This is a genomic window from Desulforamulus aquiferis, assembly GCF_030577015.1.
Taxonomy (GTDB): domain Bacteria; phylum Bacillota; class Desulfotomaculia; order Desulfotomaculales; family Desulfotomaculaceae; genus Desulfotomaculum; species Desulfotomaculum aquiferis.
In genome coordinates, this window is sequence record NZ_JARPTC010000011.1 from 1 (window position 1) to 90,711 (window position 90,711).

General features: G+C 41.5%; 96 protein-coding genes, 1 pseudogene and 1 other annotated feature. Of the genes and pseudogenes, 74 read left to right on the forward strand and 23 right to left on the reverse strand.

Annotation, left to right across the window (positions count from 1 at the left end):
• The 5 genes from P6N53_RS07895 to P6N53_RS07915 all read left to right on the forward strand — a co-directional run.
• Positions 1-498 (forward strand): hypothetical protein (locus tag P6N53_RS07895; protein ID WP_373323022.1); only part of this gene is annotated, 498 nt, incomplete at its 5' end.
• Positions 499-793: 295 nt separating this feature from the next.
• Positions 794-1,234, forward strand: coding sequence for a DMP19 family protein (locus tag P6N53_RS07900; RefSeq protein WP_304542296.1), 441 nt, complete (start codon positions 794-796; stop codon positions 1,232-1,234).
• Positions 1,235-1,409: 175 nt separating this feature from the next.
• Positions 1,410-2,219 (forward strand): metallophosphoesterase, encoded by an 810-nt coding sequence (locus tag P6N53_RS07905; RefSeq protein ID WP_304542297.1) that lies wholly within the window; start codon positions 1,410-1,412, stop codon positions 2,217-2,219.
• Between the two features lie 826 nt (positions 2,220-3,045).
• On the forward strand, positions 3,046-4,053 hold the full coding sequence (locus P6N53_RS07910; RefSeq protein ID WP_304542298.1) for a PstS family phosphate ABC transporter substrate-binding protein: 1,008 nt from the start codon (positions 3,046-3,048) through the stop codon (positions 4,051-4,053).
• A 91-nt stretch (positions 4,054-4,144) separates the two neighbouring features.
• The gene (locus tag P6N53_RS07915) at positions 4,145-8,263 is read left to right on the forward strand and encodes a beta/gamma crystallin-related protein (protein WP_304542299.1); all 4,119 of its coding nucleotides are present in this window, start codon (positions 4,145-4,147) and stop codon (positions 8,261-8,263) included.
• A gap of 162 nt (positions 8,264-8,425) precedes the next feature.
• Here the strand turns inward: P6N53_RS07915 and P6N53_RS07920 are convergent, their stop codons facing one another.
• Positions 8,426-9,544: a double-cubane-cluster-containing anaerobic reductase gene (locus P6N53_RS07920; protein WP_304542300.1), complete on the reverse strand. Its 1,119-nt coding sequence runs from the start codon at positions 9,542-9,544 to the stop codon at positions 8,426-8,428.
• A 263-nt stretch (positions 9,545-9,807) separates the two neighbouring features.
• Entirely contained in the window at positions 9,808-10,623 is an 816-nt protein-coding gene (locus tag P6N53_RS07925) for an alpha/beta fold hydrolase (protein ID WP_304542301.1), read from the reverse strand.
• Between the two features lie 198 nt (positions 10,624-10,821).
• Positions 10,822-11,090: a binding site (T-box leader), on the forward strand.
• Positions 11,091-11,178: 88 nt separating this feature from the next.
• Here P6N53_RS07925 and P6N53_RS07930 point away from each other — a divergent pair.
• Complete coding sequence (locus P6N53_RS07930; protein ID WP_304542302.1) at positions 11,179-12,828, forward strand: AMP-binding protein; 1,650 nt, start codon at positions 11,179-11,181, stop codon at positions 12,826-12,828.
• Positions 12,829-12,873: 45 nt separating this feature from the next.
• Here P6N53_RS07930 and P6N53_RS07935 read toward each other — a convergent pair whose 3' ends face one another.
• Together P6N53_RS07935 and P6N53_RS07940 are read right to left on the reverse strand one after the other, a co-directional pair.
• Positions 12,874-13,386 carry a hypothetical protein gene (locus P6N53_RS07935; protein ID WP_304542303.1) on the reverse strand — a complete coding sequence of 171 codons (513 nt, stop codon included), beginning with the start codon at positions 13,384-13,386 and terminating at the stop codon, positions 12,874-12,876.
• 189 nt (positions 13,387-13,575) lie between these two features.
• Positions 13,576-14,217, reverse strand: a complete 642-nt coding sequence (locus P6N53_RS07940) for a lactate utilization protein (RefSeq protein WP_304542304.1) — start codon at positions 14,215-14,217, stop codon at positions 13,576-13,578.
• 141 nt (positions 14,218-14,358) lie between these two features.
• Here P6N53_RS07940 and P6N53_RS07945 point away from each other — a divergent pair, with 141 nt between their 5' ends.
• The 3 genes from P6N53_RS07945 (at position 14,359) to P6N53_RS07955 (ending at position 15,447) form a co-directional block, all read left to right on the forward strand.
• Positions 14,359-14,799: a winged helix-turn-helix transcriptional regulator gene (locus P6N53_RS07945; RefSeq protein ID WP_373323023.1), complete on the forward strand. Its 441-nt coding sequence runs from the start codon at positions 14,359-14,361 to the stop codon at positions 14,797-14,799.
• On the forward strand, positions 14,796-15,164 hold the full coding sequence (locus P6N53_RS07950; protein WP_304542305.1) for a DUF4180 domain-containing protein: 369 nt from the start codon (positions 14,796-14,798) through the stop codon (positions 15,162-15,164). The genes P6N53_RS07945 and P6N53_RS07950 overlap by 4 nt, the downstream gene beginning before the upstream one ends.
• A gap of 91 nt (positions 15,165-15,255) precedes the next feature.
• Positions 15,256-15,447: a hypothetical protein gene (locus P6N53_RS07955; protein WP_304542306.1), complete on the forward strand. Its 192-nt coding sequence runs from the start codon at positions 15,256-15,258 to the stop codon at positions 15,445-15,447.
• A 2-nt stretch (positions 15,448-15,449) separates the two neighbouring features.
• Here the strand turns inward: P6N53_RS07955 and gpr are convergent, their stop codons facing one another.
• Positions 15,450-16,436: a GPR endopeptidase gene (gene gpr, locus P6N53_RS07960; RefSeq protein ID WP_304542307.1), complete on the reverse strand. Its 987-nt coding sequence runs from the start codon at positions 16,434-16,436 to the stop codon at positions 15,450-15,452.
• Between the two features lie 159 nt (positions 16,437-16,595).
• Between gpr and rsmD the strand changes: the two genes are divergently transcribed.
• The 3 genes from rsmD to P6N53_RS07975 are packed head-to-tail and all read left to right on the forward strand — an operon-like array spanning position 16,596 to position 18,118.
• On the forward strand, positions 16,596-17,159 hold the full coding sequence (rsmD, locus tag P6N53_RS07965) for a 16S rRNA (guanine(966)-N(2))-methyltransferase RsmD (protein WP_304542389.1): 564 nt from the start codon (positions 16,596-16,598) through the stop codon (positions 17,157-17,159).
• A 12-nt stretch (positions 17,160-17,171) separates the two neighbouring features.
• Positions 17,172-17,660 (forward strand): pantetheine-phosphate adenylyltransferase, encoded by a 489-nt coding sequence (coaD, locus tag P6N53_RS07970; protein ID WP_304542308.1) that lies wholly within the window; start codon positions 17,172-17,174, stop codon positions 17,658-17,660.
• Positions 17,661-17,677: 17 nt separating this feature from the next.
• Positions 17,678-18,118: an ATPase gene (locus P6N53_RS07975; RefSeq protein ID WP_304542309.1), complete on the forward strand. Its 441-nt coding sequence runs from the start codon at positions 17,678-17,680 to the stop codon at positions 18,116-18,118.
• Between the two features lie 100 nt (positions 18,119-18,218).
• On the opposite strand, the gene P6N53_RS07980 is transcribed toward P6N53_RS07975, so the two are convergent.
• The 3 genes from P6N53_RS07980 to spoVV all read right to left on the reverse strand — a co-directional run bounded on the left by P6N53_RS07980 (position 18,219) and on the right by spoVV (position 22,787).
• Positions 18,219-19,268 (reverse strand): phosphotransacetylase family protein, encoded by a 1,050-nt coding sequence (locus P6N53_RS07980; protein WP_304542310.1) that lies wholly within the window; start codon positions 19,266-19,268, stop codon positions 18,219-18,221.
• 29 nt (positions 19,269-19,297) lie between these two features.
• A complete protein-coding gene (acs, locus tag P6N53_RS07985) occupies positions 19,298-21,403 on the reverse strand; it encodes an acetate--CoA ligase alpha subunit (RefSeq protein ID WP_304542311.1) in 2,106 nt (701 codons plus the stop codon).
• A gap of 136 nt (positions 21,404-21,539) precedes the next feature.
• A complete protein-coding gene (spoVV, locus tag P6N53_RS07990) occupies positions 21,540-22,787 on the reverse strand; it encodes a dipicolinic acid transporter SpoVV (RefSeq protein WP_304542312.1) in 1,248 nt (415 codons plus the stop codon).
• Positions 22,788-22,950: 163 nt separating this feature from the next.
• Between spoVV and P6N53_RS07995 the strand changes: the two genes are divergently transcribed.
• From P6N53_RS07995 to P6N53_RS08080, 18 genes are all read left to right on the forward strand, one after another.
• Complete coding sequence (locus P6N53_RS07995; protein ID WP_304542313.1) at positions 22,951-23,454, forward strand: YceD family protein; 504 nt, start codon at positions 22,951-22,953, stop codon at positions 23,452-23,454.
• Between the two features lie 32 nt (positions 23,455-23,486).
• Positions 23,487-23,669 (forward strand): 50S ribosomal protein L32, encoded by a 183-nt coding sequence (gene rpmF / locus P6N53_RS08000; protein WP_304542314.1) that lies wholly within the window; start codon positions 23,487-23,489, stop codon positions 23,667-23,669.
• A gap of 137 nt (positions 23,670-23,806) precedes the next feature.
• On the forward strand, positions 23,807-24,376 hold the full coding sequence (gene fapR, locus P6N53_RS08005) for a transcription factor FapR (RefSeq protein ID WP_304542315.1): 570 nt from the start codon (positions 23,807-23,809) through the stop codon (positions 24,374-24,376).
• Position 24,377: 1 nt separating this feature from the next.
• Positions 24,378-25,382 (forward strand): phosphate acyltransferase PlsX, encoded by a 1,005-nt coding sequence (plsX, locus tag P6N53_RS08010; protein ID WP_304542316.1) that lies wholly within the window; start codon positions 24,378-24,380, stop codon positions 25,380-25,382.
• A 1-nt stretch (position 25,383) separates the two neighbouring features.
• Positions 25,384-26,379, forward strand: a complete 996-nt coding sequence (locus P6N53_RS08015; RefSeq protein WP_304542317.1) for a beta-ketoacyl-ACP synthase III — start codon at positions 25,384-25,386, stop codon at positions 26,377-26,379.
• Positions 26,380-26,391: 12 nt separating this feature from the next.
• Positions 26,392-27,339, forward strand: coding sequence for an enoyl-[acyl-carrier-protein] reductase FabK (fabK, locus tag P6N53_RS08020; RefSeq protein ID WP_304542318.1), 948 nt, complete (start codon positions 26,392-26,394; stop codon positions 27,337-27,339).
• Between the two features lie 4 nt (positions 27,340-27,343).
• Positions 27,344-28,288, forward strand: coding sequence for an ACP S-malonyltransferase (gene fabD / locus P6N53_RS08025; RefSeq protein WP_304542319.1), 945 nt, complete (start codon positions 27,344-27,346; stop codon positions 28,286-28,288).
• Position 28,289: 1 nt separating this feature from the next.
• Positions 28,290-29,033: a 3-oxoacyl-[acyl-carrier-protein] reductase gene (gene fabG, locus P6N53_RS08030; RefSeq protein WP_304542320.1), complete on the forward strand. Its 744-nt coding sequence runs from the start codon at positions 28,290-28,292 to the stop codon at positions 29,031-29,033.
• A gap of 36 nt (positions 29,034-29,069) precedes the next feature.
• Positions 29,070-29,300, forward strand: a complete 231-nt coding sequence (gene acpP / locus P6N53_RS08035) for an acyl carrier protein (protein ID WP_304542321.1) — start codon at positions 29,070-29,072, stop codon at positions 29,298-29,300.
• Positions 29,301-29,364: 64 nt separating this feature from the next.
• Positions 29,365-30,606, forward strand: a complete 1,242-nt coding sequence (gene fabF / locus P6N53_RS08040) for a beta-ketoacyl-ACP synthase II (RefSeq protein WP_304542322.1) — start codon at positions 29,365-29,367, stop codon at positions 30,604-30,606.
• Positions 30,607-30,622: 16 nt separating this feature from the next.
• A complete protein-coding gene (gene rnc / locus P6N53_RS08045) occupies positions 30,623-31,354 on the forward strand; it encodes a ribonuclease III (RefSeq protein WP_304542323.1) in 732 nt (243 codons plus the stop codon).
• Positions 31,355-31,382: 28 nt separating this feature from the next.
• The gene (gene smc, locus P6N53_RS08050) at positions 31,383-34,940 is read left to right on the forward strand and encodes a chromosome segregation protein SMC (RefSeq protein ID WP_304542324.1); all 3,558 of its coding nucleotides are present in this window, start codon (positions 31,383-31,385) and stop codon (positions 34,938-34,940) included.
• Positions 34,941-35,032: 92 nt separating this feature from the next.
• Positions 35,033-35,959 (forward strand): signal recognition particle-docking protein FtsY, encoded by a 927-nt coding sequence (gene ftsY, locus P6N53_RS08055; RefSeq protein WP_304542325.1) that lies wholly within the window; start codon positions 35,033-35,035, stop codon positions 35,957-35,959.
• Between the two features lie 199 nt (positions 35,960-36,158).
• A complete protein-coding gene (gene mtnP, locus P6N53_RS08060) occupies positions 36,159-36,950 on the forward strand; it encodes an S-methyl-5'-thioadenosine phosphorylase (protein ID WP_304542326.1) in 792 nt (263 codons plus the stop codon).
• A 7-nt stretch (positions 36,951-36,957) separates the two neighbouring features.
• Positions 36,958-38,004: an S-methyl-5-thioribose-1-phosphate isomerase gene (mtnA, locus tag P6N53_RS08065; RefSeq protein WP_304542327.1), complete on the forward strand. Its 1,047-nt coding sequence runs from the start codon at positions 36,958-36,960 to the stop codon at positions 38,002-38,004.
• A 1-nt stretch (position 38,005) separates the two neighbouring features.
• Positions 38,006-39,262, forward strand: a complete 1,257-nt coding sequence (locus P6N53_RS08070; protein WP_304542328.1) for an adenosylhomocysteinase — start codon at positions 38,006-38,008, stop codon at positions 39,260-39,262.
• A gap of 12 nt (positions 39,263-39,274) precedes the next feature.
• Positions 39,275-39,931: a class II aldolase/adducin family protein gene (locus tag P6N53_RS08075; RefSeq protein WP_304542329.1), complete on the forward strand. Its 657-nt coding sequence runs from the start codon at positions 39,275-39,277 to the stop codon at positions 39,929-39,931.
• A 39-nt stretch (positions 39,932-39,970) separates the two neighbouring features.
• The gene (locus P6N53_RS08080) at positions 39,971-41,272 is read left to right on the forward strand and encodes an amidohydrolase (RefSeq protein WP_304542330.1); all 1,302 of its coding nucleotides are present in this window, start codon (positions 39,971-39,973) and stop codon (positions 41,270-41,272) included.
• Between the two features lie 50 nt (positions 41,273-41,322).
• Here P6N53_RS08080 and P6N53_RS08085 read toward each other — a convergent pair whose 3' ends face one another.
• Positions 41,323-41,706, reverse strand: coding sequence for a hypothetical protein (locus tag P6N53_RS08085; protein WP_304542331.1), 384 nt, complete (start codon positions 41,704-41,706; stop codon positions 41,323-41,325).
• Positions 41,707-42,120: 414 nt separating this feature from the next.
• On the opposite strand from P6N53_RS08085, the gene P6N53_RS08090 reads away from it, so the two are divergent.
• Positions 42,121-43,296: a class I SAM-dependent rRNA methyltransferase gene (locus P6N53_RS08090; RefSeq protein ID WP_304542332.1), complete on the forward strand. Its 1,176-nt coding sequence runs from the start codon at positions 42,121-42,123 to the stop codon at positions 43,294-43,296.
• Here P6N53_RS08090 and P6N53_RS08095 read toward each other — a convergent pair whose 3' ends face one another.
• Positions 43,297-44,478 carry an AlbA family DNA-binding domain-containing protein gene (locus P6N53_RS08095; protein WP_304542333.1) on the reverse strand — a complete coding sequence of 394 codons (1,182 nt, stop codon included), beginning with the start codon at positions 44,476-44,478 and terminating at the stop codon, positions 43,297-43,299.
• A gap of 131 nt (positions 44,479-44,609) precedes the next feature.
• Positions 44,610-46,028 carry an aspartate aminotransferase family protein gene (locus P6N53_RS08100; protein WP_304542334.1) on the reverse strand — a complete coding sequence of 473 codons (1,419 nt, stop codon included), beginning with the start codon at positions 46,026-46,028 and terminating at the stop codon, positions 44,610-44,612.
• Positions 46,029-46,211: 183 nt separating this feature from the next.
• Here P6N53_RS08100 and ylxM point away from each other — a divergent pair, with 183 nt between their 5' ends.
• From ylxM to P6N53_RS08215, 23 genes are all read left to right on the forward strand, one after another.
• A complete protein-coding gene (gene ylxM, locus P6N53_RS08105) occupies positions 46,212-46,556 on the forward strand; it encodes a YlxM family DNA-binding protein (protein ID WP_304542335.1) in 345 nt (114 codons plus the stop codon).
• 53 nt (positions 46,557-46,609) lie between these two features.
• Positions 46,610-47,944 carry a signal recognition particle protein gene (gene ffh / locus P6N53_RS08110; protein WP_304542336.1) on the forward strand — a complete coding sequence of 445 codons (1,335 nt, stop codon included), beginning with the start codon at positions 46,610-46,612 and terminating at the stop codon, positions 47,942-47,944.
• A 36-nt stretch (positions 47,945-47,980) separates the two neighbouring features.
• On the forward strand, positions 47,981-48,250 hold the full coding sequence (gene rpsP / locus P6N53_RS08115; RefSeq protein ID WP_304542337.1) for a 30S ribosomal protein S16: 270 nt from the start codon (positions 47,981-47,983) through the stop codon (positions 48,248-48,250).
• Positions 48,251-48,274: 24 nt separating this feature from the next.
• A complete protein-coding gene (locus tag P6N53_RS08120; protein ID WP_304542338.1) occupies positions 48,275-48,502 on the forward strand; it encodes a KH domain-containing protein in 228 nt (75 codons plus the stop codon).
• Between the two features lie 87 nt (positions 48,503-48,589).
• On the forward strand, positions 48,590-49,003 hold the full coding sequence (locus tag P6N53_RS08125; RefSeq protein WP_304542339.1) for a YlqD family protein: 414 nt from the start codon (positions 48,590-48,592) through the stop codon (positions 49,001-49,003).
• A gap of 2 nt (positions 49,004-49,005) precedes the next feature.
• The gene (rimM, locus tag P6N53_RS08130; protein WP_304542340.1) at positions 49,006-49,515 is read left to right on the forward strand and encodes a ribosome maturation factor RimM; all 510 of its coding nucleotides are present in this window, start codon (positions 49,006-49,008) and stop codon (positions 49,513-49,515) included.
• Between the two features lie 32 nt (positions 49,516-49,547).
• On the forward strand, positions 49,548-50,306 hold the full coding sequence (gene trmD / locus P6N53_RS08135; protein WP_304542341.1) for a tRNA (guanosine(37)-N1)-methyltransferase TrmD: 759 nt from the start codon (positions 49,548-49,550) through the stop codon (positions 50,304-50,306).
• Between the two features lie 158 nt (positions 50,307-50,464).
• Complete coding sequence (gene rplS, locus P6N53_RS08140; protein WP_304542342.1) at positions 50,465-50,812, forward strand: 50S ribosomal protein L19; 348 nt, start codon at positions 50,465-50,467, stop codon at positions 50,810-50,812.
• 56 nt (positions 50,813-50,868) lie between these two features.
• Complete coding sequence (gene lepB, locus P6N53_RS08145; RefSeq protein WP_304542343.1) at positions 50,869-51,426, forward strand: signal peptidase I; 558 nt, start codon at positions 50,869-50,871, stop codon at positions 51,424-51,426.
• Positions 51,427-51,540: 114 nt separating this feature from the next.
• Positions 51,541-52,422, forward strand: a complete 882-nt coding sequence (gene ylqF, locus P6N53_RS08150; RefSeq protein ID WP_304542344.1) for a ribosome biogenesis GTPase YlqF — start codon at positions 51,541-51,543, stop codon at positions 52,420-52,422.
• A gap of 39 nt (positions 52,423-52,461) precedes the next feature.
• Positions 52,462-53,118: a ribonuclease HII gene (gene rnhB, locus P6N53_RS08155; RefSeq protein ID WP_304542345.1), complete on the forward strand. Its 657-nt coding sequence runs from the start codon at positions 52,462-52,464 to the stop codon at positions 53,116-53,118.
• Positions 53,119-53,985: 867 nt separating this feature from the next.
• The gene (locus P6N53_RS08160; protein WP_304542346.1) at positions 53,986-54,339 is read left to right on the forward strand and encodes an NADH-quinone oxidoreductase subunit A; all 354 of its coding nucleotides are present in this window, start codon (positions 53,986-53,988) and stop codon (positions 54,337-54,339) included.
• Complete coding sequence (locus P6N53_RS08165; RefSeq protein WP_304542347.1) at positions 54,330-54,911, forward strand: NADH-quinone oxidoreductase subunit B; 582 nt, start codon at positions 54,330-54,332, stop codon at positions 54,909-54,911. The genes P6N53_RS08160 and P6N53_RS08165 overlap by 10 nt, the downstream gene beginning before the upstream one ends.
• Positions 54,908-55,351, forward strand: a complete 444-nt coding sequence (locus P6N53_RS08170) for an NADH-quinone oxidoreductase subunit C (protein ID WP_304542348.1) — start codon at positions 54,908-54,910, stop codon at positions 55,349-55,351. Before P6N53_RS08165 ends, P6N53_RS08170 begins: the two co-directional genes overlap by 4 nt.
• A gap of 27 nt (positions 55,352-55,378) precedes the next feature.
• A complete protein-coding gene (locus P6N53_RS08175) occupies positions 55,379-56,479 on the forward strand; it encodes an NADH-quinone oxidoreductase subunit D (protein ID WP_304542349.1) in 1,101 nt (366 codons plus the stop codon).
• Positions 56,480-56,502: 23 nt separating this feature from the next.
• Complete coding sequence (gene nuoH / locus P6N53_RS08180; protein WP_304542350.1) at positions 56,503-57,552, forward strand: NADH-quinone oxidoreductase subunit NuoH; 1,050 nt, start codon at positions 56,503-56,505, stop codon at positions 57,550-57,552.
• Positions 57,553-57,557: 5 nt separating this feature from the next.
• Positions 57,558-58,043, forward strand: coding sequence for a NuoI/complex I 23 kDa subunit family protein (locus tag P6N53_RS08185; RefSeq protein ID WP_304542351.1), 486 nt, complete (start codon positions 57,558-57,560; stop codon positions 58,041-58,043).
• Position 58,044: 1 nt separating this feature from the next.
• Positions 58,045-58,563: an NADH-quinone oxidoreductase subunit J family protein gene (locus P6N53_RS08190; protein ID WP_304542352.1), complete on the forward strand. Its 519-nt coding sequence runs from the start codon at positions 58,045-58,047 to the stop codon at positions 58,561-58,563.
• Positions 58,547-58,864, forward strand: coding sequence for an NADH-quinone oxidoreductase subunit NuoK (nuoK, locus tag P6N53_RS08195; RefSeq protein WP_304542353.1), 318 nt, complete (start codon positions 58,547-58,549; stop codon positions 58,862-58,864). The genes P6N53_RS08190 and nuoK overlap by 17 nt, the downstream gene beginning before the upstream one ends.
• 30 nt (positions 58,865-58,894) lie before the next feature.
• Positions 58,895-60,829, forward strand: a complete 1,935-nt coding sequence (gene nuoL / locus P6N53_RS08200) for an NADH-quinone oxidoreductase subunit L (protein ID WP_304542354.1) — start codon at positions 58,895-58,897, stop codon at positions 60,827-60,829.
• Complete coding sequence (locus tag P6N53_RS08205; RefSeq protein WP_304542355.1) at positions 60,829-62,343, forward strand: complex I subunit 4 family protein; 1,515 nt, start codon at positions 60,829-60,831, stop codon at positions 62,341-62,343. Before nuoL ends, P6N53_RS08205 begins: the two co-directional genes overlap by 1 nt.
• Positions 62,344-63,765, forward strand: coding sequence for an NADH-quinone oxidoreductase subunit N (locus P6N53_RS08210; protein WP_304542356.1), 1,422 nt, complete (start codon positions 62,344-62,346; stop codon positions 63,763-63,765). It begins immediately after the preceding gene.
• A gap of 321 nt (positions 63,766-64,086) precedes the next feature.
• The gene (locus P6N53_RS08215; protein ID WP_304542357.1) at positions 64,087-64,449 is read left to right on the forward strand and encodes a YraN family protein; all 363 of its coding nucleotides are present in this window, start codon (positions 64,087-64,089) and stop codon (positions 64,447-64,449) included.
• A 24-nt stretch (positions 64,450-64,473) separates the two neighbouring features.
• Here P6N53_RS08215 and P6N53_RS08220 read toward each other — a convergent pair whose 3' ends face one another.
• From P6N53_RS08220 to cls, 6 genes are all read right to left on the reverse strand, one after another.
• Entirely contained in the window at positions 64,474-64,728 is a 255-nt protein-coding gene (locus P6N53_RS08220) for a hypothetical protein (RefSeq protein WP_304542358.1), read from the reverse strand.
• Positions 64,729-64,744: 16 nt separating this feature from the next.
• Complete coding sequence (locus tag P6N53_RS08225) at positions 64,745-64,891, reverse strand: hypothetical protein (protein ID WP_304542359.1); 147 nt, start codon at positions 64,889-64,891, stop codon at positions 64,745-64,747.
• 71 nt (positions 64,892-64,962) lie between these two features.
• Positions 64,963-65,268 carry a hypothetical protein gene (locus tag P6N53_RS08230; RefSeq protein WP_304542360.1) on the reverse strand — a complete coding sequence of 102 codons (306 nt, stop codon included), beginning with the start codon at positions 65,266-65,268 and terminating at the stop codon, positions 64,963-64,965.
• A gap of 57 nt (positions 65,269-65,325) precedes the next feature.
• Positions 65,326-66,225 (reverse strand): MBL fold metallo-hydrolase, encoded by a 900-nt coding sequence (locus P6N53_RS08235; RefSeq protein WP_304542361.1) that lies wholly within the window; start codon positions 66,223-66,225, stop codon positions 65,326-65,328.
• Positions 66,226-66,270: 45 nt separating this feature from the next.
• Entirely contained in the window at positions 66,271-67,398 is a 1,128-nt protein-coding gene (locus P6N53_RS08240) for an aminotransferase class I/II-fold pyridoxal phosphate-dependent enzyme (RefSeq protein WP_304542362.1), read from the reverse strand.
• Between the two features lie 26 nt (positions 67,399-67,424).
• On the reverse strand, positions 67,425-68,864 hold the full coding sequence (gene cls, locus P6N53_RS08245) for a cardiolipin synthase (protein ID WP_304542363.1): 1,440 nt from the start codon (positions 68,862-68,864) through the stop codon (positions 67,425-67,427).
• A 515-nt stretch (positions 68,865-69,379) separates the two neighbouring features.
• On the opposite strand from cls, the gene P6N53_RS08250 reads away from it, so the two are divergent.
• A complete protein-coding gene (locus P6N53_RS08250; protein ID WP_304542364.1) occupies positions 69,380-70,396 on the forward strand; it encodes a nucleoid-associated protein in 1,017 nt (338 codons plus the stop codon).
• 181 nt (positions 70,397-70,577) lie between these two features.
• On the opposite strand, the gene P6N53_RS08255 is transcribed toward P6N53_RS08250, so the two are convergent.
• A complete protein-coding gene (locus P6N53_RS08255) occupies positions 70,578-70,751 on the reverse strand; it encodes an aspartyl-phosphate phosphatase Spo0E family protein (RefSeq protein WP_304542365.1) in 174 nt (57 codons plus the stop codon).
• Between the two features lie 200 nt (positions 70,752-70,951).
• Between P6N53_RS08255 and P6N53_RS08260 the strand changes: the two genes are divergently transcribed.
• From P6N53_RS08260 to P6N53_RS08285, 6 genes are all read left to right on the forward strand, one after another.
• Positions 70,952-71,089, forward strand: coding sequence for a hypothetical protein (locus P6N53_RS08260; RefSeq protein WP_304542366.1), 138 nt, complete (start codon positions 70,952-70,954; stop codon positions 71,087-71,089).
• A 105-nt stretch (positions 71,090-71,194) separates the two neighbouring features.
• A complete protein-coding gene (locus P6N53_RS08265) occupies positions 71,195-72,412 on the forward strand; it encodes an MFS transporter (protein ID WP_304542367.1) in 1,218 nt (405 codons plus the stop codon).
• 262 nt (positions 72,413-72,674) lie between these two features.
• Positions 72,675-73,451, forward strand: a complete 777-nt coding sequence (locus P6N53_RS08270) for a DUF169 domain-containing protein (RefSeq protein WP_304542368.1) — start codon at positions 72,675-72,677, stop codon at positions 73,449-73,451.
• Positions 73,452-73,652: 201 nt separating this feature from the next.
• On the forward strand, positions 73,653-73,838 hold the full coding sequence (locus P6N53_RS08275) for an aspartyl-phosphate phosphatase Spo0E family protein (RefSeq protein ID WP_304542369.1): 186 nt from the start codon (positions 73,653-73,655) through the stop codon (positions 73,836-73,838).
• A 113-nt stretch (positions 73,839-73,951) separates the two neighbouring features.
• On the forward strand, positions 73,952-74,170 hold the full coding sequence (locus tag P6N53_RS08280; RefSeq protein ID WP_304542370.1) for a hypothetical protein: 219 nt from the start codon (positions 73,952-73,954) through the stop codon (positions 74,168-74,170).
• Positions 74,171-74,367: 197 nt separating this feature from the next.
• Positions 74,368-75,333 (forward strand): copper amine oxidase N-terminal domain-containing protein, encoded by a 966-nt coding sequence (locus tag P6N53_RS08285; RefSeq protein WP_304542371.1) that lies wholly within the window; start codon positions 74,368-74,370, stop codon positions 75,331-75,333.
• 130 nt (positions 75,334-75,463) lie between these two features.
• Here the strand turns inward: P6N53_RS08285 and P6N53_RS08290 are convergent, their stop codons facing one another.
• On the reverse strand, positions 75,464-76,114 hold the full coding sequence (locus tag P6N53_RS08290) for a LysE family translocator (RefSeq protein ID WP_304542372.1): 651 nt from the start codon (positions 76,112-76,114) through the stop codon (positions 75,464-75,466).
• A 126-nt stretch (positions 76,115-76,240) separates the two neighbouring features.
• Between P6N53_RS08290 and P6N53_RS18740 the strand changes: the two are divergent.
• Together P6N53_RS18740 and P6N53_RS08295 are read left to right on the forward strand one after the other, a co-directional pair.
• Positions 76,241-76,309: pseudogene (locus P6N53_RS18740) on the forward strand (S26 family signal peptidase); the annotation flags it as partial.
• Between the two features lie 175 nt (positions 76,310-76,484).
• Complete coding sequence (locus tag P6N53_RS08295) at positions 76,485-77,561, forward strand: YifB family Mg chelatase-like AAA ATPase (protein WP_304542373.1); 1,077 nt, start codon at positions 76,485-76,487, stop codon at positions 77,559-77,561.
• Here the strand turns inward: P6N53_RS08295 and P6N53_RS08300 are convergent.
• Positions 77,521-79,140: a recombinase family protein gene (locus P6N53_RS08300; RefSeq protein WP_304542374.1), complete on the reverse strand. Its 1,620-nt coding sequence runs from the start codon at positions 79,138-79,140 to the stop codon at positions 77,521-77,523. The genes P6N53_RS08295 and P6N53_RS08300 overlap by 41 nt on opposite strands.
• A 177-nt stretch (positions 79,141-79,317) precedes the next feature.
• Here P6N53_RS08300 and P6N53_RS08305 point away from each other — a divergent pair, with 177 nt between their 5' ends.
• A complete protein-coding gene (locus P6N53_RS08305; protein WP_304542375.1) occupies positions 79,318-79,905 on the forward strand; it encodes a sce7726 family protein in 588 nt (195 codons plus the stop codon).
• Here P6N53_RS08305 and P6N53_RS08310 read toward each other — a convergent pair.
• The 3 genes from P6N53_RS08310 to P6N53_RS08320 all read right to left on the reverse strand — a co-directional run bounded on the left by P6N53_RS08310 (position 79,862) and on the right by P6N53_RS08320 (position 81,928).
• Positions 79,862-80,941: a beta family protein gene (locus tag P6N53_RS08310; RefSeq protein ID WP_304542376.1), complete on the reverse strand. Its 1,080-nt coding sequence runs from the start codon at positions 80,939-80,941 to the stop codon at positions 79,862-79,864. The two genes, P6N53_RS08305 and P6N53_RS08310, sit on opposite strands and share 44 nt — an antisense overlap.
• A 21-nt stretch (positions 80,942-80,962) precedes the next feature.
• A complete protein-coding gene (locus P6N53_RS08315; RefSeq protein ID WP_304542377.1) occupies positions 80,963-81,577 on the reverse strand; it encodes a DUF4145 domain-containing protein in 615 nt (204 codons plus the stop codon).
• Between the two features lie 216 nt (positions 81,578-81,793).
• A complete protein-coding gene (locus P6N53_RS08320) occupies positions 81,794-81,928 on the reverse strand; it encodes a hypothetical protein (RefSeq protein WP_304542378.1) in 135 nt (44 codons plus the stop codon).
• Positions 81,929-82,270: 342 nt separating this feature from the next.
• Here P6N53_RS08320 and P6N53_RS08325 point away from each other — a divergent pair, with 342 nt between their 5' ends.
• The 10 genes from P6N53_RS08325 to P6N53_RS08370 all read left to right on the forward strand — a co-directional run bounded on the left by P6N53_RS08325 (position 82,271) and on the right by P6N53_RS08370 (position 90,421).
• Entirely contained in the window at positions 82,271-83,272 is a 1,002-nt protein-coding gene (locus P6N53_RS08325) for a stalk domain-containing protein (protein WP_304542379.1), read from the forward strand.
• Between the two features lie 228 nt (positions 83,273-83,500).
• Entirely contained in the window at positions 83,501-84,043 is a 543-nt protein-coding gene (locus tag P6N53_RS08330; protein ID WP_304542380.1) for a hypothetical protein, read from the forward strand.
• 219 nt (positions 84,044-84,262) lie between these two features.
• Positions 84,263-85,240, forward strand: coding sequence for a restriction endonuclease (locus P6N53_RS08335; RefSeq protein ID WP_304542381.1), 978 nt, complete (start codon positions 84,263-84,265; stop codon positions 85,238-85,240).
• A gap of 264 nt (positions 85,241-85,504) precedes the next feature.
• Positions 85,505-86,434, forward strand: a complete 930-nt coding sequence (locus tag P6N53_RS08340; protein ID WP_304542382.1) for an HNH endonuclease — start codon at positions 85,505-85,507, stop codon at positions 86,432-86,434.
• Positions 86,435-86,787: 353 nt separating this feature from the next.
• Positions 86,788-87,150, forward strand: coding sequence for a PM1101 family membrane protein (locus P6N53_RS08345; protein WP_304542383.1), 363 nt, complete (start codon positions 86,788-86,790; stop codon positions 87,148-87,150).
• A 187-nt stretch (positions 87,151-87,337) separates the two neighbouring features.
• Entirely contained in the window at positions 87,338-87,535 is a 198-nt protein-coding gene (locus tag P6N53_RS08350) for a hypothetical protein (RefSeq protein ID WP_304542384.1), read from the forward strand.
• Positions 87,536-87,549: 14 nt separating this feature from the next.
• Positions 87,550-88,428 carry a hypothetical protein gene (locus P6N53_RS08355; protein ID WP_304542385.1) on the forward strand — a complete coding sequence of 293 codons (879 nt, stop codon included), beginning with the start codon at positions 87,550-87,552 and terminating at the stop codon, positions 88,426-88,428.
• 511 nt (positions 88,429-88,939) lie between these two features.
• Entirely contained in the window at positions 88,940-89,116 is a 177-nt protein-coding gene (locus tag P6N53_RS08360) for a hypothetical protein (RefSeq protein ID WP_304542386.1), read from the forward strand.
• A gap of 55 nt (positions 89,117-89,171) precedes the next feature.
• Positions 89,172-89,498, forward strand: coding sequence for a transposase (locus P6N53_RS08365; protein ID WP_304542387.1), 327 nt, complete (start codon positions 89,172-89,174; stop codon positions 89,496-89,498).
• 17 nt (positions 89,499-89,515) lie between these two features.
• Complete coding sequence (locus P6N53_RS08370; RefSeq protein ID WP_304542390.1) at positions 89,516-90,421, forward strand: IS3 family transposase; 906 nt, start codon at positions 89,516-89,518, stop codon at positions 90,419-90,421.
• Positions 90,422-90,711: the final 290 nt, after the last annotated feature.

Below are 90,711 nucleotides of genomic sequence, written 5' to 3' on the forward strand. Positions count from 1 at the left end.
GCTTACGCAAAGAGTAAGGCTGAAGAATACTCTGTAGAGAAGATATGCGAGTTTATTGTTGAAGACATTAATCAATCTGTAAGGGTTGAAAGAGATTATGACATTGTTATTCTTGGTGCTGTGGGAGATGTGCTAGGAAATTCAATTGAAACAATACTAAAACTTAAAAGTACAATTAAAAAGAGAGGATACATAATTATTGATGATGCCTATAGTGGTGAGGGTTCTGAAGAAAGGTACCCTTCAAAGAAGCAATGGCATCAAGTCTTTCAGCAGACAGGAGTTAAGCTTATTGCTGAGAAGGCAATTAATGATTTTGAACTGGTTGAAATTAATAGAATAAATCAAGCCCATATTGTTAGGCGAGCCAATGAATTAAAGATACTTTATCCTGAGCAAATGAACATTTTTGAAGGATACATAAGAAGTCAACAGGCTGAATGTGAAGAGTTGGAAAGTGAAATTACAGGAGTCACCTGGCTCTTGCAGGTTATTTAGGCGTGTCAAGGGGACGGAGCTATTGGCAACAACAGTAAACTACCCGCTGATTCTTGGAACAGGAGATCAATCTGATATGCACCAAAATGAGAACCTGACTTAGCTTTACCAACTAAGGTTTTATTTGCAGATACGGTGAACGTACCATAAGTGGGTTTATAATAACTTCCCATAATCCATATACCCATTAGGCTAAATAATTGGCAGTATTAAACTAAAGGACAGTTTGCTGTGAAAAGGAAAAAATACACTGCTTAGAATTTAAAGCAAGTATCTTATTGAGATGAGGGAGTAAATGAGTAGATTAAACAATGAAGATTGGCAAGAGAGTTGGTTTAGGCTTTGTGAAAAACAAAATTCAGAAGGATATGATAGACTTACTCCTGATGAAAAACTATGGTTCAATATAAGAGGTCTAATAGACAGCGTGAATAACGGTGGAATCATTAGCTTTTACTACAATTCTTATGCATTCTATTTAGAAGACACAATGGTAGACCTGCAAAGACTTCATGCTGTTGAGGTGCTTGATATTTTAGTTAAGACAAACGAATTATTCCCTAATGGAAAACCACCAAAAGATTCAGATAAGAGAAATGAACTTATCAATTCATGGGAAGATGGAGTTCATGATGATTTGTTAGGAGAATTAAATAATAAATTTTATTCCCTTGAGGAAAATCTTGAACTTGAATTAGAAACAGTAGTAAAACGAATTATTTTAAAAAATTGTTAAGCCATAGATTATCTGTTTAACCAATGGTTTGCCAAGCATATATTAAGTAATCACTTATCACTTTAAGATTTCGTAAAATATTACTCCCTATGCAGGAATGGGAGATCAATTTATTATATTTACTGTAAGCAAGGATAGTTAAGAATAGTGGGTTGTGGAGGTTCAGTGTTAAAGAATGGAAGTTCTTATTTTAATTATATTGGCAATATTAATATTATTTGGTGAGATGTTTTTTGAGGTTAACTATCCAAGGATAACTGAAGTAAACTTTAATACCAACAAGTTACCTCAAGGCACAAGTCTTAAAATCCTACAAGTATCTGATGTCCATGGGGAGGATTTTACTACTAACTTATTAAACCAAATCAAACTTAAGGAACCAGATATTATTGTCATAACTGGTGACTTAATAGATAGAAATACCAGTAATTTTAATAACGCTTATAAGCTCGTTGAAGAACTGATAATGGTTACTCCTCATGTATTTTTTGTATCAGGTAATCATGAGTGGGACAATGACAGAAATGTAGATTTCTTACTCGGGTTAAAAAAGCGTCATGTACTAATCTTAAATAATAGCAATACTACAGTCGGTATTAAGAATACCAGTATAAATATTTGTGGAGTAGACGATTTTCACACCGACCATTCAGATCTAGGTCTTGCTGCTAAAGGTATTAATAATAAATTTTTCACGGTACTACTATCACATTCCCCAGGGATTGTAGAAGAAAAATATCTACTTGGCGATTTAGTTCTAAGTGGTCATACTCATGGGGGACAGGTAAGATTTCCACTGATAGGAGGTATTGTTGCACCTGGGCAAGGTCTGTTTCCTAAACTACAAAAGGGGATTTACAACCTTGAACATGGCAAGAAGCTTTATATCGACAGTGGTTTGGGTACAAGTGCACTACCTATAAGGTTTCTGAATAGGAGTCAGGTATCTTTGATAACCATCAAAGGTTCGAGTTCAGTTCATTAAAGTATATTCCAAAGAAATAGCTTATCTTATTAAGGTTAAGTTCTAAACTGATTGACAAATGGTACTAAGTAATACCAATATAAAATTGTTTATTTATACCATTTCTGCCGGACTAATTAGTTATATTACATCATTGTGTTAATTAGAATATGGAAATCAACGCTATAATTAAATTCCTTGATCAATATTTTGGAGTAACCGAGAACAATCTTTCGATTAATGTTAAGGGGTATAGTATAGTGGATACGTTGCTTTATGTATTAAAATTCCTGTTTATTTTCATTATACTGATAATTATGATAAGGGTTTTTAGGATGGCAGCAAATTTTATTGGCGAACAGATAAGAAGATTCTTTCGATATATTTTTCGGAAGATAGTAAAAGAAAAGTGATTAATCAAATAAGAGGTGTAAGGTGATGGCTATATGTTGCTTAAGGAGCTTATAACAATCTCACATTGTCTAATAGCATTGGGATTAATTGATGACTCGGGAATGGCAACAACTAAGAAAAAGATGCCATTATTTAATAGTTTTGCAGAATGAAGCTGAAAAAGCCTGTCTTTCTCCCCGTCTCCTTTGAATACTACACTATTAATAGCTCCTTCTACTCCTTCAGATATTTTACTTGCATAAGACATAAGCCATTTATTTGCAAATTCATTAAAGTTGTCTAAATTGATGCCTTGGGCCGTATCAGCTGAACAAACCTGATCATGTCCGGCACCTGGAATATTAATTTTAACACCTGCTAATAAGAATACAATTTTTTCAACGATCCCTAACCCAGAAAAATAAAATATGTAATTTTGGCGAGGTAATATTTAATGAGGAAAATTTTATTAATCTTGTTAATTATTTTGATGGCTTTATCATTTGTAGCTTGCACCAAAGGTGCAGATATGCCCACTAATAATGCAACTGATAAAGAAAATTCAAATCTCATGACTGATACTGCTGATAAACTTGGAATTACTCACCAAGACTATCCGAGAATTGATGGTTCTACATCAACGCTTTCAATTGTTAGGGCAATCAATGAAGCCATGTATCAAAATAATGAAAATGACAATTTTCCTGAAACGGCATCAAAAACAGTACCGTCTTATAAATTACTGATAAACGGTGAAGTAGATATGATAATTGTTCCCTATGCATCTTCTGATGTTCTGGCGCTTGCAGAGGACGCAGGTGTAAAGCTTGAATTTTTCCCGATAGCAGCGGAGGCACTGGTATTTATTACTCCTATAGAAAATAATACTGAAAACCTGACCATGGAGCAGGTTCGCAGCATATATCTCAATTATGGAATTAAAAATTGGAATGTAATAGGCGGTCCTAATCGGGAGCTTGTTCCGATTTGTAGAAATTCGGACAGCGGTAGTCAATCGCAGATGGATAACCTCGTTTTAAACGGTAAAAAAATGCATTCTGCCATACGGAAAAACTATGTGGAGCTAACCATGGAGGGTATGCTGGAGCAAGTGGCCTTTTACCATAATGGTGGATTGAATGGTAACCCTACAAACAGCTATGCACTTGGATATACTCTATTCACCTATTTAAAAAACATGGGAGATATCACTGGAATAGATTCTAAATTGAAGCTGCTCGCATTTGAAGGTGTTGTTCCCACTGAAGAAGCCATAGCTGATGGTTCATATTCTCTTACTGATGCTTATTATGCAGTGGTACGAAGGGACTTGCCAAAGGATCACAGTGCCAGAAGCATTATCAATTGGCTGAAGAGTGATGATGGAAGGACTGTTATAAAAGGATTAAGGCTGATTACGCCCAAAAAGGAGGAGGGAGGGATAGAAGCTCAGCGGATGTAAGGAATTCATTGGGCACAGGTAGCAAGGGCTGAGCGAAGGTCTATATAGCTGTTCATATATTTTCAATTAAATTTAGAAAGGGGTGGGCTAAATGCAAAAACTACTGATTTATCATGATCCGGTAAACAAGGAAAATCCAATGACTGTCGAAAAAAGTCAAAGCAGGGTGCATGGAGTTTCAATCAGTCAAATAGCTATTGAAGGAGGGCAATGGTTACTTTACAACAATCGTGACTATAGTGGCAGTTGTGCTATTTTAAGTCTGAAAGATTCCAAACCTGTTATTTACTCACTCAGTAAAGATTTTGCAAAGGATAATATTTATTCCATCCGGCTTCTGCCGGAGCAAGGAATAGTCTTGTTTGAAAAAGAGAATTATCAGGGCAGGATATGGGAAACAACAAAGTTTTCTAATTTTGAACGGAATATCAATGTAGGAGCAAGGTCCTGCATCATAATGTCCGATGAGTTTCTCTTGTATCATGAGGCTGATTTTAATGGTAAAGCGTTCAAATTAGCTTATACCGATGAACAAAAACGTTTTATACCAACAGTAAAACCCTTGGGCGGTGTACCTATAAGATCTTTCCACAAGGATGGAGAGCACCCTGACGAAACAATAACTGTCAAATTATCAGAAAATCACCCGGAGAGGCTTGAAAGAAAAAAATGGGAAAGCCTCACCAGATGTATTCCTGATACTCCGGAAATTCCTACAAAGACTGCAATTAAAAATGGAAGTCTTTATATTATCGGTTCGGGAATGCAGGTCGGACATTTCAGCATGGAGGCAATAGCACATATCAAGGCGGCAGACAAGGTATTTTACTGCATTGCCGATGCGCCAGGCGAATTGTATATACAGACATTGCGCCCCGACGCTATGGATCTTTATGTATTGTACAGCGATAGCAAAATTAGGTATCATACATACGTCCAAATGTCTGAGGTACTGCTGTACCACCTGAGGCTGGGCTTTAATGTAGTGGGGGTATTTTACGGTCATCCGGGAGTCTTTGTCGATCCCTCTCACAGGGCTATCAATATTGCAAGAAGAGAAGGATTCCACGCAAAAATGCTGCCTGCAATCTCTGCATTGGACTGCTTGTTTGCCGATATTGGAATTGATCCCTCTTTTCCAGGGCTGCAAACCTTTGAATCAACAGATTTGCTTTTGAGGAAGCGGACAATAAATACAGATCAGCATGTTGTCTTGTGGCAGGTAGGCTGTGTTTTAGACTCAGGTTTTCGCAGGAGAGGTTATCTGAATCACAATTTGAATATTTTGCTGGACTATCTGATTGAGATTTACGGTGAAGATTACGAAGTCATTAATTATGTTGCACCGGTATTTTGCACCCTGCAGCCTGTAATTGAGAAATATAAGCTATCAGATCTTTATAATCCTGACAATGCAAAAAAAATAACCGGGCTATCCACCTGGTATCTGGCTCCAAAGGTAGAGCAAATGCCAAATGTGGAGATTTATAAAAAATTGGGACTGAAAATTCCGGATAAGCCATTTAAACGTGAAATGAGATTTCACTACGGAGAGGATGAATTAAAAGCTCTAAAGGCATTAAAATTGTTCAAGGTTCCCGGTGATTACAAGCGCACGGTAGCAACGCAAACAGGTAAGCTTATGATTGAGTTGAGCAGTAATGCCAAGAAATACCACGAATACAGGAAAAGTCCCACACAGATGCTGGAAAAAGAAAATGACCTGACCAGCAGCCTGAAGAAAAAATTAATTAACCCTCCTTCATGGCGGTTAAGGGTGTTGACCAAACCAGATGCCCAGGAGGTTATAAACAGCTTCCTAAATAAGCTTTATACTACTCCAACCTTTGCTAACCAGTGGAATGATGTTCTCTCCAAGTATGGTGTAGTACCCGACGGTGAAAAGGACGTAAATAACTGGCTGCGGCAAAATGGGTTTGATACTACCCTGGAGGATATTGTTGCAGGGCAGTCTGCTTTCGATTCATCCAGCCTGCTTCCCTGGAGCGGTGTTTATACAATGAACTTCGATAACTGCAAAATAGCTGTTGTCGGCGATGAAACCTGGTATAAGAGTCAGATATATTACAATGGCTATTATATAAAGAAATTCAATTACCAGAATGGGGTCTTAAGCTGGAGTTCGGCAGATGGTAATGCTGTCAGTGCAAATCTGACATTTTCCTGGAAGGATACTCAGCATACTCAGAGATTGCTGCAGGGTAAAATATGGTATCCGTCACAAAGTGAGCCCACCCAAAACAACTCCTATGGAGAAGCGGATTCATATACGTCGCCGTTATCTGTATGGCAAGGGTTGTATAAGACATTCATGAAAAGCGGAAGCAGTTGGGTTACAGGAAAGGCTATTCAGATTGATGCCGCAAACGACAGCGTAACCTTCGGTACTGTAATGGTTAAAAATTATACTTACGATGATGGTACTTTATCATGGAAAGTCGAAGATGGGAACGATTCAAATGCCGTACTCAGCTTCTATATGAAGCCCAATAACGACGGCAACGGATATACTGCCAGTTTTTCAGGATATGTCTGGCAGAGCGGAGATAAACCTACTGATGTCAATTTTTCGGGGACTCTTGATACCAGCTTTATGAAAGTTTGGAATGGCTACTATTCGACATTGATAAAGGATAGCCAGGGCAACTTCAATCCCGGAATGGAACTGGTTATAAATGCAGGGCAGGACTTAAGCAGCACCAAGGTGTTTTACGGTGGTGTTGAAATAAAAAGCTTCAAATATGCAACGCCTGTTTTATCCTGGAGTGAAGCCGATGGAAATGATTCAAATGCCACATTAACCTTCTATCAAAGCACGGATGGTAAAAACCCAAGCTTTTCGGGAACCTATTATCCTAAAGGGGGTTCCGTACCTGTAGCTCCCAATATGTATGGAGCTTATGATGCAAAATATCTCTCTCCCTGGAGTGGGTATTATCAATCTGTACTCAACGACAGTTCCGGCCCTGAAGTAATTATCATTGGGACACAACCTGGTGGGCAATCGGAGATCAGTGTCGGAGGCGTGGAGATAAAGAATTTTGCTTTTAATAATCCTGTGATTTCCTGGAGTGATGACAATAATAATTTTAATGCCATCATCACCGTGTATACACCGCAGGGCTCAAATGTTAAGCAGTTTGCAGGATACCACTGGCCAAAGAACGGCACCAAACCTGAAAAGCCAAACTGGGTTGGAAAGATCGATATTTCTTATCTACTTTCATGGTCGGGCAATTATTACACATATAAGAAGGATGACAGTGGGAAATGGGCAACAGGACCTGCTTTTCAGGTAATTGGAGGAAGAACGAATGAAGACAGCATTATTGTATATAACGGGCAAACACTTCAGGGATGGGTGTTTAACAATCCGGTACTTACTTGGAGTGATACCCTAAACAATTCAAATGGTGAGCTTAAATTCTATATTCCACAACCTACTGATAAAACAACGGTTATAACACCTTCCTTCAGCGCAAAGGTTTGGCCAAAGGGTGGGACAAAACCCACAGAACCAAATTATTCCGGTTCATTGAATCCACCCCCTTCACCTACAGGCGGCTATTCGACTCCCATATTTCTTGAGATCATGACCTATGCCGGATATACCATTTTGTTCTATACCTTTGCCGATATAATTTGTCAATTCTGGAAAGGGAAGGGATTGGCACAAACAATTCGTGAATGGATAAAAGGAAAGATGGAGCCTGCTCAGCAGAATCAGGCCGAATTAAACCCGGAACAGGAGGAACCTATAAATCCGGACGAACCCCCAGTACAACAGCAGCAGCAGGAGCAGCAACAGGAACAACAGCAGGAACAGCAGCAAGAACAACAACAGGAACAACAGCAGGAACAGCAGCAAGAACAACAACAGGAACAACAGCAGGAACAGCAGCAAGAACAACAACAGGAACAACAGCAGGAGCAGCAACAGGAGCAGCAACAGGAACAGCAGCAGGAACAGCAGCAAGAACAGCAGCAAGAACAACAACAGGAACAACAGCAGGAGCAGCAACAGGAACAACAGCAGGAACAACAAACAGAAGCAACAGAAGCTACAGAGGCTACAGAAGTTACTGAAGTTACAGAGGTTACTGAAGTTACAGAAGTCACGGAGGTTGAAGTAGTTGAAGTTGAAGTAGTTGAGGTTGAAGTAGTTGAAGTGGAGATTATTGTAATTTAGACGAAGGTCTAGGAGGCTCACTTTCCTAAATTATATTTGAGGTCCACCAACAAAACGCAGATGTTGCTTGCAAAGCCGTAACAATAAAGGAAAAACCAGATTTCCTGTAGTCTAAGGAAATCTGGTTTTTTAGGCTTAAATCCTCAAATAGTGCTTTCAATGTTATCTAATCATATCTATGAAAGTGTCTATTCTTTGTTTTAGCCAACCAATATCGGACTTAGAATAATCAGTTTCTATTTGGAGGAAGGGAATGCCTAGCTCATCCCTAATGAATTTTCCTAATGGTTGAGACTCAATATTATAAGTGTGACAGGATCTCCAGGTAAGATCGATGATTCCGTCAACGCTATATTGTATTGCCAGTTGTGAAAGTAATTCATACCGACGATGATTGGGGGATAAACAAGGACAGGCAATATTTAGGTACTTTTGAGCCAGTGCAAGCATTGGGTTGTTATCCTCATTTACTGGCTCAATAATTGACTTAAGGCCTCCACAGTTTTCCATTGCAACCACAATGGCTGATTCTTCTATTAAATTAAGTACCTTTCTAGAAGTAGTTGGGCAACCAGTTAATAATATCCTGGGGCCAGAGCCAACTCCACCTCTTATTTTGGCGAAGTCAATTACCCTTTTCATTCTTGAAATATGGCCGGGAATATCTATTTCCAAACCACCGCTGCTTATTGCTGTAGTAATTTCACGGCCAGTTAATAAAGGAATTTTTCCTGTATTCAACTCAAAAAGATCCTGTTTTGCCCTTCTATATTGATTATATAAACCTATTGCAGACACTAAGCTATCCTCTGTAATTTCAGTTCCTAACTCTTTTTCGAGGTGGGCTTTTAGTTTATTTAATTCCTGTATCCAGGTGGTTAATGCATTTTCACCATCAGCGGTGCTGGGTAATTGCAGCACATAGATAGGTTTTATTTTATCTAGCAATTCAAACATCTTCTTTTTTCCATCGCAGGTAGCATCCGCAATTAGAATATCTGCTAAGTCAAAGAAAGGGCAGGTATTGCCGAGGGCGTAACCATAGCTGGATTTTATTAAAGGACACATATTACGTGGCAAATGTCGCTCGGCTAGGGGAATTGGCACATCGGAAGATCCACAAAGGGATACCGATATTCCTCCTGCTGCTATAATTAACTCCCTGGGAGTAAAGGCGCAGTAAACTCCTACAACCTTTTGTCCGTTAACTTTTTGCTCACGGGTTTTAGATAAACTTTCCTCTTTTATAGTTCTTGCATAATTAATATCTAAATTAACCATTGCTGATCTCCTAAATTGATAAAATAGAAGTTGATTTTAAAACAATACTAATTAAAAGTTTATCATCAATAGGGTAATGAATTATATGAAAATAAGTTATAAAATAAAGTAACTATAAGATACATAACCATAACGAATATCTATTTTAGCTAATAATCATATTTACACAACCAAGTAGTAATTTCCCCAGAAGGATCAGTTGAAAAATCCCGCCTTCAATATAGAAAGGTGGGATTGATTTAAATGACTCAGTTTTATGAATTTTATACTTCAATAAACTTTATTAATTCTTCGTTGAATCTTTCACGTTGGTCATAGAACAAGAAATGCCCACATGACTCAAAGGGTACAAGCTTGGAATTTTTAATACTATTATTCTGTGCGATAGCTAATGGAAATAGGCATACTTGGTCATTGATACCGTGAAGAATCAGAGTGGGAACTTTAATTGTTTTCAAGTCGTTAAATAAGCCCTCTTCATCCAGCCATGTGTTGGCAATAGCTGCAGTAGACCAACCGGCTGCCTGCAGGCCTAAATAGAAAATCCAATCAGACAATGGTTCGCTAACATAATTATGGAAGATCATACTCCCAAAATCTCTCAGTGTTTTGGGACGATCTGTATAAACGCCTTGAATAATGTTAATCACAGCTTCTCTATTTAGACCATATGGGAAATATGGACGTTGGATAAGACTTGGTGCCGCTGCAGCAAAAAGAGCAAGCTTTGATACCCCATAGCCATTGTGTCTGGCCATGTATCGGACACAAATCGCTCCCCCTGTAGAATGTCCGCCCAAGGTGAAATTTTGTAATTTAAGTGCGTCAACCACACAGCGGATATCATCGGACAAACGGTTATAGTCGTAACCAGACCATGGTTTGTCTGATAGACCGAATCCTCTACAGTCCATTGCTACGCACCTATACCCCATTTTTGGTAATTGCTCTAACTGGTATTCAAACAGATTATGGTTTCCGGGCCAACCGTGAATTAGTAGAATTGTCCTGTGGCCTGCCGGGTTGAGATCCTCAACATAAACATTTATACCGGGTTCTACAGTAATATAGTATCCCATTTAGATTCCTCCAAAGTATATTTGACAATATATTATTCAGTTGTAATTATTTGGGTGTTTATCTTTTGAGTTCTTTTGATTAATAACAACTAGAAATGTATAATTGTATAGAACTAGGAGGATTTGAAATAATTTATTGAAAATTTAACAAACTTGCTATATAATGTATCCTAACCCGATGCGGTAAATTGAATAGGAAGAAAAGCTATGAAAAGAAGGAGTAGGTATTTTTGACCGAGCATAGAGAGAAGCGGACGGTGGAAGCGCTTTGTCGGGGAAATACACGAAGTAGTCTTGGAGCTGCAGACCGAAAGAAACGACATTAGTTAGTTGTTTTAAGTAGACTCTGACGGAAATTCCCACCGATAAAAGGGAAACGGCATCGATAAAAATCCGTGCTGGTATGAGGTATAGTTGTAACACTTCTATACGAAGTTAGGTGGTAACACGAGCCATTCGTCCTAATATGGGATGAATGGCTCTATTTTTTTTATCAGGCTAACTTAGAATTTTGGCCGGGTTTTTCTGGGTAATCATTTTTAAGGAGAGGCGAAAATGGAACTCATTAGAAACTACCTACCGAGAACGGAATTTGAAAGCTACGAAGATTTTAAAGAAAATTTTAAAATTGAAGTTCCTGAGGATTTTGATTTTGCAAGGGACATAGTAGACAGGTGGGCGGAGTATGAGCCTGATAAAAGGGCACTTGTGTATTGTAATGATGAGGGTTTTGAGAGGAGCTTTTCCTTTTCGGAATTAGCTGAGTTATCAAAAAAAGCGGCAGCTTATTTTATTTCCCTTGGTATAAAGCCCGGTGATCGTATTCTGACTCTATTACGCAGACGATATGAATATTGGATCTGCGCAATTGCAATGGCCAGAATTGGTGCTGTTACAGTGCCCGCATCCATTCAGCTTACAGAAAGGGATATCCTTTACCGTGTTGATACTGCAGAAGCAAAACTGGTTATCGCTTTGAATGACAGCTTCGTACTTGAACAGATTAAGAATTTGAAAGAAAAATGCCCGTCTATTATCGATATCCTTATTGTAGGAGATGGACCCCAGCAGCAATATCAGGATTTCAATCGTGAATATATCAAATACGAAGAATGGAAGGATTACAGCGGCCTGGCCAATAATGATGAAATGATTATTTATTTCACATCGGGTACATCAGGCTATCCAAAGATGGCCATTCATAACAGAACCTATCCCCTGGGACATATTGTAACTGCAAAATATATGCAGTGCGTACAGAATAACGGCTTACACCTTACCCAATCAGACAGCGGCTGGGCAAAATTTGGCTGGGGTAATATTTACGGCCAGTGGATTTGCGGCAGTGCAATACTTGCCTATGATCCCGTTCGCTTTGACTCTCATAATCTAATGAAATCATTGGAACGTTTCAAACCCACTTCACTATGCATCCCGCCCACCATGTACCGTTTCCTGCTGCGAGACGGAATTGAAAAAAGGCATGTGGAGTCAATCCAATGGTTTTCCACGGCAGGAGAACCCCTTTCGGGAGAAGTAAACAGCGAGTTTCATAAGATCAGCGGACACTATATTCACGAGGGATTTGGTCAGAGCGAAGGTACGCCTATCGCCTGTTCATTTCAGTGGATACCTGTACGTCCCTCCTCCATGGGCAAGGCATCTCCTTTGTATAAGGTTGCCCTGATTCATCCAGACGGGAGTCTGTGTAATCAGGGTGAAGAAGGTGAAGTTGTGATATTCGCTTCAGGCAAGAATCAGCTTGGGTTACTCTCGGCTTACTATGCAAATGGTGAAATGATTGATCCTATCCAGGAAGGAATTTACCATACCGGCGATATCGCCTTTGAAGACAAAGATGGATACTATTGGTATGTGGGTCGCAATGACGATATGATCAAATGCTCCGGCTACCGTATCGGACCTTTTGAAATAGAGAGCGTTCTAAATACGCATCCTGCTGTCATGGAGAGTGCTATTATCGCCCATCCTGATGAAATACGGGGCCAGATTGTTTGTGCAGTAATATTATTGCGTGATGGCTATACTCCGTCAGAAGCACTGACAAAGGAGCTGCAAAGTCACGTTAAACAGAACACAGCCCCTTACAAATATCCGAGAAAAATCATCTACGTTCCAGAATTACCTAAAACTACCTCGGGGAAAATCATTCGCAGGAAACTGAGAAATATCATTACATCTTAAATGTGCGTATCGTAAGATAAATGGAGTAAATTAAGCTTACTCCATTTATCTTATTTTTTGTTTGAATCTTAACCAATTTGGTATCCTATCAGGTGATTCGGTTTCAGTGTCCTCGATATAAGCATTTTCATACCATTTTTGAAAGATATAGATAATGGGTATATGACTTAGGAGCAAAGTAAAAAAAGCAAAACTACTCATATGCATACGGTAGAGGCCAAGCTGCTCAAAGATCATGGGGCTAACTATAAATGCTTGCAGTGCCTGAAGAGCTATATTTACCCCGGAAAATAGCAATAGATTTGGATAGGTATAATAAAATACCAGGATGGTAGCCACAGGAAGAAAGCCATATGTAAAAGCAGAAACATGTGTCAGAAAGAATACATTGTCTGTTATTGTCCACCAATTTAATACTTGAGCCACTTGAAAATAAATTGTATCTATAATTGTAGTGAAGAAAGCAACTGCTAAGAATCGTTTTACTCGTCGTGAATCAAGTGGAATTAGCAAAAACCAGGGTGCAATTAATAATAACCATAATAGTAAGTGTCCCATTTTACATACCCTTCTTTACAAATTTTTATATATTTTAACAAATTGCCAGCTACATTATGCAGAAGAAGCCATTTGAGCCACAGCCTATGTTAGCACATAAGAATACGCCACACATTAATAATTGTGTGGCGTACACTCTTCTAAGTGATAGGAATTCAACACTAGAGATATAAGAACTGTTTTACCGATTTAAAAGCCTAGCTCATTACCAACAATAATAATGTGGGTATCTGTAAGCATTGGCTTTTTGCTTAAAATGGTTGTAACGTTGCATATTCTTGAAGGTCCCTGGCAATTCATGCATTGACCGGTTTTTATACAGGGATTAGCCTTATTTAGTCTTTTGTTATTCATTGGTGCAGCAATGGTTTCTATTCTTTTAATGGCCTCATCAACATTGCTAACAATTTTATTTATACCAACGATTATAATGACCCTTTTTGGTCCAAATATCATAGCTGCAACCCGGTTGCCAATTCCATCCCTGTTTACTATTTGACCGTCAAGGGTAACGGCGTTAGTGCCGGTAAGAAAGACATCACATACCAATTGGCGACGTCGAAGCTCAAGGGCTTCCTCCGGACTTAGGCCAGGCTTATTGTGGTCTAAAACTTGGCAACCCCTGTCTGCTAAGATTTCAGATAACCCTAACTGCTGTACAGTAAATGAACCACCCATACCAACGGTTGAATTAGCGGGAGTAAGTGATATGACCTCATTTATGGCAGTTTCCTCGGTTGCACAATACTTAGCATTAAAATTGTTTTTGTTAAGTGCCTCAATTACTTGATTAACGTTGATTCTATTACTTTCTATGTTAGAAATATTCATCCCGGAGCCTCCCAATTCATTTTAATAATCCTATGATATAATAATAAATAGTATATTTCAAACTAACAATTATGCACCTTTAAGTTTGATAGTGAATAAAAAGTTATATACTATACAAAAAGTAACTATGTTGGGATTCATTTGTTAGGAGGAGCACAGGTGATTAAATTTAGGAACAAAGAGTACCAATGCTCAATGGAGCTGACACTTGATTTAATTGGAGGTAAGTGGAAAAGTCTTTTGCTATGGTATCTTTCAAATAATAAAATAATGAGATTTAGTGAATTAAATAGAATTAATCCAAAGCTCACACAAAAGATGCTTACCCAGCAGCTAAGGGAAATGGAAAGAGACGGACTAATTACCAGAAAAGTATACGCCCAGGTACCACCAAAGGTAGAATATTCCCTTACACCATTGGGGGTCAAACTAACTCCTATTTTGGGCTCATTATGTGAATGGGGAAAAGAGTACTTAAAATCTGAGAATCAGGTTAATGAGGCTGCTTCACAGGAGCATGCCCTGCACAATTGTAAAAATTATTTAATAAATACTACTGAGAAGTTGGAGGATGAAGGATGAATATTACTACGATAAAAGAGAATGGTATTGAAATTGCTATTGTAAATACCAATGAAGTACTAATCACGGATGTTCAATCGGCCTTGGATTTTATGGCCACAGTAAGGTATGAATCAGGCTGTGAGGCAATTATTATTAATAAATCAGCAATTTGTGAAGAGTTTTTTCATCTAAATACAAGACTTGCAGGGGAAATATTACAAAAGTTTATCAACTATCAGGTAAAACTTGCCATTGTTGGTGACTTTTCAATATATGATAGTAATAGTTTAAAGGATTTTATTTATGAGAGTAATAAGGGGAAAAATATTTTTTTCTTGCCTGAGGAAGAGCAGGCTATAGAAAAATTAATAAATTTGTCCTAGGAATGCATTTGGATAAGTATAAAAAGACTCCTAAGATTTGCTTGGTATTAAGAATGTCTTGAGCCAGATAATATGCTTAGGAGGTGTAAAAATGAAAAATAACAGGAAAAGGGAGAAATTAGTCCTTAAACAGGATACTAACAGTCTTCGTTTTGAAGTAGCCCAGGGCATCGGCTTTGTTGATGAAGGTGATAAGGTGGGGCTTACCCAGCCTACCACAGGTGCCGATGCCCTTACTAAAACCGATCACGGTAATTTTGCCCGGTTTAATCCGAAGGTATAAAATTAATGCAGGTAGGTAGTGAATTCCTCGGCAGAGATAGCAGGGTGCAGGGCTAAGGAGATACCACCGGCAATGATTTTAGCGGTGTTTTCAATTAAAACGTCTATCTCCTTTGGGGTAACCATTAATTGCCCCGCGGTATAGGGCTGCATAATTTCATTTACAATGCTTTGAAAGGCCTCTGTGTTCATATCCTGCTGGGCAGACTGTAGATTCGGGTGATTGCTGGTTTGCTGGATTAGGCGATCTATGGCCTCGCCGGCTATGATGGCTGCCGGGACAACCGTTGGCACACCTATGGCAATAACCGGCACACCCATGGTTTCCTCATTGATACCGGCCCGCTTATTACCAATACCGGAGCCGGGGCTAATGCCTGTGTCGGCCAATTGGATGGTGGTGCCGATGCGTTCCACAGCCCTGGAGGCCAAGGCATCCACGGCTATGATTAATTCGGGCTTGACCTTATCAACTACACCTTTGATAATTTCTGCAGTCTCAATGCCTGTGATGCCCAGAACTCCTGGGGATAGGGCACTGACAGAGCGCATGCCGCCTCTGATTTCTTCCGGTGCGTAGTTATACATATGCCTGGTCACTAGGGTCATACCCACTGCCTTAGGTCCAAGGGCATCGGGGGTGGCGTTCCAGTTACCTAGACCAACCACAAGTACATTGGCATGCTCCGGCAGGTTAAATAGGCTGGCAAGCTGCTTTCCTAGGATTTCTGCTATGTCCTGGTGAACCTGTTTGTTATTTTCCCTAATTGCCGGGGCCTCTATGGTGACGTAGTTGCCAACGGGCTTACCCATGATTTCCACAGCGTACTGCTCTTGAATACGCACGATAGTTACCGTGGCATTTGTATAGGTTTCCTTATCCATGGCACAGCCGGGAATTTCCTGCCCGGTCTTGCCCCGGACTATTTCCTGGGCCTCTATGGCCAGGTCAATGTTTATGTTATTGTTTTTAAAGAAATTTAAGTCCAAGGTTGAACCCTCCTGTAGAATATTTGGCATATGAACTTCTTTATATCCTGTTCCCTCCAAAGGCCATTTATTCAAATTGGGGATTTAACTTGAAATCGATTTTTTTGTCGCCATATGCTATAATTAGTTTTAGGCAATGAAGACCATTTAAGGAAGGGAATCTCAGGATTGCGAATAATTGCTGGTACTTCAAGGGGCCGTAGACTTAAAAGCCCAAAGGGTATGTCCACAAGACCTACTTCAGATAGAGTTAGAGAGGCGCTGTTTAATATTCTTTCAGCCCAGGTGCCGGAAAGCAGCTTTCTAGACCTGTTCAGCGGCACGGGAGCCGTTGCCATCGAGGCTTTGAGCCGGGGAGCCGCTAGGGCAGTGTTGGTGGAAAAGGATCGCAGCAGCGCAGCAGTTATAATTAGCAATATCAAGCTATGCGGTTTATCCGAATGTGCAGAGGTTTTAAACCTTGATGCTGCCAAGGCAATAAAGCTATTAGGAGAAAGAAAAGAGAACTTTGATTTGATTTTTATTGATCCTCCCTACAAAAAAGGTTTTGAAGTACCCAGCCTTGAAAAAATTCAGGGAAATGGTCTGTTAAATGTTGGAGGAATAGTGGTGGTGGAGAGTAATAAGTGTGATCTGCCTCCTGAGCGGGTGGGACAACTTATGGTATACAGGCGTGAAAGATATGGAGATACGGCTTTGACATTTTATAGACATGACATCTGAGGAGGCAGATATATGAAAATAGGGATATATCCCGGTAGCTTTGATCCAATAACAAACGGCCACTTGGATGTGATTGAGCGGGCCGCCTCGTTATTTGACAAGTTGATTGTGTCTGTGGCAAGAAACTCAAAAAAAATACAGCCTCTCTTTACTGTGGAAGAGAGGGTGGAGATGTTGGAGAAAATTTTAGAGAAGTACCCTAATGTTATTGTAGATTCCTTTGACGGTTTAACAGTTAATTATGCTTTGAAGCAGGGTGCCCATGTCATAGTCAGGGGTCTTAGGGCTATCACCGATTTTGAAAGTGAATTTGTCTATGCCCTGACCAACAAAAAGCTGGCCCCTGAAATAGAAACGGTATATCTCATGACAAGATCAGAATACTCATTTATCAGTTCAAGCATTGTCAAGGAAGTGGCCTCCTATGATGGGTGCCTCAGTGCTCTGGTGCCAGAGCTGGTAATAAAGGAATTACGACAAAAATATGGCTATGTGAAATAGTCAAGGAGGGATAGACGGTGGAGCTCTTTAACGTCCTGAATGAGCTGGAGGAACTCATTGAGGAGAGCCCCAAGGTGCCAATGACCAAACGGATCATGGTAGATGAAAATAGAATTCTAGACTACCTTGACCGTATTCGCACCTCTCTTCCGGAAGAAGTTCGCCAGGCAAAGTGGCTGGTTAAGGAAAGGGATAAGGTACTCTCTGAGTCCAAGAAAGAAGCCCAGCGTATGTTGGAAGATGTAACCCGGGAAATTGAGAAGCGGGCAGACGATAGTGAAATAGTCAGGCAGGCAGAAAAGTTAGCTGAGGAAACTATCAAAAAGTCTGAGGAAGTTGCTGCCCAAATTCGTCAAGGTGCCAGGGAATATGCTGACGAAATTTTAGAACAAATGGAAGATAAGCTGGGTAAGATTTTAAGTGAGATCCAACAAGGTCGAGAAGAACTAAGGAAATAATTTGACTAACTAACTGGCTGAAAAACTCAGCCAGTATTTGTTTTCAATCATAAAGGGTTGTGCTGGACAAATATCTCAGTACAACCCTTTAACATTTTGTTTATTTAAGACTATTTAAGATAGTTTGCCAATCGCAGAAGCGTTCAATATTTTCCTTGGCTTTGTTGATACTGTCCTTATCCTTGATGGATATGCGACCGGAAAGCTCACTGAGCCTTTCAATGGCAGCGTAGGTGTCATAATGAACCAGCAGCACCGGGACTCCCTTTTCCACCGCCCGGCTGATAACCTTTATGTCGGGGTAAAGACCGCCGGTGAGGATGATGGCAGAGGTGCTGGTTTCCAAGGCAGCCAGGGCCATGTCTGCCCGGTCACCACCTGTGATGAAGATTTTGTTATTTGTCCTGCGCATAAAGCCCAGGGCACTTTCTATGGTCATGGCACCTACCATTACATCCTCCACCAGGAGATCCAGGTTTTGTTCGCCGGTAAGGAGTTCCCCGCCAAGGAGCTCATAAACCTGGGCAACGGAAGGGGAGGATAGTTCGCTGATTTTAGGTACGATGCCCAGGGTGTGGAAGCCCATTTCACTTAATAGGGGCTTGTAAACACCCTCTATTTTTGCTTGGATGGGTCTTGGCACATGGGTGAAAATGTTACCCAGCACAGGAACGCCCCGCTGGCTGAGATAGTTATAAAAATAGACGGATTGATCCAAGCTGTAATCATTTTTAATGTTAATCAGGTATAGCACACTGGAATTAAGCCTATTTGCCAGGGAAGGGGCATCTAAACCGATGGTCCCTAAAATATGTGGAAAAATGGCACTGTCCACAATGACGATATCAGAAGTGGATTTAATCTTATCATAGGCAGTATCAATGGCTTCCAGCATTTGAGCAGATTGGTTCCCCCGGGATAGATAGAAGGGGCTGGACATGGTGGGGACAATGGTTTCCAGGGATACATCCATCCCAAGGAGTTCTTTCATTAGGACAGCGTCTTCGTCCGCCTTTCCTGCAGCGGTGGAAGCACCCACCGGCTTGAAATAGGATACCCTGTAACCCTCCTGCTGAAATTTTTGAGCAAGGCCAACGGCCATAACTGTTTTACCACTGCCTGCCGAACCCATAATATACAGGCTTTTCACTGGTAACACCTCACTGTTTAATATTTATATTAAATATCTATGGTTATCTTTATATCTAAGGCTGAATAGCCATCCTTGTAAGCAAAGACCGGGTTTATATCCATTTCATTGATCTCTTGAAAGTCATTGACCAATAAAGCTGCTCTGGCCACCATTTCTATTATACTAACCAGATCTGCCGGTTTTTCGCCCCGATATCCTCTTAATAGAGTATATGCCTTGGTTTCGGAAATCATGGTGGTTATTTCGTTTCTGGTCAGTCCCTTGGCCAGACGGAAGGATACATCCTTAAGTAGGTTGACATAGATACCACCCAGGCCAAAGGCAATAAGGGGGCCAAACTGAACATCCCTGGTCATGCCAACGATTAATTCAGTACCCCGGGGCATCATTTTACTTACTTCAATGCCATGGGGAATTACATTGGGCAGGTAGCGCTGGACGTTTTCCATTATTTCTATAAAGGCGTTGCGGACTTGATCCGCAGTATTCAGTGCAATTTTCACTCCACCCACATCGGTCTTATGCATAATTTTAGGGGAAGCAACCTTTAGCACCACCGGGTAACCCAACTCTTCGGCCAGGTCAACTGCTTCTTCCGGGTAGGTAGCCAATTTAATCGGGGCTGCTGAAATACCGTAGGCCTCAGCCACGGCTGCGGCCTCGCTGCCCAGTAAAACACTGCGCCTGTCCCGAATAACGTCATAGAAGATGGCCTTAACCCTGTTGCGATCAATATCGTCGAAATCCAGGTCCCCAGCCTCTCGCTCGTCATTGAAGGAACGAACATATTTATTCATTCCCGCTATGGAATAAATGGCCGGCTCGGGAAAGGTGAAGACAGGAATTTTTGCTTTGGTCAATAGCTTGGACCCTTCCGCCAGCACTACTCCGCCCATGTAGGCTGCGAATATGGGCTTGTCAGGGTATTTTTCGTGTAGATCTATAATTTGCCGGGCAATATTTTCCGCATCTGTTACTGCTGTAGGACATACCAGCACCACCACACTGTCAACGTGGGGGTCCTTTAGAACGGTTTCTATGGCAAACCTATAGCGATCTGACTTGGCATCACCAAGTACATCAACGGGGTTATATATATTGGCCTCCGGGGGCAGCTTCTCCCTGAATAAATCCAATGTTCCTTTATCGAAACGGGCCATAGTTAAATTAGAATTTTCAATGGCATCAGCTGTAACAATTCCTGGTCCCCCAGCGTTTGTAACTATGGCTATACGGTCGCCCTGGGGTAAGGGCTGGTAGGAAAAACATGTGGCCAGGTCAAAAAGCTCAGTCATGCTGCGGGCTCTGATGATACCTGCCTGGGTAAAGGCGGTTTCATAGGCCAGGTCGCTGCCGGCCAGCGCACCTGTATGGGAGGATGCTGCCTGGGCACCTGCCTGGCTTGTACCTGATTTGAGCACGATAACCGGCTTTTTCTTAGAGGCCCTAGATGCCGCCTCTAAAAAATGTTTTCCGTTATGCACATCTTCAATATAACAAAGAATAACCTTAGTAACAGGGTCATCAGCTATAGCATCAATAAAATCTGCCTCGTCCAGGACCGCCTTATTACCGAGACTGATTACCCTGCTAAAGCCAAGGCCTGCAGAACGGGACCAATCCATAATCGAGACCAACATAGCACCGCTCTGGGAAATGAAGGCAATATCGCCCTTTTGGGGGAACCCGGCAGAAAATGAAGCGTTTAAAGGAATGTGGGTGTCCATAATACCAACACAGTTGGGGCCAACCATTTTAATGCCGTATCGGTTTGAAATACTAACTAGTCTTTTTTCCATCTCCAAACCAGCGGGACCTATTTCTTTAAAACCAGCGGTTATAACAACAGCAGCTTTAATGCCAAGCTTGCCGCATTCCTCCATAATGTTGGAGCAATGCTTAGCCGGTACGCATATCACTGCCAGGTCAGGCTTTTCAGGTATTTCACTCAAATTAGTAAAACAGGTGTACCCTTCAATCTCCTTTTCCTTTGGATTGACAGGATAAATTTGACCTGAAAAACCGCACTCTTTGATATTTTTGACAATGACATTGCCAATTTTTTCGGGATTGTTTGAGGCACCGATAATGGCCACTGATTTGGGATTAAATAATGGTGTTAAGTCCGCCACTGAACTCACCTTCCCTACCTTAACTGCATAAGGCATTTTGCTTTATTTTGGAAATTACACCTATTGTATATTGTATTTTTTCCACGGCCAGTCACCTAATACCTTTTTTCATTGAGAAAAATATAACGAGAAACACTTAATTAATGATAATTCTTTTTATATGTCTGATAAGCCGGTAGACTAGGGCAATTATCATCAGGAGCAGCAGCAATAAAAATGCTGCTAAAAGGGAGTAGCCTACAGTTACAGGTGTCCAGTGAGATAATAATTCTACCACCGGTGACAAGGCGGGTAGAGCTATTTCCTTGCTTGCTTCCACCGGCTTGTAAAAAAGCCAGGTAAAAAAGGAGGCCAGCAGCGCATGGGCTAATCGGGTGACCACAAACATACCCATGCGAATATCGGTTTTGGCAATCATACTGGCCACCTGGGCATGGATGGAAAGTCCGCTCCAACCGAGGATCATGGCCACCGCCATAAGTCGATGCAGCTCAGATGCCGAGGCCTCTGAGGCAAGTTTTGTACCTATGGTCATTTCTAATCCCCCGCTGGCCAAGGCAGAGAGAATATCTGGGGGGAAGCCAAAGGGCATTAATAATATACCCAGGACTGATGCAATGGATTTTATAATTCCTGCATAGTCAAGGAGTTTAATGATAACTGCAAATAAGATAATAAAGCCGCCAATATTTATTAACTTTGTTATAGAGGAAGCCACCGCTTCGCCTAATAACTGTCCGAGGGGCTGTTTGTGATTTCTATGGTGTTGAAGTAACTCCCGCAAGGCCTGTCTTATGGACCAAGGGGAAGAACTTCTATTAAGGTGTTCCCTGTCATGTCGACCATAGAAACGCAGGATTAGACCTAACAGGATATTTGCCAGGTAGTGGGAACCAGCTATGACAACACCCAGTTCCGGCCGACCAAACATTCCCACGGCCACTGCAGACAACATAAATAGGGGGCTGGAGTTATTGGTAAAGCTCATTAAGCGCTCCGCCTCTACCCTGGTGCACAGGTTTTGCTGCCGGAGGTTGGCAGTGATCATACTGCCAATGGGGAAGCCGCTGGTAAAGCCAATGACCAATACAAAGGCACCTGTTCCTGGCACATTAAATACAGGCCGCATGATGGGCTCCAAGAGAACACCGATAAATTTGACTAAGCCCAGCTTCATTAATATTTCTGCCACAATGAAAAAGGGGAGCAGGGCCGGGAAAACAATATTCCACCAGGCACCTAGACCACTTCGCGCCCCGTCAAATACTACCTTGGGATTAATTACCATAACCAGGACAAAAACAATAGCAAGGCAGGTCCAGACCAGGGAAGCTAAGGGTTGGTTTTTTAGTTTTAATTTATAGGTTAAGAAATGTCCTAGCAAAAAATCACCCCAAGATTTAATGTTACTAACTTATATATAAAGGGAAAGACAGGCATTTAGACCAGCATTTGAGATAGAGCAGCCTATATACAGTAATTCTCCTTGACAAATAATTGACTGCTTTATATAATGAATTTTGTTAAACATTGAGGTGTATTAACGGATGAACATAAACATACTTAAATTAAAGAATGCGCCGGGTGACACAATCCAATTTGATGTCACAAATGACCTTGCTAGTATCAGCTTCGGCGGGCAGGAAATAAACTTCGTTGGGCCCGTTCATGTAACGGGGGAAATATCTTATCAAAACAATATCTTTTCTGTTAAAGGGGCAGCAAGGGCAGAGGTACAAACTACCTGTGTAAATTGTTTAGAACCCTATAAACAGAAGCTTTCAGCCCAGCTGGAAGAAAAATATGCTTCGGTAGAAATACAAAATAAGGATGATGAATCCGAGATACATAATTTTACCGGGGATTTGATAGATATTAGACCGGAAGTTATGAAAGCTTTATTGATGGAATTACCCATGCGCTTGGTATGTTCGGAAGACTGCCAGGGACTCTGTTCCCAGTGTGGGATTAATTTAAATCATAACCGCTGTGATTGTCAGGGGGATAATATTGACCCCAGACTAGCCATTCTTAAAAAATTACAACAATAAAGTTGTTTGACTTTTTAAAGGGGGTGTAGAAAATGGGTGTACCAAAAAGAAGACTTGCAAAGCATCGGGGAAGACAGCGCCGAGCTATGAACATGAAACTGGAAGCCCCCAGCCTGGTGGCTTGCCCGCAGTGTCGTGCATTAATCCAACCGCATCATTTGTGCCCTGAATGCGGTTACTACAAGAATCGCGAAGTTGTTGCTGCTACAAAATAATTACTAAATAAAGTTATGAGCCCTTTCCTTGTGAAAGGGTTTTTACTTTTTTTGGAAGAAATATTGAAAAATGTTTGCGCTAGATGAATTTTGTGGTTATAATTAGTACCAGGTACTAAAAACTATTGGTGATTAAAATGGCAAGAGGAACCAACGGTAAAAGCCAAAGGCAAAAAAAACTAACCAAATACTTAGCCAATAATCCTCTTCTTAAAGATGAGGACCTAGCCGGGGTATTAGGGGTAAGCATTCAAACCATTCGCTTAGATCGCTCTGAGTTGAATATCCCTGAGTTAAGGGAAAGGATGAAAACCGCCCTGCAGGGCGATTCCCCGGTAAAGTCTTTGGGAAGTGATGAGCTGTTCGGGGAGCTTCTGGACATTGAAGTTGGCTGTTATGGAATTTCAATGTTAAATATTACCCCTGAGATGGCTTTCCGAAAAAACTTGGTGGCTAGGGGTCACCACTTATTTGCCCAGGCTAATTCACTGGCTATAGCTATCATTGATGCCGAAATAGCCTTAACAGGTTCAGCCAGGGTGCAATTTAAGCAGCCGGTAAAGGCTGGAGATAAGGTGGTAGCAAGGGCAGATATTACTGGTTACAATGATAATAGGTATAAGGTTGAGGTAAAATCTACAGTATTGGATCAGACAGTACTTGAGTCAGCGTTTACTGTATTTGTCCTGCATAAGGAGGATAATTAAAATGAAAATAGCAGTAGATGCCATGGGTGGCGATCACGCCCCGATGGAGATTGTCCGGGGTGCCAGAGATGCCGCCCAGGAACTAGGTGTGAGCATTATTCTGGTTGGGGACCAGGATAGGATTGTTAAAGAGCTTGATGGTGATGACGCCGGTGGACTAATAAGTATTGTGCATGCCTCTGAAGTGGTTGGCATGGGAGAACACCCGGTTAGTGCCATTCGCAAGAAAAAGAATTCATCTATCGTTGTTGCCACCCAATTGGTGAAGGAAGGGGTGGCCCAAGCCGTAGTTTCGGCAGGCAGCACAGGTGCTCAAATGGCCTCCTCCTTATTTATATTAGGAAGAATTGCCGGAGTTGACCGCCCGGCCATTAGTACCCTGATGCCTTCGGCAAAAGGAGTTGTGGTGCTTTTAGACGTTGGTGCCAATGTGGATTGTAAACCCCAGCATTTAATGCAGTTTGCCGTAATGGGTTCCCTTTATGCTGAAAAGGTATTGGGTCTTCCCAACCCCAGGGTTGGGCTTTTAAACATTGGGTCTGAAGAGACCAAGGGTAATGAGCTGACTTTAACCACTCACAAACTATTGAAGGATGCCAAGCTTAATTTTATTGGTAATGTTGAAGGCAGGGATTTGTTCTTGGCCGGCAGTGACGTTGCTGTTTGTGATGGCTTTGTAGGCAATGTGGTGCTTAAAGCAGCAGAAGGCTTTGCCATTGGATTGCTGGGGATGTTTCAGCAGGAACTGGGTAGACTTGAAGATGTAATTGGGCGAGAAAGATGTATGCATATTATGAGCGGCTTTAAACGGCGCATGGATTATGCTGAATACGGCGGAGCACCCTTGCTGGGGGTTAACGGTGTATCTGTAATATGCCATGGCAGTTCAAGGGCCAGGGCGATAAAAAATGCCATCAGGGTGGCAAAGGAAACCGTTGAGCAAGGTCTCGTGCCGGCCATCAAGGAGAGCTTGGAAAATGATGTCGTTAAGGGGGTAGACGAGTAATATGCCCAAACACCTTATTCAGGCGGGAATCATAGGCGTTGGTAGTTATGTTCCTGATAAGATTGTGACAAATAAAGACCTTGAAAAAATGATGGATACCAGCGATGAGTGGATTACTTCCCGTACCGGAATAAAGGAGAGAAGAATAGCGGAACCAAATGATACAACGGCTGGGTTGGCTATTAAGGCTTCCTGGAAGGCATTAGAGAATGCCGGAGTAAAGCCTGAAGAATTAGATCTTATTATACTTACCACCTGCTCAAAGGATATGATCATACCTGCCAGTGCCTGTATCGTTCAAGATAAATTGGGTGCCGTCAATGCTGCAGCCTTTGACTTAGAAGCTGGTTGTACCGGTTTTGTTTATTCTGTTACCATCGCGGCTCAGTTCATTGCCACCGGTGCAATGAAAAGGATTTTAGTGGTTGGCTCAGAAACATTATCAAAGATTATTAATTGGGAAGACCGCAATACTTCGGTGCTTTTTGGAGATGGGTCCGGAGCAGTGGTGCTGGGTCCAGTGGAACAGGGTGAAGGGGTACTGGCCAGCAAGTTGGCCGCCGAGGGAGCCGGCTGGGAGCATTTGCTGGTACCTGCCGGAGGAGCTAGGATTCCAGCCAGTCCGTTAACACTAGAACAAAAACTACATTATGTGCACATGAACGGTAAGGAAGTATTCCGTTATGCCGTTCGTGTTATGGAAGAGGAAGCTCTGAAAATGGTTAAACTAGCGGGCTTGGAGCTTTCGGACATTGATTTGTTAATTCCGCATCAGGCAAATATACGAATTATAGAACACGCAGCAAAGAAGCTAAATTTACCTATGGACAAGGTTGTAGTAAATGTGGACCGCCTTGGCAATACCTCCAGTGCATCCATTCCTTTGGCCTTGGATGAGGCTGTAAAATCTGGGCGTATTAAAAAGGGAGACAATATCCTGATGGTTGCTTTTGGTGCTGGATTAACTTCAGGGGGAATTGTTCTCAAGTGGAGTTAAGGGAGGGAAAAAATGAAACTGCAGACTAAGTTGTGCGATTTATTAGGCATTCAGTACCCCATACTACAGGGAGGAATGGCTTGGGTTTCAACAGCTGAGTTAGCCGCAGCGGTATCAGAGGCCGGTGGACTTGGTATTATCGGCTCAGGGCAGGCTCCTCCGGAATGGCTAGAGGAACAAATCAACATTGTAAAAAAGCTTACCAAGAAACCCTTTGGTGTGAATGTAATGATGATGTCTCCTTACATGGAGCAGGTAATGCAATTAATTTTGGACGAGAGGGTGCCTGTAGTAACCACCGGAGCCGGTAACCCAGGAAAGTTTATACCCGGACTAAAGGAAATTGGCACTAAGGTTATTCCCGTAATTCCCTCGGTGGCCTTGGCCCAGCGTATGGCCAAGGGCGGGGTTGATGCGGTGATAGCCGAAGGTGGCGAATCTGGAGGTCATATTGGAGAATTGGCCACATTGCCCCTGGTGCCCCAGGTGGTGGATGCAGTTGATATTCCTGTTATCGCCGCCGGCGGCATATATGATGGACGGGGGCTGGTGGCGGCACTGGCCCTGGGTGCCCAGGGTGTTCAAATGGGTACCAGGTTTATGTGTGCTACAGAATGTACTATCCACAGTAATGTTAAAGAGATCCTTATTAAGGCAAAGGATCGTGACACAATAGTAACGGGCCGCACCACCGGTCATCCGGTTCGGATTATCCGTAATAAACTGGCAAGACAGTTTGAGGAAAGGGAGCGTCAGGGTGCCCCTGTGGAAGAACTGGAGAAGCTTGGAGTGGGACGATTAAGGATGGCTATGGTGGAAGGGGACATCCAAGATGGTTCCGTAATGGCAGGTCAGGTATGCGGCATGGTTAAAAAAATCGAACCGGCTGCGGATATCATTCAAGATATTGTTTCCGGGGCCGAACAGGTAATGAGTAGGTTTTCAAGAGGGGAGTTCTAGCATAGTGTCTAAAGTGGCATTTATCTTTCCTGGACAGGGTTCCCAGTATGTGGGGATGGGACGGGATTTATATAATAATTTTTCTATTTGTCGTGAAACTTTAGAAGAAGCGGACGATTCCCTGGGTTTTAGCATTACAAGGATGTGCTTTGAGGGTCCTGCTGAGGAACTAAACAGTACAGTTAATACCCAGCCTGCTATTTTAGCGGTGAGTGTAGCTGCCCTAAGGGTGCTGCAGCAGGAATGTGGCCTAAGACCCCAGGCGCTGGCAGGTCACAGCCTGGGTGAATATTCTGCCCTGGTGGCTGCAGGTGCAATTAGGTTTGCCGACGCTGTTAAGGTTGTTCGGTCCAGGGGTCGTATTATGCAGGAAGCTGCGCCGGAAGGTTCGGGAGGTATGGCAGCTGTATTAGGTCTGGCCAGGGATAAGGTTGTGTCCTGCTGCCAGGAGGCATCAGCCCTGGGTGTTGTGGCTCCGGTGAATTTTAACTGTCCCGGGCAAATAGTTATTGCCGGTGAAATGGCGCCCTTGAAAAGGGCTATGGAGCTATGCCGTGAGGCTGGGGCTAAAAGGGCGATAGAGTTAGCAGTAAGTGGCCCCTTCCATTCCCAGCTAATGCGTCCTGCGGGGGAAAAGCTTGCCCAGGTATTGGAACAGGTTGAATTTACTGAACCCAAAGTGCCTGTTGTTGCAAATGTAAATGCAGATTATCTAGCTTCTTCTACTGCCATAAAAGAGTCCCTAATCCGCCAGGTCTATGGTGCAGTTCTCTGGGAGGACAGTATTTCAAAGATGGCCCAAGAGGATATTTCTACCATGGTAGAACTTGGTCCTGGAAAGGTTTTATGCGGGCTGGTGAAGAAAATTAATAAGGAAATAGTCACCAGCAACGTAGAAGATTTGACAAGCTTGGAAAAAGTCCTTGCACAGTTCAAGGAGGTTGGCTAAAATGTTTCTGAATGGCAAAGTTGCAATAGTAACTGGAGCCTCCAGGGGAATAGGTAAGGCTATAGCCTTAGCCCTTGCTGGAGCCCAGGCAGATGTTGTAGTAAACTATGCCGGTAGAGCCCAGGCAGCGGAAGAAACTGCTGAAACTATTAGACAGCTGGGTCGCCGGGCACTGGTGTACCAGGCCGATGTATCTGATAGCCAGCAGGTCCAAAGTATGGTTGATGCCACAATAAATGAGTTTGGGAAAGTGGACATACTGGTGAATAACGCGGGGATTACCCGGGACAACTTAATCCTGAGAATGAAAGAAGAGGATTGGGATAGTGTTCTGACAGTAAACCTAAAGTCAGCCTTTAACACTATTAAGGCTGTAGCCAGACCAATGATTAAAGCTCGTTATGGTCGCATCATTAATATTTCATCCGTTGTAGGTCAATATGGAAATGCCGGACAGGCAAACTATGCGGCAGCAAAGGCAGGCCTAATTGGTTTGACTAAAACCATGGCCAAGGAACTCGGCACAAGGAATATAACCGTTAATGCTGTGGCCCCAGGTTTTATTTCCACTGAGATGACCGAAAACCTGAGTGCCGAAGCCAAGGAGAAACTTACTTCTGCCATTGCCCTTAATCGTTTGGGCAATCCAGAAGATGTATCCAGCTTGGTAGCCTTTTTAGCCAGTGATTTTTGCAGCTATATTACCGGTCAGGTAATTGGTGTTGACGGCGGTATCATGATGTAAGAGAACCGCATGATATCCCGGAAGGGGGTGAATGGTTTGGCAACTTTTGATAAGGTAAAAGCAATTATTGTAGATCAACTGAGTGTTGATGAGGCAGATGTTTCCTTGGAGGCTTCTTTTGTTGATGATCTGGGAGCAGATTCTTTAGATATCGTTGAGCTGGTAATGGCCTTGGAAGAGGAATTTGGTTTAGAAATTCCCGATGAAGAGGCAGAAAAGATACGCACAGTAGGCGATGCCGTTAAATTCATCCAAGAAAGACAGTAATTAAGGAAAAGTCCCGGCAAAATACTTTTCCGGGACTTTTTTCAAATGTAAGGAGGAAATCAATTTGTCTAAGCGGGTTGTTATAACCGGTATGGGGATTGTTTCGCCCGTTGGTACCGGACTGGACAATTTCTGGACCGCACTGACTTCAGGCGTATCTGGTATTGCCAGAATAACCAGGTTCGACCCGTCCGATTACACTACACAGATCGCAGGTGAAGTTAAGGACTTTGACTTCTCTGGATACATAGATAAAAAGGAAGGCCGCCGCATGGACCGGTTTTCTCAATATGCCGTTGTTGCTGCAGGCATGGCTATAGAAGATGCGAGCCTGAATTTAGACTCTATTGACCGGGAACGCACCGGGGTAATCGTCGGTTCGGGTATTGGCGGTATGGAAACCTTCGAGGATCAATGCAGGGTTTTAGTCAATCGGGGTCCTGGCAGAATAAGTCCCTTCTTTGTCCCCATGATGATTGCCAACATGGCTGCTGGGCAAATCGCTATCAAGTATGGACTCCAGGGTCCTAATATCACTACTTTGACTGCCTGTGCTTCCAGCGGCAATGCATTGGGAGATGCTTTTAAACTTCTTCAACGTGATGATGCAGATATTGTTATCACCGGTGGAACGGAAGCCCCCATAACACAGCTGGCTGTGGCCGGTTTTTGTGCTGCCAGGGCAATGTCTACCAATAACGACAATCCTCAGGGTGCCAGCAGACCCTTTGATGCCAATAGAGATGGGTTCGTTATGGGTGAGGGGGCAGCCATGATGGTTATGGAAACCTTGGAGCACGCAGAGAAGCGTGGTGCCCAGATATATGCTGAGATCGTAGGGTATGGTAGTTCCTGTGATGCCTATCATATAACAGCTCCCGATCCAAATGGCAAGGGTGCAGCCAATGCCATGAAGATGGCCCTGAAGGATGCAGCACTTAGCCCTGCAGAGGTTCAGTATATTAATGCCCATGGAACCTCCACTCCCGCTGGGGATCCCGTTGAGGTTGGAGCCATTAAAAATGTTTTTGGTGATGCCGCCGGTAAATTAGCGGTAAGCTCTACCAAATCAATGACTGGTCATATGCTGGGTGCTGCCGGTGCAATTGAAGGAGCAGTTTGTGTGATGGCTGTTAAAGAAAATTTAGTGCCGCCCACCATAAACTATGAGACCCCAGATCCTGAATGTGATTTGGACTTTGTACCCAATAAGGCTCGTAAAATGAATGTAGATGTGGCCTTGACCAACTCCTTTGGTTTTGGCGGTCATAACGTTACTCTGGCTTTTAAAAAGTTTAAAGCTTAGGATCCGGGTGATTAATTTGTCTAAATTGGATGAAAGTATTAATAGCTTAAAATCCAAGCTGGGGTTCAAGTGGCAGAATCCATCACTCCTAACCCAGGCCTTGACACACAGTTCCTGTGTGCATGAAAGCCGGGGGCATGGCTTGTGCCACAACCAGCGTCTTGAATTCCTAGGGGACGCGGTATTAGAGCTTTTGATAAGTGAGCATTTATATAATATGTTCCCGGATCGGACCGAAGGGGAACTGACGAAAATGAGGGCCGCATCTGTCTGCGAGCCATCTTTGGCTAAGGTTGCTAGAGGTTTGGACTTAGGCCGTTGCCTGCGCATGGGGCGTGGTGAAGAGCGTTCCGGTGGCAGGGAGCGGCCATCCATCTTGGCAGATGCCTTTGAGGCCCTGCTGGGAGCCATCTATCTGGATCAAGGGCTGGAAGTATCCCGCAGGATTATCCTGGAGTGCTTAAATCCCATAATAGACGATGTGGTTGCAGGTAGGTTGGATAGGGATTATAAAACTGAGCTGCAGGAAATACTGCAGCAGACTTCCCCGGAGCCTTTATCATACGTCATTACCAATGAAACAGGTCCTGATCATGATAAGACCTTTACTGCCGGTGTGATTTACAAGGGTAAAATTATCGGTCAAGGTAGCGGTCATTCAAAGAAGGAAGCGGAACAAAGGGCTGCTAAGGATGCCTTTTCACACCTAAAGGTATCTAAGGGCGTAGGCCACAAACCAGGTGTCTAACAGCAAGGACTACAGGGGGCAGGAAAAATTGTGTCTCAAGAGATTGGATATCCAGGGCTTTAAATCCTTTGGTGATCGTCTAAGCCTGGAATTAAACCCAGGCTTAACGGTGGTTGTTGGTCCCAACGGAAGCGGTAAAAGTAATATTTCCGATGCCATCAGCTGGTGCTTGGGTGAGCAAAGGCCAACTACATTAAGGGGTTCCCGGATGGAGGATATCATATTTGCCGGAAGTGATAAACGGAAACCCGTAGGGTTGGCAGAAGTATCACTGGTTTTAGACAATACGAGTCAGATATTTTCACTGCCCTTTAATGAAGTATCCATTTCCCGGCGTCTTTACAGATCTGGTGAAAGTGAATATTTTATTAACAAGACGCCCTGCAGGCTCAAGGATATCCAAGCCCTTTTTATGGATACCGGATTAGGCCGCGGGGCCTACTCAATTATTGGGCAGGGCAAGGTTGACGAAATACTCAACAGCAGACCAGAGGAAAGGCGCTCTGTGATAGAAGAGGCTGCGGGTATAGTAAAATATCGCCACAGGAAAGAAGAGGCGGCCAGAAAACTATCCTCAGCCCAGCAGGATTTAGACAGAATTTCAGACCTGATTGATGAGCTGGCTGCCAGGATTGAGCCCCTGGAATTAGAAGCCCAGAGGGCTAAAAGGTATAATCAATTAAGCCAGGAGTACAATGGTCTGGAGTTAGCCTTGTTTAAAAGGGATTGGCAAGACCTTAATCAACGGCAGCAGGAAATAGTCAATGAATTAGAGCAGGCAAAACTGGCCTTGGACAATCAAAAACCAGAAATTGAGGCCAAGCTAAATGAAACTAAGGTCAAACTTCAGAGTATTGATGATAGTCTCTCCAGGATTAGAGAGCAAGGTTTTATTCTTGATAGCAATTTGGAGACCATCCAGGCCAAAATTGATTTACTAAGCCAACAAATCAATGACTCAGAGAAAGAGAAGGAACGGGTAGCGCAAGAGGTAGCAGCATCCCATGAATCACGCTCCAGGTTGCTGGAAGAATTAAATGGTGAAAAGGACAAGCTTAACAAGCTAAAGGAAGAAATCCTTACCCAATCAAAGGAAAGCCAGGAGAAAAAGCTTAAGCAGCTTGAAGGGGATATTAAGGAAAAACAGATTGCTTTGGATAACTATAACAGTGATGTGATTGAACAGCTAAATTATGTGGCACAACAGAAAAGCCTTAGGAATCAAGCACTGGATCGTAAAGAGCAATTAAACCAAAGGATGAACCATCTTGATAGGGTTAGTGGGGAAGCAAAGGAACTGGAAGAGTCCCTCCAAAATGAAATTTCCCTTGCCAGGGATCTGGTTAGTGAAGTAAACAGTGAAAAAGATGATTTAATAACTCAGGAGGGGCAAATAAACACCCGGCTTGAAAACATAAATAGAGAAGTCTTAGCAATTCAAGAAACTCTTTTATCGACTAAGGAAGAAATGGTGGCTAAGCATAGCCGCCTTAAAGTATTAGAAGAAAGCCTTAGCTCTCACACCGGATTTATGAGACCTGTGCGGGAACTATTAAAAGCTTCTAAGAATCATAGAGAGCTTAGGGGAATATGCGGTGCAGTGGCGGATCTTATCAAGGTACCGGAAGGTATGGAAACTGCCCTTGAAGCAGCCCTAGGGGGTTCACTGCAAAATTTGGTGACAGAAACCTCCGCCCAAGCTAAGGAAGCCATTGCCTATTTAAAGAAAAACAATTTAGGGCGGGTAACCTTTATGCCCCTTGATTCGTTAAAGCCCACCATGCCGGGAGATTTAGAAAGACAAGCCCTTAAACTGCCTGGCGTCATTGGCCTGGCTGCGGGGCTTATTGAGTCAGATGAGAAGTACCGCAGGGTGGTGGAACTTCTGCTGGGTCGTTTGGTTGTGGTGGATAACCTTGATCATGCCATTGAGGTAGCGAAGAAAACCCAGCAGCGGCTAAGGTTAGTTACCTTATCAGGGGAGTTATTTCATCCAGGAGGTTCCCTTTCAGGCGGCGGCCTTAATAAAAGTACCGGGGGGATGCTGCACACACGCCGTGAAAAGGATGGTCTGGTAAGGGTAGTTCAAGATCTGCAAGGTAAAGTACAAAGGGCTACGGCTGATTATGCAGAGAAGCAGGGAATGCAGCAAGCCTTGGAAAAGGAATTGCAAGCTATTCGTCAGGGTTCAGTTGACCTTGGCTTAAAATTACAGGCTGCAGAAATGGAACTGCAAAAGTCAGAGGAAGGTTTAAATAGGGCCAAGGAACGTAATAATGAAAATCTATGGGAATCAGAAAATATAAAACAGGAGATTCTGCACTGGTCTTCAGTAGAAAAAGCCGCTGCTGAAAAGCTTGCAGAGCTAGAGCTAGAGCTGGAAGCCTTACAGACTAACTTTGCTGCAACCCAAAGTAGCCTGGCAGCCGCCAGGGCAGAAAGGGAAGAACTGGAAAAGGCAGTGAATTTAGTAAAGGTTCTTCAGGCGGAGACCCGGCAGCAAATTATAGGTACAGACAAGATCGTAAACAGATTGGAACAAGAATTCCAGGCAAAAGAATTGTTTATTAATAACTCTGGTGAAGCATTAGAACAAATTCAAATAAGAATAATTGAGCTTGAATCAAAGCGGGAACAGCTAACAAGGGAACTAAAGGAGCTTAAATCAAGCAGAGCTCAAATAGCCAATGAACTGGTTCTAGAAGAGGAAGAAAGAAAGACGATAGCTGAGCAGGTTTTGAATTTTGAGCAGAAGCTGAATATAATTCAAGAAGAATGGCAAAGGCGGGCCCAGGCAGTACACTCCTTAGAATTGCAATTGGCCAGGGTTCAGACGGAGTTAAATATTTTAACAAGCAGGTTTGAGGAACTGGGAATATTAGATCCCCATGAATTAGACATAGAGCCTGTGTCCAATAAACGTCAGGCAAAGGGGAACCTAGCTGAATTAAAACGGTTAATTGAAGAAATGGGGCCGGTTAATGCAAGGGCTGAGTCAGAATACCAGGAAGTAACTGAACGATATAACTTCCTCCAGGGACAAAGAAAAGATCTGGAGGAAAGCAAGCTAACCCTAGAAGGTTTAATTAGAGAACTTGATAAGCTGATGGCCAGCCAGTTCGAGGAGGCCTTTGAACGTGTTAACAATAATTTTACCAGGGTATTTTGCCAGCTGTTCGGGGGTGGGGACGCATCAATGGCCTTAACTGAGGGAAATTCCCTTACCTGTGGCATCGAGATAACAGCCCGGCCTCCGGGTAAGAAAAGTCAAAGCCTTTCTTTGCTGTCTGGAGGCGAACGGGCATTAACAGCCATTGCCCTACTCTTTGCACTATTACAGTTTAAGCCCAGCCCCTTTTGCGTGTTGGACGAAATTGAGGCGTCCCTGGATGATGCCAATGTCAAGCGTTTTGCAGACTATTTATCCCGGGCCTCGGAGGATGTACAGTTTATTGTTATAAGTCACCGTAAAGGAACTATGGAGAAGGCCCAGTACCTTTATGGGGTAACCATGGATGAAGCCGGAGTAACCAGATTATTATCTATGTCTTTGGAAGATAATAAAGGAACCCGGAGATTGGCCTAGGTCACCTTTGATTATTGACACAGCTATTTCTTGGCAGTATATTATGGACAGGCCTTAAGGGGCATGAAGCGGTTACTGGGAGGTATGGCAAAGTGGGCTTTTTTAGCCGTTTAAAGGAAAGTTTAACAAAAACCAGAGAAAGCTTCGTTGAGAAGATTGACCAGGTAGTTACAGGTCGAAAGGGTATCGACGAGGATCTCTACGAAGAGTTGGAAGAGGTATTAATCCAGGCAGATGTGGGTGTAAATACAGCCATGACCCTTGTTGAGCGGGTAAGAAAGGGTGTTAAGGCAAGGAATGTTCAGGAGGCCTCCAGGCTAAAGGATATTTTCCAGGAGGAATTAGAGTACTTAATGGGTGAAAAAATTACACCCATCAATACAAATCCTGAAGGACCCACCGTGATCATGGTTGTGGGAGTTAACGGGGTAGGCAAAACCACCACCATTGGTAAAATGGCCCATAACTATAAGGCCCAGGGTAAAAAGGTGCTCCTGGCTGCAGGAGATACCTTTCGGGCTGCTGCCATTGACCAGCTGGAGATTTGGGCCGGTAGAGTAGGGGTTGATTTGATTAAACATCAGGAGGGCTCCGATCCTGGCGCCGTGGCCTATGATGCAGTTCATGCAGCTCGCTCCCGTAATGTGGATGTGCTGCTGATGGATACTGCCGGCAGGCTGCATACCAAGAGCAATCTGATGGATGAATTGAAAAAGGTATATAAAATAATTGCCCGTGAGATGCCAGGGGCACCCCATGAAGTTTTACTGGTCCTTGATGCTACCACTGGTCAGAACGCCCTTAACCAGGCAAAAATATTCAGCGAGGCCGTTAATGTTTCCGGTATAGCCCTAACAAAATTGGATGGAACCGCTAAGGGTGGGGTAGTTACCGCCATCGTTACTGAAATGGCTATCCCGGTCAAACTAATCGGCATAGGGGAAGCTATGGATGATTTGAGACAATTTGATCCAAAGGATTTCATTGATGCCCTTTATGGTGTTAATAAGGACGAGTAAAATACAAAAAGTACAGCTGTGACGGCTGTACTTTTTTATGCAGAAATTAGGTTGATTTTTGCATTTAATATCACTTTTTAGCAGATGAAGTAATTAAATTGCCAAGTTTTAGAGGAAATTTACTCCAATAGGGAGAATAACTTTGGTTGGTATAAACCATGCTAAATCTTGAGTATAGACGGAAATGGGGGTTTGATTAATGACAGTGAGGATTGCCATCATTGGGGGAACGGGAGTATATGACCCCAATATCCTAGACAATATCAGGGATGAGAAAGTTGATACACCTTACGGGGTGGTAGGATTAAAAATTGGTGACTACCTTGGTAAATCGGTAGCATTTTTAAACAGGCATGGAGCAGGTCATTCCGTACCTCCTCACCTGGTTAATTATCGTGCCAATATCGCTGCATTAAAGGAGCTGGGTGTTAAGAGTATTTTTGCCACAGCTGCAGTTGGCTCCCTTAACGAAAATATGGCCCCGGGAAACTTTGTTTTTGCCGATCAATTTTTAGATTTTACCAAAGTTCGTAAGCACACCTTTTTTGAAGGCGGAGAACAAGGGGTTGTACATATTGATATGACTGATCCCTATTGTCCCGAACTCCGTGAAGTATTGGCTAGGGCAGCAGATGAGTTTCAGTTAACCTACCATAAAGCAGGGACTTATATTACTACCGAGGGGCCCCGTTTTGAGTCTGTGGCAGAAATTAAAATGTTTAAGCTCCTTGGGGGAGATTTAGTTGGTATGACCAGTGTGCCAGAAGTGGTCTTGGCCAGGGAAAAGGAAATGTGTTATGCCAATATATCTATGGTCACCAATTTCGCCGCAGGTATTTCACCCACCAAGCTGACCCACCAGGAAGTTTTGGATGTAATGGCTGAGAATGCTGAAAATCTAAGAAAATTAGCCATGAGAGCCATCAGCCTCATTGATCCCGATAGGGGTTGCCTATGTCAGGATGCCCTGGAAAAATTAAACAAGGAGTGAAAACCCGGTGGATTCAATCATTTGGGAAAATAATAGGCTAAGGCTGTTGGATCAAACCAAGCTGCCTGAAACCATAGAGTACATAGAATGTGATGATTACCGTGTTGTGGCTGAAGCAATTAAGAGGCTTTCTGTCAGGGGGGCACCGGCTATTGGTGCTGCTGCTGCCTATGGCCTTGTGGTGGGGGCTCAAAAAATTGATTCCGCGGACAGAAAGGTTTTTCTTGAGCGCTTAGAGGCTATTGCCGGTGAATTGGGTGCCACCAGACCTACAGCAGTTAACCTTCGCTGGGCTTTAGAGCGGATGATGATTAGATTAAATACTGCAGATGAACAAAGTGTGGAAGAACTTTATAAGATAATGTTAGAGGAAGCTCATGCTATCTTTAATGAGGATGTCCAAAGCAACAGACGTATGGGTGAATTTGGACAAGAGCTATTGCCAGATGGCTCGAGGGTTTTGACCCACTGCAATGCAGGTGCCCTGGCTACTGCCGGTTATGGAACCGCCCTGGGAGTTATTAGGGCGGCTAAGGAAAAGGGGAAAGAAGTTAGCGTATTTGCTGATGAAACCCGCCCCTTGCTGCAGGGAGCCCGCTTGACATCCTGGGAGATGGTACAGGAGGGAATTCCCGTAACCCTGATCACCGATGGCATGGCTGGTTACTTAATGTCAAAGAAGAAAATAGACTGTGTTATAGTGGGTGCAGACAGGATTACTGCCAACGGTGATGTGGCCAACAAGATAGGCACCTATGGGGTAGCCGTTCTGGCAAATTGCCATGACATTCCCTTTTATGTAGCCGCACCCCTGTCAACAATTGATATGCGTCTTTCCTCCGGAAATGATATTCCCATTGAAGAAAGGGACCCCAAAGAAGTAACACACCACGGCGGTCAGGCCATGGCCCCGGAGGGTGTTCAGGTATGGAACCCCGCCTTTGACGTTACTCCTAATTCACTAGTAAAGGCCATTATTACTGAAATGGGTGTAGTATACCCACCCTATGCAGAGAATCTAGCCAAGATCTGTAATCCCAAAAAGGAGGCTTAAAATGCCTGATTATATTGTAAGGGACATTAATTTAGCGCCCTCCGGACGGCTAAAAATAGATTGGGTAAGACAGCACATGCCAGTTTTGAACGCCATTCGTGAGGAGTTTGAAGCAACCCAACCCTTCCAGGGCATCAGGGTGGCGGTTTGCATTCATTTAGAGGCTAAGACGGCTTATTTGGCCGAGGTATTAAAGGCAGGCGGGGCCCAGGTATCAATTGCCGGCTCCAACCCGTTATCTACCCAGGATGACGTTGCTGCAGCCCTTGCTGTGGCAGGCTTAAATGTGTACTCCTGGTATAATGCCACAGATGAAGAATATAAGGATCACCTCTTAAATATGATTGATGATGGCCCGGACATTGTTATAGATGACGGTGGGGATGTTGTCCAACTACTGCATACTGAAAGAACGGACCTGGCCGAAAAGGTTTTAGGGGGTTGTGAGGAAACAACCACAGGAGTGCTAAGACTCCGTGCTCTAGAGCGTCAGGGAGGACTAAAATTTCCCATGATTGCAGTGAATGATGCCTATTGTAAATACCTTTTTGATAACCGCTATGGTACTGGAGAATCGGTATGGTCAGGTATTATGCGGACCACTAATCTGATTTGCGCCGGTAAAACCGTCGTGGTGGCTGGCTACGGCTGGTGTGGTAAAGGGATTGCCATGCGGGCTAAGGGTATGGGAGCAAAGGTTATTGTTACAGAGGTTGATCCAGTAAAGGCCATTGAGGCTTACATGGATGGCTTCCATCCTATGCACAGCCTGGAGGCAGCTAAACTGGGTGATATTTTTATTACTGTTACAGGCTGCAAGGACGTATTTTCCGGCAAACATTATCAGGTTATGAAGGATGGAGCTATTCTGTGCAATGCTGGACATTTTGATGTAGAGGTTAATAAGCCAGATTTAGAGGCTATGTCCACCGGACATAGAACTGTACGCAAGGATATTGTGGAATATGCCCTGAAGGATGGCAGAAAGCTGTATCTCCTGGCAGAAGGACGACTAGTTAATTTAGCCGCCGGAGATGGCCACCCTGCCGAGATAATGGATATGTCCTTTGCCCTACAGGCCCTTAGTGCCAGGTATGTGTTGGAAAAATCTAAGGAGCTGGGAAAAAAGGTTTATGTTGTGCCTAAAGAAATTGATGACAGGGTGGCAACCCTTAAATTAAAATCTCTGGGTGTAGCTATGGATGTCCTGACACCGGAGCAGGAAGCCTATATTAATAACTGGAATCATAATACCTAGGTGGCGAATCTAATGGAAGCATTGGTAGTATCAGCTAAGCAAAGGATTGCTGAATTAGGCAGAAAAATGGTCAGCTCAGGCTTGGTGGCTGGTACCTGGGGCAATATCTCTGTATTTATCCGCCAGGAGGGGCTGGTTGTTGTCACCCCAAGCGGTATGGATTATGATAAAATTCAAGCAGAAGATATGGTGGTAGTGGATCTTGACGGTAAACTGATTGATGGCTCAAGGAAGGCTTCCAGCGAAACACCCCTGCACCTTGCCATATATCGGGCCAGACCAGATGTTACGGGAGTTGTCCATACCCATAGTGAGGTTGCCAGCTCCTTTGCGGTGGTACGCCAAAGGATTGAGCCAGTGGTAGAGGATGCCGCTATGCTTGTGGGTGGTGCTGTGGAGGTTGCAGAGTATGCCCTCCCAGGTACCGAGGATTTAGCCTTCAATGTGGTAGCGGCCCTTGGACAAAGAAATGCAGTTTTAATGGCCAATCACGGCCTAGTGGGCGTGGGAGCAACCCTGGAGGAGGCCTTTACCGTTTGCCAGGTAGTGGAAAAATGTGCCCGCATATATGCCTGGTCATGCCTGCTGGGTACTCCGGTCTTACTACCAGATGAAGATATTGCTAAATTAAGTAAAGTTTACAGGAGCTCATATGGTCAGAAAAAATAGCGATTACCCAATGTGGTATTTTTGTAGGAGGTTGTATGTTTGAATAAGCTACTTATTCGTGGGGCCACTGTCCTAACCATGGAAGGCCAGGATGCCATTATCAAAACAGGTGAAATATTGATGGAAGACGGGTGGATCACCCATGTGGGATTGCCTGGCTCGGCACCCGGCTATTTTGATATGGACGAGGTTATTGAGGCCGACGGAATGGTAGCCATGCCGGGATTTGTTAACTGTCACACCCACGCAGCTATGACGCTTTTAAGGGGCTATGCCGATGATTTGCCCCTGATGCAGTGGCTTAACGAAAAAATATGGCCCTTTGAAGACAAGCTAACGGGGGAGGACGTTTACTGGGGTTCCAAGCTTGCCTGTCTGGAGATGATTAAATCAGGAACAACCTGTTTTGGTGACATGTATGCCTTTATGGATGATGTAGCCAGGGCGGTGGAGGAGACCGGCATGAGGGCTGTGCTCTCAAGGGGTATGATTGGGGTAGCACCCACCGGCAGTAACGCCCTGCAAGAGGCAGAGGAGCTTGTTAAGAATTGGAATGGCAAGGCAGATGGAAGAATTACTGTAATGCTGGGTCCCCACGCACCATATACTTGTCCTCCCGATTATTTAGCTAAGGTAATGGATTTAGCTGCCAAGTTAAAGGTGGGAATTCATATCCATGTATCCGAAACCCGCACAGAATTCTATGATATCTTGAAGCAATATGGAAAGACTCCGGTGCAGCACCTAGATAGCTTAGGGTTGTTTAAATATCCGGTCTTAGCCGCCCACTGTGTTCACCTGGAGCAGGAAGACATAGAGATTTTAGCCCAAAAGGCCATGGGGATAGCATATAATCCCCAAAGCAATATGAAGCTGGCCAGTGGAATAGCACCTGTTGCCAAATTACTAGACCTGGGAGCTACGGTGGGATTGGGAACTGACAGTACAGCCAGCAATAATAATTTAGATATTTTAGAGGAATTAAGGGTAGGCTCTTTCCTACAAAAGGTAGACACCATGAATGCTGAGGTTATACCTGCCTACCGGGCCCTTCAGATGGCCACCATTGATGGGGCCTTAAGTATGGGACTAGGGGATCGGGTAGGACTAATAAAGGAGGGTATGAGGGCAGATATTATTTTAATTAACACCAAGGAGCCCCATATGTGCCCCCAGCATAATTTATTTGCTAATATTGCCTATTCTGCAAACTCAGCAGATGTTAATACTGTGATTATTGATGGTAAAGTGGTCATGCTGGATAAGGTTGTATTAACTATTAATGAAGAGGAAGTAATGGCTGAGGTCCAGGAAAGGGCCATGAGGCTGGCAGGAAAATAATTCAGTGTCTAACGAACAAGCCACCCGCGATTAATGCGAGTGGCTTGTTCTTACAAATGGGATAATTTATCCAGACAGAATCTGCCATTTAAGGAGTCCCGTAATTTTTCCTGCAATATTGGATCACAGGAACAAGGACCATCTTGACAGCGGGGCTTATTACAATTAATTACTTCTTTGTGCTCCTTGAGAGCTTGAATGAAACCCTTTACCAACTCATCAAGATTAACAATTTCTTTTTTTGATGAAGTGTGGTAGGTTGCGACGGTGTTGCAGTTGCAGCAACTAAGTACATAGTCCCCTTGAATCGTTAACTCCAGGCCATAATTCCCCACATCACCACAATGACAGCATTTTTCCCTTGATAATTCTTCATAGATGGATGTATTTACACTACCCTTTAGAAACCGTTTTTTTGTTTCAATACTAGACATTATGTCTCCCCCTAGCCTTAGTGAAGTAAATATATAAATAGCCATTGCTTTTTAACTATTATTTATTTTTATCATACTCCTATTTCGACAAAATAGGAAGGTACCTTGATGGTGCTATAGCTTGAGATTGCTCCTGTTTTCTCAATCAATCAATTGTACCAAGACTTGAAAGGAATTGCAAAATCGACAGATATCGACAGAATAAAGCTCCAAAATAAATACATAAAGCAGTTAATTTGTTAAAAAAAGTTTTTACCAGAAAATAAATAATATAATTAATTAGCAGTGGAATGATGTCTCGCGGACCTGTAGAATAATAGAGGTATACAAGGTGTTGTTGTGTTTTGTATAAACCATCTTTTTGGGTGGTAAATTATAGTAATGTTGGATTAATAGAATCGGGGGTTCATTATAATGGCAAAAGCCATCCTGCATCAGGGGAAGCAAAAAAGAATTGCCGGGGGTCATCCCTGGATTTATCGGACAGAAATCAAGGAGATAGTAGGAAGCTTTGAACCAGGGGATATTGTAGAAGTGTTTGATTATAGGGACAAATTTGTGGGAAAGGGTTATATCAACCCAGCCTCACAAATTACCATTCGCATTATGACCAGGAATCCCTTGGAAGAAGTTAATGAAGAGTTCTTTCGCCGCAGGATAACTGCAGCCTGGAATTACAGACAAAGGGTAGTAAAGGATACCAACTCCTGCCGGGTTATTTTTGGCGAGGCAGACTTTTTACCCGCATTAATTGTTGATAAATTTGGCGATTATTTATCGGTACAGACCCTTGCTTTGGGGATAGATGTACATAAGGAAACAATTATCAGACTGCTGTACGAAATTGTACAGCCCAGGGGGATATATGAAAGAAATGACGTTACCGTTAGAAAAATAGAAGGACTGCCCCTGATTACAGGCTTTATTGGAGAGCCCTTTGATCCAAAGGTCGTCATTCATGAGAATGGGCTAAAGTTTGTGGTAGACCTGGAGGGAGGGCAAAAGACGGGATATTTTCTGGATCAGCGGGAAAACCGTCTGGCACTGCAGGGGTTAGTAAAGGGTGGCAGGGTGCTGGATTGCTTCTGCCATACCGGCACTTTTTCAATGTATGCGGCCAAGTTTGGGGCCAGGGAAGTACTTGGCCTTGATATTGCTGCTTCAGCATTAGAAACTGCCAGGGCCAATGCCCAATTAAACGGCTATGGTGACATATGCTCCTTTAAGGAAACCAACTCCTTTGATGAGCTTAGGGCCATGGAGAAATCGGGAGAACAGTTTGAGCTGGTAGTGCTTGATCCACCTGCCTTTACAAAGTCCAAGGGGGCAGTTAAAGGGGCTATCAGGGGATATAAAGAAATAAACCTCCGGGGAATGAAGCTTATTCCTCCAGGAGGATTTCTAGTTACCTGTTCTTGTTCATATCACATGAAAGAGGAGCTTTTCCTTGAGACCGTATTGGATGCTGGACGGGATGCCGGAAGGGAATTAAGACTTGTGGAGCTAAGGCGTCAGGCCAAAGACCACCCCATGCTGCTGGCCTCCCCGGAAAGCCATTATTTGAAATGTATGATACTGCAGGTATTTTAATCACCTTGCCAGCTCTGCCCGGGTAATGGAGTGGGAGTCTAGGGCTTCAAAGCCAAAACATCGGTAAATATAGCCTAGGATAGGATCAGCCACCTGACGGGGGTTTTCCATGGCACGGGCTTCCAGGGGGTAAAAGCCGTAGGGCAGTATAATATCGTTATAGGTGCACTGGGGTTCAGGGGCTTTAATATAGAAGCTAAAGAATTTAGGATCATCCAATCCCTTGCCTGCTATATTTTCTAAGCTAATTTTTAGGACAAATAGGCCCAAATATCCGGTGAAACGGTATACTTCCCTGGTTAATTTGATGGTTCTTAGTAGAGCCACTTGTAGTGACCGATAGTCCAAGAATTCTAACTGGAAAGGCTCAGCTTTGCGTTCCAGGGTTTTTACTGAGGTAGGTACTGGGTAGCAATAGGTAATAACCCCCGAACGCAAAATTTCCAGCTGGTGGCTTCCCAGCTGAAAGGCGAAGCCCTCGGGATTAAATCTTGTATTTTTAGGTAGGGATTGTTTCCATATACTCTGGGCCATTTTCTTCAGCCTGGTAATTCTCGCAGGTATAAAGAAGGGATTAATTAAATCAAGGTTAAGGGGAACGGGGCAGCACATAACCTTGAAGACAACCTCATTGGGGTCTCTATGCTCAGTTTTTTGTAATTTTCGAAGCATAAAGCCCTTAACTTCACTCTTGTTCAGGAGGCTTTTCTCAAAAAGCCTTTCCAAGATATGCCGGTCTGTTTCTCCAACGGGATCTGAGCCCTCCATATTACGTCGGTAGATTCTGCCATCCTTAGTGATATGGGGGGGATAGGCACTTTCAGGAACCCGTATTACAAGTATTCCCTTTTCAGGGTCAGAGGACTTTACGATAAGCTTGGAAGAAAACAAAGGTACAGGACTAATATTGTCCCTGCAAATGTGCCTAAATCTATCCTTTGGGTCCCTCGCAATATTTATGCCTGTGAAGGAGGTAGGAACATTGCGGGGATTACGGGCATCTACTCCAATAATAATCCATCCTCCAAAGGTGTTGGCGAAGCTGGCAACAATTTTAGCCAGGTGGGTGGGAAAATCCTCCTTGTATTCTACATATAGACCCTCAGAGGTTTCTTCCTTGATCAAAATATTTAAATCATCCTCTTCCAGTTGTTCAATGGGTTTGCCAAAGGGATTAATCATAGCGCCTCCGGGTTTTTTCTCTTATTTTACCACATATCCTTTAATAATTTTCGGATGTATTAGGTAACCCATATAAATGCAGGACTGCCCCTAGAGCTAGGAGACAGTCCTTGTGTTGTTTAATCTGTAAGCTACTTTCTTATTTTTTGCAGCAGATTGGCTGTTCCAGAACCAACCATGCTCATGAAGCCGGAGTGATTGGCCAGCACTGACTCCAAAGCCTCCAATACCAAGTCAATTTGTTCCCTGGTCACTGTTAAAGGAGGCTCTAGTCTGATTACATTAGGATTGTTTAATGTATAGGCGGTAATTATCCGGTGCTTATTAAACAATTCTCCAGCCACCAGACTGCCCATAAACTCTTGGATTAGTTTATTGACAACATTCATGGTGAAGCGTAGAAAGTACTTTTTATCAGCCGGGGGTTGTTGAAACTCGATACCAATCATCAGCCCACGACCCCGTACATCTTTGAGAAGGGGGTATTTCTCCTTCAATTGACGTAGGCGGCCTATGAAGTAGCTGCCCTTTTCTCTGGCTTGAAGGTGGAGCTCGTCTCTGACAGTTACTTCTAAGGTCTTTAAGGCCGCGGCACAGGCTAAAGTATTGCCACCAAAGGTTGAGGTGTGCAGCAAAGCCTTATCCATGGTGCCATAGGCTTTTCTCCAGATATCATCAGTGGTAATGTAAGCTCCAATAGGCATTAGGCCTCCTCCCAGGGATTTGGCCAAACATAGTATATCCGGGCTAACTCCCTCCAGCTGACAGGCAAACAAATCACCTGTTCGGCCAAGTCCGGTTTGAACCTCATCAGCAATGAAAAGGGTTCCGTACTGACTGCACAGCTTTTTTGCCTTAGAAATATAAAGGGGTGGAGGCTCAATGATTCCTCCTTCACCCTGTAGTGGTTCAACTATGAAGGCTGCCCCATCACCCGGGGAAAGTTGGTCTTTCAATGAAGAAAGGTCACCAAAGGGAATGCCAATACATTCTTCCAGTAGGGGTTTAAAGGGTGCCTGGTATTTTTCTCTGCCCGTTACAGAGAGGGCACCGATGGTTTTTCCATGAAAGGAATTATGGCAATAGATAATCTTTTTGCGTCCAGTTGTTATTTTGGCCAGCTTTAAGGCACCTTCAACTGACTCCGCGCCACTGTTGCAGAAAAAAGCTTTATTGAGATTGCCAGGTGCCAGTTCAGCCAGATTTCTCGCCAGTGCAGCGGGTATATTATTTATTGCGGCTTGCAGGATGTTTGGTAAATGACTTACCTTTTGTACTGCCTCAAATATTTCAGGATGATTGTGCCCTAGATTTAGAGAACCATAACCACCTAAAAAATCTAGGAATTCATTACCCTGTTCGTCAAAGACTGAAGCACCCTGGGCTTTGACGAACAGAGTATCAAAATTAATCAGGCTCAGAAGTGTCACCAGACTGGTATTCAGGTGACGATTGGAAAGATCTACGGTGTCCTTTTTGCTTAAAGTTAAAGCTTGGTCTAGAGTAATCAGATTACTGCAGGAGCCGAAAGGACCGTCATGGTGGGCCATATTTACACCCCCAAAATATTCTAATTACAGAAATAATATGTGGACTGGCCGGTAATATGCGAAATAAATCTGTCAAAATCTTAACCTTGACATTAAGAAGGGATTTAAAGTAAAATAGTCCTATCTGTAAAGTGAAAGTCCTTTATACTACACCCGCTGGGTAGAAACGGAGGGGACTAAGCTTTGAAGGAAATTCATAAAATTAATCTATTATACGACTTTTACGGCAGCCTCCTTACCGAGAGGCAGCAGAAATTTATTGAACTATATTATAGCGACGATTTATCCCTGGGGGAAATTGCCGAGCAATTTGAGGTAACCAGACAAGCAGTTCATGATACTTTAAAGAGATCCGAGCAAACCTTGGAAAATTATGAGAAAAAGCTTGGTCTGGTAACGAAATTTAATAAAGAGTATAATTCCCTGGAGGAAATTATAACTGTAATTGATAACTACCCAAGGGAAAAAGCTCCTGAGGCCCTTAACAAGGTAAAAAAACTTGTCCGGGAGATGCTGGACTCCAGGTAGTAACTTTAATGACAATTGTTTAATACTAATAATTTGTGAAGGAGGCGTCTTGCATGTTTAAAGGACTGGGTGACCGGCTGGAAGATATCTTTAAATCCCTAAAGGGTAAAGGACGCCTGACTGAAGACGATGTAAACCAGGCCATGCGTGAAGTTAAGATGGCTTTACTAGAGGCAGACGTAAACTTCAAAGTGGTAAAGGATTTTGTTGCTCAGGTTAAGGCAAGGTCCATCGGTCAGGATGTTTTAGACAGTTTAAGCCCTGCACAGCAGGTTATTAAAATAGTTAAAGACGAACTCACCGAGCTGTTAGGTGGTACCCAAGCAAAAATCAACATATCCTCCAAACCACCTACCATCATTATGTTAGTTGGCCTACAGGGTGCAGGTAAGACAACCACTGCAGGCAAGCTGGCCAAGCTTCTAAGCAAGCAGGGACGCCGTCCGCTGCTGGTGGCAGGAGATATCTACCGCCCTGCGGCCATAAAACAGCTTCAGGTTCTGGGTGAGCAGCTTAAAATGCCGGTATTTACCATGGGCCAGGAAGACCCTGTTAAGATTGCTACCTCAGCTGTGGAGAATGCTAATCACACGGGCAGAGATTTAGTAATTATTGATACGGCCGGTCGTTTGCACATAAATGAAGAATTAATGGATGAGTTGGCCAACATTAAATCAAGTGTAAAGCCCCATGAAATTCTTCTGGTAGTTGACGCCATGACTGGCCAGGAAGCCGTCAATGTTGCTGATACCTTTAACCAAAAGCTAGGCCTTGATGGCATAATCATGACTAAATTGGATGGTGACGCCAGAGGTGGTGCGGCCCTCTCGGTTCGCAAGGTAACCGGCTGCCCCATCAAGTTTGCCGGTATGGGTGAGAAGCTGGATGCCCTAGAACCCTTTCACCCTGACAGAATGGCCGATAGAATTCTGGGCATGGGGGATGTACTGACTCTTATTGAAAAGGCCCAGGCAAATTTTGACGCTGAACAGGCTGCAAAATTAAATAAAAAGATTCGACAGGCGGATTTTAACCTAGAGGACTTTCTGGATCAAATGCAGCAAGTGAGAAAAATGGGACCCCTTGAGCAGGTTTTAGGGATGATTCCTGGCATGGGTAAGTTAACCAAGCAATTAAAGGATCAGCAAATTGATGAAAAGGAACTGGGTCAGGTAGAGGCTATAATCTATTCAATGACAGCCTGGGAGAGACAGCATCCGGAACGTATTGACGGCAGCAGAAAGAAACGCATTGCCAGAGGCAGCGGCACAAGGGTACAGGATGTTAACCAGCTTTTAAAGCAATTTGAACAAACTAAGAAAATGATGAAACAGCTTACAAATATGACCAAAGGTGGAAAAAAACCTAAATTTCCCTTTTTACAATAATAAGCGCAAACTAATTTAAGGAGGTGAAATGCTAACATGGCAGTAAAAATTCGTCTTAGACGTATGGGTGCTAAGAAAAACCCTTTTTACCGTATAGTTGTGGCTGATTCCCGTTCTCCGAGGGATGGCCGTTTTATTGAAGAAATTGGCTACTACAATCCAATTAAAAAACCTGTAGAAGTTAAAATTGACGAGGCCAAAGCTCAAGACTGGTTAAGTAAAGGCGCACAACTTTCCGATACAGCTAAGTCCTTGTTTATAAAGGCCGGTATTATCCCCGGTCGGGCCAAAACTAATGAGGCCTAATGGTAGCAGGGGAGGTCCAATGCTGTGAAAGAATTAGTTGAAATTCTAGCCAAGGCTTTAGTAGACCAGCCGGATAAAGTTGAAGTAACCATGGTAGAAAAGGAAAGATCTGTGGTTATCGAACTTAGGGTAGCCCCTGATGATATGGGTAAGGTTATTGGCAAGCAAGGGCGTATTGCCAGGGCTATTCGTTCGGTGGTAAAGGCTGCGGCCACAAAGCAACGCAAGAAAGTAGTAGTAGAAATTATTTAATCCATTATAGGATATGTCAAAGGAGGCCAAGGCCTCCTTTGCATTGTTTCTATCCTATGGCACAACCTAGAATAGGGGGTTGGTGGTTTGTTAACCATAACTAGGCCAGTACTAGTAAAGGTTCGGGTAACGGATTCCTACAAAAGGGCATTGGTTCAGGAACTGCAACAATCAGCAGGCAAGCTTGAATTGGAAATACAACAGTTAGATTTTCAGGCCAAAAAGCTGTTGGAGATTGCCAAGAAAAACCCTGCTGGTGCAGAAGTAGCTAGAGTTCAACTGGAGCAGGAGAAACACAGGCGTTTGGATTCTAGAACAAAGCTTCTGGATAGAATAAAGGATGTAGGCAGGCTGTCCAACGGAAGCGAAGTGCTTCAAGGACAGGTGGAAAGCATAGTTGATGTGAAGGTTGGAGACAATTGGCATAGCTTAATGACCGCTGAGATTGTAATTGAAGATGGTAAGGTAGTAGAGATTCGCTCGCTGAAACCGGAGGTATGATAGTGTCCGAATTATATGTAACAGTAGGGGAAATTGTTAATACCCAGGGAATTAAAGGTGAGGTCAGGATTTTACCAACCACAGATTTCCCGGAAAGATTTAAAAGGGGTAAAAAATATTTGGTTCTCCTAAGGGGTAGTCATAGGGAGTATACCATTGAAAAAAGTTGGGAACATAAACAGTTTATTGTGATAAAATTTGCTGAAATAGAAAATATGAATGAAGCTGAAAAACTTAAGGGAGGACTTTTGCAGGTACCCCCCTCTGAGTTAACCCCTCTTCCTAAGGGAAGCCACTACATATTTCAATTGGTAGGGCTTAGGGTATTGGACTTACAGGGCCAAGAATTGGGTGAACTAGCCCAGGTAATAAAAACCGGAGCCAATGATGTATATGTGGTGAAAAGGAATGCAGGAAAAGATGTATTGATTCCTGCCCTCAAGTCCGTTGTCAAAGAGATTAATATTCCGGAAGGTAAAATGCTGGTGGATTTACCCGAGGGACTTATATAGGATACCTAATTGCAATTAAATAAGGTGAAGAAATGAAAATAGATATACTAACATTATTTCCACAAATGTTTGAGAGTCCCTTTGATGCTAGTATTATAAAGCGGGCCATTGATAAAAAACTGCTGGAGATAAATACTATAAATATAAGGGACTTTTCACAAAATAAACATCATACAGTGGATGATACCCCTTTTGGGGGTGGTGCGGGCATGGTCATGGGGCCAGAGCCTGTTTTTGAATGCATGGATTATCTCCGGGAACAAAGGGGGGGGGAACTGGGACGGGTTATTATGATGTGTCCCCAGGGAGAACCCTTTAGCCAGGGATATGCCAAGGAGTTAGGTAAAGAGCAACACCTGGTATTTCTCTGTGGTCACTATGAGGGATTTGACGAAAGGGTTAGGGAAACCCTTGTAACAGATGAAATTTCCATTGGTGACTATGTTCTTACAGGGGGGGAACTGCCAGCCATGGTGGTGGTAGATGCAGTTGCCAGGATGGTGCCGGGTGTCCTTGGGGAGGCAGCCAGTGCAGAGGAAGACTCCTTCTATAATGGCTTATTGGAACATCCTCATTACACTAAGCCAAGAGAGTACCGGGGCCAGGTGGTTCCAGACATACTTCTCTCCGGTCACCATGGGAATATACGTAAATGGCGCCGTAGGCAATCACTTCTGAGAACCATTGAACGCAGGCCTGAGCTGCTGACCCAAGTTGAGCTAACCAAGGAGGACAAGGCTGCTTTACAAGAACTGCTGTCCTATTTGCAAGCCCTTGACTTGAAAAAATGAGTCCAAGACCAGTCTCCTGACTCAAAAGACAAGTTGTGGGTTGAAAAATCTTGCCCAGCTTGAGAGATTATGATATAATTTGTAATGTTGGAATTACGGGCGGTCCGCTTCCTTAGGATAAGGTATGAACGTCTAGGCGAGGAAGGGGGTTAATGTTGATGAACCTCGTTCAATCTTTAGAGCAAGAGCAAATTAAAAAAGATATTCCTGCGTTCAGACCTGGTGACACTGTAAAAGTGCATTACAAGGTTATTGAAGGAACTCGCGAGCGTATACAGGTTTTTGAAGGTGTTGTAATCCGCCGTCGTGGTGGTGGCCTAAGTGAGACCTTTACTGTGCGTCGTGTAACATATGGGGTAGGTGTGGAGAGAACTATTCCCCTACACTCCCCTAAGGTTGATCGTATCGAAGTAGTTCGCCGCGGTAAGGTGCGGAGGGCTAGACTTTACTATCTACGTGCTTTACGTGGCAAGAAAGCCCGTATCAAAGAGCTTAACACTCGCTAAACTGGAGGGACTGGCTACCAGTCCCTTTTTTTGGCTTTACAGGGGAGGGGAAAAATATGGAGCAATTGGATCCTCAGCAAGAGAAGATAGAAAACACCACAACTAAAAAATCTGTTATTAGAGAAATGCTGGAATCAGTTGTTATAGCGGTTTTGCTTGCTGCGGTTATCAGGCTGTTTATTTTGGAACCCTTTTTCATTCCCTCTGGATCCATGGAGCCAAATCTCATGGTTGGTGACAGAATTATAGTAAGTAAAGTTACTTACCTAGTTACAGATCCTAGCCCTGGTGATATCGTGGTTTTCAAATTTCCACTGGACCCAAGCAGAAACTTTGTTAAGAGATTGATTGCCCAGGGTGGAGATACGGTAGAAATAAAGGACAGTGTTCTTTATGTGAATGATCAGCCGGTCTCTGAGGATTACCTGCCAAAGGGACTTACTTTCCAGGACTTCGGCCCTCAAGCAGTACCCCAAGATCATTATTTTATGCTGGGAGATAACAGAAATAACAGCGATGACAGCCGGGTATGGGGATTTCTAGATGAGGAATTGATTGTTGGTAAAGCTGAAGTTATATACTGGCCCCTTGATAGGATCGGTCTGGCAAAATAATATTTCACCGAAGCTTTCGTAGAGGCCATTTCTGGGCAAACTCTTACGGAAGCTTTTTTATTGTATTATTATAGATGTGTTGAACAATTTGATAGATATTTTGGAGGGTATCAGGTGGATATTCAAATTCAATGGTTTCCAGGGCATATGGCCAAGGCAAAACGACAGGTTCAAGAGGCGCTTAAACTTGTAGATGTGGCAATTGAGTTACTGGATGCTAGAATTCCGATTAGCAGTGGCAACCCCATGATTGATAAAATATTAGGAAATAAACCCAGGTTAATAGTATTAAATAAAAGTGATCTGGCAGATACCACAACCACAAAGCTATGGCAGAAGCAACTCAATAAAAGTAATGTGAAGGCGGTGGCGGTGGACACCCTTAAGGGAGAAGGACTTAAGGAAATTCCAAAGGCAGCAGCAGAATTAACAGCCGAGCTTATGGCCAAGCTGGCTGCTAAAGGACGTCGACCTAGAGCCATACGCTGTATGGTCCTGGGGATTCCAAACGTCGGAAAATCCTCCTTTATCAATCGCCTGGTTGGTAGGAAGGCCACAAAGACCGGTGATTTACCTGGTGTAACCAAGGGTCAGCAATGGATTAAAATTGGTGGCAGCTTAGAATTATTGGATACTCCGGGCATACTGTGGCCCAAGTTTGAAGACCCTGAAGTTGGTTTTAGATTGGCTGTAACCGGGGCCATAAAAGAACAAGTCTTTGATATCTATGAGGTTTCCTCAAAGTTACTCAAATGGTTGGTGGAAAATAATCCAGATATTATTAAAAATAGATATAAACTAGATACGATAGATTTTGAAATCCCTTTGATGATTAAAGAGATCGGAGCTAAAAGGGGAATGTTGGTTTCAGGTGGAGTGGTAGATGAACTAAAGGTAGCTCATCTGATACTTAAAGAGTTTAGAGAAGGAACCCTTGGCAGGTACACCCTTGACCTTCCTAAGGAGTTATCCAATATATTAAACAGCTGCACATAAAAATATGTGTAACAAGATTTTTTGTGGAAGGTAGATATAATGATTTCGTTGGAACTAGAACAAAAAGTATGGGACAGAGGAATAAAATTAATTGCCTTTTGTGATGAGGTAGGCAGGGGTCCACTATTAGGTAGTGTTTTAGCTGCGGCTGTAATAATGCCACCTAATCTAGTAATTGAAGGAGTCAATGATTCGAAAAAGCTGACCATGGCAAAAAGGGAATCATTATATCAAAAAATATTAGATTATTCCCTGGCTGTAGGAATTGGAGAAGTAAACAACCAGGAAATAGACAGGATTAATATAAAGCAGGCTAGCCGTCTGGCAATGAAGGAAGCAGTATTAAATTTGAGGACAAAGGATGGTATCCCTGTTCTGCCGGAGTATCTAATGATTGATGCTGAAGCCATAGATATGAATATTCCCCAGGAAGGTATAATTCATGGAGATGCTATCTCCCATGGTATTGCTGCGGCCTCGATTATTGCCAAGGTAGTTAGGGATCGCCAGTGTTTAGAGTGGGATAAGATGTATCCGGACTATGGTATTGCCAGTCATAAAGGTTATTGCACCAGGGGGCATGTTCAAGCGCTGCTGGCAAAAGGCCCAACTCCTTTACATAGGATGACATTTCTTAAAAAAATATATGAGAGGGCAACTGCTGAGCAACAGGTTTTGTTTAAAACAACTATTTGAAAAAACTATTAAAACCAGTCCATTTGTATATCAAATGGACTGGTTTTAATTTGTACTTTATTAAAAAAAGATAAGGGGACTATTTAAGAGCCTCAAAATAATTTGAAATAATATAAACCAACCATTTATAATAACGCTCAAAAAATTATCTTAATTAACAAAAGAAACTAAAATAAGCACTAGCTCTTGATAACATAGCCTTCGTTAAAAATTTTAAAATTCTAAATTTACAAAATATTGCCTCAAGTAAAGCTCTGGGGTAAAATATGCGGCAATGAATGAACTGCAGTATTTGTTAAAGGCTGTTAATATTTATCTTCTCTGGAGATATTATCTCTTAGAGATCTTTAATTAGCATGATCGAATAAATTGGGGCTCAGGTATTTGTAAAAAATCCCTGGCAAATTAAAGGATAGTGACAAATATCACACACCAGCTATGATCTAAAGCACAAATTTTGGCTAATAAAAGTAATAACATAAAAAACAATAAAATAAATAGTGAACATACTTAATTTACTAAATACCACATTACCTGAATTTTATGCATTTTCAGTTATTTTTAAAATAGAACAGTATGTTCTTTAAATGAACAAAGATAATGAATGAATAAGAAAAATGTATTAAAATAAAACATTTTAAATTGCTGAGATTGTGACAAAAAGACCAGTTTAAACTTATTAAATGGGCCGAGATATTAGTTTATCTAGATGGCAAAGTAATTGCAACGTAACTTTGAAGTTATAAATTTGTAATTACATAGGAATATAATCAAAGGCAAAACAATAATTTTCCGTTCTTGGTAGATTAGGTATATTTTACTCATTTTGATAAATTCTAATTTAGAAAATGGAGGGGAGATGTTTGGATGTCTGAATGGATTGGGGTAGCTCTATTTATTGTGGTGGGCTTTGCCTTTGGCGCGGGGGGTATCTTGGCCAGCTTCTTGATTCACCCAAGAAGTCAAAACAGGTACAAGTTGGAAACCTATGAGTGCGGTTTACCAACCGAAGGACCTACCTGGGTTCAGTTTAAAACTCAATATTTTACCTATGCCCTATTGTTCGTAATATTTGATGTTGAAGTAATTTATCTATATCCATGGGCTGTGAGTTTTGAAGAGCTTGGTTTGGCCGGCCTTATTAAAATGTTTATATTTATCTTTATCCTAGTCCTGGGCCTCTGGTATGCCTGGAAGGAAGGTGCTTTAGAATGGAGATAATTGAGGGCAATAATCCTGACAAGCTGGCAAACAATGATGAAATGCAAAAGGAGACTATCAAAAGATTAAAGAAATTAGGTGCGGAGCCTGCGGTGATAGGTGAAGTAACCAGAACAATTTCTGTTGGTCCCCTAGAGAAGATGCTAAACCTGGCCCGGGCCAATTCCTTATGGCCCATGGGATTTGGTTTAGCTTGTTGTGCTATTGAAGGACTTATGGCCGCTAATATGGCCAGATTTGATCTTTCCCGCTTTGGCTATGAAGTTATGAGGGCATCTCCCAGGCAGGCTGACGTTATGCTTGTTTGTGGAACTGTGACTAAAAAGGCTGCTCCCTTTGTGGTACGTCTGTATGAGCAGATGGCTGAACCAAAATATGTAATTGCAATGGGCAGTTGCGCCATATCTGGCGGTCCCTTTGTTGATTCATACAATGTGGTGCCGGGGGTAGATAAGTTAATTCCGGTGGATGTTTACCTGCCAGGTTGCCCACCGAGGCCTGATGCGGTAATACATGCTTTTATGAAGCTTAAGGAGAAGATAATTAATCCTGAGGTGGTGAAGGGTCAATGACCGGAAAACCCATTAATGAAATTGTAGAAGAGCTTAAATTAAACTATCCATTGGTGGAGCTGTCTGAGGCTGGGCAGATTATTTTGCCTGAAAATAATCTAAGGGAATTAATGGGTCAATTAAAGGATAAATACGGATTAAACTTTCTTACCAACCTAACGGCAACTGACTATCTTGAGTACTTTGAGGTGATCTATAACCTAAGCATAATTGGGCAGTCAGATATGGTTCATGTAAAAGTAAAGGTTGATAGAAACAATCCGGTTGTCCCATCTATGGTTCCCATCTGGGGCGGAGCAATTTGGCAGGAGCGTGAAGTATATGACCTGCTTGGCATTACCTTTACCGACCATCCGGATTTAAGGAGAATTCTCTTGGCCGATGATTGGGAGGGGCATCCCCTACGGAGGGACTACCAGTGGGAAGGTGGCAGGGACTAAATCCTTGCAAAAAGAGAGGTGATGGAAATGTCCATAAAAACCCAGGAGTTCCTATTAAACTTAGGACCTCAGCACCCTAGCACACACGGGGTTTTTAGAATTGTTTTATCACTGGATGGTGAAACGGTTGTTAAAGCTGTTCCTGTACCAGGTTATTTGCACAGAGGTATTGAGAAACTGGCCGAGTCAAGAACATATACCCAGGTAATCCCCTATACCGACAGGCTGGATTATTTGGCAGGCATGCTGATGAACTGGGGATATGTCTGTGCTGTGGAAAAATTAATGGAAATTGAAGTGCCCGAAAGGGCTGAATATATCAGGGTTATTGTTGGGGAATTATCCAGAATTGCCAGCCACCTGGTTGCTACCGGTGCTTACGCTGCAGATGTTGGAGGACTTACGGGCTTTATCTATACCTTTAGGGACCGGGAAGAAATCATGGATTTATTTGAAATGGTCTCCGGGGCACGGCTCACACCCAGCTATATGAGGATAGGAGGAGTGGCGGGAGATTTGCCCGAGGGCTTTGTGGAGAGGTGCAGTAAATTTATTGATTACCTGCCTGCTGCCATTGAGGAATACAATGGACTTATCACAGGAAACGAAATCTTCCAGCACAGGACCAAGGGTGTTGCCATACTTTCTGCTGAAAAGGCTATTGATATGAGCCTTTCCGGACCAGTCCTAAGGGCATCCGGTGTAAATTATGACCTGCGCAAGGCTAGGCCCTATAGTGTCTATGATAGGTTTGACTTCGAAGTTCCCCTGGGTACCAAAGGAGATTGCTTCGACCGATACTATGTACGGATTCTAGAAATGGAGCAATCTGCTAAGATTATCCGGCAAGCTTTGGATAATCTACCTGAAGGCCCCATTAAGGGTAAGGTTTCTAAGGTAATCAAACCACCTGCCGGTGAGGTTTATGCCGAAATTGAAAGTTCCAAGGGTATTATGGGTACTTATGTGGTGAGTGACGGCAGTACAAAGCCCTACCGGGTTCATTTCCGCAGACCTTCATTCATTAATCTGGGCTACCTGGATGAAATGGTCAGGGGCTGGAAAATTGCTGATGTGGTGGCAATTCTCGGCAGCATTGATATTGTACTTGGAGAAGTTGATTGTTAATCCAATTTGGGGAGTGAGGCAAGGTGGAGAATCTCTTTGTAAATATTGCAGGAGGCATAAGAAGTCTGCTGGAATCCGCTGGCCTGACCGTTATAGCTACTGATTTCCTAATGATGTTTTTGAAATTGGGAGCTGTTATAGTATACATCCTGGTAAGTGCCCTATGGTTGGTTTATATGGAACGAAAGGTAAGTGCATACATGCAGTGCCGTATCGGTCCCAACCGGGTCGGACCCCTGGGTTTACTACAAACTACGGCAGACATCGGTAAATTGATTAGTAAAGAATTCATTATTCCCAAAAATGCCGATAAGAAATTATTCATACTGGCACCAGTTTTAATATTTATGCCACCATTGGCAGTCTTTGCCGTGGCACCCTTTGGTCAGGGCATGGTGGCAATTGATATGAACATAGGGGTTTATTATTTTCTGGCTCTGGCTTCCTTATCTACGGTGATAATCTGGATGGCGGGCTGGTCATCAAATAATAAATATTCCCTGCTGGGTGGTATGAGGGTGGTTGCCCAGATGGTCAGCTATGAAATGCCGTTAATATTGTCCATTGTGGGTGTAATTATTTTAACAGGAACCCTCAATATGAGTGAGATTATTAATTCCCAGGAAAATGTATGGTTTATTTTCCTGCAGCCCCTGGCGTTTTTAATTTATATGATAGCTGCCGTGGCAGAAACCAACAGGACTCCCTTTGACTTGGTTGAAGGTGAATCAGAAATTATTGCCGGTCCATTTACTGAGTATAGCGGTATGGGATTTGCGATGTTCTTCCTGGCAGAGTACGCCAATGTGGTACTGGTTTCAGTAATGGCTACAACACTATTTCTAGGGGGTTGGCTGGCTCCCTTTGGTCTAACCTTTATACCATCCTGGATTTGGTTCTTAGCTAAGGTATATCTGATGATCTTTATCTTCATGTGGTTCCGCTGGACTTACCCACGTATTAGGGTGGATCAATTGATGGAGTTTGGCTGGAAGGTTCTGGTTCCCTTATCCATCATCAATATTTTTGTGACTGGAGTAGGCAAATTCCTGTATCAGTCGATGGGGTGGTGATATGAATGTTTGGTGAAGGTTTACTAAAAGGTTTAAGAATAACCCTTGGCTGGTTTTTTAAACCCAAGGTTACGGTACAGTACCCGGAGCAGCGGTGTCCCATTCCTGACCGATTTTATGGCCGGCCTGAATTTGATTATGATAAGTGCATTGCCTGTAACCAATGTGTCCTGGCTTGCCCCAATAAGGTAATCAAGCTGGGCACCGAGACGGTTGATAAGAAAAAGGTTGTAACAGAATATAACTTTGACCAGCAATACTGTCTATTTTGCGGGCTTTGTGAAGAGTCCTGTCCTAAGGATGCAATCAAGTTTTCTAAGGACTTTGAGCTGACCCAATATAATAGACCGGATATTGAGATTAAATTTGTCAAGCCCGAGCAAGTGGAGAAGAAAAAGATAGAAATAAAGAAAGCAGCTGAGGAGAAGGCGGCTGAAGCAGCAAGGAAACAGGCGGAAGAGGCCAAAAAAGAGGGCGAGGAGGGATCCTAGAATGGAAAATTTGTACAGTCTAATGGCGTTCATTTTACTTAGTGCAATAGTACTGGGATCAGCTCTGTTGGTGGTAACCCTAAATAACCTGGTTCACAGTGTCCTATGGCTAATAGTAACCTTCATAGGTATTGCCGGAGTGTTTTTGCTGTTAAATGCTGACTTTGTGGCTGCGGTTCAAGTGCTGGTCTATGCCGGGGCAGTATGTATCATGGTGGCCTTTGGTGTGATGCTGATTCAAAGGACTAACATGGAAGAGTCTAATCCTGTAAACGGCAGGTTTAAGATTGCTGCTCCCATTGTGGGTGCGTTGTTTATCCTGATTGGAGTATTTGCAGCCAAGGCTAAGTGGCTAATGGCAGGGACGGAGGTTCCAAGTAATACAGTCCAGGCCCTTGCTCCAATTTTGTTAACGGATTTTGTAATTCCCTTTGAAGTGGCGGCGGTTCTTCTTACGGTGGCCCTAACTGGTGCCTTGGTCTTGGTGAAGGAGGTGAGGGCGAATGGGGACAGGTCTTAACCCATCTTATTTCATTGGTCTAAGCGGGGCCCTTTTTGCCATTGGGCTATATGGTGCCCTCTCTAAAAGGAATGCCATTGCGGTGCTAATTTCAATAGAGTTGATGCTTAGTGCTGTAAATATTAATTTAGTGGCCTTTAATAAGTACTTAACCCCCGATGCTTTCATCGGGCAGATATTTGCCATTTTTGTAATTACAGTTGCAGCTGCCGAGGTTGGCTTAGGTCTGGCAATTGTCATAGCCCTTTACCGAAGAAGAGAAACAACAACCCTGGATGAAATTGATTGGTTGAAATGGTAGGACTAAGGGTGGAAGGTAGGTGTTGAATTAATGGTTGAGTTTGCATTGGGTCATGCCTGGTTGGTACCACTCCTGCCAGCCTTGTCCTTTATAATTATTGTCTTTTTAACTAGACCCTGGGCAAAATTGAGTTCAGTGGTATCCATAGCGGCAATATTTAGCTCCTTTTTGCTGGCATCATCCATAGCTTATGGGGTGTTTACCAATCCAGAGTATATTGAGAAGCCTTTGGTTTACTCCCTGAGATGGTTTGGCATGGAAGGATTTAATGTAAATGTTGGTGTAATGATTGATCCTACTTCAACCATGATGCTATTCATGGTAACTATGGTGGCAACTTTGATCCAGATTTACTCCACCGGCTATATGGATGGGGACCCACAATACTCCACATTTTTTGCATACTTATCCCTATTTGCCGCTGCTATGCTTGGATTAGTGATATCCAGTAATCTATTGCAAATGTTTATAATGTGGGAGTTAGTGGGATTGTGCTCCTTCCTGCTGATTGGTTTTTATACCTTTAAAATATCAGCTAGAGAAGCAGCAAAAAAGGCCTTTATGACCACCAGGGTCGGTGACTTTGGGTTATTACTGGGTCTGCTGTTCCTACAAATAAAATTTGGCACTTTAGATTTAGTAGAATTGGCCGTTAGAGTACCTATGTTTGAACAATTTGGTGTTTCACTGGCACTATTAACAATTATTGGTCTGCTGGTATTTATTGGACCAATAGGCAAGTCAGGCCAATTTCCTTTGCATGTCTGGCTGCCAGATGCCATGGAAGGTCCTACACCTGTATCAGCTTTAATCCACGCTGCTACCATGGTTGTGGCAGGTGTTTATCTTGTGGGACGGACCTTGTTCCTCTTTACTGAGGTTCCGGGAGCCATGGAGGTAGTTGCCTTTATTGGTGCATTTACTGCCCTTTTTGCAGCTACCATTGCCATAACCCAAAGGGAGATTAAACGTATACTTGCCTATTCCACAGTATCCCAGCTGGGCTACATGATGCTTGCCTTAGGGGTGGGAAGCCTGGCGGCCAGTATGTTCCACCTTTGGACCCACGCCTTCTTTAAGGCTCTGATGTTCCTTGCTGCAGGCTCGGTAATCCATGCCCTGCATCATAAATCCGATGTTTGGGAGATGGGCGGCTTAATTAAAAAGATGCCCATTACCGGATGGACCTTTGTAATTGGTGGCTTGGCCATTGCCGGTATACCACCCTTTGCGGGATTTTGGTCCAAGGATGAAATCCTATTGGTTACCTGGCAGTATGCTACCCACGGACATAGTCTTGGTTATGTGCTGTTCCTAATGGCTACCATTACAGCCTTTTTAACCGCCTTTTATATGTGGCGTTTGATATTCTTGGCCTTCTTCGGTAAGGAAAAGGAAGAAAATCATCCCCACGAAAACCCCTGGAATATGACAATGCCCCTGGTTGTACTGGCAGTATTGGCAACTGTGGGTGGATTGCTAGGCACTCCCTGGGCCAATATATGGGGCGAATGGATTCATTTCGGACCTGCCCATCATGGTGATCCAGTTTATTGGCTGATGGTTCTTTCGGTGGTACTTGCCCTGGCTGGCATAAGCCTGGCCTATCATCTTTACTATAAGGATGAGGAAAAGCAAAGGGCCAAGGAACTGTCCGAAAGGTACAGAGTTCTATATAACCTTTCTTATAATAAATATTACATTGATGAGGCCTATCAATGGTTTACCCGGACAGTGGTGGATGCAAGTGCCAGGGTAACCTATTGGTTTGATATCAACGTAGTGGATCGAATTGTTGATGGTACTGCTGCCTTTGCTAGAATCTCCGGAGAAGGAATGAGGTATTTTCAGACTGGTAGGCTTCAGACCTACGCCCTGGTTTTCTTCCTGGCAATTCTAGTGATTACTGTAGTTTTAGCCTTTGGCTCACCTAGTACAGCGGGCATACTGGGAGGTGTTAAATAATGAACTTTCCCATCTTAACAGTTACACTGCTGGCACCCATCCTAGCAGCCCTGATTATCGTCTTTATTCCTAAAGAGGAAGAGAAGCTTTGCAAATGGATAGCTGCCATTGGGACCGGTATCGCCCTGGCCCTAAGCTTTTATGTTTATTTTGGGTACGATCAGTCGGTGGGTGGACTACAGTGGGTGGACTTCGGTGGTCCTGTTCCCTGGATTCCGGATCTGGGTGTGACCTATTACATGGCGGTGGACGGCTTGAGCCTACCTATGCTGCTGCTAACAAACCTAATAGGCTTTACGGCTGTATTTGCCTCCTGGAACGTTAGCCATAGGGGCAAAGAACTAATGATTCTCCTGCTCCTGCTTATAGCTGGAGTTATGGGAACTTTTATTGCCCAGGATTTGTTTATCTTCTTGTTATTCTACGAAGTAGTTGTAATACCCATCTATATTATGGTTATTATCTGGGGTAGCTCCAAGCGGGTTACTAAAGAATATGCCGGTATGAAACTTACTATCTATCTGTTAATCGGGTCAGCTTTCCTGCTGGTGGGGGTTATTGCCCTCTTTGTAAGGTCGGTGGCCATTACAGGGGTCCCGGATATGAGCTTTGAGGGGTTGGCCCAGGTGGCCTTTCCCGAAGAGTTTCAAATATATATGTTTGGCTTGATGCTAATCGGTTTTGGCTCTTTGCTTTCCATGTGGCCCCTGCACTCCTGGTCACCGGACGGCTACGCCGGGGCTCCAACGGCTGTCTCCATGATTCACGCCGGTGTGCTGAAAAAAATTGGCGGTTACGGTTTGATTAGACTGGCAATCTTTGTCTTACCCCTTGGTGCTAAGTTCTGGGCTCCATATATTGCAGTACTTGGGGTGGCGGGTGTAGCCTATGCGGCTATGGGTGCCTTGGCCCAAAAGGATCTCAAATATGTTGTGGGATACTCATCGGTATCACATATGGGCTATGTTTTATTAGGTGTTGCATCCCTGGGTGTCATCGGTGTTAATGGAGCTGTGGCTAATATGTTCGCCCACGGGGTTATGGCGGCCCTATTCTTCTCCATGATAGGTTTCATCTATGAGAGGACCCATACCCGATGGATACCTGATATGGGAGGGCTATCACATCAGGCACCAAAATTATCTGTAGGTTTTATGATGGCAGGCATGGCTTCACTGGGTCTACCTGGTTTAATTAGCTTCGTGCCAGAATTTACCATTTTCCTTGATTCCTTTAGGGTCTTTGGCTGGCTAGCAGTAATAGCCATTGCCGGTATCATAGTCACGGCACTTTATGTACTCAGGGCTGGTGCCAATACCCTATTTGGTCCGGCTAAACCAGAATTCAGCCACATTAAAGACCTTCGTGGGCCGGAACTTGTACCTCTGGTGGTTTTAGGCGGAGTACTGGTAATAGGCGGGGTACTTCCCTCGTTACTATTCGATATGGTAGACAGTGGAATTGCTCCAATCTTGGCGCATATCAATGAAGCCCTGCAGATAGGGGGGAGATAAATGAACTTTGATTTTTCTTTAATCACCACGGAACTTGCCACAGTAATACTTGGTCTAACAACCTTCGTCCTGGGTTTGGTGCTTCCGTCAAATTCCCGTAAAGGGTTAGGAAATTTCGCTCTCCTTGGACTTATTATAGTATTGGGTATTGCCATTGCCTCCTGGTCCAATCAGGGCGAGATGCTTGGTGGCATGTATCTGGTGGATCAGTACTCTATCTTTTTCAAAATACTGTTTCTGGTGGCGGCAATCCTAGTAATATTTGGCTCATTGCGCTATGTGAATGACCAGGTGGGCAACCATTTTGAATACTATTCTACGGTGATATTTGCTACCCTGGGCATGATTGTGATGGCTTCTGCCGGAGACTTTATCACCCTATATCTGGGCTTGGAATTGATGACTATTTCCTTTGTTGTGCTGGTGGCCTTTAGAACCTTTGATGGCAAGTCACTGGAAGCTGGCATGAAGTATATACTGCTGGCCGGGATGTCTTCGGCGGTCATACTTTACGGGCTTAGCTTGGTCTATGGTGCAACCGGAACGATCATTATCTCTGAGGTTGCCCAGAGAGTATCGGAAGGGAGTCCTTTGCTGACGGTGGGCTTAGTAATGCTGGTGGCCGGCCTTGGATTCAAGGTGTCAGCTGTGCCGTTCCATATGTGGTCGCCGGATGTTTATGAAGGGGCACCCACCCCTGTAACCTCATTCCTGGCGGTGGGGTCTAAGGCAGCATCCTTTGCTGTGCTGGTAAGGCTATTTGTAGGTGGATTGCCGGGAATACATGAGCAGTGGGCCATGTTGATTGCCGTCCTGGCTGCTGTAAGTATGGTCGTTGGCAATCTGGTGGCAATTCCACAAACAAACATCAAAAGGCTCCTGGCCTATTCCAGTATCGCCCAGGCCGGTTACATCCTGGTGGGTTTGGTAACGGCAACTGAGGCGGGTATCAAGGGTGTCATGTTCTATGCTTTCCTGTATGTGTTTGCAACTGTAGGGGCCTTTACAGTTGTGGCTGCCGTTTACAATAAGATTCAAAGTGATGAGATAGCTGATTACGCCGGATTAGTCCAGAGGGCGCCTTTAGCGGCTACCGTGATGCTGGTCTGTTTACTTTCAATGGCAGGTATACCACCATTGGCAGGTTTTGTTGGTAAGTTTTATCTCTTTAAAACCGTAGTTGAAGGCTATATGTGGCTGGTATATCTAGGGTTAATTATGAGTATGGTGTCTGTATATTACTATCTAAGGGTAGTCCTGGTCATGTTTAGGGATGAACCAGCGGATCATACTCCCTTGGAAATGGGCAGCTCAGTTAATATTACCCTGTTAATAGCCCTGGTTGCCACCTTGTTCTTAGGAATATATCCTGGCCCTTTGGCAGAGGTTGCCAATATTGCGGCCCAATCCTTTTTTCCATAATATTTTCTGAAATATAAAGCTCCCGCCAATTACGGCGGGAGCTTTATATTTTTACTTGTCGGCTCCGTAATAGGAAGGGCCGCTACTGAAAACTAGAAGGATAAGGATTAGAAAAATAACAAATGTAGATTGATTACCACCAAATCCGCCTCCGAATCCGTAACCCATAATTCGAGTCCCCCTTTAATTGTGTATTTTATATATATCAACACAATATGGGTAAAAGCTAATAATTGTTACAAGCAACATGAAAAACAAGCAGGAATCAGAGCTGTTATCAAGAATGGCTAGGAAAGGAATTCATGAAGAGGGTTGTAGATTATGTTAGGGCGAAGGAAGAAAATAGGGAGTATAGCTGAGGAAGAGGCAGTAAGGTATCTTCAGGAATTGGGCTGGAAATTAGTACAGAGGAATTATCGCTGCAGAATAGGGGAAATAGATATCATAGCCAGAGACCCCAGGGGGTTTTTGGTGTTTGTGGAGGTTCGATCCCGTTCAGGCAAAGGTTACGGTTCCCCAGAAGAAAGTGTGGTATCTAGGAAGCAGCATAAGCTTAGACTGCTGGCCAATCAATACCTACAAGCTCATCCAAGAGATTCAGAAGGACCCTGCCGTATAGATGTTTTGGCTGTGACCTTTGAAGGAGACAGTAAAATAATCAATCATATAATTAACGCCTTCTAGTGAAAACCAGAAGGCGTTAACTAACTAGCTAGATTGGGCATAGCGGCAAAAGCGTTTACATTCGGGTAAGAAATGGGATGATACACAATCCTCAGGAAAACCTGGCATACTTTTAAAGCAGGCAGGTGTGTTTTTAGGCCGGGAATAATGACATGCCACACAGGCGGGAGTACAGCCAAGTCTCAAGCAAACACTACCACGGGCACCGAATTTAATTTGCTCATAGCAATCCGGTGGTGCATCAGTTCTTCGGAAATTAAGGTTCGGTCCTCCACCCATATTAGTCCTCCTTGGTTTACTTCTTTTTTAACTTAAGGGCACCAACTATAAAAAAGACCACCCCGAGCATGCCAAATACCACATGGGGCTCCGCAAAGAAACTAATTATAATAAATAAAATACCTGTTATTCTCAATGAACGTGATAGCCTCTCCCATAACATTAGACCACCTCATAAAAATATTTTAGCCTATGTTAACATGGACAGGCCAAAAAGAAAAGGGTTGTATGTGGTTATCTTGCTCTAACAGAAGTGGTATCCCCACCTTCACTGCCCTTAAATAACCTGCTGTCCAGATAATCACCTATGGTGCTACCGTTAATCCAGCTTAATAACAACAAAACAGAACAAAGCAGGCTTACCAGCAACATGACTGTTCCCGCTAGATAAGGCAAATAAGGATAAATGCTTTGGTAATAGCCTAACATACTAAGAAGCTTGACTCCAGAAAAACATATTAACCCAAGGAAAAAGGTAATGCCGGCCAATAAACATACAGCCTCTCCCAGGGCCAGAAGAATGAAGTATAAACGTCTCATAAAACCCCTCCCAAATATAAAATATGGCTTGGGGAGGGGGTTAAATTACTGTTAATATTATCCGGTTTTATTTGTCAGCCAAAATAGACGGTTATTATCCATTTCAGTCTTAGCTCGACCTAACTGGTATAAATAGCTTAAATAGGCTGTTACGGCTGTACGATATAAATAATAGATTCCAGTGTTAGCCGCCTTGACCTCCAGGGCAGAACATATATTTGAAACCAAGGTATCTATTTCCTGGGGATCGGAAAGCAAAGATTCAACCATTTGAATAAGGCTTAACACCTTGTCACGGTTAACCTCCAGATCCTCTGTAATATTGCTTGAGGGGGTTCCGTGGGCAGGGACATACCAATTGCAATTGGTTTTGCTGAGCTTGTCTAGGGTCTCTAGGTAGTCGTGAATGTTTACATTATAGGGTATGCCGTGTTTTTGTAATAGATTTGAACTGATAAAGGAATCACCGCAAAATAAAACCCCGTCAGCTTGAACACCAATCTGTCCCAGACTATGACCCGGGAGACTGATTATATTTAAATCAAGGCCGTGGATGCTGAATTCTCCTGGTTGAAGCATTTCCGTTACTTTACTTGCCCTGGCCAATAAAAATTTATTTTGCAGCTCCTTCCAAGGATAGGCGCCTCCGGTCAAGGTATAAGGTTCATAAAGTGGCTGCTCCACATAGGGTGCCTCTAAGGCAGAGGTAAAAACACCGGCCCCCGTTCGACCTACAATAAAGTGATTTCCACCTATGTGATCAGCATGGGAATGGGTATTTATTATAGCCTTTACTTGAAGACCTTCTTTATCTGCCTCTTTTAGCAATTTGCGGGCGATAGAATCATCTATACCTGAATCAATGGCCACTGCCTGTCCGTCAGGCGCTGCAATTAAACCAATATTTGTGGGTGCTTGTAGGACATAGACAGTGTCTGTTAATTTAGTAAGGGACACATTCTTACCTTCTTTCTTTCCAAATCTACAGTCTTTGTTTGATAATTATTTTACAATAATTTCCTGCATATATTCGTCCAGTTTAGCAAGGCATTCGGTCATGTTTTGACGTCCAAAGCCTATTCTAAAATTTTTACTGCATTTATCATCATAATGAATTCCAGGCAGAAGGAGGACCCCTTTAGAATGTACCAGACTATGGCAAAACTCTTCAGCATTGATGTTGCAGTTCAATGATGGAAAGGCAATTGGGCCGGCCTTTGGCTTAAGCCAATTGAAGTAATCACTATAACTAGCAAAGAAAATATCCAAGGCCTTAAGGTTATTATTAATAATATCGAGATTTCTCTGGATTAGTTTATCATGGTGTTTTATAGCCACGATGGATAAAAACTCAGAGGGTGCGCTGTTGCAAATTGAAGTATAGTCCTTAAAGGCAGACATCTTTTTAAGAACATCCCTGTTTTTAGTTGCTACCCAACCAATACGTAAGCCTGCCAGACCGTAGGATTTTGACATAACTCCAAGGGATATGGCATTTTCATATATGTCGCAGGCTGCTTCGAAACCATCCGCCGGGGAATACTCTAAATATCTATATACCTCATCAGAAAAGACCAGGATGTTTTGAGCATTTGCCAATTCCATTAAATGCTTTAATTTTTCCCTAGGTATTAAATAGCCAGTGGGATTATGGGGTGAATTAATAATTATAGCTTTGGTGTTTGCTTTAATATTGCTGGCCAAAAAATCCATGTCTAAATCCCAGCCTTGCTCCTCTGACATTTCCCATTTTGTTATCTCACAGCCAATGGAACAAGCTATTTCCACTAGGGATTGATAGCAGGGATACTGTACAATTACATGATCCCCCTTATCTAATAGGCTGTTCATAAAAATAAAAATTCCTTCCTCAGCCCCAGCTGTGACCAAGACCTGACTATCACTTATGTTTCTATATAGCTTTGAAATGTAGTGTCTCAGCTCAGGATTTCCCGGCGCTTCAGTATAACCTAGCCACATTTTTTGAAAGGCTTCAAAGGAGTCTTCTCCTTCCATTGCTAAAAGCTCACCTATGGTCATAGATTCACAGTCTGAAGAGCATAAAAGGTAAGGGGCATTGAATTCGTATTTAGCAAAATACCTTTCAAGTTTAAAGTCAGCAATTTTCATTCATATCTCTCCTCATTTAAGTGTTGCTAGAAAAAGTTTGAAAAGACCCGGGATATTGCCTCAAAGGACTTGGTTAGCTTTGGCGTATTCTCAAGATCCGTTGAAGTCAGCAAAGTACTCTTTTCTAAATCCTCGAAAAACATTTTATCCAGCTCCTGGGTTAGCTCCTGGTCATAAATTACCGCATTTATTTCATAGTTTAATTCAAAGCTTCTGATATCCATGTTAGCTGTACCTACAGTAGCTAGCTTTCCGTCGATGGTCATCACCTTAGCATGAATAAATGAATTTGGGTCGTATAAATACACCTTAACACCACACCTAATAAGTTCTCCCAGGTAGGTTCTGGAGGCGTAATGAACCACGAGATGATCGTATCTTTTAGGAAATAGGATACGAACGTCAATGCCACTAAGGGCTGCTGCCTTAAGCATATCCATGATGCTCTCGGGTGGAACAAAATATGGGGTGGTAATATAGATTTGGCGTTTGGCCAGGGCAATCATTTTTAAAAAAGCCTGCATGATGGTAGGATACTCAGAATCTGGCCCACTGCTGGCCAACTGCAAAATCTTTTCTCCATTCGTGGGAGTTTGATAAAAATATTGGGAATAAATCTCTTTATTAAAAAAATCTTCACCATTAACTCGCTTGATTTTCCAGAAGTCATTTAAAAAAATTGCCTGAAGTCCTGAAACAAAGTTACCCTGGATCATCAAATGAGTGTCCCGCCAATAGCCAAAATTACTTCTGCCTAAATACTCATCTCCAATATTTATGCCCCCAACAAAACCAACCTGACCATCTATTATGGCAATCTTCCTATGGTTTCGATAGTTTATCTGGGTGTTGATAAACCTAAAAAGAGGAGCCAAGAAATAGGCATATTGTACAACATCAACTCCTGCTTTTCGTAAATCCCTAATGTATTTTCTTTTGACCCTTATAGCACCTACCCGATCCATGATAAAACGAACCTTTACACCCTCTAAAGCCTTTTTTATCAGGATTTCTTTTATTTTATTACCTATATGGTCGCTGTTTACTATGTAATACTCCAGATGAATATGGTGCTTTGCCTTTCTTAATTCTTCTAACAAGGCAGAGAACTTTTCGTTTCCATCTTTAAAAATGACCACTTTGTTGTTGGTAAAGAGTGGGGAGTTACCACTGGTTGATAATAATTTGATCAATTTGTTTATATCACTTTTAACATTACATAATTCCCTAACTACAGGGGAGTTGGCAGGTAGATCAAAATGCTTATTAAGCTTATTTCTTTTTCTCTTCCAGTTTCTCCCTAGTAGAATATAAAGTATGAAACCTAGTGTAGGAAGAATTACCAATACTAGTATCCAGGCAATGGTTTTCTCTGGCCTTTTTCTTTCTAGAATGATGATGACAATTACTATTAGTGCATTTATAAAAAAAAGCCAGGAAAATATCTGTTCAATATCGTAATTCATTAGCTACACCCCATCGTATAACGTTAAATAGAGCAAATATACCACAAATATTATACTTTTTGATTACTTTCTACTAAGACTATATCAAGTCCTTTTTATAAAATAATAAACTGTTTAATTTAGGTGGAGGCTAGGCCTAGTATTTAAATTAATAGATAAAGATAGGGACAATAGGCTGACTAGAAATAGGTAAATAGACCTATGGCTGAGTAGGGGAAAAAATGATATCATCATAAATGACAAGAAACACAAAATCTAATTCCTTCTCCTTTTTGAAACCCTGGGCCCAAGCCCAGGGTTTAGACTTTTTGATAGTATTACCAATTCTTTCACTTATTCTGTTAAGTTACAATCCTATAATAACTGCTAGACAATTATTTTCTTGGTTTAATTATTTTTTAAAAATAATGGATAAGCTCTAGACTCATTCTATTTAACTAGAATAGAATAAGCAGGTGATTCTAGCCAGTTGGTTAAATTGCCAACTGACAAAAACATAAAGAAGGAGCATTAATATGTCAGACAGCCAATGTCAAATAAAAGAAATAATTGTACACATATTAGATAATTCAATGGGTATGCCGATCCTTTCCGATAAGGTCCATCCGGATAACGATGAAATTTATGATTTTGTTAATAAACATATCATAAAGACCTTTAAGGATATCGGTTTAAAGAACGCTATATTTGTAAATGAAAGTAATAGAGTAAAAAAGCTCTGTGAGGAATTAACCACGAAACCAACACAGTTCCAGGAAACCTCTAAGCATATTGCAACCATGATTTATGATTTAATGAGTAAATATTCAAATGTTCCTTCTGCTGATTTAGTGTGTTGTATTTTCCAACTAGCTCATAGTGATTATTTAGGTATAGTTAAATTAAATTATAAGCCATCATTTATTCATTATGTCTTACAAGAAGAAACTGGAAGAGTAAATAATATTGTAAAACAAAAAACAAGCTTACCAAATGAAGGTCAAAAAGTGGAAGAGTGTATCTTTATAAACTTAGATGATTTCTCAATAAAAATTATTGAGAAAAAATATGAGATTGATGGGGAAAAGAGATTTTACCTATCAAGTGATTTGCTTGAGTGCACAGAGGATCTATCAGCTAAAGAAAAGATTAAAATATTAGAAAAAGCAGTGGAAGATACAATAATTAAATATTATGGGGAGAATGAATTAGCTAGAAAAGCTGAATATAAAAGAATAGTGAATGAGAATATAGAGGATGAAAAAAAAATAGATATTTCTGATGTGGCAGAAACGGTTTTTGGTAATTTACCGGAAGTCAAAGACAACTTTATCAGTGAAGTAAAAAAGAATGGAATCAGAGATATGGAGTTTGATGTTAATTATGGTTCAACCAAAAGCCTATATACCACACAAAAAATTGTTACTGACACGGGAATTGTGATAAATCTACCAGTAAACGAAGTAAAAAACAAGGATAAAATTGAATTTATAAACAATCCTGACGGGACCATTTCTATTGTTCTAAAGAATATTAAAAAGTTAACAAAGTAGTCAATAAAAATGGGAAGTACTAAGAATTTAGTACTTCCCATTTGGAGGTTGGATGACTTGAATGACCTCTTAATTTTAACGTCTTCCAGGTGACAAATCAACCCGGGAATGTATTCCAATTGGAACAAATGATGAGTTTATCTCGCCTAGGGCTAGAATTCTCAATATTTAGATAATTATACTATTTGCTTGCATTTATCTTTGATTGCTTCATAAATTTGTTAATCTCAGAATCAAGCCTATGGCTCAGTTGCAGTACATCTGGATGAGATAAAGGTTTGTCAATGGAGATTGTAGCTAGTTTCTTTCGGAGTCTTTCAATATCTTTATTAGCTGCTGAACGGATAATAATCAAACTAATCGCCTCCTTGAAACTGTAATCTATTAATAAATTGTATCAAGGAGAGTTAACATTTTTATAACAAAAATGACACATTTTTGTGATATTTATACAAGTTTAGTGAAAAACAGAAGAATGTTAAAAACAATGTATTATTGATTTTTGGATAGGCATATAGTATCATTAGTGTGGTTATTAAAAGGAGGTGTAACAAGATGTGGGTCTTAGCTGGAATGCAAATGGTAGCAACTGTCCATATGCTTACCAAACTTGATTTTACCTATAGGGATAGATGTGCCCATTTAAATAAATTTAAAAATGGACATCCGGAGAAGACACATCTTTATTACTAACCTTATTTAGAAATCATTAAGATTAGTATTTGTTTAAAGACGGTGGAGTTTTCTAGCGTCTTTTTTTGTGTTCTCTCCCCAGTAAATGAGGAAAGGGCGAATTTTATGAACACAAATCTACAGGATGAACATAATGCATCATGGAAAAAGAAGATTGTCTTATTTTTAATAAGTCAAAATATATCTCTTTTTGGCTCATCTGTTGTAAGCTTTGCCATTATCTGGCATATCACTTTGGAAACCTCCTCTGGTATATGGGTGATGTTTTTTACTATCTGCGCTTTATTACCCCAGGTGTTTATTTCTCTCTGGGCTGGTGTTTGGGCGGATCGCTATAACCGTAAACATCTCATTATGCTGGCAGACGGCTTCATTGCCCTGGCTACCCTGGGCTTGGCAATTGCCTATTGGACCGGGTACCAAAGAATGGAACTGATTTTATTGGTTTCAGTTATCCGTTCAATTGGTGCAGGGATTCAAATGCCCGCTGTCATTGCCCTATATCCACAGATCGTACCAACTGAGAAGTTGACCAAGGTACAAGGTATTAATCAAAGCTTAAATTCTGTATTGATGCTGCTCTCTCCAGCAGTGGGAGGAGTCGTATTGGGGTCGGTGGGTATTACCGGGGCCTTTATGGTGGATGTGATTACCGCCTCATTAGCCATTGTAGTTCTTTCCTTTATTCGGGTTGAAAAGGCTGCCAGGTCCACGGAACCTGCTTCAGTTTTCACCGAGTTGCGCCAGGGAATAGCCTATACATTTAATAATAGGCTGTTGAGGGGAATATTAATTTGTTTTGGAGCTTCCTTCATCCTAATTACACCAGCGGCTGTATTAACTCCCCTATTAGTGGAACGTAGCTTTGGCAATGATGTTTGGCTATTAACAGCAAATGAAGTGGTTTGGACCATCGGTACTTTAATTGGCGGAGTCTTTGTCTATATGAAGGGTAATTTTCAAGATAAAATCCGCACGGTGGCCATTTGTCTGATGGCCTTTGGCGTTACCTTTGGTCTCTTGGGTATTGCCGGTAATTTCACCATATATTTAATTATTATGGGGGTGGCCGGATTCTTCATGCCGATCGTCGCCACAGCGCAAACTGTATTGATTCAGGAAAATGTGGAAGAGGCTATGATGGGACGTGTATTCTCTCTAGTTCAAATCGTTACTGGCTCAGCAATGCCCTTTGCCATATTGTTTTTTGGCCCTCTGGCAGATATCGTACCCATTGGCTCCATTCTAGTAGTATCAGGTGCATTACTGGTAGTGGTAGGAGCCTTATATCAAATTACCAGTAAGCGTGCAGGCCTGAATTAAACAATAAAGCTGTAAGGAAAAGCTCTTTATTAAGCAATGCCCCTTGGATTAATTCCAAGGGGCATTGCCATGAATAAGAAGCAATGTAAAGTACCTAGAGAGATAAAACTTCAAATAACGAACCAGGTTAGGATTGATAGATTACCTCTAAAAGTATATAATTGTCCTGACAACTATATTTAGGGGTAGAATATAGGGCAGCTTGTCAAAGGCTCTGCCGACAACCTTGGAAATGTTCAAGCTTGAAAGGAGATGAAAGAAAATGAGAAGTAAAATCTCAGAATCCATTAAGTTAAGGTATTCTCCAGTAGCTATTGTTTTTACGGATGAAAGACCTGAGGGAGCACTTCAATTTAAAGAAGGTCGTTTTGGCTGTGTAATTGCCATGCTAGCAGGTGCCGCCAAGGGAAAGACAGTAGTCTTTGACCGAAAAACCTACGGCTGTATTGGTGGGGGAGCGGGACTTGGTTTTGGCAACACCTATGTAAATTTCCCTGGCGGCATAGAGTATTTCCTCTCAACAGGAAATAAGGAATTCTGTCAAACAGAGATAGGTAAAGGAATCCTACGAAATATGCCCGCTCTAAGTCATGGCGAAGCATATAAAAAGACCCCGGAATTTGCAAAATCTTTCGCTGATGCCCTTCCCTATTATGATGTTCCTACTGAGTTCGTGGTTTTTAAACCCCTTGAGCAAGTGTTGCCTACAGAAAAACCTGAAGTGGTTGTTTTCCTTGGTGCTCCAGATCAGATTTCTGCTCTGGTGGTTCTGGCAAATTATAACCGCCATGGCGGCGATAATGTTATTTCTCCTTTCGGTGCAGGTTGTCACAGTATCTGTATAATTCCGCTTAATGAAGGAAAATCTGAAAACCCCCGAGGGGTTATTGGTCTTTTTGATATTTCAGCCCGTAATAAGGTTGACAAAGATATTCTATCATTCAGCGTTCCCTATAATATGTTTTTGGAAATGGAACAAAATGTTGAAGAATCATTTTTAATGAAGGATGTTTGGTTAAAGGTTAAAGAAAGAAACTAAATCAACTTATTGCAGTAAAACAAAACCGCTTATTATTTATAGAATAAGCGGTTTTGTAATTTATTTTTAAATTTACAATAATCTAAATTGGGGTATTGGAAAATTTGTCGTTATTTGTGTGAAGGATAATTATTAAACATGACGAATTTCCAGACCTTGTGGGTATGTATACCAATAAATCAAAAGAAAGAAGTGTCTGGGATGTCTGATATTGAGAAATTGTTAAAAAAGATTGAGCATTTAAGACATGAGCTTAAGTATCTAGCCAGTAAAAAATATATTGCCGATCCTGAAGTGATAGCAGCAAGTGAGCGATTAGATAAGGCTTTGGTTCAATATTATAAAATAAGGGATATGAGATTTGTTAGAAAAAGTAACATAGGGTAATTTTTGTTTGTTAAAAAAATTGTATTAGTTATTATTGTGTAATCAATTACCGATGATTTTCTAAAGTTAACAATCTTTAATACCGATAATGGTGGTAAGGGGGGGGAAGTATAATGATGGGGTGTCGAATAGTTATTAAAACTGTTGATGGACAAATATGTTCAGCAATTTTAGTAGGAGAAAGCACAGATTATTTTACTGTTAAAGAAGTACAGGAATTTAGATTTGACACAGACGCCAGAGTTCCCAATCTTAATGCACCCGGGGAGTTATTTTCTGGGGAAATTAGGTACTATAAGAAAAATATTATATATTGTTATATAACAAAATGATAGGGCCTCAGGCTCTTTTTTTATGCCTAATTTTCTGTTCTTAATCTATAGGAAAATTTGCTGCTAAGGTGGCTTATAGCATGCTTTGCTAAATTTAAATTAACACTTATATCTATTATGGAAAAGGAATATTAATATTTATACAGAATTGTAATATGGATAATATTTCTAATAAATTTATTAAGGAGGCTGACGGATTGATTAAAAGAATTTTGGTGGGTACATTATTCATTTTATTTATGGGTCTAGTTCCTACGATTTCATCAGCTGAGTTGCAGGACAAAATACATGTATCGATTAATGGTGAACCAGTGGAATTTAATGAAATAACAGGGAGTCCCTTTTCTGATGAGTACAATCGCATTCAAGTCCCCTTTAAAGCTACCCTTGAAAAATTTGGTGCTAAGGTCAACTGGTTAGAACAAATGGAAGTTGCAATTGCTGAAAAGAATGGGATTTATTTAGAGGTTCCAAATGGTAAACCATACATCTTTAATAATGGTATAAGAATAGATAATGAATCTTCTTCTCTAAGTCAAGGTGGGAGATTATACTTACCCATAAGGATTGTCATGGAACAGTTTGGTTGTGATGTACAATGGGATAGCATGTCGAAAACCGTCATTATTACATACTCAAATGTAAAAGAAGAAAATTCTATAGCAGATAAAAGAGATGCTTTAGAAGATAAAAAAGAGGCGGTAGAAGAAAAGGATAAACAACAAGATAAACAACAAGATAAACAAAAAGTTGAGGAACCTAAAGCTGAAGAAGAGGAATATTATTACCACAAATATGATGATGACAATTTGCTTGTGGACTTTTATGGAACTACAAAAAGAGGCGTGGTGACTGATTACAAAAAGCCAATTATCACCTTTGATGAAGAGATTCCGACTGTAACAAATAAAGATTCTTTTATGGTTAGTGGAACTTGCGAAAACACAGAGTATATAGTAATACATAGTCCATTAAACTTTAATACAAAAACAACGCCTGTTAATAATAGATTTAGCATTATGGTAAAACTCATTACCGATGACGAGCTAGCAAGAAAGGAAAAGGGAGTAGGTAATGCAGTAAGTATACTTGCAATGAATGGAGACAAGGCAGTAATTAAGGAGTATGTAGTTTATTATAATGATGAATATGAAGAAGAGTAGAAAGTAATAAATTTAGTAATATAAAGATCTGTGCTACCCACAGGTCTTTATATTATATCTATTGATTTAAAGATAGAACGGGATAAACACAATTCTTTTGGGGTATAGCAAATTTATTCAATGGGAGTTGCTATTTGTTTTCTACAGCCATCTTAATACTAAGACCTACTAGAAATAACCCAGAAATCACTTTGATTCTTTGCCTAATATTCTCTTGCTCAAAAAATATTTGGAACTTATCAATACATATAACAAGTAAGGAGTACCATGAGGCAGATATTAAAGAATAAAGAAAAGTAAGAAATAAGGATTCGGTTAAAAAGTTACTTTGATTATGTACAAATTGCGGTATGAACGATAGATAAAAGAGTGCTACCTTGGGGTTAAGTATATTAGAAATTAATCCTCTGTAGAAAGAAGAACTAAGGCTTTCAATATGTACACGATTAGTTATTTCACTTAGTTGATTTGCTTTCTGATTATTATGAAAGCATGAGGAATAGATACTTGTTAAACCTAAGTATAGTATATAAAGTGCACCCAAATATTTTATGCTCATGTATAATTGTGTGGATTGTGTCAAGATAACGGATAATCCAACTGCCGCGATTATTGCATGAAAATAAAGTGCGGTTACAATACCGGCCACATTTAAAAAACCGGATTTTTTGCCATTTACACCTACCGAATGCATTATTAAAACCGTGTTAGGTCCTGGGAACATAACTAATAACAACACAATGCTTAAAAAAGATACTATTTCCTTAAGTGAGAAATCCATCGCTGGTTGCCTTCTTTCCCTGAGTATTATTTATAGTATATATTCATTCACAGTGAGTGGTAATACCAATTTTAATGGTGGCCTAGAATTTATAAATTTTACACATTTCCGCCACAGGTTTAGTCCCAAGATGATTATATTAAACATGTAGTAGGATTACCAGGGGATACAATAGAGACATACCAGAAGTCCTAAAAAAACATACTACCCCACTAAGATTATCTGTATAAAGTTCACAAATAGACAGGAATAATCTCATCTTTATAGAAACCTTACAAATGAGCAGCTAAATAATTAGCATAATAACGAAATAGTATTATCACAACAGAGGCATTCTACATAGTAAATACATTTTTTAAATTTATGGGTGATGAAACTTGTGTTAGCGATTATTGAATGTGTGGCCTTGCAGGGACTAGAGGGCCAAAAGATATGGGTAGAGGTTGACGTAAGCAACGGACTGCCAAGCATGGATATTGTTGGACTTCCCGATGCTGCCGTACGGGAGGCGAAAGACAGGGTACGTAGTGCTATTAAGAACTCTGGCTTGGATTTTCCGATTCGTAGGATTACCATAAACTTGGCTCCTGCTGATCTAAGAAAGGAGGGGCCGGGATTTGACTTGCCCATAGCCATTGGCATATTGGCAGCAACAGGGCAAATAAGGCCGGAGCTTTGCTCAGGGACAATATTTATAGGGGAACTTTCCTTGGATGGTTCGATAAGGGGGGTTAGCGGGGTGCTGCCCCTTTTGCTGGTGGCCCGGGAAAAAGACCTTACTAAGGCCATTATACCCTTGGACAATGTAAATGAAGGTGGTTTGGTAAGGGATATAACTGTCTTTGGTTCTGATAGTCTTGGGGAGTTAGCCAGGGCTTTAAATGGAGAAGAAAGCTTAACGCCCTATACTGGTGATGTGCTGTGGACATCAGGTTTTGATAGGTTAGATGACCTAGACTTTAAAGATGTAAGGGGACAGTTGGGTCCCAAAAGGGCATTAGAAATTGCGGCGGCAGGTGGCCATAATGTGCTGATGCTTGGCAGTCCTGGATGTGGTAAGACAATGCTGGCGCGCCGCTTACCTTCAATACTTCCCGACCTGACCTTTGATGAGGCCATAGAAGTAACTAAGATTTATAGTTTAGCGGGCCAACTAACTCCCCAAAGTCCGCTAATAAATAAAAGACCCTTCAGATTTCCACATCATACATCATCCACTGCCAGCCTTGTGGGAGGTGGGCGCATTCCAAAGCCCGGTGAGATAAGCCTAGCCCATCAGGGTGTATTGTTTATGGACGAATTGCCGGAATTCCATAAAGACAGCCTGGAGGCATTGAGGCAACCCTTAGAGGATAGATGCATAAATGTTAGCAGGGTTGCCGGAAACTTTACTTTTCCTGCTAATATTATGCTGGTGGGTGCGGCGAACCCTTGGGGGTTCGTATAACACTGTTGATAAAACTGTATGAAGCGGAAACAACCGTATGTGTTCGCCCATTCTCATCGACACTGGTTTCCACAGTAATACCCTTGACCAAAGCCTTTACAATTTCTCTCCTGGTTTCAAAAGATAACTCCCCACTAATCTTATCCCGTAGCACGATTAATAACTCTTCAGCAGAAATGATTTGGTCTGCAATATTTACCTCGTCCTCGATTTGTAACTCCAATTCCTTTACTCGATTTTCCAGGTGAGACTTTTCTATAGCTATCTTTTGCAGTTGCTTTTCAACATCTGCACTGCTAATAATACTCTTTCTGAAGAGGTCGAGAATACTTTCTTTCTCTGCCTCTTTTTCTTGTGCTGCTTTGAGTATCATTTCTCTTTCAGCAACCAAAGTACCCTTTTGAGATTGCCTACCTTTCATTGACTTAGCAAGTTCCTTTAGGGCCTCACCAGGGTTCTGAATAAAGTCAACACAGTCTTGCCAAACTAACCCCTCAATCCACCACTGTGGCACATTCTTTGAGGTGCATTTACCCTGTAGGGGACCTCGGTAAATAGTTTTACCATTACACACATAATAAGCCTTTTCTGTTTGCTTATATGTTGCAGCATAATTAATGCCACAGTAGGTGAGCCCACAGGTTCCACATTTAATTAAACCTCGTAGAAGATAATGGTTTTTCGAATTCCTGGTTGAATCTAATTGATTTTCTCGAAGAACTTTCTGAGCCCTTGTCCAGTCAGCAGCAGAGACAATGGCCGGGACTTCCCTGGTTATTAAATCCCTTTTCTTATTGCTTCTTTTCCCATACTCATGAATACCTTTGTAAGTAGTGCTACAGATTATATTTCTTACCCTGGCCGGTCTCCAGATGCCGGCTGTATTGACTTTGCGTTTTCCTCGTTTAAGAAGGCGACCATCTTTAACATAAGATGGAGGGACCCCTAGGGCGTTGAGATAATCTGCCACTTTTATAGTAGAGTAATGTTGCTCGACCGTTAGCTTGTAGATGAGTCTAATAACATCTGCCTCGCTCATATCCATGCCGGGGAGGTGGTTGTCATTAATCTCAAGGTAACCTTCCTCATTAACGAAGTAGCCGTAAGGGGTAATGCCACCAAGCCAACGACCTGCTCTGGCAGCTCTATTGGCTCCAAGCCACATGCGTGAGAGGATGGTTTCACGTTCAAGGTCGGCAACACCAGCTAGGATTGTGAGGAGGAAGCGGCCGTTTGGGTCACCTGTATCAAATGGTTCAGTCATGGAGCGGATTTTTACACCGTACTGTTCTAAATCGTAAACAGCATTAAGAATAACACGAGCTGAGCGGCCCAGGCGGTCAATTTTGTAAATGAGCAACATATCTAGTTTACCGGCCTTGGCATCATCAAGTAATCTAGCCCCGGCTGGGCGATCTTGCAAAGGAACGGTCCCAGTAACCCCATCATCCTTGTACCACTCTGCGATATTTAACTGGTGAAGGTCGCAGTATTTTAATGCAAATTCAATCTGATTTTTTATAGTCCCACGCTCTTGCTGTTCCTCTGACGAAACTCTCGGATATATTGCAACTCGCATAATTAATCACCTCTAACACATTATAAAACATATGTTTGGTTTTGTGGTCAAATTTTAACAACTCTATTGCGCAAATAAATGTAATTAAATGGAAAATATGATTATTGAGCTTTTCTTTATTGAATGATATAATTTATAAAATAAGACAGGCTGCCTCTGGGAGAAAGGTGTAAAGAATTGAAAACACGGGATATAGATGTTCGTGAAAAACTACATGAAGTCTTATCGCGTGATTATTTATGCGATGATGATACAATAATGGTAGATGAACTAGGCCTCTGTCAGGGGGAAGCTAGGATCGATATTGCCATTATTAATGGGTCACTTCACGGTTATGAAATAAAAAGCGATAGTGATACACTAGAGCGTTTACCTAGACAAGTGGATATATATAATAAAGTATTAGATACTGTTACTATAGTTACGGGGAAGAATCACATTGATAAGGTCGTTGATTTGATTCCACCTTGGTGGGGGATAAAGCAAGCTGAAAAGGTTAGAGAGGACGAGGTTGAACTGATCCCTATACGGGAACCTGGGATAAACCCCAAAGTTGACCCGTATAGTTTAGTACAACTTCTTTGGAAAGAGGAAGCATTAGAGCTATTGACTATGTTCGGATTTGAAAAGGGCTATGTAGGTAAGTCCAGAAGAGTAATATGGAAAAGACTTGCCGAGAGCATAACGCTACATGAACTTCAATTTCATGTAAGACAACAGCTTAAATTACGGGAAAACTGGAGAGTTGCTCAACAACAAAGCTAAGATGGTGGTTAGTCCCTACTCTTCTCCAAGTTTCTGCATTTCCTGGCCCACACTTTCTTTTAGCACAATCAAAAATTACTTGATCCGCCCAACTGAAAGCATGGCCACAGTACTGTGGATGGCGCGTTAGACCTTGGCATAGAGCGTAGTATTGTTCACCACCATGTTTCTTGATTGATTTACCTTTTGCAATTAGCCAATCATTTTCCACTGTATAGCGGACATTTGCAGTCATGTTCATTATCCTGGGATCCATTTCAACATAACCGGGGCTTCCAATACAATAGTCACCAAACACAGGCATACGCCTGATTTTTTTTGTATTGACCAGTGCTTTCCATGTAATCCACTCAGTTCTTGGAATAGGAGTGATAATGTCGTTTGGTAGGCCAGACATATTTTCGGGGAATGCTGAGCAACACAAAATAAGATTTCTCCAGACATTAATATTAGCGATTGAATTTATTACACTTACCATAGATAAAATATTCTTTCTCTCATCTGATGGAGAGGTATATTTGAAATCAATAACTAAATCTACTTGTTCCGGTTTAACACATAACTGCTCCAATAAATCTTCTAGTGCACTATCAATGTCTAGAAAGTCCTCATCTTCTAATCTAATACATACCCCCAATTTATCTTGAATATAAGCTTCTTTTACAGCTTCGTTATAATCATCACTTCTTGTAGTTCCTGTTACAGGTATAAGATTTATACCTTTTTGACTAGCTTCAGACCGTATAAACTCTAATGGATGCCTATCATCCTTCAGCCTTTCAGAGTCATCTAACCAGTAAAGGTCAAGGAAAATTGGTTTTTCTTTACCCCATGAAGTGCTCAGTTGATTGCCAATATCTTTTAAGTGATCATCAATAGCTTTCTGTGGCCGGTCATTAGCATAGTCATATGGAATTGGTACTATTTCTATTAGTGGTGTTAATCTTTCCTTGTGCTGATCAGATAAGAACTCCAAAGCTTTTTGTTCTCCACGCTTCCATTTTAAAATAGGAACGTAGTATTTTGAATCAAACATGTTTTATCCTCCTAATAGATATTACCAAAGTGGTTTCTTTCCAGCTTCAACTAGCTTTTGATTAATTGCTTCTTCTCTCTTTCTCAATCTTTCTGGTTGTACATATAAAAAATCAAATAGTGATTCTAGAACATCTAAGTTCCATTCAGCTTCACCTGGTTCCACTGGTAGTATATCGCCAGTTTTTTGGCTTTTTATCGGGTGGGCGGCAAAGTTACCTATGATTCTCAATGTGTGAAGTGCCTCAGCAATGTGTGTTGGTAGTATTTTATTATCAACAACCTGTTCAATCTCTTTAGCAAGGTCACAAGGCTTTACTTTTACTGTTTCTCTAAGAATATTCTGTAGACAGCGCCTACTTAATGCGGCAGATGCTTTAGGACTGTCTGCTAACACAATACAAGCTTCGGTATAGTCTTCTGAGATTGTATTAGGTACTTCTTTGGGGCAAGGGGATCTTAAACTACTTCTAGGCCAAACTAAGCGGTACTCCCCGTTTACGGTTAGTTGCAAAATAAATCTTTTACATGCCGGGCATTTTTGAATTATAAGATACCAGTAACCAACAATGTCACGACCTATTTCCGTCTGCATTGGTCTATCATGAAACTCGATTCTACAGTGAGGGCAATTCACACTAGTTCACTCCCCAAACTTCTTATCATTATTCTGATATATACTAGTCTTTGTAAAATAATTATTAGCTCTGTTTCTTTTTCGAAATCACCTCACATATAATTACAAAAGAGACGCCCATCCACGATGTCGTCCCTAAGGTAATCCTTTACCCACAGCCTGTTGATATGACTGTTTGTTGTAAGATATATAATTGTTTCGTAATAGATAGATTATCTATCTTTTAACTGCTCTTTTTATGGCTGCCAACAATAAAATGGCCAATACAAATACTGCAATAAAAGGCCAAACAAGTTTCATAGTAAAGAAGAAACCATATAATATTGCCCACATATCTACTTCAAATGTCACAGTCGTCACCCCTAAGAAAATTGTATAGTTATGTCGAATCCCCCATAAACCACAAAACCACCCCTAAGGGTGTTTTTTGATGATACATAGCTGTCAGATTTTCATATCCCTTGCCATTCTTTGCAGAAAATTCTATCATATAGGACTTTGGTCTGGCAATACATAAATTATTCTAATAAAGGTATTGGGCTGAACCAGAAAGCCTCTTTATAAATGAAGGCTGGGTCGTTTACCAAGATACAATTTGCCTATAATTGTCGAAAAACAACGAAACAAATATATTGTATAACTGTTTCACTATTAATAAAATGATGATTACAATTTGGTAGGAGGGATAGATTAATGAGAAATAATAAAACTATATTGATTTTATGTTTAATACTGTTTCTGATTTTAAATCCGATTTCCCTAGCAGCTGCTACAATTTATATTGAAGCACCACTGACCGACTGTTATGTTTGTGGATCCTTTTTTCGCACAGACAAGAGTTCAAATTGGGGATATTATAACGGGCAAAAAACACTTGTTTGTCCCTTTTGCAGTTTTAAACAAGCCGAAAGGTTTCATTGGATTGAAAAGGCTGAAGAAAAACTAAGGAAAGAAAGACTTGAGAAGGCCCCACCACTTAATACATTGCAAAAAGTCCAAGTAGTCTATAATAATAAACCCCTTGTGTTAGACCCTCCTGGGGTGTTAATACATGGCAGGTGCTACATACCTGTCAAATCATTTACTGAAGCGATGGGAGGAAACTTTGGTAATCCTAGTTTAGGTTTTGTTGGTATGGTAATAGGTAATACCAGCATTCAGTATGCAACATGGAACAACCAAGCTATATTCACATATAAAACTCAACGAGATAATGGATATTATACTGAGTATGTTGGCCATCAAGAGTGCAGAACATACGATTGTGAAGCAGTAAACATTGAAGGGAATGACTATATTCCAATACGCTTCGTCAGCGATGCATTAGGAGCGACAATAAAATGGGATCCTTCTACATCCACTATAAATATAGACACACTTAGCCCTCAACGGGTAAAAGATCCGAAGATAGAAAAGATGGCAATAGAGGCAGTGGCTGATATGCTAGGTATTTCTATAATTTCACAAGAGGAAAAAGAGGGATTAAGAGATTTTATAGGCGACTTCTACATGGATGAGATTGAAAAGAAAGAAAAGGAATTTACTGTTGTTGACATCGCTATACCGGATAACGTACTTCATCCACCAGGTTGTTTAGTAGTTCGACATGAAAAAGGTCTAACACAGAGCGACAGATACTATAAGTATTATGTAGTAAAAGGAGAGAAGGTAATTGATGAATGGGTTGTAAGGTAACAACTCAAATAATGTGATAGTGACTTCTAAGATAAAAGTTCTTGTTTACAGCAAGGACTTTTATCTTGTCGATGTTCAGCGGATTCAGGTTAGTTTCTGCCGGGCAAATCCTGGTGTTTTTTATTATGTTCGACAAAAAATTTAAACTCTTTCGAATTAAGGGTGATAAAATGTCCTAAAGAATAATTAATTAACAAATTAGAAATTTATTAAAGAGGTGTACCTTTAGTGAAAATACCTATTTTTCTTAGCTATCCTAGACCCCATTTAAAATCTCAGGTGGAGTTTATTAAAGCTATATCAGCATATCTAGAAGGAAGAGGCCTCCAACCAAGAACATTGGGGGTTACAGATTATGATATGGATGAACCATTAACAGCAATTAGGCGACTAATGCTGGAATCTAATGGGCTACTTACTATTGCATTTAGGCGTGGGTATATTCAAACAGGTATGGGCAAAAAAGATAGCGATATTGGTGAGGTTCCTTATGATTTATCAGATAAATGGATTACAAGTCCTTATTGCCATATTGAGCCAGCAATGGCTTTTCAGATAGGATTACCAATACTTGTTTTGAGGGAGCAAGGAGTAATAGACGAAGGTATACTTGAAAAAGGAGTCACTGGTACATATTTACCGGAATTTGATCTGAGAAAGCCTGCCGTTGATTACTTGCAAGAAAAGGAATGGACACAATTGATCGGAATGTGGGAAGGGCATGTACGTTCAGTAGTTAGATATAAAGGATATCCACCAAAATTATATTGATTATTTTTCTGGATATACCGGTTCTTATTTAACACTGTTAACTAATACTTGACTATAAATCATACACCGGACAAATCCGGTGTTTTTAATATATTCAACATAGTTTTTAAACCATCTTCATCGATCTTAACTGCGTGTCCATCAATCTGGCAAGGGGAATATTCATCTCTAAGGTATTATCCATTGTTCTGTCAAAAAATAGGACTGGGGGTATATAATGTGTACTTTGAAGAAAATGATTTGGATTTCTATGTGCTAGATGCATATAGGTTTGAAGAGTTGTGCTTTGATCTTGTAATGAAAGCCGGGTTCCATTCCGCTATTTGGCGACAAGGTGGTCCTGATAATGGCCGTGATATTGAGGCTTGCTTCACAATAACTAATCCATTAGTAGGCAATTATCATGAGAAGTGGTTTATTGAATGTAAACACTACTCAAAAGGAGTTCCGGTAGAGGAAGTTAGTACAAAGTTTGAATGGGCACAGGCAGAGCAAGCCGACCATTTGCTTCTAATAACCAGTTCCTACCTTTCCAACTCTACTAGGGAATGGATCAATAAACGTTGTCAAACGGCACCATACAAGTTTCACCTTATGGAAGGCAAAGTTTTAAAGCAAAGAATTTTATGTTTTCCAGATCTAGTAGATAGTTATTTTAAAACAGAAGCGTACAAAGTCTTGTTAGATACCTTTAAATATTGGATATTTCATGAAATCTTACCTAATTGGAAAACACTAAAATATTTAGCATCAAACATAAGTATTGAAAAGCTTACTCCTAGAGAACTGGCCTTTTTATGGAGTGCAAGTATATTTTCAAATGAGACAATAGATTTAACTTCTACTGATATGTATTCGAATTTTTCTATGGAATTTCTAGTTAATAGTTTGAAGCAAAAATCAAATTCTCAAAACTGTTTTGAAGATTTGTCAATTGAACAAGTGTTTTCGTTAGGTTTCGGCGAAATGCAACGCAGTATAGAGTATAAATACATATTAAGTGCAATTATAAAGATAAAAGATAGGGGTCAAATATATGATTGTTTATATAGTTTAACTCATACTGAGAAAGACGTAGGAATAGAAATCCTTCTTCCTCGGACTGACTTTCATAAACCAATAATTAGATTTATAGAAAATGGCGCTGAACAAGAGGTTGTTAAGAGACTAGCTACTTTACATGGTTTTATTAGGTAATTAATTTATTATTAGGTAAGATAAGAAAACAGCGATGCATTGGTCACAATTCTTGCCAAAAACCTCAATACAATTCATTCAAATCTCTCATAAAACAAAATTACCGTTTCCACATTACATCGGACAAATCCCGGTGTTTTTTATTTGTTCGACATAATTCTTAAACTTTATCAGGTTAATGTTGGTAGAATGAATTTATGCTAAATGTGTAAACTGCTTGCTAATCATGTCAAAAGATAAGCCAGGGTAAGGAAGCGGATGCTTATGAAAATGTATGTTGGAATAACAGACTATGATTGGTTCAAAACTTTAAAGCAGGAAAATTGTGATGAAGTGAACTTTTGGAAACCTGGAGGCCGCACTAATTTTAAGGCATTGAATGAAGGAGACTTATTTTTATTCAAGCTACATAGCCCGCAGGACTATATCGTAGGCGGCGGTTTTTTTCTGAAGTTTTCTATCTTACCGTCTTCCTTAGCTTGGGAGGCGTTCGGAATTGCAAATGGTGCCAAGAGCCTTTTGGAGCTTAATAACAGAGTTTACAAATATAAAAAAACAAATCGTTTATTAGATCCAGATCCACAGATCGGATGCATAATCCTTTCCATGCCCTTTTATTTTAATGAGCAAGATTGGATTCCGGTTCCTCAAGACTGGAATCGCAATATCGTACAAGGCAAAACTTATGACACCTCCGAAGTGCATGGTTTATCTCTATATAAACAGGTGCAGGATAAACTTAGGATGGAAGATACCATGCAGTTTGCTATAAAAGAAAATGCTAATAATAACCGCTACGGAAAAGAGCAAGTAATTAAACCACGGATCGGGCAGGGAGCCTTTAAGGTTCTGATAACAGATGCTTATCATAGAAGATGCGCAATAACAGGGGAAAAAACACTGCCTGTTTTAGAAGCGGCGCATATTAAACCATATAGTATGGAAGGTCCCCACGAGATCAATAATGGATTGCTTCTAAGAAGGGATTTTCACACCCTATTTGATAGAGGATATATCACCTTAGATAAGACGCTAACAGTAGAGGTAAGCCATCGTATTAAAGAAGACTTTGGCAATGGCAAAGAATACTATGCCTATCATGGCAGCAAGCTGATTATTTTACCAGAACGAAAAGAACATTTACCGAATCTAAAGTATTTAGAATGGCATAATGAGAATGTTTATTTAGGCTAGTTAATATCAATCATCTAGATTTACTATGTGAGGCATGAGTAATTAAGATCTCAATTATGAATAGTATCATCAGAAAGTTAACCAGCATATCAACTAAAATTATCACCTTCTAGGTTGTGGAAACACAAACTCGTCAGCATTTTCACAGTTACCACAGTAACACCGAGCAAACCGGTTTAGTATTATTAGTTCAAAATAATTCTCAAATATTAATGATATGACAGTGATATAGTTATTATGTATAGACTTACTGATTATAATTAATTATGGGTAATTTACAATAATTACAAAATTTTTGTTTATATGTTAGGTCAAATTTCTTAATTTAAAAAGTTTAGGGGGTTAAATCGATTGTGTTTGTTGCAACTGAAGAAGAACTAGCCAGTGCCATTAAAAATAAAGAAGATCAAATCACAATTGAAGGGGACCTAAAGGAGAAAACGATCAAGATTAAAGCGACGGGGAATATTGCATGGGGGGTAGTTGTAACAGGCTTAATAATAGGAGTTGGTATTATTATTACAACAGGTGGTGCAGGGGCACCGATTTCAGCTCTAGCAGGTAGTGGAGCTGTAGGGATCTTAGGGAATGCTACAGCTATTAGTGCGTTAAAAATTGGCGTCGCTGCAAAAGGTGTTAATGTTTTAAACAGTTTGAGAAACGATTATAATATTACTTTTGAAGATAAGGATAAGTTAATCTTAAAAAGAAATTAAAGTTTAACAGAAACAACCATTAGGTGTAATAGTCAGGTTTTGTTTTAAACACAAGTTTTTTACGTCGGATGCTTCAATGTGGCGAGGGATGTGGCTCCTGAGAAGCATTACTCTTGGGTAGGCCACATCCCTTGAATCAGGGTAGCATCCTCCGACCCCATGTAAAGTCCTACTCTGGGGGTCACTAATGGCAATTACAAGAGTGGCTCTCACCCCAGATGATTGGCTCAAAAATTTCGAAGGTATGGATCTCATACACCGGAACAATGGCTCATTTTGCACCGGAATATACACCCAAGGCAAGCTGAAGGATTATAAATTTAATTTAATGACTAAGTTGTCCTGGATTGTGAAGTCAGTAAGATTAAGTAATGTTTATTTTTAGGAGAAGGTGACGAAGTGAGTGTATTTTATTTTTTTAACCCAAATAATAAACTGGGAATTAATTATATGTCTCCTACCTTATATGGAGGTTTTTTACCACATCCATATGCAGATTTAGAATGTCCAAACATGTATCTTGATTTTTGCTTAGAAGACATAAAACAAAATGATTTAAGAAGTAGAACTAATGCTTTTAGTAACTGTAAAAAAGCAATTCACCTAAGGGTTGATTTAATTCTAAATCAATATGGCTTACTTATGCCTAATATTAAATGTGATTTTCCGACAAAATTACAAATTGTTGAACTAGTTGGGTTGCTTCCAACGTTAATGCTGAAAAACATAAATGATGAAAGAAATCTTATTGAACATGATTATAGGGTTCCAGAAGAGAAAAGAGTTAAAGAAGTTATTGATGTAGCTGAGTTATTGTATATGGCAACCGACAAGATTCTAGGAAAAACTCCAATCGAGGTTATTATTGGGTTTGATACAGAACCACTACATAGAGTTATGCGTATAGAACCACAAAAGGGGCAATTAGAATTTTTTGGGATTAAAGCAAAAAAGGAAGAAGTAATGAAGTTTAATGAAGATTTTAACATATACTTCATCAAGGAAAAATTAAGGGGGATTGATGGAAGAATATTGCCTTTTTACGAAATTGATGAAGAAGTGTGTAATCGAATTGACTTAAGTTATACTAACAGGGAAAATTGGGAATTAATTATTAACCAACTATATTCTATAGTGAAAAACGATGCATTCAATAACACTGGTGCATATAAGGAAAACTGTATCTCCACTGTGGTACATATTCCTATAAGTAGTATGCATGAAACTGCTTTGTCAGATTTTTTAATTCGGAATTTTAATAGTAGGTTAAAAAAATAGTGTACTGATCTATTGTACACTCCAATTGGTGCTATAAAAGCACAATGAAACGATCCGTGTAAAAGGGTTGGCCGCCTGTGCTTATTTACTTATAATGAGGAGAAATGGCCTGGCCCATTTCCCATTGGATTTCGCATCCTTGGATAATTAGACAGTCATCCACCTTATATGAGCATCGGGTCAGTAGGCTGAAAACCGTTGAGGCCCTCTTGTAACTAACCAATTTAGGGAGGTAATATACGTAGTACCATCAGTAAGTTAACCAGCATAACAACCAAATTTATCACCTTCTAGGTTGTTAAGCACAAACTCATCACATTTCCACAGTCACCACATGTAACACCGGGCAAATCCCGGTGTATTTTTATTAGTTCGACATAATTTTCAAACTTTATTGACTTAGGGTTGATAAAATGTGAATATCGGCCAGTTTTTTCTATGAAGGCGTGGCAACCACATGAGTAATTCTATTATATTTTAAATTCTAGTATCGAATTGAGGTGGAATTCATATGAAGAAAATATTAAAAGAGAGACAAATTGAATTTCTTTTTCATTTTACAAGAGCGGAAAACTTGGTTAATATATTTAAATATGGTTTATTGCCACGAAGTGCATTATCAGCGAATAAGTTAGATAGCTACTTTAATGATGATTTCCGATATGATAACTATTTAGCCCCTAAATGAGATTGGAGTCCTGTCCCACAATAATGTAAAATAATATTGACGGAGGGGATAGGACATGAAAAGTAAAAGATATCCTAAAGAGTTCAAGGATCAAGTAATAAAAGATGCCTTGGAAATCAACGATGTAGGACAAGTAGCTAAACGCTACGAGGTTCACCCCAAAACCCTATACCGTTGGATTAGCGAATCAAAACATAAAGCATGGCAGCAAACAAGCAGTGAGTCCAAGAAAACAGCTGTTTATATACCTTCACATAAAGAATATAAACAACTGGAAAAAGAAAATGACAAGCTAAAAAATATCCTTGGTGAAAAAGACCTCGAAATTGCAATCCTGAGGGATTTATTAAAAAAGAAAAACCCCGGCTTTCAGACAGAATAGAAATTGCCGACATATGGATTGACCGGGGGTACTCAGCAGCAGTTGTACTACGGATTGTCGGCGTAAGCGAATCCACGTATTACCATCGTAAAAAAAATCCCGTTAAAGAACGTGTGTATAAGGGTGGAAGAAAAATACCAGGTTATTCTCTTACCTCAACTGGCAAGCCAATTAGTGATGAACAAATTAAAGAATGGTTAATGGAATTAATTGCCGGTGAGGAAAGTATTTATGGGTACCGTAAATTAACTCGCTGCTTACAGCGTCAGTACGGACTTGTTATAAATAAGAAAAAAGTTTATCGACTTTGTAAAGAACTGGATATTCTAGCACCACAGCGCCAAGTCCATATCAAGCACCCACGTAAAATTGCTATTAATCGTGTAATAACAAAATCTAACCAACTAATGGAAATAGATATTAAATACGGATACATTGCCGGAGAAAATAGATTCTTTTATTTAATGTGTATCATCGACGTCTATGATCGGATTATTATAGACTACCACCTTGGGCTTTCTTGTGAAGGAAAACATGCCGCCCAGTTAATGCAACGAGCATTGTGGAAACGTCAGCTATTTACCGATACAGCCAAACCGGTAATTAGAACCGATAATGGCCCACAGTTTATTAGTCATGCCTTTGAAAATGCATGTACAGAATTTAGAGTAGAGCACGAACGTATTCCACCTAAAACCCCTAATAAAAATGCTCATATTGAATCCTTTCACGCTATTTTGGAGAATGATTGTCTGAGCAAACATGAGTTTGCCACTTACCAAGATGCTTACCGCACTGTTACCGATTATATTCAGTTTTACAATCAGCGCCGGTTGCATGGTAGCTTATATGACTTATCTCCTATGGAATTTATAAATCAATTAGCACTTGGTAAAGTAAAACCTTTTATCGTCAAAGTTTAATTAAATATGTTTTTGGTGAGACCCTGAGGAAAACTTAGTTTAAGTACTAGGCGCCGTAGGGTAGCCTTGACAGCTCGTTAAAAGGGCTGTGGTACAATATCATACCGACGGGACGGTACCTATATGCATGTTTTCGGAGCCGCCCGTCGGTAGTTAAATCATTCCGCAGCCCTTAGGGCTGTCAAGGCCGCCGGACCATCATTGTATAACTTAGCCTTTTCTGGCTGTTATGAAATTCAATGAAAAAATGAGATTATGGGAGATGGCTCTAACAATAGGGGGTTAAACCG

Bases quoted from the DNA above. Each gene is read 5' to 3' on its own strand.
- P6N53_RS07900 (WP_304542296.1), top strand. From the start codon at position 794: ATGAGTAGATTAAACAATGAAGATTGGCAAGAGAGTTGGTTTAGGCTT.
- P6N53_RS07905 (WP_304542297.1), top strand. From the start codon at position 1,410: ATGGAAGTTCTTATTTTAATTATATTGGCAATATTAATATTATTTGGT.
- P6N53_RS07910 (WP_304542298.1), top strand. From the start codon at position 3,046: ATGAGGAAAATTTTATTAATCTTGTTAATTATTTTGATGGCTTTATCA.
- P6N53_RS07915 (WP_304542299.1), top strand. From the start codon at position 4,145: ATGCAAAAACTACTGATTTATCATGATCCGGTAAACAAGGAAAATCCA.
- P6N53_RS07920 (WP_304542300.1), bottom strand. From the start codon at position 9,544: ATGGTTAATTTAGATATTAATTATGCAAGAACTATAAAAGAGGAAAGT.
- P6N53_RS07925 (WP_304542301.1), bottom strand. From the start codon at position 10,623: ATGGGATACTATATTACTGTAGAACCCGGTATAAATGTTTATGTTGAG.
- P6N53_RS07930 (WP_304542302.1), top strand. From the start codon at position 11,179: ATGGAACTCATTAGAAACTACCTACCGAGAACGGAATTTGAAAGCTAC.
- P6N53_RS07935 (WP_304542303.1), bottom strand. From the start codon at position 13,386: ATGGGACACTTACTATTATGGTTATTATTAATTGCACCCTGGTTTTTG.
- P6N53_RS07940 (WP_304542304.1), bottom strand. From the start codon at position 14,217: ATGAATATTTCTAACATAGAAAGTAATAGAATCAACGTTAATCAAGTA.
- P6N53_RS07950 (WP_304542305.1), top strand. From the start codon at position 14,796: ATGAATATTACTACGATAAAAGAGAATGGTATTGAAATTGCTATTGTA.
- P6N53_RS07955 (WP_304542306.1), top strand. From the start codon at position 15,256: ATGAAAAATAACAGGAAAAGGGAGAAATTAGTCCTTAAACAGGATACT.
- coaD (WP_304542308.1), top strand. From the start codon at position 17,172: ATGAAAATAGGGATATATCCCGGTAGCTTTGATCCAATAACAAACGGC.
- P6N53_RS07995 (WP_304542313.1), top strand. From the start codon at position 22,951: ATGAACATAAACATACTTAAATTAAAGAATGCGCCGGGTGACACAATC.
- rpmF (WP_304542314.1), top strand. From the start codon at position 23,487: ATGGGTGTACCAAAAAGAAGACTTGCAAAGCATCGGGGAAGACAGCGC.
- fapR (WP_304542315.1), top strand. From the start codon at position 23,807: ATGGCAAGAGGAACCAACGGTAAAAGCCAAAGGCAAAAAAAACTAACC.
- plsX (WP_304542316.1), top strand. From the start codon at position 24,378: ATGAAAATAGCAGTAGATGCCATGGGTGGCGATCACGCCCCGATGGAG.
- P6N53_RS08015 (WP_304542317.1), top strand. From the start codon at position 25,384: ATGCCCAAACACCTTATTCAGGCGGGAATCATAGGCGTTGGTAGTTAT.
- fabK (WP_304542318.1), top strand. From the start codon at position 26,392: ATGAAACTGCAGACTAAGTTGTGCGATTTATTAGGCATTCAGTACCCC.
- fabG (WP_304542320.1), top strand. From the start codon at position 28,290: ATGTTTCTGAATGGCAAAGTTGCAATAGTAACTGGAGCCTCCAGGGGA.
- mtnP (WP_304542326.1), top strand. From the start codon at position 36,159: ATGACAGTGAGGATTGCCATCATTGGGGGAACGGGAGTATATGACCCC.
- P6N53_RS08070 (WP_304542328.1), top strand. From the start codon at position 38,006: ATGCCTGATTATATTGTAAGGGACATTAATTTAGCGCCCTCCGGACGG.
- P6N53_RS08075 (WP_304542329.1), top strand. From the start codon at position 39,275: ATGGAAGCATTGGTAGTATCAGCTAAGCAAAGGATTGCTGAATTAGGC.
- P6N53_RS08085 (WP_304542331.1), bottom strand. From the start codon at position 41,706: ATGTCTAGTATTGAAACAAAAAAACGGTTTCTAAAGGGTAGTGTAAAT.
- P6N53_RS08090 (WP_304542332.1), top strand. From the start codon at position 42,121: ATGGCAAAAGCCATCCTGCATCAGGGGAAGCAAAAAAGAATTGCCGGG.
- P6N53_RS08095 (WP_304542333.1), bottom strand. From the start codon at position 44,478: ATGATTAATCCCTTTGGCAAACCCATTGAACAACTGGAAGAGGATGAT.
- P6N53_RS08100 (WP_304542334.1), bottom strand. From the start codon at position 46,028: ATGGCCCACCATGACGGTCCTTTCGGCTCCTGCAGTAATCTGATTACT.
- ffh (WP_304542336.1), top strand. From the start codon at position 46,610: ATGTTTAAAGGACTGGGTGACCGGCTGGAAGATATCTTTAAATCCCTA.
- rpsP (WP_304542337.1), top strand. From the start codon at position 47,981: ATGGCAGTAAAAATTCGTCTTAGACGTATGGGTGCTAAGAAAAACCCT.
- trmD (WP_304542341.1), top strand. From the start codon at position 49,548: ATGAAAATAGATATACTAACATTATTTCCACAAATGTTTGAGAGTCCC.
- rplS (WP_304542342.1), top strand. From the start codon at position 50,465: ATGAACCTCGTTCAATCTTTAGAGCAAGAGCAAATTAAAAAAGATATT.
- lepB (WP_304542343.1), top strand. From the start codon at position 50,869: ATGGAGCAATTGGATCCTCAGCAAGAGAAGATAGAAAACACCACAACT.
- rnhB (WP_304542345.1), top strand. From the start codon at position 52,462: ATGATTTCGTTGGAACTAGAACAAAAAGTATGGGACAGAGGAATAAAA.
- P6N53_RS08160 (WP_304542346.1), top strand. From the start codon at position 53,986: ATGTCTGAATGGATTGGGGTAGCTCTATTTATTGTGGTGGGCTTTGCC.
- P6N53_RS08165 (WP_304542347.1), top strand. From the start codon at position 54,330: ATGGAGATAATTGAGGGCAATAATCCTGACAAGCTGGCAAACAATGAT.
- P6N53_RS08170 (WP_304542348.1), top strand. From the start codon at position 54,908: ATGACCGGAAAACCCATTAATGAAATTGTAGAAGAGCTTAAATTAAAC.
- P6N53_RS08175 (WP_304542349.1), top strand. From the start codon at position 55,379: ATGTCCATAAAAACCCAGGAGTTCCTATTAAACTTAGGACCTCAGCAC.
- P6N53_RS08185 (WP_304542351.1), top strand. From the start codon at position 57,558: ATGTTTGGTGAAGGTTTACTAAAAGGTTTAAGAATAACCCTTGGCTGG.
- P6N53_RS08190 (WP_304542352.1), top strand. From the start codon at position 58,045: ATGGAAAATTTGTACAGTCTAATGGCGTTCATTTTACTTAGTGCAATA.
- nuoK (WP_304542353.1), top strand. From the start codon at position 58,547: ATGGGGACAGGTCTTAACCCATCTTATTTCATTGGTCTAAGCGGGGCC.
- nuoL (WP_304542354.1), top strand. From the start codon at position 58,895: ATGGTTGAGTTTGCATTGGGTCATGCCTGGTTGGTACCACTCCTGCCA.
- P6N53_RS08205 (WP_304542355.1), top strand. From the start codon at position 60,829: ATGAACTTTCCCATCTTAACAGTTACACTGCTGGCACCCATCCTAGCA.
- P6N53_RS08210 (WP_304542356.1), top strand. From the start codon at position 62,344: ATGAACTTTGATTTTTCTTTAATCACCACGGAACTTGCCACAGTAATA.
- P6N53_RS08215 (WP_304542357.1), top strand. From the start codon at position 64,087: ATGTTAGGGCGAAGGAAGAAAATAGGGAGTATAGCTGAGGAAGAGGCA.
- P6N53_RS08220 (WP_304542358.1), bottom strand. From the start codon at position 64,728: ATGGGTGGAGGACCGAACCTTAATTTCCGAAGAACTGATGCACCACCG.
- P6N53_RS08225 (WP_304542359.1), bottom strand. From the start codon at position 64,891: ATGTTATGGGAGAGGCTATCACGTTCATTGAGAATAACAGGTATTTTA.
- P6N53_RS08230 (WP_304542360.1), bottom strand. From the start codon at position 65,268: ATGAGACGTTTATACTTCATTCTTCTGGCCCTGGGAGAGGCTGTATGT.
- P6N53_RS08240 (WP_304542362.1), bottom strand. From the start codon at position 67,398: ATGAAAATTGCTGACTTTAAACTTGAAAGGTATTTTGCTAAATACGAA.
- cls (WP_304542363.1), bottom strand. From the start codon at position 68,864: ATGAATTACGATATTGAACAGATATTTTCCTGGCTTTTTTTTATAAAT.
- P6N53_RS08250 (WP_304542364.1), top strand. From the start codon at position 69,380: ATGTCAGACAGCCAATGTCAAATAAAAGAAATAATTGTACACATATTA.
- P6N53_RS08260 (WP_304542366.1), top strand. From the start codon at position 70,952: ATGTGGGTCTTAGCTGGAATGCAAATGGTAGCAACTGTCCATATGCTT.
- P6N53_RS08265 (WP_304542367.1), top strand. From the start codon at position 71,195: ATGAACACAAATCTACAGGATGAACATAATGCATCATGGAAAAAGAAG.
- P6N53_RS08270 (WP_304542368.1), top strand. From the start codon at position 72,675: ATGAGAAGTAAAATCTCAGAATCCATTAAGTTAAGGTATTCTCCAGTA.
- P6N53_RS08275 (WP_304542369.1), top strand. From the start codon at position 73,653: ATGTCTGATATTGAGAAATTGTTAAAAAAGATTGAGCATTTAAGACAT.
- P6N53_RS08280 (WP_304542370.1), top strand. From the start codon at position 73,952: ATGATGGGGTGTCGAATAGTTATTAAAACTGTTGATGGACAAATATGT.
- P6N53_RS08290 (WP_304542372.1), bottom strand. From the start codon at position 76,114: ATGGATTTCTCACTTAAGGAAATAGTATCTTTTTTAAGCATTGTGTTG.
- P6N53_RS08295 (WP_304542373.1), top strand. From the start codon at position 76,485: ATGAAACTTGTGTTAGCGATTATTGAATGTGTGGCCTTGCAGGGACTA.
- P6N53_RS08300 (WP_304542374.1), bottom strand. From the start codon at position 79,140: ATGCGAGTTGCAATATATCCGAGAGTTTCGTCAGAGGAACAGCAAGAG.
- P6N53_RS08310 (WP_304542376.1), bottom strand. From the start codon at position 80,941: ATGTTTGATTCAAAATACTACGTTCCTATTTTAAAATGGAAGCGTGGA.
- P6N53_RS08325 (WP_304542379.1), top strand. From the start codon at position 82,271: ATGAGAAATAATAAAACTATATTGATTTTATGTTTAATACTGTTTCTG.
- P6N53_RS08340 (WP_304542382.1), top strand. From the start codon at position 85,505: ATGAAAATGTATGTTGGAATAACAGACTATGATTGGTTCAAAACTTTA.
- P6N53_RS08350 (WP_304542384.1), top strand. From the start codon at position 87,338: ATGGCAATTACAAGAGTGGCTCTCACCCCAGATGATTGGCTCAAAAAT.
- P6N53_RS08360 (WP_304542386.1), top strand. From the start codon at position 88,940: ATGAAGAAAATATTAAAAGAGAGACAAATTGAATTTCTTTTTCATTTT.
- P6N53_RS08365 (WP_304542387.1), top strand. From the start codon at position 89,172: ATGAAAAGTAAAAGATATCCTAAAGAGTTCAAGGATCAAGTAATAAAA.